91 protein-coding genes, 3 tRNA genes, 1 other RNA gene and 1 pseudogene (2 of these 96 only partly in view) are annotated in these 115,343 nt (G+C 73.6%); 38 read left to right on the top strand and 58 right to left on the bottom strand.

Going from position 1 to position 115,343, the window contains the following annotated elements:
- The 4 genes and pseudogenes from BUE43_RS24520 to kamB form a co-directional block, all read left to right on the top strand.
- On the top strand, positions 1-317 hold the final stretch of the coding sequence (locus tag BUE43_RS24520) for a phosphotransferase enzyme family protein (RefSeq protein ID WP_073487341.1). It extends 571 nt beyond the left edge of the window; 317 of the gene's 888 nt are visible here — the last part of the coding sequence; the start codon falls outside the window, past its left edge; its stop codon occupies positions 315-317.
- A gap of 976 nt (positions 318-1,293) precedes the next feature.
- Positions 1,294-1,499, top strand: a pseudogene (locus tag BUE43_RS24515) (IS982 family transposase); the annotation flags it as partial.
- A 280-nt stretch (positions 1,500-1,779) separates the two neighbouring features.
- Positions 1,780-2,907 carry a DUF371 domain-containing protein gene (locus tag BUE43_RS24510; RefSeq protein ID WP_073487336.1) on the top strand — a complete coding sequence of 376 codons (1,128 nt, stop codon included), beginning with the start codon at positions 1,780-1,782 and terminating at the stop codon, positions 2,905-2,907.
- Positions 2,908-3,002: 95 nt separating this feature from the next.
- Positions 3,003-3,650, top strand: coding sequence for a 16S rRNA (adenine(1408)-N(1))-methyltransferase KamB (kamB, locus tag BUE43_RS24505; RefSeq protein WP_063964001.1), 648 nt, complete (start codon positions 3,003-3,005; stop codon positions 3,648-3,650).
- On the opposite strand, the gene BUE43_RS24500 is transcribed toward kamB, so the two are convergent.
- Genes BUE43_RS24500 through BUE43_RS24485 form a run of 4 tightly spaced genes read right to left on the bottom strand, consistent with a single transcriptional unit; the run spans position 3,640 to position 9,232 of the window.
- On the bottom strand, positions 3,640-5,982 hold the full coding sequence (locus tag BUE43_RS24500) for a glycosyl hydrolase family 65 domain-containing protein (RefSeq protein WP_073487333.1): 2,343 nt from the start codon (positions 5,980-5,982) through the stop codon (positions 3,640-3,642). The two genes, kamB and BUE43_RS24500, sit on opposite strands and share 11 nt — an antisense overlap.
- Positions 5,979-6,917, bottom strand: a complete 939-nt coding sequence (locus tag BUE43_RS24495) for an NAD-dependent epimerase/dehydratase family protein (RefSeq protein WP_073487331.1) — start codon at positions 6,915-6,917, stop codon at positions 5,979-5,981. The genes BUE43_RS24500 and BUE43_RS24495 overlap by 4 nt, the downstream gene beginning before the upstream one ends.
- 15 nt (positions 6,918-6,932) lie before the next feature.
- Positions 6,933-8,231, bottom strand: a complete 1,299-nt coding sequence (locus tag BUE43_RS24490) for a pentapeptide repeat-containing protein (protein WP_073487329.1) — start codon at positions 8,229-8,231, stop codon at positions 6,933-6,935.
- Entirely contained in the window at positions 8,207-9,232 is a 1,026-nt protein-coding gene (locus BUE43_RS24485) for a beta-L-arabinofuranosidase domain-containing protein (RefSeq protein ID WP_073487326.1), read from the bottom strand. Before BUE43_RS24485 ends, BUE43_RS24490 begins: the two co-directional genes overlap by 25 nt.
- A gap of 811 nt (positions 9,233-10,043) precedes the next feature.
- Between BUE43_RS24485 and BUE43_RS24480 the strand changes: the two genes are divergently transcribed.
- Both BUE43_RS24480 and BUE43_RS24475 read left to right on the top strand, forming a co-directional pair.
- The gene (locus BUE43_RS24480) at positions 10,044-11,120 is read left to right on the top strand and encodes a PseG/SpsG family protein (RefSeq protein WP_073487324.1); all 1,077 of its coding nucleotides are present in this window, start codon (positions 10,044-10,046) and stop codon (positions 11,118-11,120) included.
- 87 nt (positions 11,121-11,207) lie between these two features.
- Positions 11,208-11,996, top strand: coding sequence for a methyltransferase domain-containing protein (locus tag BUE43_RS24475; RefSeq protein ID WP_073487322.1), 789 nt, complete (start codon positions 11,208-11,210; stop codon positions 11,994-11,996).
- 58 nt (positions 11,997-12,054) lie between these two features.
- On the opposite strand, the gene BUE43_RS24470 is transcribed toward BUE43_RS24475, so the two are convergent.
- The 10 genes from BUE43_RS24470 to BUE43_RS34370 form a co-directional block, all read right to left on the bottom strand.
- Positions 12,055-12,768, bottom strand: a complete 714-nt coding sequence (locus BUE43_RS24470) for an HAD family hydrolase (protein ID WP_073487319.1) — start codon at positions 12,766-12,768, stop codon at positions 12,055-12,057.
- Positions 12,769-12,771: 3 nt separating this feature from the next.
- Positions 12,772-13,236, bottom strand: coding sequence for an adenylyltransferase/cytidyltransferase family protein (locus BUE43_RS24465; protein ID WP_073487317.1), 465 nt, complete (start codon positions 13,234-13,236; stop codon positions 12,772-12,774).
- Positions 13,237-13,320: 84 nt separating this feature from the next.
- Entirely contained in the window at positions 13,321-14,730 is a 1,410-nt protein-coding gene (locus BUE43_RS24460) for a glycosyltransferase family 4 protein (RefSeq protein ID WP_143174354.1), read from the bottom strand.
- Positions 14,731-14,733: 3 nt separating this feature from the next.
- Positions 14,734-15,894, bottom strand: coding sequence for a 2-deoxy-scyllo-inosose synthase (locus tag BUE43_RS24455; protein ID WP_073487312.1), 1,161 nt, complete (start codon positions 15,892-15,894; stop codon positions 14,734-14,736).
- A 33-nt stretch (positions 15,895-15,927) separates the two neighbouring features.
- On the bottom strand, positions 15,928-17,202 hold the full coding sequence (locus BUE43_RS24450) for a DegT/DnrJ/EryC1/StrS family aminotransferase (protein WP_073487310.1): 1,275 nt from the start codon (positions 17,200-17,202) through the stop codon (positions 15,928-15,930).
- Positions 17,203-17,307: 105 nt separating this feature from the next.
- Positions 17,308-18,324, bottom strand: coding sequence for a zinc-dependent alcohol dehydrogenase (locus BUE43_RS24445; protein WP_073487308.1), 1,017 nt, complete (start codon positions 18,322-18,324; stop codon positions 17,308-17,310).
- A 104-nt stretch (positions 18,325-18,428) separates the two neighbouring features.
- Complete coding sequence (locus BUE43_RS24440) at positions 18,429-19,247, bottom strand: creatininase family protein (protein WP_073487306.1); 819 nt, start codon at positions 19,245-19,247, stop codon at positions 18,429-18,431.
- Positions 19,244-20,203 (bottom strand): UDP-N-acetylglucosamine 4,6-dehydratase (inverting), encoded by a 960-nt coding sequence (gene pseB / locus BUE43_RS24435; protein WP_073487514.1) that lies wholly within the window; start codon positions 20,201-20,203, stop codon positions 19,244-19,246. The genes BUE43_RS24440 and pseB overlap by 4 nt, the downstream gene beginning before the upstream one ends.
- 260 nt (positions 20,204-20,463) lie before the next feature.
- Positions 20,464-21,186, bottom strand: coding sequence for an SDR family NAD(P)-dependent oxidoreductase (locus tag BUE43_RS24430; protein ID WP_159447786.1), 723 nt, complete (start codon positions 21,184-21,186; stop codon positions 20,464-20,466).
- A gap of 20 nt (positions 21,187-21,206) precedes the next feature.
- The gene (locus BUE43_RS34370) at positions 21,207-21,347 is read right to left on the bottom strand and encodes a hypothetical protein (protein ID WP_159447785.1); all 141 of its coding nucleotides are present in this window, start codon (positions 21,345-21,347) and stop codon (positions 21,207-21,209) included.
- A gap of 1,068 nt (positions 21,348-22,415) precedes the next feature.
- On the opposite strand from BUE43_RS34370, the gene BUE43_RS24425 reads away from it, so the two are divergent.
- The 5 genes from BUE43_RS24425 to BUE43_RS24405 all read left to right on the top strand — a co-directional run bounded on the left by BUE43_RS24425 (position 22,416) and on the right by BUE43_RS24405 (position 29,111).
- Positions 22,416-23,927, top strand: coding sequence for a GMC oxidoreductase (locus BUE43_RS24425; protein WP_083960101.1), 1,512 nt, complete (start codon positions 22,416-22,418; stop codon positions 23,925-23,927).
- Between the two features lie 69 nt (positions 23,928-23,996).
- Complete coding sequence (locus BUE43_RS24420; RefSeq protein WP_073487302.1) at positions 23,997-25,358, top strand: AprD4 family radical SAM diol-dehydratase; 1,362 nt, start codon at positions 23,997-23,999, stop codon at positions 25,356-25,358.
- Positions 25,359-25,382: 24 nt separating this feature from the next.
- On the top strand, positions 25,383-26,783 hold the full coding sequence (gene phoA, locus BUE43_RS24415; RefSeq protein ID WP_073487300.1) for an alkaline phosphatase: 1,401 nt from the start codon (positions 25,383-25,385) through the stop codon (positions 26,781-26,783).
- Positions 26,784-26,899: 116 nt separating this feature from the next.
- On the top strand, positions 26,900-28,021 hold the full coding sequence (locus tag BUE43_RS24410) for a DegT/DnrJ/EryC1/StrS family aminotransferase (RefSeq protein ID WP_159447784.1): 1,122 nt from the start codon (positions 26,900-26,902) through the stop codon (positions 28,019-28,021).
- Positions 28,022-28,073: 52 nt separating this feature from the next.
- Complete coding sequence (locus BUE43_RS24405) at positions 28,074-29,111, top strand: NAD-dependent epimerase/dehydratase family protein (protein ID WP_073487295.1); 1,038 nt, start codon at positions 28,074-28,076, stop codon at positions 29,109-29,111.
- A 342-nt stretch (positions 29,112-29,453) separates the two neighbouring features.
- Here BUE43_RS24405 and BUE43_RS24400 read toward each other — a convergent pair.
- Together BUE43_RS24400 and BUE43_RS24395 are read right to left on the bottom strand one after the other, a co-directional pair.
- Positions 29,454-29,526, bottom strand: a tRNA-Ala gene (locus tag BUE43_RS24400).
- Positions 29,527-29,753: 227 nt separating this feature from the next.
- Positions 29,754-29,826 (bottom strand) — tRNA-Ala (locus BUE43_RS24395).
- A gap of 147 nt (positions 29,827-29,973) precedes the next feature.
- Here BUE43_RS24395 and BUE43_RS24390 point away from each other — a divergent pair.
- Positions 29,974-31,323, top strand: coding sequence for a phenylacetate--CoA ligase family protein (locus BUE43_RS24390; RefSeq protein ID WP_073487293.1), 1,350 nt, complete (start codon positions 29,974-29,976; stop codon positions 31,321-31,323).
- Positions 31,324-31,407: 84 nt separating this feature from the next.
- Here BUE43_RS24390 and BUE43_RS24385 read toward each other — a convergent pair whose 3' ends face one another.
- Together BUE43_RS24385 and BUE43_RS24380 are read right to left on the bottom strand one after the other, a co-directional pair.
- Positions 31,408-32,220, bottom strand: coding sequence for a DsbA family protein (locus BUE43_RS24385; protein ID WP_083960100.1), 813 nt, complete (start codon positions 32,218-32,220; stop codon positions 31,408-31,410).
- A 5-nt stretch (positions 32,221-32,225) separates the two neighbouring features.
- Entirely contained in the window at positions 32,226-32,756 is a 531-nt protein-coding gene (locus BUE43_RS24380; protein WP_073487291.1) for a MauE/DoxX family redox-associated membrane protein, read from the bottom strand.
- A 224-nt stretch (positions 32,757-32,980) separates the two neighbouring features.
- Here BUE43_RS24380 and BUE43_RS24375 point away from each other — a divergent pair, with 224 nt between their 5' ends.
- Together BUE43_RS24375 and BUE43_RS24370 are read left to right on the top strand one after the other, a co-directional pair.
- Positions 32,981-33,700: a VIT1/CCC1 transporter family protein gene (locus BUE43_RS24375; protein ID WP_234995889.1), complete on the top strand. Its 720-nt coding sequence runs from the start codon at positions 32,981-32,983 to the stop codon at positions 33,698-33,700.
- Between the two features lie 228 nt (positions 33,701-33,928).
- Complete coding sequence (locus BUE43_RS24370; protein WP_073487289.1) at positions 33,929-35,149, top strand: S1 family peptidase; 1,221 nt, start codon at positions 33,929-33,931, stop codon at positions 35,147-35,149.
- On the opposite strand, the gene BUE43_RS24365 is transcribed toward BUE43_RS24370, so the two are convergent.
- The 3 genes from BUE43_RS24365 to BUE43_RS34365 form a co-directional block, all read right to left on the bottom strand.
- On the bottom strand, positions 35,122-36,156 hold the full coding sequence (locus BUE43_RS24365; RefSeq protein WP_073487287.1) for a LysR family transcriptional regulator: 1,035 nt from the start codon (positions 36,154-36,156) through the stop codon (positions 35,122-35,124). The two genes, BUE43_RS24370 and BUE43_RS24365, sit on opposite strands and share 28 nt — an antisense overlap.
- Before the next feature lie 89 nt (positions 36,157-36,245).
- Positions 36,246-37,214 (bottom strand): LysR family transcriptional regulator, encoded by a 969-nt coding sequence (locus BUE43_RS24360; RefSeq protein WP_073487285.1) that lies wholly within the window; start codon positions 37,212-37,214, stop codon positions 36,246-36,248.
- 123 nt (positions 37,215-37,337) lie between these two features.
- A complete protein-coding gene (locus tag BUE43_RS34365) occupies positions 37,338-37,499 on the bottom strand; it encodes a hypothetical protein (RefSeq protein ID WP_159447783.1) in 162 nt (53 codons plus the stop codon).
- Positions 37,500-38,322: 823 nt separating this feature from the next.
- On the opposite strand from BUE43_RS34365, the gene BUE43_RS33655 reads away from it, so the two are divergent.
- Positions 38,323-38,538, top strand: a complete 216-nt coding sequence (locus BUE43_RS33655) for a hypothetical protein (protein WP_073487283.1) — start codon at positions 38,323-38,325, stop codon at positions 38,536-38,538.
- 312 nt (positions 38,539-38,850) lie between these two features.
- On the opposite strand, the gene BUE43_RS24350 is transcribed toward BUE43_RS33655, so the two are convergent.
- From BUE43_RS24350 to BUE43_RS24335, 4 genes are all read right to left on the bottom strand, one after another.
- On the bottom strand, positions 38,851-39,438 hold the full coding sequence (locus tag BUE43_RS24350; RefSeq protein WP_073487281.1) for a DUF3558 domain-containing protein: 588 nt from the start codon (positions 39,436-39,438) through the stop codon (positions 38,851-38,853).
- A 53-nt stretch (positions 39,439-39,491) separates the two neighbouring features.
- Positions 39,492-39,884 (bottom strand): hypothetical protein, encoded by a 393-nt coding sequence (locus BUE43_RS24345; RefSeq protein ID WP_073487278.1) that lies wholly within the window; start codon positions 39,882-39,884, stop codon positions 39,492-39,494.
- Positions 39,885-39,960: 76 nt separating this feature from the next.
- Positions 39,961-40,716, bottom strand: a complete 756-nt coding sequence (locus BUE43_RS24340) for an ESX secretion-associated protein EspG (RefSeq protein WP_073487276.1) — start codon at positions 40,714-40,716, stop codon at positions 39,961-39,963.
- 52 nt (positions 40,717-40,768) lie between these two features.
- On the bottom strand, positions 40,769-42,106 hold the full coding sequence (locus tag BUE43_RS24335) for an MFS transporter (protein ID WP_073487274.1): 1,338 nt from the start codon (positions 42,104-42,106) through the stop codon (positions 40,769-40,771).
- 98 nt (positions 42,107-42,204) lie between these two features.
- On the opposite strand from BUE43_RS24335, the gene hrpB reads away from it, so the two are divergent.
- From hrpB to BUE43_RS24320, 3 genes are all read left to right on the top strand, one after another.
- Entirely contained in the window at positions 42,205-44,682 is a 2,478-nt protein-coding gene (gene hrpB, locus BUE43_RS24330) for an ATP-dependent helicase HrpB (protein WP_073487272.1), read from the top strand.
- 4 nt (positions 44,683-44,686) lie between these two features.
- Positions 44,687-45,130, top strand: a complete 444-nt coding sequence (locus BUE43_RS24325; RefSeq protein WP_073487506.1) for a 2-thiouracil desulfurase family protein — start codon at positions 44,687-44,689, stop codon at positions 45,128-45,130.
- Between the two features lie 118 nt (positions 45,131-45,248).
- Positions 45,249-46,670, top strand: coding sequence for a restriction endonuclease (locus tag BUE43_RS24320; RefSeq protein ID WP_073487270.1), 1,422 nt, complete (start codon positions 45,249-45,251; stop codon positions 46,668-46,670).
- 1,350 nt (positions 46,671-48,020) lie between these two features.
- On the opposite strand, the gene ssrA is transcribed toward BUE43_RS24320, so the two are convergent.
- Positions 48,021-48,391, bottom strand: a transfer-messenger RNA (tmRNA) gene (ssrA, locus tag BUE43_RS24315).
- A 314-nt stretch (positions 48,392-48,705) separates the two neighbouring features.
- On the opposite strand from ssrA, the gene BUE43_RS24310 reads away from it, so the two are divergent.
- The 3 genes from BUE43_RS24310 (at position 48,706) to BUE43_RS24300 (ending at position 52,311) form a co-directional block, all read left to right on the top strand.
- On the top strand, positions 48,706-49,989 hold the full coding sequence (locus tag BUE43_RS24310) for a sensor histidine kinase (RefSeq protein WP_073487268.1): 1,284 nt from the start codon (positions 48,706-48,708) through the stop codon (positions 49,987-49,989).
- On the top strand, positions 49,977-50,618 hold the full coding sequence (locus BUE43_RS24305) for a response regulator (RefSeq protein ID WP_073487266.1): 642 nt from the start codon (positions 49,977-49,979) through the stop codon (positions 50,616-50,618). The genes BUE43_RS24310 and BUE43_RS24305 overlap by 13 nt, the downstream gene beginning before the upstream one ends.
- A gap of 340 nt (positions 50,619-50,958) precedes the next feature.
- The gene (locus tag BUE43_RS24300) at positions 50,959-52,311 is read left to right on the top strand and encodes an acyltransferase family protein (protein WP_234995887.1); all 1,353 of its coding nucleotides are present in this window, start codon (positions 50,959-50,961) and stop codon (positions 52,309-52,311) included.
- Here the strand turns inward: BUE43_RS24300 and smpB are convergent, their stop codons facing one another.
- The 5 genes from smpB to BUE43_RS24275 form a co-directional block, all read right to left on the bottom strand.
- A complete protein-coding gene (smpB, locus tag BUE43_RS24295; protein WP_073487264.1) occupies positions 52,312-52,788 on the bottom strand; it encodes an SsrA-binding protein SmpB in 477 nt (158 codons plus the stop codon). It abuts the gene before it with no gap.
- A 50-nt stretch (positions 52,789-52,838) separates the two neighbouring features.
- Positions 52,839-53,741, bottom strand: coding sequence for a permease-like cell division protein FtsX (gene ftsX / locus BUE43_RS24290; RefSeq protein ID WP_073487262.1), 903 nt, complete (start codon positions 53,739-53,741; stop codon positions 52,839-52,841).
- 52 nt (positions 53,742-53,793) lie between these two features.
- Positions 53,794-54,483 carry a cell division ATP-binding protein FtsE gene (gene ftsE, locus BUE43_RS24285; RefSeq protein WP_073487260.1) on the bottom strand — a complete coding sequence of 230 codons (690 nt, stop codon included), beginning with the start codon at positions 54,481-54,483 and terminating at the stop codon, positions 53,794-53,796.
- 188 nt (positions 54,484-54,671) lie between these two features.
- Positions 54,672-55,781, bottom strand: a complete 1,110-nt coding sequence (gene prfB, locus BUE43_RS24280; RefSeq protein WP_200797660.1) for a peptide chain release factor 2 — start codon at positions 55,779-55,781, stop codon at positions 54,672-54,674.
- 1,008 nt (positions 55,782-56,789) lie between these two features.
- Positions 56,790-57,230 carry a PadR family transcriptional regulator gene (locus BUE43_RS24275; RefSeq protein WP_234995900.1) on the bottom strand — a complete coding sequence of 147 codons (441 nt, stop codon included), beginning with the start codon at positions 57,228-57,230 and terminating at the stop codon, positions 56,790-56,792.
- A 457-nt stretch (positions 57,231-57,687) separates the two neighbouring features.
- On the opposite strand from BUE43_RS24275, the gene BUE43_RS24270 reads away from it, so the two are divergent.
- The 7 genes from BUE43_RS24270 to BUE43_RS24240 all read left to right on the top strand — a co-directional run bounded on the left by BUE43_RS24270 (position 57,688) and on the right by BUE43_RS24240 (position 67,248).
- On the top strand, positions 57,688-58,662 hold the full coding sequence (locus BUE43_RS24270) for an ABC transporter permease (RefSeq protein WP_073487500.1): 975 nt from the start codon (positions 57,688-57,690) through the stop codon (positions 58,660-58,662).
- Positions 58,663-58,675: 13 nt separating this feature from the next.
- Complete coding sequence (locus tag BUE43_RS24265) at positions 58,676-59,752, top strand: ABC transporter permease (protein ID WP_073487256.1); 1,077 nt, start codon at positions 58,676-58,678, stop codon at positions 59,750-59,752.
- Positions 59,749-61,932, top strand: coding sequence for an ABC transporter ATP-binding protein (locus tag BUE43_RS24260; protein ID WP_073487253.1), 2,184 nt, complete (start codon positions 59,749-59,751; stop codon positions 61,930-61,932). The genes BUE43_RS24265 and BUE43_RS24260 overlap by 4 nt, the downstream gene beginning before the upstream one ends.
- A gap of 118 nt (positions 61,933-62,050) precedes the next feature.
- On the top strand, positions 62,051-63,742 hold the full coding sequence (locus tag BUE43_RS24255) for an ABC transporter family substrate-binding protein (RefSeq protein WP_073487251.1): 1,692 nt from the start codon (positions 62,051-62,053) through the stop codon (positions 63,740-63,742).
- Positions 63,743-63,996: 254 nt separating this feature from the next.
- Entirely contained in the window at positions 63,997-65,679 is a 1,683-nt protein-coding gene (locus BUE43_RS24250; RefSeq protein WP_073487248.1) for an ABC transporter family substrate-binding protein, read from the top strand.
- A 68-nt stretch (positions 65,680-65,747) separates the two neighbouring features.
- The gene (locus BUE43_RS32955) at positions 65,748-66,695 is read left to right on the top strand and encodes a DUF3592 domain-containing protein (protein ID WP_083960095.1); all 948 of its coding nucleotides are present in this window, start codon (positions 65,748-65,750) and stop codon (positions 66,693-66,695) included.
- Positions 66,696-67,011: 316 nt separating this feature from the next.
- Positions 67,012-67,248: a hypothetical protein gene (locus BUE43_RS24240; protein WP_234995886.1), complete on the top strand. Its 237-nt coding sequence runs from the start codon at positions 67,012-67,014 to the stop codon at positions 67,246-67,248.
- Positions 67,249-67,373: 125 nt separating this feature from the next.
- On the opposite strand, the gene BUE43_RS24235 is transcribed toward BUE43_RS24240, so the two are convergent.
- Together BUE43_RS24235 and BUE43_RS24230 are read right to left on the bottom strand one after the other, a co-directional pair.
- Positions 67,374-67,450, bottom strand: a tRNA-Met gene (locus tag BUE43_RS24235).
- Between the two features lie 75 nt (positions 67,451-67,525).
- Positions 67,526-70,504, bottom strand: a complete 2,979-nt coding sequence (locus BUE43_RS24230) for a UPF0182 family protein (protein ID WP_083960121.1) — start codon at positions 70,502-70,504, stop codon at positions 67,526-67,528.
- Positions 70,505-70,656: 152 nt separating this feature from the next.
- Between BUE43_RS24230 and BUE43_RS24225 the strand changes: the two genes are divergently transcribed.
- Positions 70,657-71,193: a PPA1309 family protein gene (locus tag BUE43_RS24225; protein WP_073487243.1), complete on the top strand. Its 537-nt coding sequence runs from the start codon at positions 70,657-70,659 to the stop codon at positions 71,191-71,193.
- Between the two features lie 110 nt (positions 71,194-71,303).
- Here BUE43_RS24225 and BUE43_RS24220 read toward each other — a convergent pair whose 3' ends face one another.
- Complete coding sequence (locus BUE43_RS24220) at positions 71,304-72,326, bottom strand: YlbL family protein (protein WP_073487240.1); 1,023 nt, start codon at positions 72,324-72,326, stop codon at positions 71,304-71,306.
- Positions 72,327-72,409: 83 nt separating this feature from the next.
- On the opposite strand from BUE43_RS24220, the gene BUE43_RS24215 reads away from it, so the two are divergent.
- Complete coding sequence (locus BUE43_RS24215) at positions 72,410-73,876, top strand: zinc-dependent metalloprotease (RefSeq protein ID WP_073487238.1); 1,467 nt, start codon at positions 72,410-72,412, stop codon at positions 73,874-73,876.
- A 92-nt stretch (positions 73,877-73,968) separates the two neighbouring features.
- On the opposite strand, the gene BUE43_RS24210 is transcribed toward BUE43_RS24215, so the two are convergent.
- A complete protein-coding gene (locus tag BUE43_RS24210; RefSeq protein WP_073487494.1) occupies positions 73,969-74,577 on the bottom strand; it encodes a M48 metallopeptidase family protein in 609 nt (202 codons plus the stop codon).
- A 476-nt stretch (positions 74,578-75,053) separates the two neighbouring features.
- On the opposite strand from BUE43_RS24210, the gene BUE43_RS34795 reads away from it, so the two are divergent.
- The 3 genes from BUE43_RS34795 to BUE43_RS24195 all read left to right on the top strand — a co-directional run bounded on the left by BUE43_RS34795 (position 75,054) and on the right by BUE43_RS24195 (position 77,912).
- Positions 75,054-75,218, top strand: a complete 165-nt coding sequence (locus tag BUE43_RS34795) for a DUF5679 domain-containing protein (RefSeq protein ID WP_200797659.1) — start codon at positions 75,054-75,056, stop codon at positions 75,216-75,218.
- 130 nt (positions 75,219-75,348) lie between these two features.
- Entirely contained in the window at positions 75,349-76,416 is a 1,068-nt protein-coding gene (locus tag BUE43_RS24200; protein WP_073487234.1) for a ThiF family adenylyltransferase, read from the top strand.
- Positions 76,417-76,583: 167 nt separating this feature from the next.
- On the top strand, positions 76,584-77,912 hold the full coding sequence (locus BUE43_RS24195; RefSeq protein ID WP_073487232.1) for an ABC1 kinase family protein: 1,329 nt from the start codon (positions 76,584-76,586) through the stop codon (positions 77,910-77,912).
- A 4-nt stretch (positions 77,913-77,916) separates the two neighbouring features.
- On the opposite strand, the gene BUE43_RS33650 is transcribed toward BUE43_RS24195, so the two are convergent.
- From BUE43_RS33650 to BUE43_RS24155, 9 genes are all read right to left on the bottom strand, one after another.
- A complete protein-coding gene (locus BUE43_RS33650) occupies positions 77,917-78,096 on the bottom strand; it encodes a hypothetical protein (RefSeq protein WP_143174352.1) in 180 nt (59 codons plus the stop codon).
- 182 nt (positions 78,097-78,278) lie between these two features.
- Positions 78,279-78,497 (bottom strand): hypothetical protein, encoded by a 219-nt coding sequence (locus BUE43_RS24190; protein WP_073487229.1) that lies wholly within the window; start codon positions 78,495-78,497, stop codon positions 78,279-78,281.
- Positions 78,494-78,907, bottom strand: coding sequence for a WhiB family transcriptional regulator (locus tag BUE43_RS24185; RefSeq protein WP_083960119.1), 414 nt, complete (start codon positions 78,905-78,907; stop codon positions 78,494-78,496). Before BUE43_RS24185 ends, BUE43_RS24190 begins: the two co-directional genes overlap by 4 nt.
- A 176-nt stretch (positions 78,908-79,083) precedes the next feature.
- Positions 79,084-79,329 (bottom strand): hypothetical protein, encoded by a 246-nt coding sequence (locus tag BUE43_RS24180; protein WP_143174351.1) that lies wholly within the window; start codon positions 79,327-79,329, stop codon positions 79,084-79,086.
- A 108-nt stretch (positions 79,330-79,437) separates the two neighbouring features.
- A complete protein-coding gene (locus BUE43_RS24175) occupies positions 79,438-81,612 on the bottom strand; it encodes an ATP-dependent DNA helicase UvrD2 (protein ID WP_073487225.1) in 2,175 nt (724 codons plus the stop codon).
- A 397-nt stretch (positions 81,613-82,009) separates the two neighbouring features.
- The gene (gene nudC, locus BUE43_RS24170; RefSeq protein WP_073487489.1) at positions 82,010-82,933 is read right to left on the bottom strand and encodes an NAD(+) diphosphatase; all 924 of its coding nucleotides are present in this window, start codon (positions 82,931-82,933) and stop codon (positions 82,010-82,012) included.
- 68 nt (positions 82,934-83,001) lie between these two features.
- Complete coding sequence (locus BUE43_RS24165; protein WP_073487222.1) at positions 83,002-84,375, bottom strand: M16 family metallopeptidase; 1,374 nt, start codon at positions 84,373-84,375, stop codon at positions 83,002-83,004.
- Complete coding sequence (locus tag BUE43_RS24160) at positions 84,372-85,655, bottom strand: M16 family metallopeptidase (RefSeq protein ID WP_073487220.1); 1,284 nt, start codon at positions 85,653-85,655, stop codon at positions 84,372-84,374. Before BUE43_RS24160 ends, BUE43_RS24165 begins: the two co-directional genes overlap by 4 nt.
- Positions 85,656-85,729: 74 nt before the next feature.
- Positions 85,730-87,436 carry a DUF2207 domain-containing protein gene (locus BUE43_RS24155; RefSeq protein WP_073487217.1) on the bottom strand — a complete coding sequence of 569 codons (1,707 nt, stop codon included), beginning with the start codon at positions 87,434-87,436 and terminating at the stop codon, positions 85,730-85,732.
- Between the two features lie 374 nt (positions 87,437-87,810).
- Between BUE43_RS24155 and BUE43_RS24150 the strand changes: the two genes are divergently transcribed.
- Both BUE43_RS24150 and BUE43_RS24145 read left to right on the top strand, forming a co-directional pair.
- Positions 87,811-89,061 carry a neutral zinc metallopeptidase gene (locus BUE43_RS24150; protein WP_073487215.1) on the top strand — a complete coding sequence of 417 codons (1,251 nt, stop codon included), beginning with the start codon at positions 87,811-87,813 and terminating at the stop codon, positions 89,059-89,061.
- 583 nt (positions 89,062-89,644) lie between these two features.
- Positions 89,645-90,757: a neutral zinc metallopeptidase gene (locus BUE43_RS24145; RefSeq protein ID WP_083960093.1), complete on the top strand. Its 1,113-nt coding sequence runs from the start codon at positions 89,645-89,647 to the stop codon at positions 90,755-90,757.
- Between the two features lie 52 nt (positions 90,758-90,809).
- Here BUE43_RS24145 and BUE43_RS24140 read toward each other — a convergent pair whose 3' ends face one another.
- From BUE43_RS24140 to BUE43_RS24130, 3 genes are all read right to left on the bottom strand, one after another.
- A complete protein-coding gene (locus BUE43_RS24140) occupies positions 90,810-91,424 on the bottom strand; it encodes a hypothetical protein (protein WP_143174350.1) in 615 nt (204 codons plus the stop codon).
- A 238-nt stretch (positions 91,425-91,662) separates the two neighbouring features.
- Positions 91,663-92,730, bottom strand: coding sequence for a potassium channel family protein (locus BUE43_RS24135; protein WP_073487211.1), 1,068 nt, complete (start codon positions 92,728-92,730; stop codon positions 91,663-91,665).
- Positions 92,727-94,217, bottom strand: a complete 1,491-nt coding sequence (locus BUE43_RS24130; RefSeq protein WP_073487208.1) for a M20/M25/M40 family metallo-hydrolase — start codon at positions 94,215-94,217, stop codon at positions 92,727-92,729. The genes BUE43_RS24135 and BUE43_RS24130 overlap by 4 nt, the downstream gene beginning before the upstream one ends.
- 468 nt (positions 94,218-94,685) lie before the next feature.
- Between BUE43_RS24130 and BUE43_RS24125 the strand changes: the two genes are divergently transcribed.
- The gene (locus tag BUE43_RS24125) at positions 94,686-95,216 is read left to right on the top strand and encodes a hypothetical protein (RefSeq protein ID WP_073487206.1); all 531 of its coding nucleotides are present in this window, start codon (positions 94,686-94,688) and stop codon (positions 95,214-95,216) included.
- Here the strand turns inward: BUE43_RS24125 and BUE43_RS34360 are convergent.
- The 4 genes from BUE43_RS34360 to BUE43_RS24105 form a co-directional block, all read right to left on the bottom strand.
- On the bottom strand, positions 95,179-95,676 hold the full coding sequence (locus BUE43_RS34360) for a MarR family winged helix-turn-helix transcriptional regulator (RefSeq protein ID WP_073487204.1): 498 nt from the start codon (positions 95,674-95,676) through the stop codon (positions 95,179-95,181). The genes BUE43_RS24125 and BUE43_RS34360 overlap by 38 nt on opposite strands.
- 113 nt (positions 95,677-95,789) lie before the next feature.
- Positions 95,790-96,401 (bottom strand): hypothetical protein, encoded by a 612-nt coding sequence (locus BUE43_RS34355; RefSeq protein ID WP_073487202.1) that lies wholly within the window; start codon positions 96,399-96,401, stop codon positions 95,790-95,792.
- 348 nt (positions 96,402-96,749) lie between these two features.
- Positions 96,750-100,061, bottom strand: a complete 3,312-nt coding sequence (locus BUE43_RS24110) for an ATP-dependent helicase (protein WP_073487484.1) — start codon at positions 100,059-100,061, stop codon at positions 96,750-96,752.
- 98 nt (positions 100,062-100,159) lie between these two features.
- Complete coding sequence (locus BUE43_RS24105; protein ID WP_073487200.1) at positions 100,160-103,450, bottom strand: ATP-dependent helicase; 3,291 nt, start codon at positions 103,448-103,450, stop codon at positions 100,160-100,162.
- 195 nt (positions 103,451-103,645) lie between these two features.
- Between BUE43_RS24105 and BUE43_RS24100 the strand changes: the two genes are divergently transcribed.
- Together BUE43_RS24100 and BUE43_RS24095 are read left to right on the top strand one after the other, a co-directional pair.
- Positions 103,646-104,425: an alpha/beta fold hydrolase gene (locus BUE43_RS24100; RefSeq protein ID WP_083960092.1), complete on the top strand. Its 780-nt coding sequence runs from the start codon at positions 103,646-103,648 to the stop codon at positions 104,423-104,425.
- Between the two features lie 3 nt (positions 104,426-104,428).
- A complete protein-coding gene (locus BUE43_RS24095) occupies positions 104,429-104,758 on the top strand; it encodes an MGMT family protein (protein ID WP_073487198.1) in 330 nt (109 codons plus the stop codon).
- 524 nt (positions 104,759-105,282) lie between these two features.
- On the opposite strand, the gene BUE43_RS24090 is transcribed toward BUE43_RS24095, so the two are convergent.
- The 7 genes from BUE43_RS24090 to BUE43_RS24060 form a co-directional block, all read right to left on the bottom strand.
- Entirely contained in the window at positions 105,283-105,969 is a 687-nt protein-coding gene (locus BUE43_RS24090; RefSeq protein ID WP_073487195.1) for a sirohydrochlorin chelatase, read from the bottom strand.
- 54 nt (positions 105,970-106,023) lie between these two features.
- Complete coding sequence (locus BUE43_RS24085) at positions 106,024-107,232, bottom strand: uroporphyrinogen-III synthase (RefSeq protein WP_234995885.1); 1,209 nt, start codon at positions 107,230-107,232, stop codon at positions 106,024-106,026.
- Positions 107,229-107,576 (bottom strand): nitrite reductase small subunit NirD, encoded by a 348-nt coding sequence (gene nirD, locus BUE43_RS24080; protein WP_073487193.1) that lies wholly within the window; start codon positions 107,574-107,576, stop codon positions 107,229-107,231. The genes BUE43_RS24085 and nirD overlap by 4 nt, the downstream gene beginning before the upstream one ends.
- Positions 107,573-110,113: a nitrite reductase large subunit NirB gene (gene nirB / locus BUE43_RS24075; protein ID WP_073487191.1), complete on the bottom strand. Its 2,541-nt coding sequence runs from the start codon at positions 110,111-110,113 to the stop codon at positions 107,573-107,575. The genes nirD and nirB overlap by 4 nt, the downstream gene beginning before the upstream one ends.
- A 112-nt stretch (positions 110,114-110,225) precedes the next feature.
- On the bottom strand, positions 110,226-111,608 hold the full coding sequence (locus tag BUE43_RS24070) for an MFS transporter (protein ID WP_073487189.1): 1,383 nt from the start codon (positions 111,606-111,608) through the stop codon (positions 110,226-110,228).
- 255 nt (positions 111,609-111,863) lie between these two features.
- Positions 111,864-113,354 carry an FAD-dependent oxidoreductase gene (locus tag BUE43_RS24065; RefSeq protein WP_073487187.1) on the bottom strand — a complete coding sequence of 497 codons (1,491 nt, stop codon included), beginning with the start codon at positions 113,352-113,354 and terminating at the stop codon, positions 111,864-111,866.
- A protein-coding gene (locus BUE43_RS24060; RefSeq protein ID WP_083960090.1) for a molybdopterin oxidoreductase family protein crosses the window boundary here: on the bottom strand, positions 113,351-115,343 show its 3' portion. Its footprint extends 275 nt past the window's final position; only the last 1,993 of its 2,268 coding nucleotides appear in the window; the start codon falls outside the window, past its right edge; its stop codon occupies positions 113,351-113,353. Before BUE43_RS24060 ends, BUE43_RS24065 begins: the two co-directional genes overlap by 4 nt.

Below are 115,343 nucleotides of genomic sequence, written 5' to 3'. Positions count from 1 at the left end.
ACCCCGGCCCCGCGGTGTCGGACCTCGCCTGGTCGCTCACCCGGGTGGGCGCGGTGGTCCCCGAGGGCGACGGCTTCCGCGACCGGTGGCACGCCGAGGCCGTCGCGGCGGTGCTCGACGGCTACCGGAGCCGCCGTCCGCTGAGCGCGGCGGAACGCGCGGCGCTGCCGCACTGGATCGTGGCGAGCCTGTGCTGCGCGGCGTCCGACCAGCTCTACGACTACGGGTGGAAGATCGACACGGCGGCGCTGCCCGCCGAGTGCGACCGGGTGCTCGCCCTGGCCGAACCGGGCGGGGCGCCCCTGCCCGACGCCTGAGCGAGCAAGGCGTGAGCCCGCGGGGTGCCCAGAGAGGGGGCGAAAGGGTGTTCGGGGTCCGCTTGTGACAACCGACCTGAACACCCTTCCCGCCGCGCCCCACATCACGATCGACGTCCACCAGCGGGCTGGTCCGTGTCGGCGGATCACCGTGAGCTGACCGACGCGGAGCTGGTCATCCTCGTGATGCCCCAGGCGGGGTCGGGGTTCACCTCTCCGACTCCACGCCGGCGGAGCGCTCGGAGATGGCCGGGTGGGCGACGTAGGGCTGCCGCCGTTCGCGCTCACACTGGTTCCGGTATCTGCGACGGCACCTGATCGACACCCACACCGCCGGGCCGCTGCTCTCCCGGGCGCTGGCCGACGGCGACGCTCTACGAGCGGCAGGTGCCCATGGGCGACCCGGGAGTGACCACGAGCTCCGTCGGCTCGCCTACCGGCCCGGCCTGCTGGTCATCGCCGTCAAGGGCCACGTCTCTCCCCCTCCCCCCCCCCCGAACTCGACCGCTTCCTCACCGAGCGCGTGGTCCGGCTGATCACTGTCCTACCGCGACCGGGCCCGCCTCCCGGCCAGCCGCTGCTCGAAGTCCGCCGACGAGCTGCGTGAGTCCGTCAACGACGCGGCGGCCGCCCAACTCGACTGGGAACAAACACGCCCGGCCGCGGCATCGAGGGCGCAGGTGTTCGCGTCGGCCCACGACTTCTGGCGTTGGCCGCCGCCGTTTGACGCAAGCGTGCCTCCGGCCGGGGACGGCAGGCCTGAACACCGACTCTCCTCGTTCGACGTCAAGATCGACAACTACCTGGCGGGCGGACCCCGGACGCCGGCCGCCCAGTCCGGCCCCGCCCGGAGCTGGTCGCTCCGGCGGCGGCCCGGGCGCTGTGCGGCACCTGCGGCTGTTGGCTGCCGACACCGACGTGTGGACCGACGTCACCTGGAGCGTCGGCGCCATCCCGGCAGTGCGCCCGCTCCCGACCGCCGCTGACGTCTGCCCGGCACCTGATCGAGTCGGTCGAGGACGCCCCAAGGGCCAGGTCCCCCTGGAACAGCACGGCGGACGCGGCATCGGGGGCGTCGGAGCCCGCGTCGCCCAACCACTTCTCGCCCTGACCGCCGCCATTGGGCAGCCCACCGCCTCCGGCCGGCCCATCACCTGGTCCCTGACCGCCTACGACCACTAGCCCGAGTTGCGCATTACTCGTCTAGTACCGTCCGACGGACCGCGGGAGGGACGTCCGCGCGGGCCGGTCGCGGGCGTCCGGCGACGCGGCGCGCCCGCCAGCCCGGCGGGCGGGGTCGCCTCGTGCCCCGTGGACGGCGCTGACCGTGGGACGACTGGCGTCCCGGGCGCTCGCCGGGGCGCTGCCCCGGGCACGCTGTCGCGGCGCACTGCCACGGGGCGTCGTCGCGGGGCCGGCGCGAAGAGCACGCGGACGCGCGTGGGGAGGGTCGACGGACGAGATGCTGCTACTGCTGACCTGCCGGGGCTCGGCGGAGATCCGCGCCACCCACGACCGCACCCTGGAGTTCACCACGGACAGCGCGATCTCCGGCAGGGCCAGTTGTGTGGTGGGCGTCGACACCGTGCTGGCCAGGGGCGGCCGGGTCGCCGGCCCGGTGCGGATCACGATCGCGTGCGGCGGGCTGGAGGCCGAGGTCCGGGCGCTGGCCAGCTCGGCGTGGCTGCCCGGCGGCCGGGCGGTGGTCCGGCGCAGCGGGCTGCGCCTGGCCAACACGATGGCCACCGACGCCGACACGACCGCCGCCGACCTGCCCCGCGAGCTGGTGGCCCTGCTGGCCCGGCCGGACGCCGCGATCGAGGTGCGGGTCAGCCGCGACACCGGCCGGTGGGACGGCCGGGGCAGCGTCGTGCTCTGCCACGCCGGCGTCGACGCGGACCGCCTCGCCGCCGAGCTGGCCGCCGCCGACGTGGTGGTCGCCGAGGACCCGGAGGCGCGAGCGGTGGCCGGCGACGGGGAGAACGTGGTCACCGGGCCGGTGCGCGAGCAGGACCTGCTGGAGCACGGCGGGCGCGTCCTGGTGCTCGCGGCGGAGGACCTGCCGGGCGCCTCGGTCGCCGGCCTGCTCGGCGAGCCGGAGCGGTTCGCGGTCGAGTGCGTCGGGCTGGCGTCCCCGCTGGCGGTCGCGGCGGCATCGCCCGCGCGCGGTCGTCTGCTCGTCGGGGACCGGGGGAAGTGGCGGGAACTGCTGCGCTCCTCCCCCGAGAGCCGGCTCGCGCTCCGGGTGCCCGCCGCGTCGCTGGAGGCGCTGTTCACCGACGCGGAGCGGCTGCGCGGCACCCGCACCGCCGCCCTGGCCGGGGCGACGGCCGCGGCCAGCGAACAGCCGCGCTGGGGCGGGCTGGCGACCCTGCTCGCCGACGCGCCGCGCAGCGGCGACGTCGTGTGCTGCCTCGACCCCACCCCGGGCAGCGGTGAGGGCGACGAGCCCGAGGCGGACCCGGTCGTCACCGCGCTGCTGGAGCAGGGCGTGCCCGCCCGCACGGTCGCCATGGCGCTGGCCCAGCGGCCGGGCTGGACCCGGAAGACCGCGTACGACTTCGTGCTCCGGCACCGCGCGCCGCGCTGAGCTGGGCCGTCCGGTGAGCTGGGCCGTCCGGTGAGCTGATCGCGAGCTACCCGCGCGGACAGGTCGGAGGGCGGCGCGCGGTTACGCTGACCGGCATGCGCCGCGTGGTGGGCAAGCGGGTCCTGGAGTTCTCCGAAGCCGAGTTCGACCAGCTCCGGAGTCAGTACGACGAGGTGGTGCTCGACGTCGGCACCGGCGACGGCAAGCACCCGTACAAGGTCGCCCGCCAGCACCCGAACCAGCTCGTCGTCGCACTGGACGCCGACAAGACCAGGATGGAGCGGATGTCGGCGAAGGCGGCGGCCAAGCCGGCGAAGGGCGGCCTGCCCAACCTGCTCTACCTGTGGGCGACCGCGGAGAAGCTGCCGCCGCTGACCGGCGTGGGCGAGCTGCACGTCCTCATGCCCTGGGGCAGCCTGCTGCGCGGCATCCTCGGCTCCTCGCCGGAGATGCTGCGGGGGCTGGCCGCGGTCTGCCGGCCGGACGCCGCCTTCCTCGTGGCGCTGAACCTGCACGCGTGGCGGCCCCCGGTGCCCGAGGTGGGCGAGCACCCCGAACCCACCCCGGAGACCGTGGACGAGGGACTGGCCGCCCGCTACGCGCAGGCCGGCTGGCAGCTCACCGACTGCCGGTACCTGGCCGCGGAGGAGGTGGCGGCCCTGGAGACCTCCTGGACCCGCCGGCTGAACTCCTCCCGGGACCGGTTCGACGTGCTCGCCCTCACCGGCAAGATCAACCCGTGAGCACCGCCCCCGACGGCGCCGGCGCGAACACCCGCCGGCCGCCGGGGGCCAGCTCCGCCCGCCGGCCGTCGACCTCCACCGGCAGGGTCAGCGGGTTGTCCCCGTCGGCGACCAGCTCCAGGCCGTCGGCGGTCAGCGCGACCGTCAGCCCGCGCCCCCGCCACCGCAACGGGACCCGCAGCGCGGTGACGCCCTCGGGGAGCCGGGGGGCGAACCGCAGCACCTCGCCCGACGCGTCGGCGCCGAGGAACCCGCGCACCAGGACCAGCCAGGCCCCGGCTCCCGCTCCGAGGTGGATGCCGTTGCGGAAGTTGTCCCTGGGCGCGAAGTCGAGGTTGTAGCGCGCGGTGCCGGCGAGCAGGCGGGTGGCCAGCGGGAGGTCGCCCGCCCACGCGGCGGCGATCGCGTGCGTCATCGGGCTGAGCGAGCTGCCGTGCGCGGTGCGGGGCTCGTAGTAGCGCAGGTTCCGCTCGATCTCCTCGCGCGTGAACCGCTCGGACAGCAGGACCATCGTCTGCACGACGTCGGCCTGCTTGACCAGCCCGCTCAGCCGCCGCTCGTCGTTCTCCTTGACCGGGCCGGGGAGGTTGTGGCCCGGCTCGACCGAGCACAGCTCGTCCGGGAGCTCGAAGTAGCCCGCGAAGAGCGGCCGGACGCCGTCGCGGGCGGGCGGCAGGTAGACCTCCCTGGCCGCCACCGCCCACTCCTGGAGCACGTCCTCGCCGATCCCCCGCTCGCGCAGGGCCGCGCGGACCTCGCTGTGGTGGCCGGCCAACTCGCGCAGGGTCTCGGCCGCCCACGACAGACCCCAGCTCACCAGGGCGTTCGTGCCGAAGTCGTGGTCGACGTCGTAGTGGTACTCGTCGAACCCCATGATCCCGCGCACGGTGCGCCCGCCGACCTCGGGGTCGAACCGCAGGAGGCAGGCGAGGTACCGCGCGGTCTCCACGAGCAGCGGCACGCACTCCTCGCGCAGGACGTCGCGGTCGCCGGTGATCTCGACGTAGGAGCGCAGCCCGTGCAGCACGTCGGCGCTGGTGTGGACGACCTGCGCGCCCGCGCGCTCCTCCCACTCGTCGTCCCGCAGGACGTCGCGCACCAGGTGCGCCGAGCCGGACTCGCCGAGCAGGTCCGCCTCCTCCGGGAAGCGGGCGCCCTCGTAGCCGGTGCGCCGCGCGTGCTCGCGCGCCGCGTCCAGCGTGGCGACGCGGAACCGCAGCATGGCCTTGGCCGCCGCCGGATCGGTCCACGCGGCGTGCGGCAGCGCGAAGAACTCCGTGTTGTAGAAGAAGTGCCCCGAGTGGTACTCGCTGCTCAGCCCCCTGGCCGGGACGTTGTGGACGGTCCGGCCGCGGTCGATCGACCCGAACAGGTGGAACTGCGAGTACCGCATGCCCTGCACGATCGCCGGGTCGCCCTCGACCTCGGCGTGCCGCCGCCAGCGCTCGGCCCAGATCCGCTCGTGCTCGGCCACCACCAGGTCGATGTCGGGCACCGCGTCCACGTCGGGGTCGACGGACACAGCGTCGTCGTCGAAGTTCGTGCTGATCACGGCGACGGTGTCCACGCGGATCTCGCGCCCGGCCCCGCCGGCGAAGCGCAGCGCCTCGGCGTGCCGGACCCGGCCGAAGCAGACGTCCCGTGCCTCCGGCTCGGCCGACGCCGCCAGCACCGCCAACCGCTCGGTGATCTCCTCCTCGTGGCCGAAGCTGCGGACCCGCGCGTCCAGCCGGCCGGGGCGGTACCCCAGGTCCAGCGGTTCGGCGTGGTGCACCCGGACCCGGGGCAGCTGCCCGCCCAGGTCGCCGTTCCCGGTCGACCAGTCCACCCCGGTCAGGACCGTGACCGGGGCGTCGTGGTCCAGCGGGGTCACCGCGACGCGCTGGACCAGGGTGGTGGTGAACTGCGCCGGCAGCAGGGTGGTCGTCTCGATCCGGGTGTGCCGGCCCTGACCGTCGCGCACGGTGACGACCAGCTCCTGGCGGGCCCGGCGCAGGTCGAGGCGCTGCCGGAACTCCGTCACCCGGTCCGCGGTCACCGCCAGCGGGACGCCGTCGACCAGGACGGCGCGGAAGGCCGGGGTGGGCGCGTTGACCAGGTGCCGCCGCACGGTCACCGCCCTGGCGTACATCCGCGCGTGGTAGAAGCCGGGCCAACCGCCTCCGGCGTCGAAGTCCGCGGTCGCGCGGACGCCGATCCGGCCGTTGGACAGGGCGAACAGGCTCTCGTAGAAGCTGTCCTCGGTCCGCCGGTAGGCGGTGCGCTCGATCACCCAGCCGGGATCGGCCTGGCCGCCGGGGCCCCGGTTCGGGTCGCTCGCCGTGCTCGTCATCGTCCCGCTCCCCCGACTCGCCACTGGTCCTCGATCATCCGTTCCAGGCTCGACCGGGTCGGCGCCCAGCCGAGCAGCTCCCTGGCCGCGCCGGTGTCGGCCGCCAGCCACGGCTGGTCCGCGCTGTTCGCCGGGCCGTGCGCCACCGGGACGCGGCGGCCGGTGACGCGTTCGACCGCCGCGACCACCTCGCGCACGCTCGCCGCGACGGCGCCCAGGTTGACCACCTCGGCCGGCCGGCGCGCCGGCGCTTCGACCGCGCGGGCGACCGCGTCGGCGACGTCGGCGACGTGCACGAAGTCCCGCACCGTCGAGCCGTCGCCGTTGACCGGGAGAACAGCGTTCTCTCCCGCCGCGACGGACAGCGCCCGCGCGACGAGGGTGCTGTCGTCCGGCCGACAACCGGGGCGGACGCTGCCCGCCGCGGTGAACAGGCGCAGCGAGACCGCCGACAGCGCGCCGGTCCCCGCGTACCAGCCGACGGCCTGCTCCGCCGCGAGCTTCGTGGCCCCGTACGCGCTGGTCGGCAGCGTCGGGTGGTCCTCGCGGACCGGCGCGTCGCCGGTCCGCCCGTAGACCGCCCCGCTGGACAGGAACACCAGCCGGGCCGGGCCGTCCCCGGCCCGGTGCCGGGCGACCAGGGCGTCCAGCACGTTGAGGGTGCCCACCACGTTGACCCGGTAGTACCGGTCCACGTCCACGCCGCTTCCCCGCACCCTGGTCAGCCCGGCGAGGTGGCAGACCGCCTCGGCGCCGTCGAGCGCCCGGAGCACCGCCGGGGCGTCGGTCAGGTCGGCCTGGCGGCTCGGCGTGCCCGCCGGCCACCCGACCGGAGTCCGGTGGCCGACGGCCGTGACGTCGTGCCCGGCGGCGAGCAGCCGCGCGAGGACCGCCTGGCCGACGTAACCGGCGGCCCCGGTCACGAAGATGCGCATGTCCTTCCTCTGGGGCTAGGCAGACGTGGGCTCGATCGCCGGCGCCGGGACCGGTGCTGGGACCGGCACGGACAGCCCGACCGCCTGGTCCAGCAACGCGCGGTGCAGGTCGGCCCCGGCGAGGTCGGCGCCGGTGAGGTCCGCCTGCTGGAACGAGGCGTACTCCAGGTCGGCGTCCCTGAGGTCCGCGCCCCGCAGGGAGGCGCGTTTCAGGTGGCCGCGCGCGAAGCAGGACCGGGCCATCAGCGCGTTGTCCAGCACGCCGTCCGAGACGTTGACCCGGTAGCCGTCGACCTCGGTGAGGTCGGCGCCGGTCAGGTCGCAGTGCTCCAGCGACGGCGCGTACGAGAGGTTGGTCCCGGCGAGGTCCTCGTGCCGCAGCACCGTGGTCACCGCGCTGAGGGTCTCGTAGGTGTCCGCGCGCAGGGCGCACAGCCACCGCCCGACGTCGACGCGGCGGAGGGTGGACCGAGGTCCGTCCGGCTCGGTCAGCGAGAGCAGGCGGTAGAGCAACGCCGTCGCCCGGGGCGACACTCCACCGTCCTCCAGCGGCGACGTGGTGGGAGCGGCCGGCCAGTGGCGGGCCAACAACTCCGGCACGATCTCGCGCAGCGCGTCCGGGTGTCCCGCGACCGCGTCGAGCAGGCGGCGCGCCGGACTCATCGGGTCGAACTCCGGCCGCCGCGCGAGGGCGTCGCACGCCTCGACGACCGCCCGGGCGTCGCCGGTCCCGAGAGCGGCCGCGACCTCCTCGGCGCGGTCGGCCAGCGGGCCGGTCGCCGGGTCGTCCTCGTCCTGGCGGGGCAGGGTGAGCAGCAACGTGCCCGGCAACGCGTGCCGGACCACGAAGCAGGCGTCGCTGACGTAGATCGCCAGCCGGGTGTTCGGCAGCCGGGAGCGCAGGCGCTCCAGGAGGTTCCGCAGCACCAGCCCGTCGACCCCGCGCCCGCCCCATGCCGCCAGGTCCGGGGCGTCCAGCACCAGGACGTCGGGGTGCGGATCATTGTCCACAGTGGACGCGAACGCGTCGGTCGAGCCCATCTCCGCGCCGGCCAACCGAAGGATCTCCGTAGTGAGCCCCGACGCGGTCAGGCGCGTCAACAGCCCGGCGTCCGGGCGTCGGCGGCCGTGCCGCGCGGTGACCACCAGCAGCCCGCCCGGCGGCAGGCGCGTCGTGAGGAGCTCCGCCGGGGACGCCGGCGCGCGGGCGGCGACCTCGGCGAGCGTCTCGTCCGGGGGCTGCCCGTCCAGCTCGCCGGCCCAGCCCCAGACGCCGGTCGCGGCGGCGGTCACCGCGCCCCCGCCCCCGCCCACACCCGCTCGCCGCTGGCCAGGTTCCGCGCGATCAGGTCGAGCCACATCACGTACTCGGCCGTCATGTCCAGGTCGCCCCAGAACAGGTCGGCCACGTCGTCGGTCTCCTCCTCGGACCAGTAGCCGTACGGGGTCTGCCGCTCGCACAGCAGGTCGCCGATCTGCTGCGCGATCTCGCGGTACCGGGGCTTCCCGGTCAGGCGGTAGAGCATCGCCGCGGCGACCCCGGCCTTGCCGCACGAGGAGTCGATGAACGCGTCGTCGTCACAGGTCTCGTCCATGTAGGTCATCAGCTCGGTGGCCAGGTCGAGGTACTTCTGGTCCTCGGTGGCCTCGTGCAGCGCGGTCAGGAAGAGCGCGGGCAGACCGATGAAGTACCAGTCGCCCTCGGCCTTCCTCACCGAGATCGTGACGGCGTCGTCGCTGGTCAGCACGTTGCCCTGCGCGTCGGCCACGGCGTGGAACAGGTTCTCCCTGTCCGGCTGCCCGGCCCACAGCGAGCCGAGGAAGTCGGCGGCGGACCTGGCGACCGACAGCCGGCCGGTGTAGAGCGCGGCGAGACCGCTGATGCTGGTCGAGACCGAGTCGCACCGGCCGTCGCCGGGCACGGCCGGCCCGTGGGAGCGGAAACCGCCGGTCACCGGGTTCTGCATGGTCTCGACGAAGGACATCAGCTTCGAGGAGAGGCCGAACCGGCCGAGCACGTGCGCGCCGATGGTCAGGTAGCCGTTGGCGTAGAGGTAGTGGACGTCGAGGAAGTACTCCTCCTCGCGCGGCTGCGGGATGTCGCCGTCGGCCTGGAGCAGCGACGTCACGTAGTCCGCGACCGCGCTCGCGGCCTGGGTGTGGCCGGCGGTGTGCAGCGCCCACATCCCCTTGTAGCAGGACTCGATGACGGCGGTCCTGGAGGGCAGCGCGCCGTTCGGGCGCTGCCGCTCCACCAGCCAGTTCGCCGCTCGCTGAGCCGCGCTCTTCAGCTCCTGGGGGCTGTTTCCGCTCAACGGAGTCTCCTTAGTCAGGGAATGGATGGGCGATTCTGGAAGAAACCCGCTCGGGTCTCGCGCCGACCGCCGCCGCGGCCGGAGAGGGGCGGGAGCCGCGACGACCGCGGGACCGACGTGCCGGCAATGGCGCACCCGATCGGCGTGGACATCCCGGGAAGCGGGGTCCGGACGATTCCGCGAGCGGGAACCGCGAACCGGGACCGCGTTTCGCCGGGAGCCGAAGAATCAGGTCGGCGGGACGGGTGCGCGCATGACGGCGAATCCGGCCGACGAGCTTCCGGAGCGAACGACATCGACCACGGGCGTCGGGTGGACCACGGCGCGCCGCTCGGGGCCGGCCGACGGGACAACCCACTGGACAGGCCGTACGGCCTGCTGGTTCGGCGATGCCGGAACCCGCGCGAGCCGCGGATGCCCGGGAAACCGGGCGGCGTTTCGGGACGGGACGCCGTCCACGCGACCGTTCGTGACCAAGAGGTGGCCGCCCCCTCCCAGCTTCCCGCCACGTGCGACCGGGAAATCGGCATGGATCGTCAACAGCCTGTTCGGGTGCCGAGGATCGCACGCGTTCACGACGCGTCGAAATACGCCGAACGAGGGTAACGCAGATCACACACTCTTTTCCTGGCGCGATGTCCCGAAGTGCCGAGAAGAGCTGTTGTGAATCTTTCGAGCAATACCGGGAATGACGCGACGGGAGGTAGGGTGCGCATTGGTGCGGATTCGCGCTTTTGTCGACTGATTCTTGCGGGAAGATCGTGGGTGAACTGGGGTGCGGGCACGGCTCGCGGTTGTGCGGTAAGGCGATATGAGAATTGACGACGTCACGCGCCCCGGCCTCGCCGGCGGTGTCGTCGCGCTGCGGGCCGACGCCTCCGCGGAGTGGGGGGTGGGGCACGTCGTCCGCTGCCTCGCCCTCGCCGAGGAGGTCCTGGCCAGGGGCGGCCGGCCGGTGCTCGTCGCCGACCTCGGCGACGTGGCCTGGCTGGCGGAGGAGGTCCGGGCGCGCGGGCTCGCGGTGCGCCCTCCGGCGAGCGACCCGGCGGGGTTCGCCGACCAGCTCCACGCGCTCGGCGCGCGCGCCACGGTGATCGACTCCTACCGGCTCGGCCCCGAGCACTACACGGCGGCGCGCGCGGTCGCGCCGGTCGTCGCGCTCTACGACCGCCACTCCGGGCCGGTCCCCGGCGACGTGCTGGTCGACCAGGTCTTCGGCGCGGAACAGGACCCGCCGCCACCGGACGCCGACCAGGCGACGGTGCTGCGCGGACCTCGGTACGCGCTCATCCGGGACCTCGTCCGGCGTCACCGGCCAGCCACCCGACCCGCGGCCATGCCCCTCGCCGGGCGGGCGCCCCGGGTGCTGCTGGTGCTGGGCGGCACCGACGCCCGCGGCGCGACCGGGGCCCTCACCGAGATCCTGCTGGCGTCCTGCCCGTCGCTCGACCTCACCGTGGTCGGCGGCGGCCTCGACGGCCCCGCGCCGGCCACCGGCGCCGGCCAGCGCCTGTCGGTCCACCGACCGTCGGCCGAGCTGCCCCGGCTGATGGCCGAGGCCGACCTGGTGATCAGCGCGGCCGGCACCACGTTGGCGGAGCTCTGCTGCGTGGGCGCGGCGGCCGCCGCCGTGTGGGTGGTGGACAACCAGCTTCCCGTCTACCGCAGCGCGCTCGCCGCCGGCTGCGTGCACGGACTGGGCTCGCTCGCGGAGGTGCTGGCCGACCCCGGGCGCGCCGGCGCGGCCGTCCGCGCGCTGCTGGAGTCGCCGGAGCGCCGGACCGCGCTGGCCGGCGCGGCGTGGGAGCTGGTGGACGGCGCGGGCCGCGGCCGGGTGGTCGACGCTCTGGCGGCCCGGCTCGCCGACCGCCGGCCCGCCACCCGCTGATCCAGCGCCCACGGATCTGGCACCCGCTGACCCCGCGCCCCAGGAGTCCCCCCGGCAGTCGACGCCCCCGACGACAGGAGAACGACCGTGCCCAGGATCGACGAGTCCCGCCTGCGTGATCTCCTCGCCGCCGCCGCCGGGGTGGCGCCGGCCGAGCTGGACGGCTGGCCCGGCCGGGCCGGCTGGCTGGACCGGGCGGCCGCGATGCTCACCGACTACGTGGCCGGCGTGCCGCTCGGGTACGTGCTCGGGGAGATCCACTACCTGGGCAGGGCGTTCCGCAGCGACCGCCGCGCCCTGGCCGTCCGCCGGTACAGCGAGCCGCTGGTGCGGCGGATCGTCGACGACTTCGCCGGCGAGCCGGTGCGCGCGGTGGAGATCGGCTGCGGGGCCGCCGCCGCCATCTGCACCCTCGCCAAGGAGCTGACCGGCGAGTTCGTCGGGACCGACGTCGTACCGGAGGCGCTGGAGCTGGCCGAGGAGAACGCGACCCGGCACCGGGCCCCGGTCCGGTTCGTCGTGAGCGACCTGTTCGACGCGCTCGACGGCCGGTTCGACGTGATCTACGCGAACCTGCCCCGCCACCACCCGAGCACGCCCATGCCGGAGGCCCGGTGGGAGCCCTCCGTCGCGCTGTACGACGACAGCGCCGAGCCGTTCGGGCTGCTCCGGCGGTTCTTCGCCGAGGTGCCGGACCGGCTGACCGAGCGGGGCCGGCTGTACCTGGAGATCCCGCTGGACCCCGCGATCGCGGACCTGCTGCCGGGTGAGCCGGTGGTAGACGGCGACGGGGACGACTTCGCCCGGGTGATCACCGCGGCCGACGCCCGCCGGCTCCCGGCGCTGGTCGACCGGCTCACCTGGCCCGAGGGGTGACGGCCACCGTCGGGGAAGCCGGCCGCTGCCGGCTTCCCCGACGGACCCGCCGCCTCGGCTACTCGGCCGGAAACCGCACACCGGTCGACACCGGGACCAGTTCGGCCAACGTGCTCACGGTGGGGCAGCCGGGCGCGGCGACGCCCAGCCCGAACCGGTCGACCAGGACCGCGGTCATCCCGACCTGTTGTCCGGCGAGAACGCCGGACAGGGCGTCGTCCACCAGCACGCAGCCGTCGGGCGCGGCGCCCCACGCCGCCGCCACGCGACGCAGCGCCTCCGGCCGGGGGACGTCGCCGTAGTGGCCGTGCGGGCCGAGGCTGTGGTGCAGCCGGTCGAGCAGCCAGTCGCCGCCGTCGAGTCGGGGAAGGCGCTTGGCCAGCAGCTCGCCGGCGTTGCGGGAGGCCGTGCAGAACGCCAGCGGCGTGCCCGCCAGCGCCGCCGCGTCGAGGAAGTCCCCGGCGTCGGGGAACAGGACGGTCTCCTCGGCCTGCTCCAGGAACACCTGCTGCTTGACCGCGGCCAGCTCGTCGACCAGCGCCGGCGGGGGCGCCAGCCCGGCGAGCTCCAGCGCGGCCCTGGCCCCGACCTGCCTCGGCCGGCCCGCGATGTGCCGGTGGTACCGCTCCACCGTGATCTCGGCGGAGCGCTCCGGCGCGTGGTCGCGCAGCACCCTGGCCAGGCCCCGGCGCCATGCCGGCAGGTGGGGCGTGTCCAGCAGCGTGCCGTCGATGTCGAGGACGACCAGCGCCGCGTTCTCGGTGTCGCGCACCGGCTACCTCCCCGAGTCGAGGAGCAGGCCGGCGGCGCGGGTCGAGGAGTCGAACACGGCGTCGTCGGTCAGCACGAAGCTCCCGCCGACGGCGCTGACCGCGTCGACCTCCTCGACCACCCGCGGGTCCCGCATGTTCGCGTAGTCGGCGCCCTTGAAGTAGTAGTCGGGCCGCAACGCGCGGATCAGCGGGACCGCGGTGTCGTCGTCGTTGAGCAGCACGTAGTCGACGACCTCCAGCGCGGCCAGCACGGTCAGCCGGGCCTCGTCGTCGAAGACCGGCCGGTTGGGGCCCTTGTTGATGCGCCGGGCCGCGGTGACCGAGACCAGGAGCCGGTCGGTGTGCCCCGCCGCCTGGGTCAGGTGGTGGACGTGTCCGCTGTGGAGGATGTCGAAGCACCCGTGGCACACGCCGAGCGTGATCTTCTGCCGGGCGAGCTGTTCGCGCAGGTCCTGCGCTGCCGGCATCGTCAGGACCTTCGTGGAAGTAGGCACACCGACCACCCCAGTTTTCTGTGAACGTGTCGCGGGAGACGGGCGGGACGAACGGGATCAGGGACCGGAGCCGGGCGGCCGCTGCCCGGCGGCGGACGCGCCTCCGTCGGGCGGGTCCGCCGGGGCCGCGCCGCCGGGTCCGGGGACGCCCGGGTTGAGGGCGCCGGGGTTGGGGACACCGGGGCCCGGGACGCCGGGGCCGAGGTCGCCGCCACCACCTCGGCCGGCCAGGACGCGCCGGTAGTGCGCCACGGTGCGGTCGACGCCGACGCCGTCGCCGAAGTTCTCCTCCAGCCACGGCCGGCCCGCGCGCACCCGCGCCCGGTGCTCCGCGCCCCGCGCGAGTACGTCGCGGACCGCGCGGACCAGCGCCGGCACGTCCTGCGGCGGAACCAGCAGCTCGGGCGCGACCGTGCCGACGGTGTCCCGGAGCCCGCCGACCCCGTAGGCCACCACCGGGACCCCCAGCACCATCGCCTCGATCGCGCTGCCGCCCAGCTCCTCGTGGACCGACGGCATCACCAGGACGTCGATCCCGCTCATCGTCAGCGGAACCTCGTGGTTGGGCAGGAACCCGGTGAACACGAACCGGTCGGAGAGCCCGGCCGCGGCCACCCGCTCCTCCATCCTCGGGCGCTGCGGCCCGTCGCCGACGACGAGGAACACGACGGGCTCCGCCGGCGGGTCGGCGGCCAGCCGGGCGGCCAGCTCGACGAAGTGGGCCCAGCCCTTCTCGTGCGCCACCCGGCCGACGTAGCCGACCACCTTCGCGTCGGCGGGCAGCCCGGCGGCGCGCAGCCGCTCAGCCACCGGAACCCCCGCGTCCACCGGGGGTTCCGGGTCCACCGAGTCGGGCACCACGTCGACGCGCACGGCGTGCGGGCGCAGCGCCGCCCGGACGACGTCGGCCGTGCGTGCGGTCAGGGCGCACACCCCGTCCGCCCGCCGCAGCGCCCACCGCTCGACCGCGGCGACGAACCGGTGCTGCCACTGGTCGTACCGGGACATCGGCTGGTAGACGCCCAGCCGCGAGCAGTGCAGCACCAGGCTGTAGGGCCGCCGCAGCAGGGCCGAGGCGATCGGCCCGGCCAGCAGCGCCCAGAGCTGGCCGTCGGCGTGCACCTGGATGAGGTCCGGCCGCCGGCTCCGCCGCCGGCGCGCGCACTCGGCCATCGCGCCGAGGAACCACGCCAGGTTCAGGCCGACCAACCCGGTCAGCTCCGACCGCAGCCGGGGCATCGGGGCCCTGGTGATCCGGACGACCAGCCCCGGCGAGTCCTCCCGGACCCGGGGCAGGCCGGGGAACCCGACCGTGAGCACCTCCTGCCGCACGCCGCGCCGCGCCAGTTGCCGCGACAGCCGGAGGATCTGCACCTGCATCCCGCCGACGGCGTCGAACTCCGCCGGCCACCGGTCCACGCAGTCGTGGTGGAAGAACGGGGTGAGCCGCAGCACGCGCAACCGCATCACCTATCCCTCGGGCCGCGTGCGACGGCCGATCGCCGCCGCCGACGCGGGGTGGGCGAACTCGGAGACCACCGCGTCCACGACCGCCCGGTCGGCGACGGTGAGCGGCAGGCCCTCCGACTGGAGCGGGACGCCCGGCGCCTTGAGCAGCACCATCACGTACCCGTCGTCGCCGGCTCCGCTGAGGTAGCCGCGCTTGTTGTCGTAGCGCAGGCGGAGCTGGACGTCGGCCGGGCTGACGTGGGCCGGGAACGCCAGGTCGATCCCCACCCGGGAGATGAGGTCCCGGTGCAGCTCGACGAGGTCCTCGCCGGCCAGCCCGAGCCGGCGGGCGATCTCGGCCTCGGCGAGCATGCCCAGCCCCACGGCGGCGCCGTGCGAGACCTCGCCCTTGGCGGCGTGTTCGAGGGCGTGCCCCACGGTGTGCCCGTACTCCAGGACCAGGCCCTGTTTCCGCTCGTGGACGTCGGCCTCGGTGACCTGCGCCTTGGCCGCGATGCTCTCGTCGATGATCCAGCGCATCACGTCGTCGTCGTAGCGCTGGTCCAGCGGCAGGTGCGCGGCCAGCCGGTCGATCATGCTCGGCCGGATCGCGAGGGCGTTCTTGACCACCTCGCACAGGCCCGACCGGATGTCCCTGGTGCTCAGCGTCCGCAGGAAAGCGGTGTCGGCGAGCACCTCCACCGGCTGGTAGAACGTGCCGACCAGGTTCTTGCCGACCGAGCTGTTGACCGCCTGCTTGAGCGACAGGACCGAGTCCAGCATCGCGACGATCGTCGTGGGCACGTGCACCAGCCGGATGCCGCGGAACATCAGCGCGGCCATGAGGCCGGCGATGTTGCCGGTGATCCCGCCGCCGAGCGCGACGACGATGCTGCGGCGGTCGGCGCCCAGCCGCAACGCGGTCTCGACCAGCTCCGCGAGGGTGCCCAGCCCCTTGTTCTCCTCACCGCCCTCGTGCACGAGCAGCTCGGCGGGGCCGGCCGTGCGGCGGACGCGCTCCACCAGGTCGGTGCCGTAGAGGCCGGCGACGGTGGGGTCGGCGACCACCAGGTACCGGCTGGCCTCCAGCTCGGCCAGCCGGTCGACGATCTGGTCGACGCACGCCGTGCCCAGCCGGTAGGGGAAACGGACGTCTCCCATGGCGACAGTCGTGACCTTCATCCCAACTCCCCCAACGTGAGTCCCTTCCCTCGCTCAGGCGGCGAGTTCCGCGCTGTTGGCCAGGACCTTGCGCACCGCGGCCGCGATGTCGTGCATGTCCGCCTCGTCGCCGAGCAACGCGGCGTGGTGGAGCGTGAAGGCGCGTTGGGCGAGCCCCTCGCAGACCGGGAGCTGGAAGCGGGAGGCGTCGATCCGCTTCTCGTAGTCCTCGCCGATCGCGTAGCGCCGACGGCTGGTCGGGTCGTAGAGCTTGTTCACCGGCAGCGGCCGGTACGAGGGGACGACCGAGAAGCCCAGCTCCGCCGTCAGCGCCGCGGTCACCCGCGCGATGTCCACGCCGACCAGCTCGCCCTCGGGCAGCCGCGCGCCGTAGACGTAGTAGGTCCGCGAGTCCGTCCCGGGGGAGGTCTGCTGCGGGCGGCAGCCGAGCTCGGTGAGCAGGCCGTCGAGCACGGCGGCGTTGCGGGCGCGGCGGGCGTTGAGCTCGTCGAGCTCCTTGAGCTGCTCGACCAGGACCGCGGCGTGGAACTCCGAGAGGCACCGGTTGTTGCCCATCAGCTCGCCGGTCTCGACCAGCTCCATCGCGCCGGCGCTGGGCGCCGCGGCGGGGTAGCACCGGCCGTCGGCCCGCAGGTGCTCCACCCGGCGCGCCAGCTCGGCGTCGTCGGTGACGACCGCGCCGCCCTCGCCGCTGGTCAGCACCTTGCTGTGCTGCATGCTGAAGGTGCCGGCCCGGCCGTGGGTGCCGACCCTGCGCCCCCGGTACACCGCCCCGTGCGCCTGCGCGCAGTCCTCGATCAGCGCCAGGCCGTGCCGGTCGGCGATCTCCCGCAGCGCGGCGAGGTCCGCGACGGCGGAGTACAGGTGAACCACGGCGACGGCCCTGGTCGCCGGCGTGATCGCGGCCTCCACCGCGGCCGGGTCCACGCACCAGGTGTCCGGGTCGATGTCGGCGAACACGGGCACCGCGTTGACCCCGACGACGGTGGACGCGGAGGCGACCCAGGACAGGCCGGGCACGATCACCTCGTCGCCGGCGCCGACCCCGCACGCCTCCATGGCGAGCATCAGGCTGGCGGTGCCGCTGGCCGCCGGCACGCAGTGCGCGGCCCCGACGTAGTGGGCGAAGTCGCGGGCGAACCGCCGCTCGAACGACTCGACGCCCCGGTACGGACCGCTCAGGGACCACCGGGCCGAGGCGAGCACCTGGCTCAGCGCCTCGGCGGTCCCCTTCGCCGGCCGCGGCCACAGCGGCCACTCCCTGGTCCGCACCGGTGTTCCCTGGTTGATCGCGAGCTGCGCGGGCATGGTTCCCCTTTACGGTGAGCTTCGTGGTGTGGGAGTCCGCCGGGCCCGGTGCGCGGGGACGCGCGGCGCGCGTGGTCGGACCGACCACGCACCGGGTGGGCGGTGTCAGCCGAGGTTGAAGTACGAGCGCGTGTTGCCGTTCGTGCGCCGCAGCGCGAGGTCCAGGGCGTCCGCGTAGTCGTCGAGGCCGAACTCGTGGCTCAGCAGCGCGTCGGTGTTGATCGCGCCCGAGGCCAGCACCTCGATCGCCTCGGCGAACCGGCCGCCGGGGCCGAGCGAGCCCCTGATCGACAGCGCCTTGACGGTGGCGTGGTGCGGGGCCATCACGCCGGTCTCCTCGACCCGGTAGCCGACGAGCCCGATCCGGCCGCCGGGGCGCACGACCTCGATCGCCTCCTGGACCGCGACGGGGTAGCCCGACGCCTCCAGCACGACGTCCGGCACCAGCTCCGGGCGGCTCTCCACCAGCGCCGCCAACTCACCCGGCGCCGCCGAGGTCACGGTCCGCGCGCCGAGCTCCCGCGCCCGCTCCCTCCGCTCGGTCACCGGCTCGGAGACGGTCGTGACCGTCGCGCCGCGCAGCGCGGCGGCCTGCATCAGCAGCAGCCCGATGCCGCCCGCGCCCAGCACCGCGACCTTGTCGCCCTCCCCGATCCCCGCGTTGGCGACCGCGTGCAGGGCCACCGCGAGCGGCTCGACCTGGCAGGCCGCCTTCAGGTCCAGCGCGTCCGGCAGCCGGTACACGTTGTGCACGGGGATGGTCATGTACTCCGCGCACGCGCCGTCCCGGTTGAACCCGAGCTCCTGGAGGTTGTCGCAGAGCACCGGGGTGCCGCGCTCGCACGGGGCGCACCGGCTGCAGGAGACGGTGAGGTCGCCGGTCACCTTCGCGCCGCGCAGGCTCTCGTCGGCCCCGTTGACCTCCACGACGGTGCCGCTCCACTCGTGGCCCGGCACGACGGGGTAGGTGAACCCGTGCCACACCCCGCGGTACAGCGACAGGTCGCTGCCGCACAGCGAGTTGTAGGCGATCTTCACGAGCGCCTCGCCCCTCGCCGGCTCCGGGACGTCCTTGTCCCGCAGCAGGGCGCGTTCCGGGGCGTCGAAAACGAGTGCCTTCATCCGGTCTCTCCCAAGGTTTCTCTGGACCGCCAGCACGCGGTCGCGACGGAGTGGCCCGGCGGCGCTCGCGGCGCCCGGGCCGGGATCGGGGTTCCTGGGTCGGGTCAACCGCCGGCCGGGGGCGCCGACTCGGCCCCTGGCACCGCCTCGGCCGGCGCAGCCTCGGCCTCGGCGAGCAGGCGTCGCGCCTCGGCGCCGAGCAGGTCCACAACCTGGTCGACGTGCCAGCGGCCGCGCTCGAAGTCGGCGTGCTCCCTCGGGTCCCTGCCCTGGATGCCGGAGCGGGTCAGGTGGCACTCCCTGCCGGGCAGGTCGGAGAGATCCAGCTCGTCCAGCCGCTCCAGGTGCACGTTCTCCGGGAACAACGCCCCGTACACGGAGGTCTCCAACGCGCCGGCGTGGTCCATGTCCAGGTGCAGCTCGGGGTCGAACCCGCAGTCGTCGTCCGAGCCGTCGAAGGTGACCATGCCGCGCAGCCCGGTCTCGTTCCTGACCCGCTCCAGGGCGCAGGCGATGGGGATCGTCTGCTTGGTGGTCCAGTGCCCGGACACCACCACCGCCGCGCGGAAGCCCACAGTGGACAGACCGCGCAGGATGTCGGTGTAGAGCTGGAAGATCGTCTCGACCCGCAGGCCGGGGTGGGTCGCGCCGCGCCAGTTGCCCTGCATGAAGCCCCAGGGGCTGCCCGGCAGCACGATGCCGCCGTGCCGGCGCGCCGCGCGCTCGCAGATCGCGGTCGCCTTGTCGGTGTCGACGCCGTAGGGCATGTGGGCGCTGTGCCACTCCAGGGAGCCGACCGGCACGTAGGCGACGGGAGCCGCCGCGAGCCGGGCCTCGAACTCCCTGGGCAGCAGCCGGTCGTACCGCACCTCGTCGGCGGGAGCGGTGGTGGCGGAGGTAGCCGCAGAGTCGGCGGTGGTCACGCGCTCACCGCCCCGGCGTACTCGGCGCGCAGGTCCGCGACGGAGAGCCACTCGTCGTTCTTGTCCGACGTGTAGCTGAAGCCGTCGGGGACCGGGGTGCCGCCGGCGGGGACGTCCGCCTCCTCGGCCAGCGACGAGCGCACGACGTAGCGGTCGCCCAGCCGGACCGTCCGCCGGGCGTCCGACTCGGAGATCATCTCCTCGTGGAGCTTCTCGCCCGGCCGGATGCCCACCTCGTGGATCGGGCTGCGCGGCGCGATCGCCTCCGCCAGGTCGATGACGCGCATGCTCGGAATGCGCGGAACGAAGATCTCCCCGCCGGACATCTGGTCGAAGGACTCGACGATGAACCGGACGGCGGCCTCGATGCTGAGCCAGAACCGGGTCATCCGCTTGTCGGTGATGGTGATCGGTTTTCCGGCGGCGGCGAGCTGTTTGAACAACGGGATCACCGAACCGCGGCTGCCGAGCACGTTGCCGTACCGCACGACGCCGAACCTGGTCCCCCGCCGGCCCGCGTACTCGCTCGCGGCGACGAAGAGCTTGTCCGCGCAGAGCTTGGTGGCGCCGTAGAGGTTGACCGGGCTGGACGCCTTGTCCGTGGACAGCGCCACGACCCGCGAGACCCCGGTCTCGACGGCGGCGTCGATGACGTTCTGCGCGCCGAGCACGTTGGTGCGGATGTACTCGATGCAGTTGCGTTCCGCGGTGTCGACCTGCTTCAACGCGGCGGCGTGCACCACGTGCTCGACGTCGCGCATGGCGTGGCGCAGCCGGTCCGGGTCGCGGACGTCGCCGATGACCCACTCCAGGCGGCGGTCGTGGTCGAACGCCTCGCGCAGCTCGCGCTGCTTGAGCTCGTCGCGGGAGTAGACGACCACCGAGTCGCAGCCGAGGGTGTCGAGCGCGTTGCGGATGAAGGCGCGACCGAGGGAGCCGGTCCCGCCGGTGATCATCACCCGGCTTCCGGTCAGGACATGATGTGAGGACAATTCTTCCCCCTTGTGCTGGTCGGCCAGTGTGGGCGAGAAAGCGGATCGAGCCGGATTCGTCGAAATCACCGGGGCCTCCGGGAGAACCGCATGCGAAAAGCGGTGGTGAAAGGTTCCGTGAAAACCGGGGTTCCGACGCGGCCCACGGCCGCGCCAGCCGGCCGCGGGTCGGCGCCGAGGGCGTCCCGCGCGCCAGGCGCGGCCCGCCGGTCAGCTGTCAGCTGTCAGCGCCGCGTCGCCCCGTCAGCCCGGCGGCGCCCCGGGGACCCGGGCGGGCGCTGGGCGCGCAGGAGGCGGCCGGTCCGGTCGCCGCCAGCCAGCTCGACGGCGCCGGCCACCGCCGCCACCGCGGCGTCCAGGCTGTCCGGTGCCTCCGGTCCGCCCATGTCGGTGGGGATCCACCCCGGGTCGACGGCGTTGACCACGATCCGGTCGGGTCGCAGCGCGATGGCCAGGTTCCTGGTCATCGCGTTCAGGGCGGCCTTGGCCATCCGGTAGCCGGTGAACAGGCCGTCGAAGGTGTCCTCGTCGGCGTCCCGGCTGGTCACGTTCACCACGGCCGCGCCGCCGGCGGCGCGCAGCAGCGGCAGGAACGCCCTGGTCACCAGCAGCGGGCCGCAGGCGTTGGTCAGCAGCAGGTCGAGCGCGTCCCCAGGCCGGAGGTCCTGGAACTCCTCCTCCTCGTGCCGGAACACCCCGGCGTTGTTGACCAGGGCGTGCAGCGGCCCGCCGAGCTCGGCCACCGCCGCGACGGCGGCGGCGACGCTGCCCGGGTCCGTCACGTCCAGCGCGACGGCGGACACCGGCGCGCCCCGACCACGCGCTCTCGCGAGCACCGGCCCGACGTCGCCGACCCGGCGGCAGCCCAGGACGACCGACCACCCCCGGTCGGCCAACGCCTCCGCTGCACGCAGACCCAGGCCCCGGCTGGCGCCGGTGACCAGCACGCGCCTGGGACCCGCCGCCGTCACCGGAACCCGCCCACGTCGACGGCGCGCGCGAGGACCCGGGCCACCCCGGTCCGCCACGCCGTTCCCACTCGCCGGCCGCCGCCGCGACCGGTCCACCGGTCGGGGTCGCCCCGCCGGCTCTCACCACGTTCCCGCACCTGGTCACCATCCCGATCACCCGCCCGCGGGGCGGTTCTTCCGCACGCGCCGCCGCGGCGCGGCGGTTCCGCGCGGCGGACAACGACGCGCGCCCGCATCCCAACGTCGACGGTGGGGGGCACGCGTGAACCGTGAGCAAAACGTCCGCCGATCGGCGTCCGTTTTGTTTCCTACTCCCGCCCCGACCGGCCGCGGACGGCGGTGGGCGAGAACACGGCGGCAGCGTCGGCGATTCCGGAAGGGGCAGCGACGTCAACCGGCCCGCCACTTCTGGCGCGGCCGGCTCGGCATCGTCCGGAACCGCCTGGGGATATGTTGTTGTCGGAGCTGTTCTCCACTCTGCCGCCGAGTGCGGCAGAGCGGGTGACCCCGGTCGGGAAATTCGGAGCGGGGCAGCGTTCCGAAGATCGTCTTCCGGGCTCGAGAACAACGAAGCGGACCGGCTTTCGCCTTTCCGTCGCCGTCCTGTTTCTGTCAACGACCGCGGGTCGCCGCAGAAGGCGCGACACGGGCGGAATCGGAGGGGGCAGGCCCGCGCCCGCGGTCAACACCGGGGCCACCGGCGAGGCGCTCACCAGGGATTTTCTACCCCCGGCCGCGTCGTCACCCGCCGGCCTCAACACCGTGGCGAGCGAACCCGCCTGGTGTCTTAAATGGCCCCGAAAGCCGAACATGACGTGACGGTACAACCGGGGTCGGACGGGGGCAAGGCAAAAAATCAGGGGTCTGTCCTGCCTCTTTCCCGGCTACGTCCGTTCGAGTGAAAATGGTGCCGAACGGGCTATCTCCTAATTAGACTCGCTCGCGTCAAGCCACCGGCGGCGACCCCCAGCGCCGCAGATCAGGATGGTGTGATGACAGAGAGCGCGACGAAGGGGGAACACCTTCGGTGAGCGCCCCTTCCCGGGCTCGCGCAACCGTCGGAGAAACCGTGTTCCCGCTGGTCGCGGGACAGGTGGCGTCGCCATTCACCGGTTTGCGCCGACCGTGCCGGTTCCGCGTGTTCCCGTACTGCGGAGGAACCGCTGGCACGGTTTTGTTCCGCATATTCCGAAGGAGTTGGTCGCGTGAAGTTCGTGACGCTGCAGGAGGCCGCAGGACAGGTCTTTGACGTCTGCGTCGTCGGGAGTGGCGCCTCCGGCGCGGTCACGGCGTTCACGCTGGCCGGGCGCGGCATGTCCGTGCTCGTCGTCGAGCAGGGCGACGTCATCCCGCCGGGCGGCAAGATCGACGATCACCTGGACCCGGACAGCTGGGCCTACGCCTGGCGGCACGGCCGCTGGTGGACCACCGGCTACCCGTGGTCCGCGCAGGCCTTCGGCGGCGGGACCGTCTTCTACGCCGGCGTGTCCTTCCGGTACCACCCGCGCGACTTCGCGCCCAGCCCCGAGTTCCTGGGCGCGGCAGCCTACGAGCACTGGGGTCTGACCCGGCAGGACCTGGACCCCTACTACGACTGGATCGAGGACCAGCTCGCCGTGGCCGGGCCGTCCGGGGCCACCGTCGCCGAGTACCAGTTCCCCCGCTACAAGCGGGAGAAGCTGAGCTACACCAGCCAGGGCCGCGTGCTGGCCGAGGCCGCCGCCCGGCTCGGCTGGCGGCCCGTGGCCACTCCCCTGGCCATCAGCGGCGTCGCCGACCGCTTCACCCGCGGCTGCCAGCAGCTCACGCCGTGCACCGACAACGCCTGCCCGGTCGGCGCGAAGGCGGACGTGGCCTCCCGGCTGCTGAGCCGCTGCGACGACAACCTGTCCGTCCTGTTGCGCACCAGGGTCGCGCGGCTGGTGGCCACGCGCCCCGGCGTGGTGGACTCGGCCGAGGTCCTGCACGCCGACGAGCGGGACAGCGGCACCATCCGGGCCCGCCGGTTCGTCCTGGCGGCCAACGCGATCCAGTCCGCCGCCCTGCTGCTGCGCTCCGCCTCGCGCCTGGAGCCGGACGGCATGGGCAACAGCAGCGGCATGGTCGGCCAGCACCTGGCCATGAAGAACAGCGTCTACCTCCGCACCCACGTCCGGCGCGAGGACGACTACCGGCCCCTGCAACACCGGTACTCCAGCATGACGTCGCTCGACTCGATGTACGACCCGGAGTTCCCCGACGGGATGGGCGGCCTGATCTACGAGGCCAACCCGTGGGACAACGTGAAGGACAACGCGTTCATGCCGCTCCAACTGGAGTGCAGCGTCGGCGACCGGCCGCGGGCCAGGAACCAGGTGCGGCTGAGCAAGGACCTCGACTCCTACGGCCTGCCGCGGGTGGTCATGGACTACGTCGCGCACAAGCGCGACCTGGCCCGCCTGCGCGTCCTGCGGGGGCGCGCGAGCGAGCTGCTGCGCTCGCTGGGCGGCCGGGTCAGGCACGTGAGCACCAAGTACGAGCTGGGCAGCGCCCACCTGCACGGAACCCTGCGCTCGGGGCGCGACCCCCGTTCCTCGGTGACGGACCCGCTGGGCCGCCTGCACGACTACGACAACGTCTGGGCGGTGGATGGCGCGGTCTTCCCCTTCGCCGGCAACCTCAATCCGACGCTCACCATCCAGGCCAACGCCCGGCGGATCGCCTCCGCCATCTCCTGACCCAGGCCCCCCGACTGGCTCGGCCGCACCGCTCCCGGTGCGGTCCCCCCACGTGAAGAGGTGCGACGCATGCGGCTCGGCAAGTTACTGCTGGTGAGTCCGAAGACCTCCTTCGGACGTGATCTGCAACGGACCTACGCCGGAGGGCTCGGCACCGTCTGCAAGGACGAGGACTTCCTGCTGCCCCCGCTCGACCTGATGCGGCTGGCCGGCGTCCTGCGGGAGGACGCCGACGAGATCGCGATCGCGGACGAGGAGGTCACCGGCGTCGTCGCCGCCTCCCCCGGCAGCACGGTGATCTGCCACGTCTCCCTGCCCAGCCTGCTGGAGGACGCCGAGCGCATGGCGACCTTCCGGGAGCAGGGCGCGCGCTGCTACGCCTACACGAGCATCCGCAGCCCCGTGCAGTGGCGGGAGCTGTTCGAGCGGGCCGGCTGCGTCGGCATCCTGCTGCCCGAGTCGATCTCGTTCGCCCGCGCCGCGCTCGCCGGCGACGCCACCGTCCCCGGCCTGGTCACCCCGGAGAACCTGCTGGAGCCGCGGCACCACCAGCCGCGGTTCGGCGACCTGGCGGCCGAGCCGCTGCCCGCGCGGGACCTCGTCGACCACACGCCCTACATGTTCCCGCCGATCTCCCTCAACGGGATCACGAGCATCAACGGCAGCTTCGGCTGCCCCTACCCGTGCCGCTTCTACTGCCCGTACCCGCTCAGCGAGGGCCGCAAGATCCGCACCTACCCGGTGGAGCGGATCGTCGCCGAGTTCCGCCAGTGCGCCGAGCTGGGCATCACCGCCGCGGTCTTCCGCGACCCGGTGTTCTCCTTCCACCGCGACCGCACGATCGAGATGTGCCGGGCGATCGAGGCCGCCGGCACCGGGGTGCCGTGGTGGTGCGAGACCCGCATCGACCGGCTCGACGAGGAGGTCGTCGCCGCGCTCGTGGCCGCCGGCTGCGTCGGCGTCGAGGTGGGCGTGGAGAGCGGCGACCCGGAGATGCAGGCGACGGCCGTGCGCAAGCGGCTCGACCTGGACACCGTCCGCCGGTTCCACGCGGTGGCCAGGAAGGCCGGGCTGAAGCTGGTCTTCCTGTTCCTGATCGGCCTGCCCAGGGAGACCAGGATGTCGATCCGGCGCACGTTCGACTTCATCCTCGAACTCGGACTGGCGCACACCGAGTTCAACCTCAGCGTGATCACGCCGTACCCGGGAACCGAGCTGCACCAGATCGCCGTGGACAAGGGCTGGATCGACGGCTCGCAGGACAACTTCACCAGCCACAACGCGGTCATGCACACGGACCAGCTCACGATCGGGGACCTGGAGCAGGCCAGCCGGTTCGTCGACGAGCTGCACGGGGTGTGCAAGGCGGGGCCCGCGGAGCGGGCCGAGTTCCAGGCCAGGCTGCACGCCTGGTCGACCAGCGACGCCTGACGACCGACGAGAGGGACCCACACGATGTCGCCGCACCCGCAGAAGCGAAGATCCCGCACCAGCGCGCTCCTCGCGGTCGCCGCCCTCGCGGCGGCGCTCTCCCCGACGATCCCCGCCGTGGCCGACGACACCGCCGAGGGCTTCGCCCTGGCCCCCAACGCGGACCGGACGCACCACGTCCGGAGCGCGGTCAGGGGCGGCAAGGCCCGCAACGTCCTGCTGTTCGTCGGCGACGGCATGGGCGACTCCGAGATCACCCTGGCCCGCAACTACGAGCTGGGGGCCGCCGGCCGGCTGAACCTGGACCGGCTGCCCCTGACCGGCGCCTACACCACCTACTCGGTCGCCAAGGGCGACCCGGGGCGCGTCGAGTACGTCACCGACTCGGCGGCGGCGGCCACGGGCTACGCCATCGGGGCCAAGACCTACAACGGCGCCGTGGGCGTCGACGCGCACGGCAGGGAGCGGCCGACGATCCTGGAGCTGGCCAAGCGCCGGGGCTACCGCACCGGCAACGTCACCACCGCCGAGCTCCAGGACGCCACCCCCGCCGCCCTCTCGGCGCACGTGCTCGACCGCACCTGCCGAGGCCCGCAGGACATGAAGGAGTGCGCGCCGAACGACAAGCGGAACGGCGGCGCGGGCTCGATCGCCGAGCAGCAGGTCGCGCTGCGGGCCGACGTGCTCATGGGCGGTGGCGGCAAGTACTTCGACCAGCAGGTCGCCGCCGGCCAGTTCGCCGGGCGGACCGTGCGCCAGCAGGCGGTCGACTCCGGCTTCCAGGTGATCACCTCGGCCGACCAGATGCGGGCCCTCGACCGGGAGCGGCCCGTACTCGGCGTGTTCGCCGCCGAGGGTCTGGACAGCACCTGGACCGGCCCGCCGGCCAAGGCGGGCGGGACGCCGCCGAGCCGGTGCGCGGAGAACCCCGCCCGCCGGAAGGACCAGCCGACGCTGGCCGACATGACCCGTGCCTCGATCGACCTGCTCGAACGCCGATCCCGCGGCCACGACAGGGGGTTCTTCCTCCAGGTCGAGGGCGCGCAGATCGACTGGGGCGCGCACGACGGCCTGCCCTGCGAGCAGATCGGCGAGACCGTCCAGTTCGACCGGGCGGTGGCCGTCGGCATGGAGTTCGCGCGGCGGCGCCCGGACACGCTGGTCATCGTCACCGCCGACCACGCGCAGACCACCCAGATCATCCCCAACGGCCAGAAGAGCCCCGGCATGACCGCCACCCTCATCACCAACGAGGGCGGCCACATGACGGTCAACTACGCCACCGGGCTGCCCGGCGAGCTCCAGGAGCACACCGGGACCCAGGTGCGGATCGCCGGGTACGGGCCCCAGGCCGCCAACGTCGTCGGCGTCACCGACCAGACCGACCTGTTCCGCACCCTGTCCAGGGCGATGGGAGTCCGCTGACGGCGGACCCGCCGCCACCACAACCACGTCACCTCGTCGCCGGCCGGGGACGCGCTCGCCGTCCTCGGCGGACCTCCCCTGCCGGCGGCGGGGCTCCACCCAACGAGAGGGGGATGATGAGCAGCCACGTCTCTTTCGCCCACGTGGACACGGAGAACGCCGCTCTCGTCGACGAGTTCCTGCCGGTGCTCAAGGAGCGGCTCGCCGGCGGGGTGTTCATCGGAGGGGAGGAGGTCGACCGGCTGGAGCGCCGGATCGCCCGCCTCCACCAGGTCGAGCACGCGGTCGCGGTCAACTCCGGCACCGACGCGCTCCGGCTCACCTTCCGCGCGTTGGGGATTCCCCGCGGCACCACCGGGATCACCGTCGCGAACACCTTCGTCGCCACGGTCGGCGCCCTGCTGTCGGAGGGGATCAACCCCCTGCTCGTCGACGTCGGCGCCGACGAGAACGTCGACGTGGCGGCGCTGGAGGAGGCGATCACCCCGGACACCAGCGTGGTCGTCGCCGTGCACCTGCGCGGCCTGCCCGCCGAGATCGCGGCGGTCCGGGAGATCTGCGCGCGCCGCGGCGTCCACCTCGTCGAGGACTGCGCGCAGGCGGTGCTGGCCTCCGCCGGCGGCGTCCCGGTCGGCGCGTTCGGCGTCGCCGGGTGCTTCAGCCTGCACCCGCTGAAGAACCTCGGCGCCTGCGGCGACGCCGGCGTGGTCGTGACCAACGACGACGCGCTGGCCGCCGAGCTGCGGTTGCTGCGCAACCACGGCCTGCGGGACCGGGACACCGTGGTCCGCTGGGGCGAGAACTCCCGGCTGGACGCCCTCCAGGCGAGCCTGCTCAACGTCAAGCTCGACCACCTGGAGGAGTGGACCCGACGGCGGCGGGACCTCGCCGCCCGCTACGACGAGCTCCTGGCCGACCTCCCCCTGGTCCTGCCGCCCCGCCCCGAGGACCGCGTGCACGTGTACCACCGGTACTCCGTCATGACCGAGCACCGGGACGCCCTCCGGGCCCACCTGGCCGACGCGGGCGTCCAGACCGCCGTGCACTACCCCATCCCGATCCACCGGCAGCCCGCCGCCCGCGGCGGCCAGCTCCGGATCGCCGGACGCGGGCTGGCCGTGACCGAGCGGCAGGCCGGCCAGATCCTCTCGCTCCCGCTGCACCCCCTCATGCCGGAGCGCGACCTGCGCGCCACCGCGCGGGAGGTCCGGGCCTTCTTCGAGAGCCGGCCCCGGTAGCGCCGCCTTCGCCCCAGTCCGTCCGACACACCCCAGCGGGAGTTGACGTCTCATGAACAAGCACGCCGGTCCCGGCCTCGTCCTGATCACGGGCGGCGCCGGCTACATCGGCTCGGTCCTCACCCGGCGGCTGCTGGACAAGCGGGTCCGGGTGCGGGTGCTCGACTCGCGGATCTTCGGCGACGGCCTGCGGGACCTCGCCGACCCCGGCCTGGAGAACGTCCAGGGCGACATCCGCGACGCCGACCTGTTCCGGACGGCACTGCGGGACGTCGACGTCGTCGTCCACCTCGCGGCCGTGGCCAACGACCCCAGCTTCGACCTGAACCCCGAGCTGGGCCGCTCGGTGAACTTCGAGTGCCTCGACCACGTCATGCGGCTCTCGAAGGAGGCCGGCGTCCGCCGCTTCGTCTACGCCTCCTCGGCCAGCGTCTACGGGATCAGCGACTCCCCCGAGGTCGACGAGTCCCACCCGCTGGTGCCGATCACCGACTACAACCGGTACAAGGCACTGGGCGAGGAAATCCTCTTCCCCCTCACCGACACCTCGTTCGAGACCGTCGCGCTCCGCGCGGCGACCGTGTGCGGCGTGTCCACCCGCCAGCGCCTCGACCTCACGGTCAACCTGCTGACCGCCCAGGCCGTGGGCAACCGCGAGATCACCGTCTTCGGCGGCGCCCAGTACCGCCCCAACGTCCACATCGACGACCTGGTCGAGGTCTACCAACGACTGGTCCTGGACGACTCGCTGGGCGCCCTCAACGGCGCCCCCATCAACGTCGGCAACGAGAACCTCCCGGTCGCCGACATCGCGAAGGTCATCGCCACCAGGGTCACCGCCAAACTCGGCGCCGAGGTCACCACCACGACCACCCCCACCGACGACCGCCGCTCCTACCGCCTGACCTCCCGCCGCCTCCACCAGCTCCTGGGCATCACCCCCACCCGCACCGTCGCCGACGCCAGCGACGACGTCACCGACGCCATCCTCGACGGCCGCCTCCCCAACCCCCTCACGGAAGCCCGTTACTACAACGTCCGCTGGATGAAAGACCCCCGCAGCCAGGACCTCCTCACCTACACCCCCTGACCGCCGACAACCGGGGCGGGGCTGCCTCCCAAATGATCGAAGAGCGTTTCGGAATCAGCTGAATCAGCTTTCGCAGTGCCACTCATGGAGGCGAGTCCGCAGATTCGAAGGGGGTGTGCCTACGCCACGCCACCTCTCGTCAGTCGAGAACGACAAACAACGGCAAGGGCGAAAACCTCCGCTGATCCAGGGTTGTCGCCCGATCAACAGCGGCATCAGCACGACCTCACGCCACCCTGGCGGGCATCGACCCAAGTGAGGCGAGAAGGCCTGCCGAGAAAGAAGAAAGCCTGGCCAGGACGTGTCCTGACCAGGCTTTCTTCTCCGTGTGCCTAGCACGAGTGGAGCTGACGGGATTCGAACCCGTGACCCCCACACTGCCAGTGTGGTGCGCTACCAACTGCGCTACAGCCCCTCGGTGGTGCCCGCATACGTTACAACACGGCCCGCGCCCCGGCTTCACCCCATCCCGCCGCCGTGCCCAGAGCCAGGGTGGACGCCTCGTCATGCCGATCACCAGGGCGTGCCGCGAGGAGGCGGTGACCGAACCTGGGGTCGGGGCGGGGCTCGGGAATGCCGAAGGCCCTGGGCGGGAAGCGGTGGAGCTTCCTGACCAGGGCCTTCGGGGCTATCTCAACCGAGTGGAGCTGACGGGATTCGAACCCGTGACCCCCACACTGCCAGTGTGGTGCGCTACCAACTGCGCTACAGCCCCTTGCGGTCTTGCTCCGCTCTCTCGGGGTTTCCCCCTCGGCGGTGCGCTGCATACGCTACAACACGTGCCCCCGAAAAACGAAATCGGGGGGCGGTCCCCGTCCAACAGATCTAGCTCACAACGCCCTGACCTGCTAGAACAGGCCAGATGACGGTTGAGCGCAGTGTCGTGCCCCACCTCGTCGACCCCGACGCGGAGGGCGCGAACCCCGAGCGGCGGCGTGAGCTGCAGCAGCACCGGCTGCGCGGCCTGGTGGACCGGCTCCTCGCCGCGGACGGGGTGCAGGCGGAGCGCCTGCGGGCCGCGGGGGTCCGCCAGGGCGCCGACGTGACGTTGCGGGACCTCCCCCGACTGCCCACCCTGAGCAAGCCGGACCTCTGGGAGCACTACCCGTTCGGCCTCCGGCTGGCCCCGGAGACCGACATCGTGTGCGTGCACGGGTCGTCGGGCACGGGCGGACGGCCGACGCTGATCCCCTACACCGCCCACGACCTGGAGGTCTGGGCCCAGGTGATGGCCCGCGCCCTGGGCGGGGCCGGTGCGACGCGCACGAGCGTCGTGCACTGCGCGTACGGCTACGGGCTCTTCACCGGCGGGCTCGGCATCCACCACGGGGCAATCCGGCTCGGCGCGACGGTCGTGCCGATGTCGGGCGGCATGACCGACCGCCAGCTCCGCCTGCTCCTCGACCTCCGCGCGGACGTGCTGTGCTGCACGCCGTCCTACGCCGTCCACCTGGGCGAGGCGCTGCGGGCGGCGGGGATCGAACCGGACGAGCTGGCGCTGCGGACCGGCGTGTTCGGGGCGGAGCCGTGGACCGACGGGATGCGGGCCCAGATCGAGCAGTCGCTCGGGCTGCGGGCGCTGGACATCTACGGGCTGTCGGAGGTGATCGGACCGGGCGTGGCCTGCGAGTCGCTGGACTCCGACGGCATGCTCAACGTCGCCGAGGACCACTTCTACGTGGAGGCCGTCGACGACGAGGGCCGCCCGGTGCCCGACGGCGCCCCCGGCGAGCTGGTGTTCACCACGCTCACCAAGACCGGCATGCCGCTGCTGCGCTACCGCACGGGCGACATCGCCCGCCTCGCCGGCCCCGCGCCCGGCTCGCCCCGCACGCTGCGGCGCATGAGCAAGCTGCTGGGCCGCCGGGACGACATGCTCGTCGTCCGAGGTGTGAACGTGTTCCCGTCGGAGATCGAGGCGGTGCTGCTGGCCGACGAGCGGGTCGCGCCGCACTACCTGGTCGTGGAGGACCGCCGGGACCCCGCACGGCCGGAGCTGCGGATCGCCGTGGAGCCCTTCGCGGAGTCGGTGGCCGTCGACGAGGCGGAGACGCTGCGGCACGACCTGGTCGGCGCACTGCGCGCGCGGCTCGGCATCGGCTGCGCGGTCACCGTGCTCCCGCCGGGCGGCGTGCCGCGCTCGGAGACCGGCAAGGCCCGCCGGCTGGCCCGGTGGACCGGGGGCGAGCCGCCCGTGCGCGGCCTGGGCTAGGCCCGCGCTGGGCTCCGGAACCGAGGCCGGAAAGACAAAACGGGGGTGGCGTCCGGTGACGCCACCCCCGTCGCGCGGCGGAGATCAGCCCTGGCCGGACTGCTCGATCGCCTTCTTCAGCCACTCGGCGTCCTGCAGGTCGACCATCGTGCCGTTCACGGCGATGGTCGGGGTGCCGAAGCTCTTGCCCTGCGCGCTCTCCCGCTGGAGGGCCGGGTTGTTGCCGGCGGCCTCCAGCTGCTTCTTGATCTGCTCGTTGTACTTGCCGCCCCGCACGGCCGACTCGAAGTCGCCGCCGGAGATGCCGACCGCCTGCCCCAGCTTGACGAGCTGGTCCTGGGTGTAGCCCTTCCCACCCTCCTTGGGCTGGGTGCGGAACAGGCTGGCGTGGAAGTCGGGGAACTTGCCGGTGCCGGCCGCCGCGATCGCCGCGTTGGCCGCCTCCAGCGAGTAGCCGGCCGGGTTCGAGTACCGGTCGAGCAGGTTGAGGATGTGGTAGCGCGCCTTGACCTTGCCGTCGGCGACGGCCTTCTCCAGCTGCTCGCCGTAGAGCTTCTCGAACGAGCCGCAGGCCGGGCACAGGAAGTCCTCGTAGACGTCCACGGTGACCTTGGCCGACTCGTTGCCGGCCAGCACCGTGCCGTCGTCCTCCACCTTGGTGGGGTACTGCGCGTGCGCGGCGGTCACCGGGATGTCCCCGGCCCCGCCGGAGGTGCTGCTGTTCCGGGTGTAGAGCACGCCGCCGATCACGGCGACGGCCATCACCACCACGATGACCACGCCGATGATGACGTTGCGGCGGTCGTTGCCGCCGCGTGCCGCGGCCACCGCCCTCGCCGCCTGCGTGGTCTGCTTCCGCTTCCGCGCGGTCCGTTCGGCGCCGCCCACGTCCAGCATCCCTCCTACGACTCGGCCGGGACGGGTTCGTCCCGGTCGTCACCATCATCCCCGTCGCGCGCCGGACGGCCCAGGCCCAGCCAGCCGTCGACGGACAGCAGCGAGCGCGGCCGGACGAGCAGCCAGACGGCCAGCGCCAGGAAACCGGTGTCCCTGGCCAGTTCCTCGGGGTAGCGGGTCTCGCCGGGGGCGACGTCGCCGCCGCCGCCGAAGCACCCGCAGTCGATGCTCAGCCCCCGTGCCCACGCCTGCGTGATGCCGGCGACGAACGCGAGCAGCACCAGGCAGGACAACGCCGCGACGACGCGCGTGCCCACGCCGAACAGCACCAGGACGCCGAGTCCCAGCTCGACGAACGGCAGCACGGCCGCCACCGGCCCGGCCAGGGCGTCCGGCAGCACCCGGAACGCCTGCACGGACAGGTAGGTCCGCTCCGGGGCCGCGGCCTTGATCGCGCCGGAGACGAGCCAGACCGCGGCCAGTCCGAACCGGACCAGCGTGCCGAGCAGGTCCCCGACCGACCGGCGGGCGGGCATTCCGACAGCCATCGGCTTCGCCACGCGGCGAAGGGTACCGACGCACTCTGAGGAAACGCTTAACCACCCTGCGTCACTCGGGTGATACCGGTCACCGTCACCCGCTCCTCACCGAGCGCAACGGCCTTCTGTCTCGATCCAGTAGCTCTGAGCTGCCTTTTCTCAGGCTAGCCACACCTTCCCAAGGCTGTCCTGAGCCGGCTTTCGCTCCCTACAGTGGCGTCGTGGCACAGACCGAGAAGGTGGGCCACGGGGAAATCGGGCACATCCACTCCGACGTCTCCGGGGGCTGGCTGCGGCCGGCGGTCTTCGGCGCGATGGACGGCCTGGTCACCAACATCGCGCTGGTGGCCGGCGTCGGGGGCGGCGGGGCCGGACCCGACGTGGTCGTGCTGTCCGGGGTGGCCGGCCTGGTCGCCGGAGCCCTCTCGATGGCGATCGGCGAGTACACGTCGGTGGAGACCCAGAACGACGCGGTGCGCGCCGAGGTCGCGGTGGAACGGGCGGAACTGCGCGACAACCCCGAAGGGGAGCGGGCCGAACTGGTCGAGGCGTACGTCGCGATGGGGCTGACCCGGCCGACGGCCGAGCGCGTGGCCGCCGAGGTCCACGCGAACCCGGAGCTCGCGGTGCGGGTTCACGTCACCCAGGAGCTGGGCGTCAATCCGGACGAACAGCCCTCGCCGTGGACGGCCGCCCTCCTGTCCTTCCTCTGCTTCTCCCTCGGCGCGCTGACCCCGCTGGCGCCGTTCCTCCTCGGGTTCGCCTCGCTGCCGGCCGGCCTGCTCGTCGGCGGCGCGGGGCTGTTCGTCGCCGGCGCCCTGGTCGCGCGGTGGACGACTCGTTCGTGGTGGCGCAACGGCCTGCGGCAGCTCGCCCTCGGCGCGCTCGCGGCGGTCGCCACCTTCCTCGTCGGCTCGGTCGTCGGCGTCGTCACGACCTGACCCACCAGCCCGGCCCACCCGTGGGCCGTGGCCGTGGCCGTGGCCGTGGCCGTGGCCGTGGCGATCATGGCCGAGATGTTATGGCCCTTTGTTATGGCTCGGCCTATTCCCTTAACCCATTCGGGTTGCAAGCATCCTCCGCTGAATGACTCATCGTGCCGCCCCTCTTACTGAGCGAAGTGGACCAGTCCACCAAAAGGGGCGGACCCCTGCACACGAGGAGGATGCATGTCCGCACGCACCAGACTGCGGGGTCGAACACTCGGCGTCGCCGCCACCCTCGCGGCGCTGGCCGCCGTCGCGCTCACCGGCGCGGCCGGCTCCGCGGTCGCCGCGCCCGCCGAGCAGCTCTCCGGCGGCCAGCTCGCCGCCGTGGACTACCTGAGCGGCCGGGGCCTCGACCGGGCCGAGGCGGTGCGCCGGGTGCTCGCCCAGGAGGGGCAGACCCGCACCGCGACCCAGCTCGCCGACAAGCTCGGCGCGCGGGTGGCCGGCTCCTACGTCGACCAGGGATCGGGCGCCCTGGTCGTCAACGTCACCGACGACGGCGCGGCCGACGAGGTGCGCCGCTCCGGCGCGACGGCGAAGAAGGTCGACCGCGGCGTCACGGACCTCAACGCGGCCAAGGCCAGGCTCGACCAGGCCGGCAAGGCCGCGCGGGGCGCGAGCTGGTACGTCGACGTGCCGAACAACCAGGTCGTGGTCCAGGCTCCCGCCGGCGACAGCTCGGCCGGCGTGACCGACCTGCTGCGCACGGCGGAGGCGCTGGGCGGCACGGCCCGCGTGGAGCGCGTCCAGGGCAAGGCCACCACCCAGGCCACCAACCTCTACGGCGGCCAGCAGATCGAGTTCAGCGTCAACGGCAGCGGCTACGTGTGCTCGGACGGCTTCAACGCCACCGACCGCTCCGGCCGGGCCGTGATGATCACCGCTGGCCACTGCGCCCACGGCATCGACGACGGCGAGTTCCGCCGCAACGGCACCTACCTCGGCACCGTCCAGGACTACAGCTTCCCCACGAACGACTACGCGTACTCCACGATCGACACCCAGAGCTGGGCCCCGCAGGGCGCGGTGTCGAAGTACAACGGGTACGCCGTGCGCGTCTCCGGCGCCTCGCAGGCCCCGGTCGGCAGCACCGTGTGCAAGTCGGGCCGCACCACGGGGTGGACCTGCGGCACGGTCCAGGCCTACAACGTGACGGTCAACTACGACAACGGCGACACCGTCTACGGCATGGTCAAGAGCGACACCTGCACCGAGGGCGGTGACAGCGGTGGCTCCTGGATGGCCGGCAACTACGCCCAGGGTGTGACCAGCGGCGGCATCGGCTACAAGCAGAACGGCAAGACCGTCTGCGGCGAGAAGGTCGGCCAGCCGAACGTGGCCTACTACCAGCCCGTCGGCGAGATCCTGTCCACCTACGGGCTCACCCTCAAGACCGCCTGATCGGCGCACGGATTCGGAGGGGGCGGCGGAAACGCCGCCCCCTCCGCCGTCGGCGGGTGCGTCTCAGGGTGCTCGGCGAACCACCGCGCGAAGCAGGGGTTGTTGTCGACCAGCCCGAGGTAGGCCCGCGCGGCGCTGTCGAACAACACCTCGGCGTGGTGCCCCACCGTGCCCTCCCGCCAGGCCACGTAGCGGCGGATCGGCACCGGGTCGCCGGCGAGCATCCGGATCACGATCCCGTCCGTCTCCCGGGACGTGGCGCGGCAGGGCGCGATGCACCGGCCGGTCTGCACGAAGTGCCGGCGGGAGACGGGGTCGTCCGCGTAGTGCCGCACCCTCGGCATGAACCCCGCCGCGCCGCAGGCGGCGAGGAACGCGGCCTGGCTGCCCTCCTCGTCCGGCGTGCACAGGATCCACTCGTCGTCGGCGAGGTCGGCCAGCTCCAGCTCGTCCCGGCCGGCGAGGGGGTGCGCCGCGCCCAGCGCGACCATCGTCGGCTCGCTCGGCACCAGCACCCGGCAGACCAGCCCCTCCGGCCACCGCAGCTCGTAGCCGGGGTGCTCGAACACGTTCACCACGTCGAGCTGGCCCTGGGCCACCATGTCGACGAGCGTCGGCGCGGACAGCCCGATCCGGCCCCGCACTTCCAGCGCGGGCAACCGCTCCTCCAGCAGCCGGATCCACCCGGTGTTCAACCGGCCCTGGACGCCCCCGACGCGCAGCACGGTGCCCGCGGGCTCGGTGGTGTTCCTGGTGATCGCCTGGAGGTGGTCGACGCCGGCCAGGACGCCGCGGGCGGCGTCGACGAGCATCCGCCCGTACGCGGTGATCCGCGCGTCGCTGCGGGCGCGGTCGAAGACCTCGGCGCCGACCATCCGCTCGATCCGCTGCAACTGCGCGGTCAGCGCGGGCTGGGACAGACCCAGCCGGGTCGCGGCCTGGGTCAGGCTGCTGGTGTCCGCGATCGCGCAGAGCATGCGCAGGTGGCGGATCTCCAGTTCGGGCATGTGCCCAGTTATGACCGTTTCGGGTGACGGCGGCAACCCGTCGTTGGGTTGGTCACCTCCGAAGCCCGGCCGACTGCCCGCCGTTCGGGCTAGTCGACCACTTCCGGACGAAGCTCTGGCCGGTCCGCGAACCACCGTGCGTAACAGGGGTTGTTGTCCACCTGTTCCAGATACGCCTGCACCACCGCGCGCCGCACCGCCCGCGCGACCCGCTCCGGCAGCACGGTCCGCCAGCCCACCACCCTGCGCACCCAGATCGGGTCGCCGACGAGCCGGCGCACCACCATCGACGCGTTCTCCCGCGAGGTGGCCAGGCACAACGTCACCGCGACCCCGGCCTGCACGGCGTGGCTGGCCGCGAGCGAGCTGGAGACGTTGTGGTGGATCTGCGGCGTGAACCCCGCGGCCGCGCACGCGGCGAGGAACGCGCCGTGGATACCGGTCTCGTCCGGCGGCTCCAGCGCCCACCGCTCGCACGCCAGCTCGGTGAGCGGAACGGCGTCGACGTGCGCGAGCCGGTGCGCGCGGTGCAGCGCGACGTGGATCGGCTCGAAGGGCTGCAACACCCGGTGCGCCACGCCCTCCGGCCACACCAGCTCGTACCCCGGCACCTCGTGCACCTCGGCGGCGTCGAGCTGGTCGCCGGCCAGCAGGCGCACCAACGACCGCGAGGTGCTCCCGGTGCGGATGCGCACCGCCATGCCGTTGAGCTGCTCCTCCAGCAGCTCGGCCCACCTCGCGGTGAGCCGCGTGCCCACCGTGCCGATCCGCAGGACGGCGGTGCCGCCGTCGTCCTTGTTCTGCCGCAGCAGCGAGTTGAGGTGGTCCATGCCGACGAGCACGCCGCGCGCCGCGGACAGCACGACCTGCCCGTAGGGCGTGGGCCGCACACCGGTCCTGGTCCGCTCGAAGAGCTTGCCGCCGATCGTCCGCTCGATCCGCTTGAGCTGCGAGGTCAACGCGGGCTGGGTGAGGCCGAGCCGGGCCGCCGCCTGGGTGAGGCTGCCCGTTTCCGCGATCGCCTGCAGCACGCGCAGGTGTCGGATCTCCAACGACACAGGCCAGTTATGGCCTACTCGGGGCGAACGGACAAGCCGGTTCGGCGTTCCTGATCGAACCAGCACGAGATGTCCGCTGACCGAACACCTCCGCGCAGCCCTGGGACGACGACCGAGCGGACCTCACCGCCCGGCGTCGCGCGGGGGCCGCTCCCCGATCACCGGCGGCGGGACCTTGTCGATCCCGTCCAACCACACGTCCTCGTCCTCCTCCAGGTACGAGGGCCGCTGGTGCTCCCGGTCCTCTCCCCTGCCGCCCCCGGCGCCGTGCCCCGCGCCGCCCATGCCACCCATCCCGGCCGGGCCAGCCGACCCCGGCCGGCCACCCTGACCAGGCCCACCCGCTCCGCCCGCCGGACCGAACCCGCCGACGCCGCTCCCGCTCCCCGGCCCGAAACCACCGCCCGGCGGCCCGAACCCGCCACCCGCCCCAGGGCCAGGACCCCCGCCACGCGGTCCGAAACCCCCAGTGCCCACTCCTCCGGCACCACCCGCCGGCCCGAAGCCCCCGACGCCCGCGCCGCGACCAGCACCGCCGCCCCAGGAACCACCACCCCCGGCTCCGGGACGTCCCGTCGCCCCGCCTGCCCCCGGGAGACGCCCGGGCCCACCTGACTGCCGTCCCACGCCCGACCCACCGCCGGCGCCCCCGGACTGTCCACCGGCACCACCGCGCCGCGGCATCTCACGCCAGGGAATGTCAGCGCTCCCCACTCTCCGGGGCACGGGACCTGGCACCTCTCGCCAAGGATTCCTGGCGCTTCCCCCGCCGGGACCACCCCCGGTCCAGCCGCCCGCACCACCGCCACCGGCCCCGGTGCCGCCACCGGCGCCGGCGACGCCCGTTCCGGCCCCGCCACCGGAGCCCGAACCACCACCGGCGCCACCGCCACCCTGGCCGCCGGGCTCCGGGCCGGAATGCCACGCAACGCCGGTCACCGCGCCACCACCCCTGGTGGTCGCCCCGTCGTCACTCAGGACCGTGTTCCCACCACCACCCTTGCGGTCCCCCGGCCACCGGTAGTCCCAGGAGGTCGTCTGCCCGGACCCCGTCGAACTGACCTCGCTGGTCACCCACGGGGCCTCCTCGAACACCGGCAACGACGCGATGTTCGCCTCCGTCGAGGTCGAGTACGACCGCGCGATGTCCCGCGCCGCCTCCTCCGCCTCCCTCGCCCGCGCCTCCGCGATCTCCTGGTCAACCCGCTGCCGGACGAACTCCCCCAACGACCCCAACCGCGCCGTCACCGACGGCACCTCGACCGGCTCCGGCAGGGCCCTCTTGACCTGCGACAGCAGCTCCCGCTGCTCCAAGGTGACCTGAGTGACGGCGACCGCGTGCTCCTTGGCTGCCAGTGCGTGCTGGACGAGCGGTGCGACCCCGTCCCGCATGGATTCGGCCGCCGCGCCCTCCCAGATGGCGCCAGCCTCTTCCAGAGCCTTGGCGACCAGGTGCGCCGCCTCACCGAACGGGTCCGCGGTTCCCTCGACGAACGCCACGTGGGCTCGATCGAGCCCCGCGCTCCTGGCGTCGGCGAACATCTCATTGATCTCGCGGTGACTAATGCCGTCCCAGTTCGTCCCCGAACCGAAAAGCGTGTCCAACCACGACACGAGCACTCCCCCCTCACCCAGCTCAGCGTCCCTCTGGCAGGTTCGGCAACACCATCCGCGCGATCGTCTCCGTGAACGCGCACGGGTCCCGGTGCTCCGGCTTCCTGCTTCCCACCCGGGTGAAGTCGATGGCGAGGTCCTGGTCGTCCGCGACGCCCAGCAGAAGGCGACAGCTCAACTCACTCGGCGCCGAACGAATTCCCGGGTAGCCGTCGACCTGAACCTCCCGGAAACCGGTTATCCGCTTCCGGTTCCGGTAAGCCTCCTCCAGCCCATCACGGTTTGCGTTCACCGTGAAAATGATGCCGAGATCGCTGCTGAACAGCTGACAGCCTTCCATCCCGTGACTCGGCGGCAGTTTCTCGCCCGCCTTCGTGAAGGTGAGTTCCGCGCGTTGCTGCGGCGTGAGCAGCTGCTCGCACGGGTCCAGCCCGCGAAGGTTCTTCGGCTGGGCGACTCGCGGCGCGAGTTTTCCCCCTCCGCTGGAGGGCGCATTGGTCGTCGACGAACCGTCCCCCCCGGCCGCGCTGGTCGTGGGTGCGCTTGTCACCGCTCTCGGGACCCCGGTGGCGGAGACCCCGCACGCCGCGAGCGCCCACGCACATGCCATCAACCCGACAAGTCGACTTCCCCGCCGCCACGTCATGTGTTCTCTCACAGTCCTCAGAAAGCGTCGTCAGCCTGCCGATAGGTCCCGATTGCCTTGTCAATCTGCTCCACCACACTGTTGTACGCGATGATCGCAGTGTCGATCGCCCGAAGAGCGGAGCCGCTTTCTCCCAGAGCCGCCTCGTTCAACTTGTCCGCGAAACGGACACTCGCGTCCTCGTTCACCAGTGGATCGAGACGCTCCATGTTGCTGACTTGTCGCCTGCCGTAAGTCAGCTTGGCGATGGCTTCCTCGAACTTGGCTTTCAGCGCCGGAGCCTGGTCCTTGCGGATGGTGAAGCCGCCGGCGGACGGCCGGGGCGGCGCACACGCGGAGCCGGCGGCGTCGCCCACCGCCGGCGCCCCGGCGGCGATGCCGGGTACGGTGAAGCTCAGAAACTCGCTCACGTTCCCCCCTCTTCGCTCAGAAGTGGTGGTGTGCCGAGTCTGGCGTGAGTTGGATCACTCGGGTGCGAAACGGGTGTTATTCCACCGTGCGGAGCAGCTCCTGCACCAGTTCAGTGATGCGCCGTTCGTCGGCGGCCGCGACGGTGACATACCCAGCGCGTTCGTACATCGCATAACGTCCCTGAGCAGTGTCGAACACGTTCACCACTCCGGGTGCACGCCGTCGACGGCCGAGGCGGTCCCACAACGCCGCGCCGAGTTGCCCGGCACGCAGCCGTTGTGCGCCGATGACCGTCATCAACGTGCGCGCGTCGTTGCCCCGCACACCGGCCGAGACCAACGCCGACTCGAACCCCTGACCGGACGGCCCCGCCGCCGCGGCCGCCTCGTCCAGCACCGGCGCCGCGACGCTCACGGTCCGGCCGGGGCCGGCGGGCGTCGGGCCCATCAACCCGACCAGCGCGGGGACGAACGCGCCGGAGCGCACGCTGTCCACCCAGACCCGACCGCCCGACAACGCGCCCACCGCCGCCCACTCCCCCCGGGCGGTGGCCAGGCCGCGGAGCTCCTGCTCGGGGCCCACGGCCCACCGCAGGTCCACCGCGGCGGTCGGCTTGGCCAGGGTGACCAACGCGTCCGTGAGCCCGCCGTCGACGTCGTCCCCGGTGACGAGCCCGCGCTCGCCCAACCGGCCCCAGGCGTCGCGGTAGGCGCTCCTGGCCTCGTCGGCGGTCCGCCCGACCTCCTGGACGTTCAGCTCCAACGGCTTCGCGCCGAGGTCCAGCCGCCGCCACAGGGCGTTGAACTCCGCCGGCGACAACTCCGTCCACATCGCACGTTCCCCCCACCTCGAATGATGACAGGGAGTGACGATAGTAGGACGATCAGCGACCAGTCAGCCGCGAGTTGGCCCCGGGCGACTCGCCCGTGGGGACCTCGGGCCCCTCATCCAGCCGGCCGCACTCCGGAGAGGCGTCCTCGGCGGCGTGCTCGGTCGCCCCGCCGGCGGAGGGCAGGGTCTCCGGCGCCCGCCACCAGAACAGCATCGCGAGCAGCGACATGGCGCCGGTCAGGGCGAAGGCCGCCGGGTAGGACAGGGAGTCGGCGATCAGACCGGCGGCCAGCGGGCCGAGGATGGCGCCGACGTCGGCGGCCATCTGGAACCCGGCGAGCACCGGGCCGCCCCGGCCCCGCGCGCCGACGATGTCGGCGACCGCCGCGCTCTGCGGCGGGCTGACCAGCCCGGCGCCCAGGCCGGCGACCAGCGACGCCGCCAGGAACGTCCACAGCTCGTGGGTGAACCCGAGCGCGGTCGTGCCGAGGGCGGAGACGGCCAGGCCGGCCAGCACCACCGGCCTGCGGCCCCGGGCGTCGGCGAGCCGGCCGGACAGGATCAGCAGCGACGCGTTGCCGACGGCGAAGACGGACAGCGAGATCCCGGCCAGGCCCTCGCTGCGGTGCAGGACCGCGGCCACGAACAGCGGGACCAACGAGACCCGCACGCCGAAGACCGTCCAGCCGAAGGCGAAGTTCGAGGCGAGCGTGGCGCGGTAGGTCGGGTGCCGCAGCGCGCTCCGCACGGTGACGGCGGGCTGCCCGTCGCCGCGCTCCGGGGCCGCGAGCCGGGAACGGCGCAGCAGCAGCCACGCCAGGGCGGCGGCGAGGACCAGCGTGGCCCCGTAGACGAGGAACGGCGTGCGCAGCGAGACCTCGACGAGGCCGCTGCCGACCAGCGGGCCGGCGATGTTGCCGAGGAGGAAGCCGGTGGACCACAGGCCGGAGGCGCGGCCCCGCAGCGCGGGCGGGGTCACCCTGATCAGCAGCGCGACCGCCGAGACGGTGAACATGGTGGAGCCGGTGCCGGCCAGCGAGCGGAAGAGCAGGAGCTGCCAGTAGCTCTGGGCGAACGCGCACACGCCGGTGGCGACCGCGACGATGAGCAGCCCGACGATGTAGATGGGGCGCTCGCCGAAGAACGCCACCAGCCGGCCGCTGACCGGGGCGAAGAGCAGCCGCATGCCGGCGAACACGCTGACGATGACCGACGCGGCGGTGACGCCGACGTCGAAGCTCGCGGCGAAGGTGGGCAGGGCGGGCGCGACGACCCCGAAGCCGATGGCGATCACGAAGCCGGCGGCGACGAGCACCCACACCTCGTAGGGGAGCCGTTGCCGGGACGTCGGCACCGTGCTGGGGGGCTGCGCCCCGGTCGCCGCTGTCACCAGTCGCCTCCCCGTCCAATTCTTAGCCACGCTAAGAATAAGGGGGATCGCAAGCTGGTTGTCGGGGCCGTCGCCCCGACCCGGCAGACTGACCGGCGATGCGCCTGCCCCCGCTCCCCGACCTGCCGGTCCGCGCCGTCCTCGACCACGTGAGCGCCACGCTCACCGACTCTGGCACGGCGGTGCTCGTCGCGCCGCCCGGCACCGGCAAGACCACCCTCGTGCCCCTCGCCCTGGCCGCGGCGACACCCGGACGGGTCGTCGTCGCCGAGCCGCGCCGGCTGGCCACCCGCGCCGCCGCCACCCGGATGGCTGATCTGCTGGACCAGCCGGTCGGCCGCGACGTGGGCTACTCCGTGCGCGGCGAGCGGCGGGTCTCCCCGGACACGCGGGTGGAGGTCGTCACCTCGGGGCTGCTGGTGCGGCGGTTGCAGGCCGACCCGGAGCTGTCCGGGGTCGACGTCGTCGTGCTCGACGAGTGCCACGAGCGCCACCTCGACGCCGACCTGCTACTCGCGCTGCTGCTCGACGCCCGCGCCGGGCTGCGCCCCGACCTCCGCGTCCTCGCGACGTCGGCCACGGTGGCCGCCGACCGGCTGGCGGCGCTGCTGGGCGAACCCGACGGCTCCACGCAGGAGAGCACGCCGGCGCCCACGCTGGTCGTGCACGGTCGCGCCCACCCGGTCGCGGTCAGTCACATTCCGCCTGCGCGGGGCGAGCGGGTGGAGGCGTGCGTGGCCCGCGCCGTCCGCGCCGCTCTGTCCGAAGTGGACGGCGACGTCCTGGTGTTCCTGCCGGGGGCCGCGGAGATCCGCCGCGTGGCCGAGCGGCTGGCGGGCCTGGACGGGGTTGACGTGCTTCCGCTGCACGGCCGTCTGCCCACCACCGCCCAGGACGCGGCGCTCCGCCCCGGTCCTCGGCGCCGGGTCGTGCTCTCCACCGCCGTCGCCGAGTCGAGCCTGACCGTGCCGGGGGTGCGTGCCGTGGTCGACTCCGGCCTCGCCCGAGTCCCCCGCGTCGACCACCGCCGCGGCCTCGCCGGACTCGCGACGGTGCGGGTGTCCGCCGCGGTGGCCGAGCAGCGGGCGGGGCGCGCCGGCCGCGAGGCGCCGGGGCACGCCTACCGGTGCTGGCCGGAACACGAGCACGCGACGTTGCCGCGCTACCCCGAGCCGGAGATCCGCACCGCCGACCTGACCCGCCTGGCGCTGGAGCTGGCCTGCTGGGGCACCCCGGACGGCGAGGGCCTGGCCTGGTGGGACGCCCCGCCGGCGGGCGCGCTGGCGGCGGGGCGCGAGGTGCTGCGCGCCCTCGGGGCGTTGGACGGCTCGGGCGCGGCCACCGACCGAGGACGGCGGATGGCCGCGCTCGGCCTGCACCCCCGGCTGGCCAGGGCGCTCGTCGACGGCGCGGCCGAGGTGGGGCCGCGGTCGGCGGCGGAGGTGGTCGCCCTGCTCGACGACGACTCGCTCACGACCCGCACCGACCTCACGGCGGCGGTGCGCGCGCTGCGCGCCGAGCGGCCCCGCCGGTGGGAGCGCGAGGCCGAGCGCCTCGCCCGGCTCGTGGGCGGAACACCGCGCCGCCACGAGGACCCCGCGCTGGTGGCGGCGTTGGCCTACCCGGAGCGGCTGGCCAGGCGCCGCGCGCCCGGCTCCGCCGTGTACCTGATGGCCGGCGGGACCGCCGTGGAGCTGCCGCCCGGGTCCGGCCTGGGCGAGGCGGAGTGGTTGGCGGTGGCCGTCGCCGACCGCGACCCGGGCCGGGCGCACGGGCGGGTGCGGCTCGCCGCGGTCGCGGACGAGGCACTGGCCCGCCGCGCCGCGCCCAGCCTGTTGTCCACTGTGGACGAAGTGGACTGGGTGGACGGGGACGTCGTCGCCCGGCGCGTCGAGCGGCTGGGCGCGATCACCCTGGTCGCCCGCCCGCTGCGGGACCCCGACCCGGCGTCGGTGCGCGACGCCCTGATCCGCGGGCTGCGCGCCGAGGGGCTCGACCTCCTCCGGTGGAGCGAGGAGGCCCGCGTCCTGCGGCACCGCATGGCCTTCCTGCACCGCCAGCTCGGCGCGCCGTGGCCAGCGGTGGACGACGCGGCGCTCCTCTCCGAGACGGACACCATCGCGAGCTGGCTGGGGCCGGAGCTCGCGACCGCCCGCCGCCGGGCCGACCTGGAGCGGGTCGACGCCGGCTCCGCGCTGCGCCGGCTGCTGCCCTGGCCGGCGGCCAGCCGGCTGGACGAGCTGGCGCCGGAGCGGATCGAGGTCCCCTCGGGCAGCCGGGTGCGCGTCGACTACGACGCGGAGCAACCGGTGCTGGCGGTGAAGGTGCAGGAGGTCTTCGGCTGGGACACCACGCCCCGCGTCGCCGACGGGCGGGTCCCGCTGCTGCTGCACCTGCTCTCCCCGGCGCGCCGGCCGGTCGCGGTCACCGCCGACCTGGCCTCGTTCTGGCGGACCGGCTGGCCGCAGGTGCGGTCCGAGCTGCGCGGCCGCTACCCGAAGCACGCGTGGCCGGAGGACCCGAGCACGGTGCCCGCCCACCGTGGCGCCGCCCGCCGCGCCCGTCCGGGAGGATGAGGTCGTGATTCTGGTCAGCGCCTGCCTCGCCGGTGTCCCCTGCCGCTACGACGGCCGCGCGAAGACCGTGCCGGAGTTGCGCGCCGCGGTCGAGCGGGGCGAGGCGGTGGCCGTGTGCCCGGAGATGGCGGGTGGGCTGAACACGCCCCGGCGGCCCGCGGAGATCGTCGGGGGCGCCGGCGCGGACGTCCTCGCCGGCCGGGCCCGGGTGCTCGACGACGCGGGCGAGGACGTCACGGCGGAGTTCGTCGCCGGCGCCCACCACGCCCTGGAGGTCGTGCGACGACACGGCGTCGACACCGCCGTGCTGCACGACCGGAGCCCGAGCTGCGGCAGCGAGTCGATCTACGACGGGGAGTTCCGGGGCCACACGGTCCCCGGCGAGGGCGTGACCGCCGCGCTGCTGCGCGAGCAGGGCGTCCAGGTCCGCCCGCCGGCGGGTCACTGACACCGACCCGGCAGGTCTCGTCGAGCGAAAAGCCGTGAGCGGACGGGTGATCCCCCTCGTCACGGCCACGCGGCCTCCCTAGCTTTCACACGCGGTGCGATGGAGCGCGGGAGGCTCGATGAGCGCGGACCCGGAGGCGGCCAGGACCGGACGACGACGGAGCTGGGCCGAGCGGCAGGCGCTCGCCGACCGGCTGACCGCGCGCGTCGCCGCCCGGGAGGCGGAGCTGGCCGGGCTGCTGCGGGCGGCGATGCGCCACCCCGCCGGCGTCGGCCTGGATCTCCTCCTGCACCCCGGCGAGCTGCACCCCTTCGCCCCCGGAGCGCTGGCCGGGCCGACACCACCGTCAGACCACGCCGAACCCCACGACCACGGCCTCCTCCGACGGCTCACCCGCCGCCGGACACCCGCCCACCCCGCCGAGCACGAACAGGCCCGCGCCCAGGCCGACCAGATCGCCGCCGAACACCAACGCCAGCTCGCCCTCGCCGCCGCCCGCCGCGCCCACAGCGAGCGCACCCGGGTGCTCCGCGACCAGCTCCGGGAACAGCACGCGGGGCTGCGCGGCCTCGCGGCACGCGTCGCAGCGGGCGAACCCGACGCGGTGCGGAACTACTTCGCCCGCCTCCTGCGCTGCTCGTCCTGGCCGGTGGGCATCCCCAGCGCCGCCGTGGCGATGCGCTACCAGCCGGCGGCGCGCCGACTGGTCGTGTCGTGGCCCCTGCCGCCACCCGAGGTGATCCCCCCGGTGGCCGCGTTCCGCCCGGACCGGGGGCGACGCGGGGTCGCCGCGGTGCCCCGGCCCGAAGCCGACCTCCGCACCCGCTACGCGGAGTTGCTCGCGGCCGTCGTGCTCCGGGTCGTCCGCGAGCTGTTCCTGGCCGACCACGACGGGGTGCTCGCCAGCGTCGCGGTGAACGGCGAGCTGACCAGGCGCGACGCGATGACCGGCCGCGACGGTCGCGTCCACCTGGCGAGCGTGGCCACCGAGCAGGCTGACTTCGAGCGCAGCATCGTCGTGGGCGACCCGGTTCGCTGGCTCCGCGCCCTGGGTGGCGTGGTCTCCCCGGATCCCGCGGAACCCGTGCGCCCCCTCGTGGATCTCCCACCGCACGCCGAGCCGCCCCAGGGCGGCGGGCCCGCCACGGACGTCAGCCAGCTCTCCCCCGAGGGCTTCGCCCAGCTCGCCCGCCGCCTGTGGGTCGCCGCCGGCCTGCGGGGCTGGACGTCGTGCGGCGCCGACCCCGTCCAGGTGACGGCGACCGGCGAGCTGCCCACGGACACCGGATGGGAGCGATGCCTGGTGGCGGTCCGGCGCGACCGCGGTCCGACTCCGACGCACGCACTCGAACCAGTCCGCACCACCATGGGCGAACACGCCCTGGATCACGCGGTGCTCGCCACGACCACCTGGTTCCCCCTCGCCCTCCACCGCGACGCGGCCCACGACCCCCGCCTACGCCTCCTGGAAGGCGACGCGCTGCGCGACATCGCCCTCCGCCACCTGGGAGTCGCGCTGACCGGCCTCTCCACCAACTGACCGAGCAGCAGGAAATCACGGGCCCGAGGCACGCGGGCCACAAGCGTCGAGGGCTTCCCAGACCAGGTCATCACCCGGCCGACGGCCTGCTCGCCTGCCCACCCCCACCCCCGTGCGGGGATGAGCAGGCGGAGGCCATCTCCCCAAAACCGCCGGCCCCGAAACCGGCAACACCACCAGCATGCGCGGCCCCCAACACCCCCGGCATCAGCCGCCCGGCCCGTCCCACCTCGTCCATCCGGCCAGTGGAGCAACGCCAAAAGCACACCCACCGAATCGGCACGCCGGAACGAAAGTGTCCTCGACCACACAGGTAGCACGGCAAGGGCTGGATCCCAGCGCAGGAGCGAACTCAAAAACCCCTATCAGGAAAAGAAACCAAGCCACCCCAGGTGATCAATCAGAGCCCAGCTCGAAGCGACGCCCCCACAACAACCCACAGCGCCAAGCCCCTGACAGCACCTCTCACCAGGCAATCTCACGAAAGCCCGCCCCCAACCGCCACGATCCCTCTTCAACCACGCGCGGAACCCAACCGCCAGTTGCTGCTCCCCGGCCCCAGAGACGCACGCCGGGCCGACTGAGAGACCCCCTCACCTCGACCGGGCACAACTCACCCGCCGAGAACCAAGCCGAAAGAATCCAGCCCGACGCGAAGCCCGAGGGCCAGGACAGCAAGCCGGACACCCATAGCCACATGAGGCACGTCCCAGAACGAGCCCGTCATTCCCGGCCCCACAACTGTGCGTCAGGCCACCAGGGCGAAGCCCTCGGTGGCCCCACCCATCCCAATGCCCAGGAAAGCCCAACAGCCACCCAAGCCCTCAGCACGCAATGAGGGAAGCGGCAGCCAAGACGGGGCAACACCTAAGCCGCGAACCAGGCCACGAGGGCGAAGCCCTCGGTGGCATCAGCCACCCAAGCCCTCACCAGGCAATGCAGGGAATGAGCAGCGAAGACAGCTGTCAGGACCAAGAGACCGCCGGGGCGAAGCCCTCGGCGGCCCCACCGGCCAAGAAAAGCTCGAAGCAGCCCCCAGCCAAGAGGGCAACGGGCTGAAGGCGGAGACGTATGAGAAAGACGCCGGGGCAAAGCTCCCGGTCAGTTCACCTAAGCCGTGAACGAGGCCACCGGGGCGAAGCCCTCGGTGGCCCCACGCCACCGCGAGCACGAGGGTTCCAGGGCGAAGCCCGAGGAACCCACCCCAGTCGAAACAGGCGCTGGTGAGACGAAAGCCAACCAGGCCGGGTCGCGAGGAGCTCGCACCGTGGGGGGTCTGGGGGGCTCGGCCCCCCAAAATGCGACGGGCGACCCCGGTCCACGCTTTCCGTGGACAGGGTCGCCCGTCGCCCGTGGAGGTGGCGGGAATCGAACCCGCGTCCTCCGTCGCCTTATCAGGGCTTCTCCGTGCGCAGTCCGCTCTGCCTCTACTCGGCCCCACCGGTCCTGCGGACAAGCCGGTGTGACGGGCCCAGTCGCTGTGAGTGTCCCGCCAGGTCCCGCGACCGAACCTGACGGTGGAGCCTCCTCAATGATGCCGGACACCGGGTCGGAGGCTCTCCCGGGCCGACAACTTCGCTACCTAACCTCAGGCGGCGAGGGCGAAGTCAGCGCGACTCTTGTTGGCGCTTATCAGTGTGCAGCGACGCTTGCGGTGGTCTCCTGCCTGCACCGGCACGCTTCCCCTGACTCAACGTACGGAGTCGAAACCGTTCACCCCCCTGTCGTGGATCGGACACCAGCATAACGTCTGAGCTCCCCGGGATCATTCCCTTTGCGGGTGACGCCGTCGTCCCAGGTCGTCCGCCGGCTCCACGTGGCGCAACGCCCGAGGTGGGCGACGTCTTCCCAGCCGACCGGAGCGCCTCGCCACCCGCCCGGTGCCTCCCGTCACACGGGCCAGGTCGCCGGCGCCGTCCGGCAGGGGGTGGGGACAGCCCCACCCCGGGGCCGGCAGTGAGCACGATGTTGTCCACTCCCTCCGACCGGGGATGCTTACCCGGTCAGCACACGAATGGGGAGGACCACGGGGGTCATGACCGACACCACAGCACCGACGGAGCGAAGCGCGTCCAGTCGACCGAGCGCGCTCGCGGCCCTCGCCTATCTGCTGCTCAGCTTTCCGATCGGTGTGTTCTGGTTCTGCCTGCTGCTGCCGCTGATCGTCCTGAGCGCGGGAACGACGATCGTCTGGGTGGGCGTGCCCCTGTTCGCCATGACCATGGTCGTCTGGCGGGGCGGGGCCCAGTTCGAGCGGCTGCGCCTGCGCGGCGTGGGGCTGGACGTCCCGTCCCCGTACCGACCGCTGCCGTCGGGCGGCCTGTTCGTCAGGACGCGGGCCCTGATGGCCGACCCGGCGACCTGGCGCGACCTCGCCTACCTGGTGTTGCTGTTCCCGCTGAGCATCATCGAGTTCGTCCTCGTCGTCGCGCTGTGGGCGATGTCGCTGGGCTTCCTGACCCTGCCGGTGTGGTTCCGGTTCCTGCCCGACGGCACGGCCACACTCTTCTACTTCGGGGAGAGCGTCGGCGCGGTGTTCGTCGACTCGACGGCGGAGGCGCTGCCGTGGTCCGTGTTCGGCGCGGCGATGCTGCTGCTCACCGTCTACCTCGGGCGCAAGGTGGCCACGGGGCACCGGTCCCTCGCCCACTCGCTGCTGCGGCCGACGAAGGCCGCCGAGCTCGCCGCGAGGGCTGAGCACCTGCAGACCAGCCGGGCGCGGGGCGTGGACGCCGCGGAGGCGGAGCGCCGGCGCATCGAGCGGGACCTGCACGACGGCGCCCAGCAGCGGCTGGTGGCGTTGGCGATGGACCTGGGCCGGGCCAAGGCGAAGCTGGACAAGGACCCGGGCGGCGCTCGGGAGCTCATCGAGGAGGCGCACGTCGAGGCGAAGCAGGCCATCGCCGAGCTGCGCGACCTGGCCCGCGGCATCTACCCGGCGGTGCTCGCCGACCGGGGACTGGACGCGGCGCTGTCCGCGCTGGCCGCACGCTGCCCGGTGCCCGTGCACGTCACGGTCGAGCTGCCGCAGCGGCCGCCGGCCGCGGTGGAGAGCATCGCGTACTTCACGGTGGCCGAGGCGCTGACGAACGTGGCGAAGTACGCCGAGGCGACGACCGCCGCGATCACGGTGCTGGGCGCGACCAACAAGGTCTACGTGGAGATCTTCGACGACGGGCGGGGCGGGGCGACGGCGCGGCCGGGAGGGGGGCTCGCCGGGCTGGCGGACCGGGCTGCGACGATTGACGGCGTCGTGACCGTGGACAGCCCGCCGGGCGGGCCGACCAAGATCCGTGCGGAGCTGCCTTGCGTGTGGTGATCGCAGAGGATTCCGTCCTGCTGCGGGCTGGCGTCGAGAGACTGCTGGCCGACGAGGGGATCGAGACCGTCGCCGCTGTCGGCGACGGTCCCGGTCTGTTGACGGCCCTGGACGAGCACCGTCCCGACCTGGCGATCGTCGACGTGCGGATGCCGCCGACGTTCCGGGACGAGGGCCTGCGCGCGGCCCTGGAGGCGCGGAAGCGGTTCCCTGGCACGTCGGTCCTGGTGCTGTCGCAGTACGTGGAGGAGCACTACGCCATCGAGCTGATCGGCTCCGGCGCGGCGGGGGTGGGCTACCTGCTCAAGGAGCGGGTGGCCGACGTGGCGGACTTCGTCGACGCCGTGCAGCGGGTGGCCGACGGGGGCACGTCGATCGACCCCGAGGTGATCTCGCAGCTGCTCGGGCGGCGGCGCAACCCGCTGGACGCGCTGACCCCGCGCGAGCTGGAGGTCCTCGGGCTGATGGCGGAGGGTCGCTCGAACACGGCCATCGCCCGGGGCCTGGTCGTCTCGGACGGCGCGGTGGAGAAGCACATCGGCAACATCTTCGCCAAGCTGAACCTGGAGCCGACCTCGGACGAGCACCGCCGGGTGCGGGCCGTCCTCACCTACCTCAGCCACAGCTGACGTCTCCGGGCTTCCTCAGGTCAGCCCCCACCCGCCCTGGGGGGCGAGCCCTGCTCCAGCCTATCCACCCCACACCCGGCGTGAAAGCACCTCACGCTGGGCTGTGGACAACTGGGCTGCCTGTGGACAACTCGTCCCCCGTCCTGGGCCCGGCAAGACCGAAGGCGCCCGCCGCGCCCCGTCCCGTGGTCCGGCCCACTCGTCCCTGAGACCGACCCCTAGCCCGATCGCGCGTCTCGGGGTGGGGCTACCTCCACCATCCGCCCCCAGGCAGGCTCACCAGCGGAAACGGGCGCTGGCGGGCGTGTTTCCGGATCACTTTCCGGACAGGGTTGTCCACGTGCAGACCCTGCCCCGCGAAGCGCTCGCCGCGAACCCACCGACCCGGACGACAGCCCCCGTCGGCACCGCCCGCGACCCGCTGGTCGACGTCCTCCGCACCGGAGCGCTGGCCCTCGTGGTCATCCAGCACTGGCTGCTGCCGGTGCTCGCCTTCGACGGGACCGAGCTGATCGCGGGCAACGCGCTGAGCAGCCCCGGGTGGTGGGCCGTGACCTGGGTGACCCAGGTGATGCCCCTCGTCTTCTTCGCAGGCGGCGCGGCGAACGCCATCTCCTACCGCCGGCACCGGGCCAGGGGCGGGCAGGCCTCGGAGTGGCTGGCCCGCCGGGTGCGGCGGCTCGCCCTGCCGGTGCTGCCGCTGGCCGCGGTCTGGGTGCCCCTCCCCCACCTGCTGCTGACGCTCGGCGCGCCGGAGCAGCCGGTCCGGCTGGCCGCCGGCATCGTCCCGCAGCTGCTGTGGTTCCTGGTCGCCTACCTGGGCGCGGTCGCGCTCACCCCGCTGGCGGTGCGCTGGCACGACCAGTCGGGCCTGTCGGTGCTCGCCGTCCTCGCCGGCGGCGCGCTGCTGGTCGACGGCGTGCAGTTCGGCCTGTTCGGGGACCTGCCGCCCGAGCTCGCGTTCGTCAACGTGCTGCTGGTGTGGGGTGCGGTCCACCAGGTCGGCATCGCCTACGGCTCCCGGCGCACGCCGCTCACGCCGACCGCGTGGCAGGGTCTGCTGCTCTGCGTGACGGGGTACGGCCTGTTGGCGCTGATGGTGGCCTTCGGCCCCTACCCGACGAGCATGATCGGGCTGCCCGGCGCCGCCACGTCCAACATGGCCCCGCCCACCGCCTGCCTGCTCGCGCTGACCGCCGGCCAGCTCGGCCTGGTCGCCCTCGTCCGCCCGCTGCTGCTCCGGCTCACCGCCCGCCGGCCGGTGGCCGCCGCGCTCCGCTGGGCCGCGCCCCGCATGATGACCGTCTACCTGTGGCACATGACGGCGCTGACCGCGGTGGCCGGCGTGCTCGTCCTCGGGATCGGCGTCGCCACTCCCGCCCCGGGCAGCCCCGGCTGGCTGGCGGGGCTCCTGCCGTGGGTCGCGCTGCTGGCCCTCACGCTGCGCCCGCTGCTCGCCCTGTTCACGAGGTTCGAGCGGGAGCGGCCGTTCCGACCGGAGCACCGGGTGTGGCCGGTCGCCGCGGGCACCGCGCTGGTCGCCGCCGGCCTGCTCGGCCTGACCGCGGGCGGGTTCGCCCCGGCGACCGCGCCCGGCCTCACCGCGGAGCTGGTCGAGGGCCCCCTGGTGTGGGTGGCCGCCGTCGTCGGCGGGGTGGCGCTGGTCGGGCGGCGCGGCGGGGGCCGGGCGTGATCAGCGCCGGCCCTTGGCCGCCCGCCCGACCGCCTTGGCCATGTACCGCTGGGCGTCCCGCTTCGCCAGGTCCTGCCGCTTGTCGTAGGACTTCTTGCCCTTCGCCAGCGCCAGCTCGACCTTGACCTTGCCGTCCTTGAAGTACAGGGACAGCGGTACCAGGCTCAGCCCGGACTCCTTGGTCTTGCCGATCAGCCGCAGGATCTCGTTGCGGTGCAGCAGGAGCTTGCGGTTGCGCCGGGGCTCGTGGTTGGTCCACGTGCCCTGGTCGTACTCCGGGATGTGCACGCCACGCAGCCACACCTCGCCGTCGTCGACGGTGGCGAAGGCGTCGACCAGGGAGGCGCGGCCGGCGCGCAGGCTCTTCACCTCGGTGCCGACCAGCACGAGGCCGGCCTCGTAGGTGTCCAGCACCGCGTAGTCGTGACGCGCCTTGCGGTTCGTCACGATCACCTTGTGCCCGCGTTCCCTGACCATGCCACCGACTCTACGTGCTTCGACCAGCGGTTTTCATCCTGACGCGCGGCTCAGAGCCGCACGTAGAGGCGCAGCGTGACGTAACCGGTGATCGCCGAGACGACGGTCGCGACGAGGACCAGGATCGGCGACACGTAGGCCACGTCGGCCATGCCCAGCTTCGGCACGATCCCCGCCTGGATGGGCGACTCCAGCACCTTGTCCAGGAAGGTCGCCTTGCCCAGGAACAGCATGCCGACGGCGACCAGGGCGCCGATGAGCCCGGCGACCACGGCCTCGATGAGGAACGGCAGCTGGGTGTACCAGCGCGTCGCCCCCACCAACCGCATGATGCCGACCTCCGTCCGCCGCGTGAACGCGGAGAGCTGGATCGTGTTGGAGATCAGCAACAACGCGGCCAGCGCCTGGAACAGGGCGATCACGAAGGTCGCGTTGCGCACGCCGGTGAGCACGTTGAACAGGCGCTTGAGGAACTCGCCCTGGTCGACGACGCGCTGCACGCCCGGCTTGCCGCTGAACTCCTGGTTGATGGCGTTGAAGCGCTGCGGGTCCTTCAGCTTAATCCGGAACGAGGAGGGCAGGGCCTCCGGCCGGGCCAGCTCGACCAGCTCGGGGTTGCCCTCGAAGATCCGCTTGAACCGGTCGAAGGCCGCGTCCCGGCTCTCGAACGCGACCGCCTCGACGTTCGAGTTGGCCTGCAGCGCCCGCTGGAGCCCGGCGCACGGGTCCTTGCTGCACGTCTTGTCGGTCGCGCTGACGTCGTTGTTGAGGTAGACCGACACCTCGACCTTGTCCCGGTAGCGGTCGTCCATCTTGTCGATCAGCCGGACGACGAGCAGGCCACCGCCGAGCAGGCCGAGCGAGATCGCGGTCGTCAGGATCATCGCGATGGTCATCGTCACGTTCCGGCGCAGACCGGTGATGACCTCGCTGAACACGAAACTGGCGCGCATCGGGGGAGGGTTCCTCAGAGATCGGGGGCGGGGGAGCTCGCGGACCTCGGCGTCAGCGGCCGACGCCGTAGACGCCGCGGCTGTCGTCGCGGGTGACCTTGCCGAGCTGCAGCTCGACCACGCGGCGGCGCATCGAGTCGACGATGGAGTGGTCGTGGGTGGCCATCAGCACCGTCGTGCCGGTGCGGTTGATCCGCTCCAGCAGCAGCATGATGTCCTGGCTGGTGTCGGGGTCCAGGTTGCCGGTCGGCTCGTCGGCCAGCAGCACCAGCGGCCGGTTGACGAACGCGCGGGCGATGGCCACCCGCTGCTGCTCGCCACCGGAGAGCTCGTGCGGCATGCGGTCCGCCTTGCCCTCCAGGCCGACCAGCTCCAGCACCTCGGGCACCACCTTGCGGATGGTGGGCCGGGGCTTGCCGATCACCTCCAGGGCGAACGCCACGTTCTCGGCGACCGTCTTGTTCTGCAGGAGCCGGAAGTCCTGGAACACGCAGCCGATGCGCTGGCGCAGCTTCGGCACGCGCCGACGCGGCAGCTTGGCCACGTCCCAGTCGGCGACCTCGACGACGCCCTTGGTGGGCACCTCCTCGCGCAGCAGCAGGCGCAGGAACGTGGACTTGCCGGACCCGGACGGACCGATCAAGAACACGAACTCGCCCTTGTCGATCCGCACGGAGACGTCCTGCAACGCGGGCCTGGTCGAGGTCTTGTAGACCTTGGTGACGTGTTCGAGCCGGATCACGAGGCGCGAGTCTACCTGCGACCAAACGGAGGACCCCGCCTCGCCCACCCGAGTCAAGCCGACAGGGCGGATGTCATCACCCTGTGACCACTTCGCCGCACGCGACCGGTCACCGCTCCGTACCCGTCCGTGACCAAACCACTGACTGAGTGAACGGAGCGTGACCGGTCACGCGCGGTGGATCAGGGTCAGGACTGGCCCTGGAGCTGCCGCCGCCAGCGGATGCCGGCCTCGAGGAAGGTGTCGATGTCGCCGTCGAGCACCGCGGTGGGGTTGCCCACCTCGTGCTCGGTGCGCAGGTCCTTGACCATCTGGTACGGGTGCAGCACGTAGGAGCGCATCTGGTTGCCCCAGCTCGACCCGCCGTCGCCCTTCAGGGCGTCGATCTTGGCCTGCTCCTCCTGCCGCTGCCGCTCCAGCAGCTTGGCCTGCAGCACCGCCATGGCGGTCGCCTTGTTCTGCAGCTGCGAGCGCTCGTTCTGGCAGGACACCACGATGCCGGTCGGGATGTGCGTGATGCGCACCGCCGAGTCGGTGGTGTTCACGCCCTGGCCGCCGGGGCCCGAGGAGCGGTAGACGTCGATCCGCAGTTCCTTCTCGTCGATGTCGACGCGGTCGGACTGCTCGACGACCGGGATCACCTCGACGCCGGCGAACGAGGTCTGCCGGCGGCCCTGGTTGTCGAAGGGCGAGATGCGCACGAGCCGGTGGGTGCCCTGCTCGACGGACAGGGTGCCGTAGGCGTAGGGCGCCTTGATCCGGAAGGTGGCCGACTTGATGCCGGCCTCCTCGGCGTAGGAGGTGTCGTAGACCTCCACCGCGTACCCGTGCCGCTCGGCCCAGCGCAGGTACATGCGCATGAGCATCTCGGCGAAGTCGGCGGCGTCGACGCCACCCGCCTCCGCGCGGAGCGTGACGAGTGCCTCCCGCTCGTCGTACTCGCCGGAGAGGAGGGTGCGCACCTCGAGCGAGGAGATCTCGTCGCGGAGCTTGGCCTGCTCGGCGTCGGCCTCCGCGACCATGTCGGCGTCGCCCTCGGCCTCGGCGAGCTCGTACATGACCTCCAGGTCGTCGAGGCGCTGCCGGAGGTCGGTCACCCGGCGCAGCTCGCCCTGCTTGTGGGAGAGCCGGCTGGTGACCTTCTGCGCGTTCTCCTGGTCGTCCCACAGGTCGGGGCGGGCGGCCTCGGCCTCCAGCGCCTCGACGTCAGCGGCCAGCTTCGCGAGGTCCATCACCGCCTCGACGCTGGTCAGCGTGGCGGAGAGGTCCTTGATGGCAGCGGCGACGTCCGGGTTCACAACACTCAAGGGTACGTGAGTCGCGCCAACTCCGACCGGGGGATGGCGGCACCGACCGGCGCGGCCGCGCCCGAGGTCCGCCTCCGCCGACACCCGCCACGCGCCCGTCCGTCCCCGGGGGCCTCCCCATCTCCGAGACAGCCCCCACCCGCCCTGGGGGGCGAGCCCCGCTCCAGCCTACCGCCGATCAAGCGCCCGGCCACGCGACCGCTCGTCGCCTGTGGAGGAAATCGGGTGACTGTGGATGAACACAGATGAACACAGCCAAGCCCAGACAGACACAGACGAGTGCGGCCCGAGACGCACAAGCACAGTCGAGCCAGAGGCAGCCACAGCAACCCCGTTCGACCGCGCCCGCGAACAGACACCGCGCAGACACCAGGGACGTCCACCGCAGCGACACGACCGGCCGAAGACGACACCGCACCGACCACGTGACCGGCGGCGCCCGCAGAAGAAAGACGGTCAGCGGGCAGAGCGAACAACCGACCGCCGGCTCAGGCGACTGAACCGGAAATCGCCGACCGGCCACTGACCGACGTGGACAGCCGCCCCGCGAACACTGTCAAAGAGCGCCGAAACGCTGCCATCAGCGGCCGGGAAAAGCACCGCTGGCATCGCGGGAGGCAATCAGGACCGACGAAGCACGCCCCGCCAGTCCTGAACACGACCCAGCCGCTGTCCGCGAATCCTCCACGAGCGACACTCCGGTAACCCCGGGAAAGCCTGCGCGACAGCCAGTCCCGAGCCGTGGACCGGCCTCACGCACACTGTCGCGGTGCGACACAGCCACACAACAACACGGCGCAGCACAGTGACATGACACGAGCGACATGACACGAGTGAGACGACCCGAGCGACACGACGCGGCGGCGCGGCACCGACGGTGCCGGACGAACCGACACCACGGTCGAACCGCCGCCGCGCGCACGGCAGGGCAAGTCGCCGTGGAACAGCGATCCGGAGAGCGACGCGGAGCGAGCCCGGTGGCCGCCCCGCGCCCCGGGCTCACTTGCTGACGGCGTCCAGGAGCTTCAGCACCGCGCGGATGTGCGCCACGGTGAAGTCCGCCGCCGCCTTGGCGTACGGGTCCTCCAGCGCCTTGGCCGCGGCCTTCGCCTCGTCCAGCTTGGCGGTGTAGGCGGCGCGGGCGGAGTCCACCAGCGCGACGCGCTGCTTCGGGCTGAGGCTGCCGGCGTGCACCAGCCGCAGGATGAGCGGGCTGCGGAGCTGGTCGGGGCCCGGCTCGGCGGCCAGCCAGTTCTTGAAGGCGCGCTTGCCAGCCGCGGTGATCACGTACTGCTGGCTGGAGCGCGGGCCCTGCTTGCCCAGGCGGAGCAGGCCGGCGTCGGCCAGCGCGGGCAGCTCGCGGTACACCTGGCTGCGGGTGACGCTGAAGAAGCCGCCGAACCGCTCGGTGGCCGCGGCAACGAGTTGCCCGCCCGTCATCGGACCTTCGTGCAGCAGGCCCAGCAGGGCCGCGGCGGTGGCGTTCAGCGTGTTCGGCTCGGTCACGTTTCCCACGGTGCCACGGCTTTCCTCGGCTGTCCACAGTGGTCGGCCGGTGTGTCCACAGTGGTTGGACGAGGTTGCGCCAACCGGCGGACCGGACACCCACGTTCGTCGGCCACCACTTGTCGCATACGGTGTGTGCCCAACTGAAAGCGCTCCGCGTCCACCGGCGCCGGCCCCCCGCTGGTCATCGGTGGCCGCGGCGTCCCGGGAGGACGGGGCGGAGGCGTCGGCGCGGCCGTGGCCGGACGGGCCGGCTTTCCCCCCGATCGGCCCTACCCGCGGACGCGGACTGTGACATTAACCTCACCGGGTGATTCTGCGGGCCGGCCCGACGTGCGGGGCTTTCCGGCTGGTAGACGACCCGCCGTGACGGACCGTGGAGGTGGCGGACGTGGCCGGTTTCCTGCTGCGCCGACTGGCCAACTACGTCGTGCTGTGTCTGGTAGCGACCTTCCTCGCCTTCACCCTGGCGTCGCTGACCTTCGACCCGCTGGCGAAGCTGAACGAGCGGAACCCGCCGCCGCCGGCGAGCACGATCGAGGCCAAGCGCCGGGACCTGCGCCTGGACGAGCCGGTGCCGCAGCGCTTCGTCATCTGGATGTCCGGTGTGGTGCGGGGCGACTTCGGCTCCACCGTCACCGACCAGCCGATCAGCGCCGAGCTGGGCCGGCGCGTGGGCGTGAGCCTGCGGCTGTTCCTGCTCGGCACGATCCTCGGGGTCTCGCTCGGGGTGGTGGTCGGCGTGGTGAGCGCGGTCCGGCAGTACCGGTTCAGCGACTACTTCGCGACCCTGTTCTCGTTCCTCGTCCTGTCCACACCGGTCTTCCTGGTCGGCACGCTGCTGAAGTTCGGGGCGTTGCGGCTCAACGAGACAGTCGGCGTGACAGTCCTGTACTTCACCGGCGAGACGGACCCGAGCTTCCAGGGCGGCTGGATCGCCGCCCTGCTGGACCGACTGCGACATCTCGTGCTGCCGACACTGGCCATCGCGCTGCACCAGATCGCCTACTACAGCCGCTACCAACGCAGCGCGATGCTGGACGTGCTGGGCAGTGACTTCCTCCGCACCGCGCAGGCTAAGGGCCTGACACGGCGCAAGGCGTTGTTCAAGCACGGCCTGCGCACCGCGCTGATCCCGATGGCCACCCTGTTCGCGTTCGGCTTCGGCCTGCTGGTCACCGGCGGCGTGTTCACCGAGCGCATCTTCAGCTGGTTCGGCATGGGCGACTGGCTCGTGTACGGGGTGGAGCAACAGGACACCAACATCGTCGCCACGGTCACCCTGTTCGTCGCGGTGCTGGTGCTGGTCTCCGGCTGGCTGTCCGACGTGCTCTACGCCGCGCTGGACCCGCGCGTCCGCGTGTGAGGGGGGAGGGACCATGTCCGTGACGCTCAAGGACACCGACTCCGCGGGAACGTCCGGGGCGGCGGCCGGCGGCCCGGTCGACGCCGCGGTCGAACCGGGCCGGACGCTCACCCGGGGCCGGCTGGTCCTGCGCCGGTTCCTGCGCAACCGGCTGGCGCTGGTGGGGATGGTCGCGATCGCGTCGCTCTACGCGATGGCCTTCCTGTCCCCGTTGTTCGCGCCGTGGGACCACCAGCAGCAGGACTACACGGCCTTCCTGCGGCCGCCGGGCGGGAACCACTGGTTCGGCACCACGCAGATCGGCGAGGACGTCTTCGCGCAGACCATGCGCGGCCTGCAGAAGTCGCTGACCATCGGCCTGCTCGTCGGCGTGATCTCCACGGCGCTGGCCTCCCTGGTGGGGGCGACGGCCGGGTACTTCGGCGGCTGGGTGGACCGGATTCTCATGTGGCTGGTCGACCTGCTGCTCGTGCTGCCGTCGTTCCTGATCATCTCGATCGCCAGCCCCGCCTTCCGCGGCAAGTCGTGGCTGCTGTTCGTGGTGCTGCTCGCCCTGTTCGGCTGGATGATCACCGCGCGCATCGTCCGCGGCATGACGATGACGTTGAAGGAGCGCGAGTTCGTGAAGGCGGCGCGGTTCATGGGCCAGTCGCCGCTGCGGATCATCCTGCGGCACATCGTGCCCAACATGGCGTCCCTGCTCATCATCGACGCCACCGTCAACGTGGGCGCCGCGGTGCTGGCCGAGACGGGGCTGAGCTACTTCGGCTTCGGCGTGCAGCCCCCGGACGTCTCGCTGGGCACGCTGATCGCGACCGGCACCCGCGCCGCGTTCACGTTCCCGTGGATGTTCCTGTTCGCCGGCGGCTTCCTCGTCCTGACGGTGCTGTCCGTGAACTGGGTGGGCGACGGCCTGCGGGACGCCCTCGACCCCACGTCGACCAGGGCGCGGCGGCGGGAGCCGAGGAGGCGACGCGCCGGGGCCACGGCCTCCGCCGCGCCGTCCGCCGCTCCGGCCACCACCTCGTCCGCCAAGCCGTCCACCACGCCGTCCGACCGTCCACAGAGCACCGACGGGAGCGCCGGATGACCGCCGCCGACACCCTTCTCGACCCCAGCCCGTCGGACGCCGACGGTCCCGTGCTGGCGGTCAGCGACCTCACGGTCTCCTTCCCGAGCGAGGCCGGCAGGGTGCGGGCCGTGCGCGGCCTGAGCTACGAGGTGCGCGCCGGCGAGGTGCTCGGCGTCGTGGGCGAGTCCGGCTCCGGCAAGTCGGTGTCCTCGATGGCGGTGATGGGCCTGCTGCCGCCGACGGCCCGCGTCTCTGGCTCGATCCGGTTCCGGGGCAGGGAGTTGCTCGGGCTGTCCGACGTGGAGCTGTCCCGCGTCCGCGGGGACCGGGTGGCCATGGTGTTCCAGGACCCGCTGTCCGCGCTCACCCCGGTCTTCCCGGTGGGCGAGCAGATCGCGGAGGCCGTGCTGGTGCACGCCGGGGGGCGGGTCTCCCGGAGCGCGGCGGCCCGGCGCGCGGTCGAGTTGTTGGACCTGGTGGGGATTCCGCACGCCGCGGAGCGCGCCAAGGCGTTCCCGCACGAGTTCTCCGGCGGGATGCGGCAGCGGGTGGTGATCGCGATGGCGATCGCCAACGACCCCGACCTGATCATCGCCGACGAGCCGACGACCGCGCTGGACGTCACCGTGCAGGCGCAGGTGCTGGAGGTGCTCAAGACCGCGCAGGAGGTCACCGGCGCCGCGATCGTGCTCATCACGCACGACCTGGGCGTCGTGGCCGGCTTCGCGGACCGGTTGATGGTCATGTACGCAGGCAGGGCGGTGGAGACCGGCCCGGTCGACGAGATCTACCGGCGCCCCCGCATGCCCTACACCCTCGGCCTGCTCGGCGCGCTGCCCCGGCTGGACGCCGAGGGGAAGCAGCCGCTGGTGCCGATCGAGGGCCAGCCGCCGTCGTTGGTGGACCTGCCGCCGGGCTGTCCGTTCGCGCCCCGGTGTCCCATGGCGGTTCCGGAGTGCCTGACGGAGGAGCCGGCGTTGCTCGCCGTGCCCGACGTCGGTTCCGACGCCGCCACCACCGGAACGCCGCACCACGCCGCCTGCGTGCGGGTCGGGGAGATCGCGAGGGTCGACGCCGCTCCGGAGGACGTCTACGAGGTCGAGGCCGAGGTGCCCGAGCCCGAGGTGGCCCGGGTCCCGCGCGCCGAGCGCGCGACGGTGCTCGACGTGCGCGAGCTGGTCAGGCACTACCCGGTCACCAAGGGCACCGTGTTCCGGCGCCGCGTGGGCACGGTCCGCGCCGTGGACGGCATCACCTTCGACATCCGCGAGGGCGAGACGCTGGGCCTGGTCGGCGAGTCCGGCTGCGGCAAGACCACCACGTTGATGGAGATCCTCGGTCTGGCGGCGCCGACGGGCGGGTCGGTCGCCGTGCTCGGCAAGGATGTGTCCACTTTGGACAGACGGGGCCGGAAGGCGGTGCGCAGGGACCTCCAGGTGGTGTTCCAGGACCCGATGGCCTCGCTGGACCCGAGGATGCCGGTCGGCGACATCCTGGCCGAGCCGATGCGGGTGCACGGCGAGGACCGGCAGCGGATCGCCCGCCGCGTGCCGGAGTTGCTGCGGCTGGTCGGGCTGCGGCCGGAGCACGCCGACCGCTACCCCGCCGAGTTCTCCGGCGGGCAGCGCCAGCGGATCGGGATCGCGCGGGCGCTCGCGCTGGAGCCCCGGCTCGTCGTGCTGGACGAGCCGGTGTCCGCGTTGGACGTCTCCGTCCAGGCCGGCGTCATCAACCTGCTCGACGAGCTCAAGGCCAAGCTCGGGCTCGCCTACCTGTTCGTCGCGCACGACCTGTCGGTGGTGCGGCACATCGCCGACCGGGTGGCCGTGATGTACCTGGGCCGCATCGTCGAGATCGGCGCGGTGGACGCGGTCTTCGAGACCCCGGGCCACCCCTACACCCAGGCCCTGCTGTCCGCGATCCCCATCCCGGACCCGGAGAAGGAGCGGCGGCGGGAGCGGATCATCCTCGCCGGCGACCTGCCCAGCCCGGCGAACCCGCCGTCGGGCTGCCGCTTCCGCACCCGGTGCTTCCTGCACGCGACGCTGACCGACGAGGACAGGCGCCGGTGCGTCGAGGTGGACCCGGCGCTGGAGCGGCAGGGCGACCGGGCCGGCGGCGCCGAACGGGACCCCGGGGCCGGCGGCGCCGACCACGAGGTCGCCTGTCACTTCACGACCGTCCGCCGGGTGGTCTGAACGGGTAATGATCTCGCAACCTCCTGCCGGGCCGACGGCGCGCGCCTAGGTTGGCGCCGCAGTGGTCCGCGGGGCGGGGACACCCCGCGGGCCCGTCTGGAGAGGGAGGTTCGGACAGGTGAGTCGAGCACGACGTGGCCTCGTCCAGGTGCTCATCCCGGTGACGGCGGTCGTCCTGGCGTTGTCGGGGTGCTCCGGGGGCTCCGGCGGCGGCACCGACATCAAGGGGGCGGGGGAACAGACCAGCGGCGTCAACGACGTCAACGCGAAGGACGCCGCCTCGCTCAGGAACGGCGGGGACCTGCGGTGGCCGCTGGACCGGCTGCCCAGCAACTTCAACCGCAACCACGTGGACGGGACCGACGGCTACGCCAAGCGCGTCATGGACGCGTTGATGCCGCACGCGTTCCGGGCGAAGGCCGACAACAGCGTCGCGGTGGACACCAACTACTTCGAGTCGATCGAGCTGACGTCGAAGGACCCGCAGGTGGTCACCTACCGCATCAACCCGAAGGCGAGCTGGGACGACGGCACGCCGATCACGTGGAAGGACCTCGCGGCGCAGGCGATGACGCTCGCGGGCCGCAAGGACGCCTTCCGGGTGGGGAGCAGCTCCGGCTACCAGGAGGTCGAGAAGGTCGAGAAGGGGGCGAACGACCGGGAGGCGCTGGTCACCTTCCGCTCGCGGTACGGCGAGTGGCGGGCGTTGTTCACCGACCTGTACCCGAAGTCGACCAACGAGGACCCCGAGGTCTTCAACCGGGGTTGGGTGGACCGGCCCCAGCTGACCGCCGGGCCGTTCCGGGTGGAGTCGGTCGACCGGGTCGCCAAGACGATGGTCCTCGTCCGCAACGACCGGTGGTGGGGCGCGCGGCCCCGGCTGGACCGGATCGTGTTCCGCGCCGTCGACCGGGGAGCGCTGCCGGACGCGCTGGCCAACAAGGAGATCGACTTCTACGAGATCGGGTCGAACGTCGACCTGTTCCAGCGGGCGAAGACGATCCCGGACGTCCAGATCCGGCAGGCCCTGCAACCGAAGTACAACGTGACGTTGTTCAACGGCGCCCAGGGCGCCGTGCTGGCCGACCCCGCGCTGCGGGTCGCCGTGCAGCACGGCATCAACCGCGAGGTCGTGACCAGGGCGATGCTCGGGCAGATCCAGCCGGCGGCCAAACCCCTGGGCAACCACGTCTTCGCGGACGGCACGCGGAACTACCGCGACAACTCCGGCGCGGCGTCCTTCGACCCCGAACGGGCGCGCAGGGAGCTCGACGGGCTGGGATGGAGGCTGGAGGGCGACGTGCGGCGCAAGGACGGCAGGGAGCTCGCCGTCCGGTTCGTGATGTCGGCCAACGTCCCGTTCAACGAGCAGGTGTCCAAGCTCTACCAGGACCAGCTCCGGCAGATCGGGGTGAAGCTGGTGATCCAGCCGGTGCCCAGCTCGGAGTTCATGAAGAACCACCTGGCGGTCGGGGACTTCGACATCGCGCCGATCGCCTGGGAGTCGTCGCCGTTCCCGATCGACGGCAACGCCGCCGTCTACCGGCTGAAGCCGGACTCGGTCCAGCAGAACTACGGCCGCGTCGGCAACGACACGATCAACGGCCTGTTCGACGAGGCGGGCGCGGAGCTCGACGACGCCCGGCGCGCGGACCTGGCCAACCGGATCGACGAGGAGGTCTGGAAGATCGGCCACAGCGTGCCGCTGTACCAGGTCCCGGACGCCGTCGCGGCCAGGAGCGCGCTGGCCAACGTCGGCGCGTTCGGGTTCGCCGACCGGGACTACGCGGCGATGGGCTTCACCGGCTGACCAACCGCCGTGCTCCGCTGATCGGGTCCGGGCGCTCCGCCGCCCGGGCCCGATTCTTTCGTTGACCGCCGATTCCGGTGTTCGCCGGAACGCGCGCGCCAGGGCGGTGCTTGCCCAGAAAAGCACCCGCGGAAACCGCGACACGACCAAGCGTTACGTCGCCGTGCTCTGAACCACACCGCTCCTCTCCTAGAGTGACGCGGACCACTCGCACCGAAATACCGGGCGGGGAAACCGAGGAAAGGGGACGACGCGTGAGCCGAGCACGACACCGCTGGGCCAGGCTCGCCGCTCCGCTCGTCGCGGCCGCCTTACTGGCGAGCGCCTGCGGCGGCGGGGGCGGCGAGGGCGGCGGACAGCCCCAGCAGGCCGGCAAGAACGACATCAACCCCCGGCCCGCCTCCGAGCTGAAGGACGGCGGGGAGCTGAAGCTGGCCGTCAACGGCTTCCCGGTCACCTTCAACTACCTGCACGTCAACGGCAGCGAGGCCGACATCTTCGAGGTCGTCACCGCGTTCATGCCGACCCCGATCCACTACCAGGCCGACGGTTCGGCGATCGAGAACAAGGACTACCTGGAGTCGATGGAGCTGACCTCCAAGGACCCCCAGGTCGTGACGTTCCGGCTCAACCCCAAGGGCCGGTGGTCCGACGGCACGCCGATCACCTGGGCGGACTACCGGTCCCAGTGGCAGGCGATGAACAAGTCGAACGACGCCTACCTGATCTCGGCGGCCAACGGGTACGACGCCATCGGCGGCGTCGACCGCGGTCGGGACGACTTCGAGGTGAAGTTCACCTTCGCCAAGAAGTTCGCCGACTGGAAGGGGATCTACGAAATCCTCTACCCGCAGTCGATGACGAGTGATCCGGCCGCGTTCAACACGGGGTGGAAGGAGCGGCCGCTGGTGACCGGCGGACCGTTCAAGGTGGTCGAGGTGAACTCGGGAGCCAAGACGGTGTCCGTCGCCCGCGACGAGACCTGGTGGGGCGAGAAGCCGAAGCTCGACCGCATCGTCTTCCGGACCGTCCCGAACGACACGCAGATCGACGCGCTGGCCAACGGCGAGCTGGACGTCGTCGACATCGCCGACGACCTGAACGCCTACCAGCGGGCCACCACCCTGCCCTCCATCGAGCTGCGTCGCGCCCTCGCGCCCAACTTCCGGCACATCACCTTCAACGGCTCCAAGGGCGCGCTCCTGGAGGACGTCGAGCTGCGGTTGGCGCTGCAGAAGGCGATCGACCGCAAGGTGATGACGAACGCGCTGGTCGGGCAGATCTCGCCCGGCGCCCAGCCCCTCAACAACCACATCTACGTCCAGGGCCTGAAGAACTACAAGGACAACTCGGGTCCGGTGTCCTACGACCCCGAGGCGGCCAAGCGGAAGCTCGACGAGCTGGGCTGGAAGCTGGAGGGCGACGTCCGCCGCAGGAACGGCAGGGAACTGAAGCTGCGCAACCTGATCCCGGCCAACAAGACCAGCAGTGAGCAGGAGGCCAAGCTCGTGCAGCAGCAGCTCGGCCAGATCGGCGTGAAGGTCGAGATCACCCCGGTACCCCTCGGCGACTTCTTCGAGAAGCACGTCAAGACGGGCAACTTCGACCTCACCCACTTCGCGTGGATCGGCACGCCGTTCCCGGCCAGCTCCAAGGGGTCGATCTACAAGACCCAGGAGCAGATGCAGCAGAACTACGGCCGGGTCGGGAACGAGGCGATCAACAAGCTGTTCGAGGAGGCCAACGCCGAGCTCGACGAGCAGAAGGCCGCGGACCTGGCGAACCGGCTGGACGAGGAGATCTGGAAGACCGGCCACTCGCTGACCACCTACCAGCGGCCGGACGTCGTGGGGGTCCGCAAGGGCCTGGCGAACATCGGGGCCTACGGCTTCCAGCGGCCCAACCCGTACACGAAGATCGGCTACGTCAAGGGCTGAGCCGGGGTCGGGGCGGGCCCACCGAGCGGCCCGCCCCGCTCCGCTCCGCCGGCACGGGAGGCGACGAGGTGACCACGACGAGGCTCGGGGCCGACTCCCTGTGGCGGGTGCGCGCCGTCCGCCACCACGCGTACGCCACGGCGCTCGTCCTGGGCGTGTGCCTGGTCGTGGCCCTCCTCTCCCTGCTGGCCTTCACCGACGCCCGGGCCGAGGTCCGACCGCTGACCGCCAGGGCGATGGGCGAGGTCGTGCGGTCCGGGAGCGACTCCGTGGACGTCACCTGGCGATCGCCGGACGGCGAGGAGCGCACGGTCTCGGTGCGCCTCGCCATCGCCCCGCCACCCGCGGGAACCCGCGCCGAGGTGGCCTACGACCCCCATACCCCCGAGCACGCCGTCGTCCCCGGCGCGGAGGTGCTCGCCAGCATGGATCGCGGTGCGAGCGGTCTGGCCTTCACCGCCGTGGTCTGCCTCGGCGTCCTCGTCGTGGGGGTCTTCCGGCTGGCCACCCGCACGCGACTCCGACGGCGGTCCCCCCGGCGGGCGGTCGTCCGCCGGGTCCGGGTGCAGCAGGGCCTGATGGCGCGGTCGTGGTTGGAGACCGAGTCCGAGCCCCAGCGGTGGATCCCGGTCTGCTTCGACCCGGCGCTGGTCACGATGCCCTCCCCCACCGAGGTCAGCCTGCTCGGGGACCCCCTGCGGGACCGGCTCGTCGCGGCCCGCGTCGGCGACGCCCTCCTCCTGCCGTCCGGCCCGGTGACCGCCCGCGAGCCCCGTGGGCGGCGGTCGGACTTCCCGTCCAGGCCGGACGACGACGCGACGGCGCGGGCGGCCGGCGCCGCCCGGTTCACCCGACAGCTCCGGGTGGACGCCGCGCTCGTCGTCCCCGCGCCCCTCATCGGCCTGTTCTGGGCGTACCTCGACGGCGGTGGCGTCGTGGTGTGGGCCGCGGCGAGCGCCGTGAGCGCGGCAGTCGGCCTGTGGTGGGCCAGCCTGCGCGGCGCCGACCCCAGCTAGGCGGGCGGGCCAACCGGGCGGCCGGGCCGCGCCTCGGCGTAGCCCCGTCGGAGTGACGGACTCAGCCATCCGTGGCGCGAACGAGCGTCCCCCACACGTCCGGGCTAACTTCGGCCAGCCGGGTGACGCCCCTCCCCCGGCAATTGCCACTGCGTGTGGTGCCCACCGCGCCCTCCCCTCCCGCTACCAGGTGCAATCCCACCGCCCAGCCCGGTGTTCTCCCCGACTGGGACTGGCTCGACTGCTCCGATCGCGTCAACCTCAAGCCGTCAGTGCTTTCCCTCACACGACGGCAGGCGCGAGTCGGGAGGTTGACATGCAGGTCAGGTGGTTGCAGGACAAGGTGCAGAGCAAGCTCCACGACAGGATGCAGAAGAAGTGGGTGGCCCGGACCCGGGCCTGGGTGTCCGGGGCGCCCCAGGGCGACGTCGGCGCGGCGGACCGGTGCATGGTGTGCGGCAAGCAGCTCCGGCGGCACCGCACGGTCGCCGGCGAGGGCCGGGTGTGCTCGCCCGAGTGCGCGCTCGCATGGGCGGAGACGCTGGAGAGCTGACGAAACGGCCGGTCACGCGAACTGTGTCGACTGTCGAGGACGAAGACGGGAAAACCACGAGAACCCGGCGAAACAGCGGAAACGAAGAGACCCCCACCGATTACCGGTGAGGGTCTCTTCGTACTTGGTAGCGGGGACAGGATTCGAACCTGCGACCTCTGGGTTATGAGCCCAGCGAGCTACCGAGCTGCTCCACCCCGCGCTGACAAGAGATACCTTACGTGCTGGTGTCCGCGAAGTGCAAATCAGGTAGCCGCCAGACGGTGTGACCTCGACCTCACCTCGACGGGGACGGGGTGGGCGAGGGCGCCGGCGAGGTCGCCGACCCGGCCTGCTGCCGGGCCTGCTCGAACCGCTTGCTCGCCTCGTCCAGCTCCTTGTACGCCTGGCCCAGCGCGCCGAAGTCGCCCGACTGCTGCGCCTTGCGGACCTTCTCCAGCGCCGACGAGATGTCCTGCGCCGCCTTGCCCAGCTCCGGGCTCATCTGCTGCCCGCCAGGGGGCTGGGTGGAGGAGGTCGGCGACTGGGTCGTGCTCTGCTGCCCCTGCTGCCCCTGCTGGCCCTGCTGCCCCGGGTTGGTCGTGGACGACCCGGCGCCCGCGCCGAACACCTGCTCCAGCGCCTCGGACAGGGTGGCCGCGTAGCCGACCTTGCCGCCGAAGCTCACCAGCACCCTGGCGAGCTGCGGGAAGGACGACGTCTGCTGGCTGCGTTCGATGTAGACCGGCTCCACGTAGAGCAGGCCGCCGCCGACCGGCAACGTCAGCAGGTTGCCGTACTGCACCCGGGTCTGCTGCTGCCGGAGCAGGTTCAGCTCGCTGGAGACGTTCGACGACGACACGAACTGCGTCTGCACCTGCTGTGGACCCTTGGTCTGGGTGTCCGACGGGAGCTGCAGCACCGTGATCCGCCCGTAGTTCTCCGGATCGGAGCTGACGGTCACGTAGGCGGACATGAACTCCCGCCGCAGGCTGACCAGCGCGCTGGTCAGCTGGAACTCGACCTTGCCGCTCTTCGGGTTGCCCGCGAGCACGTAGTACGGCGGCTGCTGCGCCGGCTGCTGGCCCTGCCCGTCCACGGTCGGGTCCGACGGCACGTCCCAGAAGGACACCGTCGAGTAGAACTCCTTCGGGTTCGACACGTGGTACTTGGAGAGCAGCTCACGCTGGACCTTGAACAGGTCCTCCGGGTAGCGGAAGTGCGAGCGCAGCGAGTTCGAGATCTCGCTGGCCGGCTTCACCACGCCGGGGAAGACACCCATCCACGCCTTCAGCACCGGGTCCCGCTCGTCCACCGCGTACATCGAGACCGAGCCGTCGTACGCGTCCACGACGGCCTTCACCGAGTTGCGGATGTAGCTGATCTTGCGGTTCGGCTGCTTCCGCACGCCGGCGAGCGTGTCGGTGGTGGCCTCGCCCAGCGGGGTCCGCTGCGCGTACGGGTAGTTGTCCAGCGTGGTGTAGCCGTCGACGATCCAGACGATGCGCCCGTCGACCACGGCCGGGTAGGGGTCGCCGTCCACGGTCAGCCACGGCGCGATCTTGTTCACCCGGTCCCGGGGGTCCCGCTGGAAGATGATCTTCGAGTTGTCCCCGATCGCGTCGGAGAACAGCAGGTTCCGCTCGCCGTAGGAGGCGGCGAAGGCCAACCGGTTGAACCAACCACCGATCGGCACGCCGCCCTTGCCGGTGTAGGTGTAGCTGGTCTTCTCCGTGTCGTACTCCCGCGACGCCTCGCCCTGCTGGGCGCCGACGATCGCGTAGTCGGTGACCAGCTCGCCGTAGTACACGCGGGGCTGCTCGACCTTGATGTCGCCCTGGCTGATCGGGTTGTCCTTGTTCTCGGTCAGCTCGCTGACCGAGAAGACGGGGTAGCCGCCCTCGCCGCCGGCGTCCTTGAGCGCGGAGTTCACCGTGTTCGCCGGCGCGGCGACGAAGCCGTTGCCGTGCGTGTAGACGAGGTGCCGGTTGATCCAGTCCCGCTGGTTCTCGGCGAGCCCGCCGGTGTTGATCTCACGGGCGGCGACGATGTAGTCCTGCGTCTTCCCGTTGACCGTGTACCGGTCGATGTCCAGCTTCGCCGGGAAGCCGTAGAAGTTCTTGCGCTGCTGGAGCTGGGTGAACGTCTGCGACAGCGCGTTGGGGTCGAGCAGCCGCACGTTCGGGACGGTGACCTTGTCGTCCCTGACCTCGGCCAGGGAGACGTCGGACTTGCCCGCGTAGGGCTCGTAGGTCACCTTGTCCTCGGTCAGCCCGAACGCCTGCCGGGTGGCGGCGATGTTGCGCTCGATCGACGCCGCCTCCTTCTCGTTGGCGTTCGGCTTGACCGAGAACTGCTCCAGCACGGCCGGCCATGCCGCGCCCACGAGGATGCTGGACAGCAGGAGCAGCACCGCGGCGATCGCCGGGAGCTGCAGGTTCCGCAGGAACGCGCCGACGAAGAAGGCGATCGCGCAGAACACCGCGATGCACAGCAGGATCAGCTTCGCCGGCAGCACCGCGTGCAGGTCGGTGTAGCTGGCGCCGGTGAACCGGTCGCTGCGGCCCGAGCTCAGCAGCTCGTAGCGGTCCAGGAAGTACGCCACGGCCTTGAGCAGCACGAACACGCCGGCGAGGATGGCCAGTTGGACCCTGGCCGGCATCGCGAGCTGGCCGCTGCCCCGGCTGCCGAAGCGGATGCCCCCGAACAGGTAGTGGGCGATCAGCGCACCGAAGAAGGACACCGCGACGGTCACGAACGCCCACGACAGCAGCCAGCGGTAGAACGGGAGCTGGAACGCGTAGAACCCGATGTCGTGGCCGAACTCCGGGTCGGTGACGCCGAAGTCGGTGGCGTTGAGGAAGAGCTGGGTGATCTGCCACTCGCCCTGCGCCGCGACGGCGGCGATCAGGCCGACCACCAGCGGCACGCCGATGCCGAGCAGCCGCAGCCGGGACACCACGAACGACCGGTACCGCGACACCGGGTCGTCCGGCCCGGTCACCGGCACGAACACCGGGCGCGAGCGGTAGGCGATCGCCAGGTTGAGCGCCACCAGGCCGCCCACCAGCAGGCCGACCGCGACGAACACGGCGACCCTGGTGAAGACCATCGTGCCGAACACCGAGCGGTAGCCGACCTCACCGAACCACAGCCAGTCGACGTAGGTGTCCAGCAGGCGTGACCCGCTGACCAGGCCGAGCAACAGCAGGGCGCCGATCACGAGCAGGATCCGGTTGCGCTTGGACAACCTCGGCAGTCCGACCGGGGGCCGCATGGCCACGGGGCACGCTCCTGGGTCGCGTTCTGGGGCGGGCAGCGAACGGGCGCGCGCCGAGCGCGGCGCCCCGTCCGCAATGTCCAACTCTAGAGAGGCGTTCCCGGTTCCCCGACCGCCCCGTCACCTGTCGATCGGTGCAACGATGGGGCATGGCCTCCCTCCCGTCGCCAGACGACCTGTCCGCCGCCCTGCCGAGCGCCGTCCGAGAGGTGGAGGACTTCGTCTCCACCTCGGGCTGGGACCAGGCGCCGCAACTGTTCGCCCTGGTCTCGACCGCCGACCTGCTGGCGCGCCAACCGGGTCTCGCCGACCAGCTCGACCCGGACGCGCCGCTGACCCCGATCGCCCAGGACCCGCTGCCCGAGGGCGACCTCGGCGAGTCCCTGGCCAAGATCGAGTGGCCGGACATCGTCGCCGGCTGCGCCCTGTCCCAGGAGATCGTGGTGCTGCCGCCGGAGGCGGAGGCCGAGATCGCCGAGGCCGACTCCGACCTGGGACGCATCCAGCAGCTGGCCGCCGAGCACCCGCAGCGGCAGGAGGCCCGGCTGGTGGCGGCGGTGCTGCGCAACGGCGCCGGCGCGTGCGTGCTGCGGGTCCGGGGTGGCGGCGACGAGCCCGACCAGCTCATCGAACGCCCCGACCTGGCGCCGAACCTGGTCTCCGCCCTCTACGAGACCCTGTCGTAGTCCGGGTCGCGGTCCGGCGTCGTCACCCGGCTCCCGCCAGGCCCCGACCACGAGCGCCCGATACCCGACGCCCGGCACCGGGCCGGTCCCCGGCGCCGGGCGTCGGCGTGTCAGCAGCCCGGGACGTCGCGGCCGTTCTGCAGGTCCTGCAACACCTTCACCGCGTCGGCGAGCGTGGCGACCTTGACCAGCCGCAGGCCCTCCGGCGTCCGGCTCCGCGCCTCCGCGCAGTTGGCCGCGGGGGTGAGGAACACGTCGGCGCCGGCCTCCTTGGCGGCGACCATCTTGAACGGGATACCGCCGATCGCGCTGACGTTGCCCTGCGCGTCGATCTCGCCGGTGCCGGCGATCGATCGACCGCCGGTGAGCTCGCCCGGCGTCAGCTTGTCGACGATGGCCAGCGCGAGCATCAGGCCGGCCGAGGGGCCGCCCACGGCCTGCAGGCCGATCTTGATCTGGAAGGGCACGTCCGGCCGGTCGACCGGGACCACGCCGAGCAGGCCCTCCTCGCGGTCGTCGGCCTTGCCGAGGGTGACCTGGGCGGTGTGCCTCGGCTGCTCGCCGCGCTGGAACACGACCTGGGCCTGCTGGCCGGGGCGGGTGCCCTTCAACGCCGCCTTGACCTCGTCGGCCTTGGCCACCTTCTGGCCGTTGACCTCGAACAGCCGGTCCCCCGGCTCGATCGTGCCGTCGGCGGCGCCGCCCTTGACAATCTCGCCGGCCAGCACCTTGGTCGGGTAGTTGAGGTAGCGCAGGGCGGCCACCTCGGCGCTGCTCTGCGACTCGCGGAACGCCCTGCTGTTCTCCTGGTCGACGTCCTTGCCGGACTTGCCCGGCGGGTAGAACTCCTCGCGGGGCGCCAGGGCGTACCGGCCGCTGGCCCACAGCCCCATCGCGCCGAACAACGAGACGTCGTCGGTCACCGAGACCGTGACCATGGTCAGCCGGCCGCCGGTCTGCTGGGCCGGCTCGCCCTCCAACCGCACCACGTCGGTCCCGCCGTACTGGCCGAGCGTGTCGTAGGTGGGTCCGGGGCCGAGGGCGACGTAGGGCACCCGGACGAACCCGCCGAGCAGGCCGATCGCCGCGACGAGCGCGAAACTGAGCACCAGGGTCCAGGTACGACGACTCACGGTCCGAAAGCCTACGGGCCAACCGTCACGCTCACCGCGAACCGCTGCCCGCCACCCCCGGACGCCCCGCGTACGGTGGACATATGAGCGATGTGCCGTTCGGGTTCCAGCCGCCGGACCCCGACGACCGCGAGCGCCGGGGGGACTCGGGGAAGCAGCCGGGTGGCGAGCGGCCCGGCGGGTCCGACCCGCAGGGGCTGCCGCCGGGCGGCGGGTTCCCCCCCGGCTTCGGGTCGTTCCCCGGGGGCGCCGGCGCGTTCGACTTCGGCCAGTTGGGCCAGATGCTGACCCAGCTCGGGCAGATGCTGAGCCAGGCGACGACGTCGAGCGGACCGGTCAACTACGACCTCGCCAAGCAGCTCGCCGGGCAGCGGCTCGCGTCCGCGGGCGCCGGCACGCCCACTCGCGAGCAGGCCGGCGCGGTGGCCGACGCCGTGCGCCTCGCGGAGCTGTGGCTGGACCCGGCGACCGCGTTGCCGGCCGGCGCGCGCACCACCCGGGCGTGGTCCGGCGAGGAGTGGGTCGAGCGGACCCTGCCGACCTGGCAACGCCTGTGCGACCCGGTGGCGCAGCGCGTGGCCGGCGCGTGGGTGGACGCCATGCCGGCGGAGGCCAAGCAGGCGGCCGGACCGCTGCTGTCGATGCTCGGCCAGATGGGCGGACTCGCGTTCGGCTCGCAGCTCGGCAACGCGCTGGGCCAGCTCGCCGCGGAGGTGCTGACCTCGACCGACGTCGGCCTGCCGCTGGGCGAGGAGGGCGTCGCGGCGCTGCTGCCGGCCAACATCGAGAAGTTCACCGCCGGCCTGGAGCGCCCGGCCAGCGAGGTCATGGTCTTCCTCGCCGCGCGCGAGGCCGCGCACCAGCGGCTGTTCACGCACGTCCCGTGGCTGCGGCAGCGCCTGCTGGCGACGGTGGAGGAGTACGCGCGGGGCATCCGCGTGGACACCTCGGCCCTGGAGCAGCTGGCCAGCCAGATGGACCCGACCAACCCGGCCTCGATCGAGGAGGCCATGCAGTCCGGGCTGCTGGAGCCGCAGACCACCCCGGAGCAGAAGGCGGCGCTGGCCCGGCTGGAGACGCTGCTGGCGCTGGTCGAGGGCTGGGTGGACGTCGTCGTGGGCGACGCGGTCGGCGAGCGGCTTCCGGGCGCGGACGCGCTGCGGGAGACGCTGCGCCGCCGGCGGGCCAGCGGCGGCCCCGCGGAGCAGACCTTCGCCACGCTGGTCGGCCTGGAGCTGCGGCCCCGCCGGCTGCGGGCGGCGGCCGCGCTGTGGCGGCTGGTCGGCGACCAGCACGGCGTCGAGACGCGGGACGGCCTGTGGGCGCACCCCGACCTGGTGCCGACCGCCGAGGACCTGGACGACCCGCTCGGTTTCGCCGAGCGGCTCGGCGCGGGCGCGAACGAGCTGGAGGACCCGCTCGCCGCGCTGGAGCGGGAGCACCGGCGCCGGGCCGAGGGCGGGACCGAGCCCGGTGGCCCCGAGAACAAGTCGACCGACAAGCCGACCGAGGGCGGCGCGGAGGACCAGCCCGGCGACGCCGGGCGCTGACGACCGACGACCGACGCGCGACCGACGGCTGACGCACGGCGGCCCGCCTCCTCCGGGAGGCGGGCCGCCGTCGTCCGGCTGACGCGGCCGGGTCAGTCGTCGCAGGCCGCGACGCCGGTGTCGGCGTCCTCCGCGGCGACCTCGCCCGTGTCGTCGCCCCCGACGTCCCACCCCGCGGCGGCGGAGAGGCCCTCCAGGTAGCCGATCGCCCGTTCCGTGCGGGGGTAGACGTTCACCAGCTCCCAGAAGTCGGGGCCGTGGCCGGGCACGAGCAGGTGCGCCAGCTCGTGCACCAGCACGTAGTCGAGGACCCACGCCGGCACGTCGCGGAGCCGGTCGCTGATCCGGATCGTCCGGTCCGCCGGCGTGCAGGAGGCCCACCGGGTGCGCATCGGCGGCACCCACCGCACGCTGCGGGGGACCGCCCGGCCGCCCAGGTGCCGCTGGGACAGCTCGCGGCAGCGGGCGAGCAGCGCCGCGTCCGAGGCCCGCGCGGGCGAGCGGCGGCGGGTCTCGCTGCGTTCGAGGCGACGCAGCATCTCCGCCACCCAGTGCTCCTCCTCGGCCCTGGTCATCCGGGCCGGGATGAGCACGACGACGGTGTCGCCCTCCCGGTAGGCGCTCACGGTCCGCTGGCGCCGGCGGCTCCGGCGGACCTCCACCCTGGTCGTCGACCCGGGTGCGGGTGCCCCGCCGGATATCGGTGCGGGTGTCCTGCTGTCCCCGGGTGCGGGGGCCCTGGTGGGATTGGCTGCGGGCGCGCGCCTGGGCTTGGCGGGCGCCCTGCTCAGCCCGGCGGTGTCGCTGGGCGCGGCTTTCCCGCGGGACGCGGTCGCGGGGGTCCCGCGAGACGCGCGTGCGGGCGTCCGGCTGGTTTCGGCCACGCCGCACACCGTAGGCGGCACCCCCGACGTCACGGGACCCCGAATCCCACCGTTCCGGGTGAACAAGACCGGCCTGGGCCAGGCCTACCTGCGTGAATGCGGGAACGACCATGGGTCCGGAGGTAGCGTGGCCGGCAGGTGGCCCTCCGCGGAACCTCACCGGTGGGGAGAGGGGCGGCCGCGGCGGCGGCCGAGGGATGCGCCGAGGGCGCCTGGAGGTCCCCGAGTGCGGCACGCGGTCCGTGCTCAGCCCGGCCGCACCGGCCGGGGCCCGTCTCGTAAGGGAGGCAGCCGTGGCTCAGACGTCCACATCCACCTACAACGGTTACTGCGTGAAGTGCCGCGAGAAGCGCGACTTCGAGGGCAAGGTCGAGGAGAAGAGCGGCCGCCGGATGGCCAAGGGGGTATGTCCGGTCTGCGGCACCAAGATGACACGCATCCTGGGCAAGGAGTCCTGACGTCCTGGCCCCCGTGTCGAGGGGTGGTCCCGTCACCGGCGGGCCACCCCTCGACGCTGTCCTGTGGACAACTCCGGCGGCCTGTGGACAGCCGTTTTCCCTTCTGGTCCGGCGCTGGCACGCTGCCGGCATGACCACGAGTGAGACCCACGCCACACTCCCCCGCCGGCCACGGCTGCTGCCCGGGCTCCCGCTCCTGTGGCGGGCGCCGGACACCGCGCAGCTGGGCGTCGACCCGGCGCGCGCCGCCGTGATCAGCGGGCTGAGCCCGGGTCAGGCGGGCGTGCTGCGGGAGCTGGACGGGCGGCACACCGTGGCCGAGCTGGTGCGCCAGGGGGCTGCGGGCGGCTCCAGCCCGCGCGAGGTGACCGAGCTGCTCACCCTGCTGGCCAGGGGTGGGCTGGTCGAGGACGCGATGGCGCCCCCGTCGGCCGCGCCCACCGTGCTGCCACCCCGGTTGGCGCCGGACCTGGTCGCGTGGACCCTGCGGACCGGTCGTCCCGGGCGGGCCGCGCTCGCGGAACGCGCCGAGACCACGGTCGTCGTGCACGGCGACGGCCGACTCGCGGTCGCGGTGGCGACGATGCTCGCGGCGGCCGGCGTCGGCCGGGTCCACGTGCTCGCCGAGGGGAACGTCCACCCGGAGGACACCGGGTGCGGCTACCTCGACGAGGACATCGGCCGGGAGCGCGGCCTGGCGGCGGTCGACGCGGTCTGCCGCGCCGCCCCCGGGGTGCGGGCCAGCCGGACCCCGCCGGCCCGGCCGTACGAGCTGGCGGTGCTGGCCGACGCGGTGGTGCCCGACCCGCGGCTCGTCCGCCGCCTCACCAGGGCGGCGGTCCCGCACCTGCTGGTCCGCGTGCGCGACGGCACGGGCGTGGTCGGCCCGCTCGTCCTCCCCGGTCGGACGAGCTGCGTGACCTGCCACGACCTGATCCGGGCCGATCACGACCCCCGGTGGCCCGCGCTGGCCGCGCAGCTCTCGGGCCGCGCCCAGCCGGTGGACCTGGGCTGCGCCATGGCCACCGCCGGGCTCGCCGTGAGCCAGGCGCTGCTCGCGCTGGGCTGGCGACACGCGGGCGCCGTTCCGCCGGCCACGGTCGACGGCACCCTGGAGCTCGACCCGGCGCGGGCGACGGTGGTGCGGCGCTCGTGGCACCGGCACCCCGACTGCCCCTGCTGGCGGGTCCGCGGGTGATGATCTGGGGGAAGGGACCACGGTCACCGCGGGCGCGCGGCGTCACGGGCCCGTTGGGCCGGTTGGGGGAAGAACCGCCACGGGGCTCATGGGTAGCGTGACGAGACAACGCCGGCGTGGCCCCGACTGTGGTGCGTCGACGTGACCGCTCAAGGGAGAATCGCCGCGTGACCGACATCCCGCGCCGGACCGTGCAGCGCACCGCCAAGCTCGCCAGCCTGCCGATCGGCGTCGCGGGCCGGGTCGCGGCCGGCTGGGGCAAACGGCTGGTCGGGCGCAGCGCCGAGGAGGTCTCGGCCGAGGTCTCCGCGAAGACCGCCGAGCAGGTGTTCGCGGTCCTCGGCCAGCTCAAGGGCGGCGCGATGAAGTTCGGGCAGGCGCTGAGCGTGTTCGAGGCGGCGGTGCCCGACGAGCTGGCCGCCCCGTACCGGGAGGCGTTGACCAAGCTCCAGTCCGCCGCCCCGCCCATGCCGACCAGGGCGGTGCACCGCGTGCTCGCCGAGCAGCTCGGCCGGAGCTGGGCGCGGCGGTTCGCCGAGTTCGACGACACCCCGGCCGCGGCGGCGAGCATCGGACAGGTGCACCGGGCGGTGTGGCACGACGGCCGCGAGGTCGCGGTCAAGGTCCAGTACCCGGGCGCCGACGAGGCGTTGCTGGCCGACCTGCGACAGCTCCAGCGGTTCAGCCGGCTGTTCCAGGCCCTGGTGCCGGGCACCGAGGTCAAGCCGCTGCTGGAGGAGCTGCGCGACCGGATGGCCGAGGAGTTGGACTACCGGGGCGAGGCCGACAGCCAGCGCGCCTTCGCCGCCGCCTTCGACGGCGACCCCCGGGTGCGGGTCCCGAGGGTGGTGGCCAGCGCGCCCAAGGTCATGGTCACCGAGTGGGTCTCCGGGCGGCCGTTGTCCCGCATCATCCAGGACGGCGAGCGCGCGGAACGGGACGCGGCCGGCCGGCTGCTCGCCGAGTTCCACTTCTCGTCCCCTGCCAGGTCCGGCCTGCTGCACGCCGACCCGCACCCCGGCAACTTCATGCTGCTCGACGACGGTCGGCTGTGCGTGATCGACTACGGGGCGGTGGCTCGGCTGCCGCACGGCCTGCCCCGCACGTTGGGCCTGATGGTCCGGCTCGCGCTGCGGGGCCAGTCCGAGGAGCTGCTCCAGCTCCTGCGCGACGAGCGGTTCGTCCGGCCCGGCACCGAGCTGGACGCCGAGGAGGTCCTCGCCTACCTCTCCCCGTTCGTCGACCCGATGCGGTCCGAGCGGTTCCGGTTCTCCCGGCGGTGGCTGCAGTCCCAGGTCGAGCGGATCGGCGACCTGCAGGGCAGGGACTTCCACACCGGGCGGTCGCTGAACCTGCCGCCCAACTACCTGATGATCCACCGGGTGACGTTCGGCGCGATCGGGATCATGTGCCAGCTCGACGCCGAGGTCCCGGCCCGCGAGATCGTCGCCCGCTGGCAGCCCGGCTTCGCCGACGACGAGCCGTCGGCCGGCTGACCGCTCACCACCACTCGACGGGCAGCTTGCCCTCGATGTCGCGCACGTGCCTGCGCGCGCAGTCGGGGCAGAGCCAGCGGGTGGCCCCCGACGTGCGCTCGGGCACCCAGGTCACCGCGGCCATCGCGTCCCGCGGATCACGCCGCGCCTCGCACCGGTCACACGCCACCACCTGATCGTTCACGCTCGCGGAGGATACGCCGTTCGGGTGTGGGACACCCCACGTTCCCGTGATCTGGATCGCTCCGCGCCGGACCGGCGGCAGTCGTCTCCCACCGTGATCCAGATCGCGGATCACGGTGGGAGACGGGAAGAAGCGCCGGCCGGCGTCGCCCGCGGTAGGCGACGCCGGCCGGCGTGGGTGGATCAGCCGAGGACCACCGCGGTCGCGGCGCGACCGGCCCGCCGGGCGGCGAACCGGGCCAACCACTCCCAGCGGTGGACCGAGGCCAGGCGGCGGGCCAGCCGTTGCTGGCCCGCCCAACGTTGCGCCTCCCGCATCCGGGTTCTGGCCATGGCTTCGTGCATCAGCATCGGGTTGGTCTCCCAGAGATCGTGGGCGGTGCGTGTGGGCTGGACGCTCATGCGGCTGCCTCCTGCTCGCGCATCTGCTCGGCGCGCGCCTCGGGGGCCCGCGCCTCGGGGACGCTCACCTCGCGGTCCTCCTTGCGCGGCCGGCCCCGCGGCCGCTTGCGGGCGATCACGGCGCCCCGCTCGAAGATCTCGCCTCCCCAGACTCCCCAGGGCTCCCGTCGCGCCAGGGCGCCGGCCAGGCACTGGGCCTTCACCGGGCAGTCGGCGCAGAGCCGCTTGGCCCGCTCCAGCTCGGCCGGGGCCTCGGCGAACCAGAGGTCGGCGTTGTTGACCCGGCAGGGCAAGGCGAGCTCGTCCTCCGGCAGCGCGGTCGCCAGCTCGGCCACGCCGACGGTGGAGCCTCCCACGGTCGGGGCGACGGGCAGCGTTCCGCCGGTGAGCGGAACGTTGGCGGTGAACATGAAGAAGTCCTCCATTCGATCACGCGGTGGCGTGTCTCGGTATGGGTGGTCGTGCATCTCGGGTTGCTGCATCTCGGGTTGGTGGTGCGGTCTCCGGCGAACCGGAGAAACACGAAGGCCGCGGATCCGGTATCGGGTCCGCGGCCTTCGTGAGCCTGGCTGTCCTGACTACGGGGTCAGGGGCTTGTCTCCAGGGCGCTCGAAGAGCCACGGACAGTGACGGACGGCAGATCTGCGTCGACGGCGAGCGGCGACCGCAGGGCGGTGGGAACGATGGCGGCAAAGCGCTCTTGGCGGGCGTGCTGCTCGCGCCGCTCGGCCTGCGAGCGGCCTCGCGTGGTCAGCTGCGGCTCACCATTCACACCGGCGGCCCCGGGCACCAGGTAGCCAGGGGTCGTCACCATCAAGATGGTGCTCGTCATCGTGGCCACCCCCTTCCCGGGGTTCTGATCTTCGTCCTGTCGGGCCTTCGCGCCCGGCCCTTGCAGGCTATTGGCAGGAGTGCGGTCGGGGCAACAGTTTTTTTCGCACTACTCAGGATCCGGTGAGAAAGCACCGGTGACCAGGGCAATCACGTCCGCGCCGTAGCGGTCCAGCTTTGCGGCCCCGATCCCGGGAATGGCCACCAGACCGGCCTCGTCCGCCGGCCGCTGCTCCGCGATCGCGGTCAACGTCGCGTCGGTGAACACCACGTAGGCGGGCACCTTGAGCTGCTTGGCCCGGTCGGTGCGCCACGCCCGGAGCCGGGCGAGCAACTCCTCGTCCACGTTGGACGGGCAGTCCGCGCACCGACCCAGTTTCACCGCCATCGTGCCGACGAGCGCACCACCGCAGGTGCGGCACCGGCGGCGCGTCTCGTCGCGCAGGCTGTTCCGGGACGGTGCGCCGTCCCGCCCGCGGCCGCGCACGGGCAGCGCTGCGGGGTGGTTCTCCGGGACCAGGCCGTAGAGGAACCGGCTGCGCCGCCGGTGCCGCCGGCCGCCCGGCGAGCGCGACAGCGCCCACGACAACGACAGGTGCTCCCGCGCCCGGGTGACGCCGACGTACAGCAGCCGGCGCTCCTCCTCCACGGCCTCCTCGTCGTCGCCGGCGTGCTGGATCGGCAGCGTGCCCTCGACCAGGCCGACGAGGAACACCGCGTCCCACTCCAGGCCCTTCGCGGCGTGCAGCGAGGCCAGGGTCACGCCCTCGACGGTCGGCGGGTGCTGCGCCTCGGCCCGCACGTCCAGCTCCTGGGCGAAGCGGGCGAGGTCGGCGTCCGGCACGACGGTCACCAGCTCCTCGGCCAGCTCGACCAGGGCCCGCAACGACTCCCAGCGCTCGCGGGTCGCGCCGCCGGCCGGTGGCTGCTCGGTCAGGCCCAGGGGGACGAGGACCGCCCGCACCTGGGCATCCAGGGTCTCCCCCACCGGGGAGGGCTCGGACGAGGGCGCCGGAGCGTCCTCGTCCGAAGGCGCCGACACAGGCGCCAGCGAGGGCACCGACGAGGACGCCGCCACGCGCAACGCCTGCATCGCCTGCCGCACCTCGGGCCGGGCGAAGAACCGCTCGCCGCCGCGCACCTGGTACGGGATGTCCAGTTCGGCCAACGCCTGCTCGTAGACCTCGGACTGCGCGTTGACCCGGAACAGCACGGCGACCTCGCTCGCCGGCACGCCCTCGTCGATCAGCTTCCTGATCCGCAGCGCGACCGCGGCCGCCTCGGCCGGCTCGTCGTCGTGCTCGGCGAACTCCGGCTCCGGACCGGGCGGGCGCTGGCCGACCAGGCGCAGCCGGGAACCCGCCGGCCGGCCCCGGGCGGCGCCGATCACCCGGTTGGCCAGCGACACCACCTGGGGGGTCGACCGGTAGTCCCGCTCCAGCCGCACCGTCGTCGCCTCGGGGAAGCGCCGGCCGAAGTCGAGCAGCCAGCGCGGCGTCGCCCCGGCGAACGAGTAGATCGTCTGGTTCGCGTCCCCGACCACGGTCAGGTCGTCGCGGTTGCCCAGCCAGGCGTCCAGCACGCGCTGCTGGAGCGGCGTCACGTCCTGGTACTCGTCCACGACGAAGCACCGGTACCGGTCGCGGAACTCGCCGGCGACGTCGGCGTGCTCCTCCAGCGCCGCGGCGGTGTGCAGCAGCAGGTCGTCGAAGTCGAGCACCCGGGCCCGCATCTTGAGCTGCTCGTAGGTCGCGTAGACCAGCGCGACCTGCTCGGCGGGACCCGGTGTGTCGCGGTGGACGCGCGCGGCCACCGCCGGGTAGTCCTCCGGCGTCACCAGCGACGCCTTGGACCACTCGATCTCGCTGGCGAAGTCGCGCAACGACTCCCGCTCGGTCGGCGCGCCCGCGCGGTGCGCCGCCTGGCCGACGAGCCGCAGCTTGTGCTCCACCAGCTGCCACGGCTCGTCGTCGACGACGCGCGGCCAGAAGTAGCGGAGCTGGCGCAGGGCCGCGGCGTGGAAGGTCTTGGCCTGCACGCCGTGCGCGCCGAGCGCCCGCAGCCGGGTCCGCATCTCCCCGGCGGCGCGAGCGGTGAAGGTGACCGCGAGCACCTGGCCGGGCGCCACGTGGCCCCGGTGCACCAGGTGGGCGATGCGTCGGGTGATGGTGCGGGTCTTGCCGGTGCCGGCGCCCGCGAGAACGCACACCGGTCCCCGAGGCGCGACCACCGCGGCCCGCTGCTCCGGATCGAGACCCTCCAGCAGCTCGTTCGCGGCGTCCATGAGGCCATCCTCGCACCAGCCCCCGACCGTCCCCGTCCGCCCCCCGACGCCGCTGCGGCCCCGGCTGGCCGGCCTCCCCCACGCGCCGGACGCCGCCCCGGGAACGCGTTTCCGCTGTTCACGGCCCGCGTCCGGCCATTCTGGCCGGCCGGCCACAACCCGGCCGACGGACGTTTTCCCGCCTTTCCACCCGTCAGCGTGAATCCCGACCGGTCCGTTTTGTCAGACCCCCATGAGATGTTTGAAATGGGGGGTTCCCCATAACTAATCCCTGGAGATAAGCAAAGAGCAGGAACGGCTGGCGCGCGCCGCCGGAGCCGGGGAGCGCTCGGCCCGACCCACGCGGGCGCGGGTCGGGCCGGGTGTCGAGCGTGGGCGGGCGCCAGGGCCCGGGTGATCAGTGGCCGGGCGGGTTCGCCCAGCCCTCCAGCATCTGGCGGGCGATGGAGGCCCGGCCGGGGAGGATGAGCCCCGGGAGGGCGCCGCCCGCCGCCAGCGCGGCGCGCACCTGGTCGCGGTGCACCCAGCGGGCCTCCTCGATCTCGCCGTCCATCGGACGCAGCGGCGCGTCCCGCGAGGCCACGGCGGCGAAGCCCATCATCAGCGACCGGGGCAGCGGCCACGGCTGGCTGCCGAGGTACCGGACGTCGCGCACGGCGATCCCGACCTCCTCGGCGATCTCCCTGGCGACGCACGCCTCCGCCGACTCGCCGGCCTCCACGAACCCGGCCAGCACCGAGTAGCGCTCCGCCGGCCACACCGGCTGCCTGGCCAGCAGCACGTGCTCGCCGTTGACGCCCTCCTCGTCGTGGACGAGGCAGATCACCGCCGGATCGGTGCGCGGGTACTCCTCACGCCCGCAGCCGGGGCAGTCCCGCGCCCACCCGGCCTTCACCCGCCGGGTGTGGGAGCCGCACGCGGCGCAGAAGTTCGCGTTGTCGTGCCAGTTGAGCAACGCGACGGCGGCGGTGAGCAGGCCGGCGTCGGTGTCGTCGAGCAGGGCGCCGACCGTGCGCAGGTCCTCCCAGGCGCGGTCGGCCTCGTCCGGCCCGACCCGCAGCGCCCAGTACGTGTCGCCGCCGCTCACCCCGAGCAGCACGGCGGCCTCCGGCGGCGCCGCCCCGAACGGGGTGGTCTCCTGGAAGGCCAGGGCGTAGCCGTCACCCTCGGCGCGGGGGGCGCCGCCTCCCCGGTGCACCGGGGTGCGACCGCGCGGGTCCACGAGCACCAGCCTCGCTTCCGACCACCGCCGGGCCAGCCGCTCGGCGTCGGACCGCACGGACTCGTCCCTGTCCACTGTGGACCGGGACAGCGCCGGCATGCCGGCCAGCCCGAAGGGCGTGACCGGGCGGGCGCCCTCCCGTGTCGGGCATTCCCCAGGCAGCGCGCTCACGGAAGCCGGACACCCCCCAGCGCGCCCAGCGGCCGGGCCAGCCGGTCGGCGTCGCCCACCAGCACGCCGGTCCAGCGGTCGGGCGTGAAGAACCGCAGCGCCGCCTCGGCGACCTCGTCCACCGTCACCCGCTGGAGCCGGCCGGGGTGCTCCCGCAGCCACTCCGGGCCGAGGCCCAGGCCGGCCAACGCCGCCAGCATCGACGCCAGCCCCGCCTGCGAGGCCGTCGAGGTGAGCAGCCCGCCGACGGCGTACCGCCGCGCGGAGTCCACTTCGGACTCGGTGGGCGGGACGACCGTCATCCTGGCGATCTCGTAGCGGGTCTCCAGCACGGCGGGCGCGGTGGCCTCGCTCGCGGTGTCGGCGTCGACCAGCACCGTCGCGCCGCCCGGCGTGAACTCCGGGTACGACTGGGCGCTGTAGGTGTAGCCCTTGTCCTCGCGGATGTTCTCCACCAGCCGGGAGGAGAAGTAGCCGCCGAACACCAGGTTCGCGAGCTGGAGCGCCGGGTACGCCGGGTCGGTGCGCGGGACGTAGGGCGCGGACAGCCGGATCTGCGACTGCACGGCCCCCGGCCGGTGCACCAGCAACAGGTCGCCGCCGGGAACCTCGGGCAGCGGCGGCAGTTCCACGGCGGAACGGTCGGCGGTCCAGCCGTGCAACGCGGCGGCCACGGAGTCCACGGCGCGCTGCGGGTCGATGTCGCCGACCAGCACCAGCACCGAGCCGCGCGGCAGGACGGCCCGGGCGTGCAGCTCGCGGACCTCCTCGGCGGTCACCCTGGCGACCTCCTCGGCGCCGGGCATCTCCCTGGTGAACGGGTGGTCGCCGTAGCGGTGCCGCTGCAACGCCTCCCTGGCGATGACCCGGGGCTGGGAGCGCGCCACCGCGATCCGCTCGACCAGGCGCTCCCGCTCCCGCCGCACCTCGTCGTCCGGGTAGGTCGCGCCGGTCAGCACGTCCGCGAGCACGTCGAACAACACGTCCATGCCCTCGACGAGCGCGCTGCCGCCGATGCTGAGCCGCTCCGGGTCGACCACGGCGTCCAGCTCGCCACCGACCCGGGCCAGGTCGGTGTCCACCTGCACCCGACCGCGCCGCCGGGTGCCGGTCAGCACGGTGGTCGACAGCAGCTCGGCGCGCGCGGAGTGCGTGGCCTCCTCGCCGGCGAACGGAATCCGCAGGCGCAGCTCGACCATCGGCACCGCCGGGCGGTGGACCGCGAGCACCCGGAGCCCGTTGGGCAGCACGGTGTCGAGCGTCAGCGGGTCGGCCGCGGCGCGCTGCTCGCCCAGCGGCGGCAGCGGGCGGGGCCCCTGCGTGGTGCGGCCGATCTCGTCGGCGGTGCGGTGGGTGACGGGCGCGGTCACTCGGTACCTCCCTGGGGGACGACGGTCAGCACCGCGCGGGAGTCGGGGCGCATGGCCTTGGCGGCGGCGGCCACGTCGGCGGCGGTCACGGCGGCGATGCGCCTCGGCAGCTCGCCGATCAGCTCGGCCCTGCCGTGCAGCAGCTCCATCGCGCCGAACGCGAGGGTCCTGGACACCAGGCGGTCGTGCTCCCGGTGCAGCCCGGCCACCCAGCGCGCGGTGACCCTGGCCAGTTCGTCGGCGTCCGGGCCGTCCCCGGCCAGCCGCTCCAGCTCCTCGTCGAGGGCGGTCAGCACGCGGTCGGGCGCCACGGCCGGCGGGAAGATCGCGGTGACGGTGAAGGTGTCCGGGTCGCGGGCGTCCAGCGGACTGAACAGGCCGCAGCCGGCGGAGACCTCGGTGACCAGGGCGTCCCGGTGCACCAGGCGCTGCTGGAGCCGGGAGGAGTCGCCGTCGCTGAGCACGGCGGCCAGCACGACGTGCGTCAGGTAGGCGTCCAGCTCGGTGACCGGGTCGGGCAGCCGGTAGCCGACGGCCAGCGCGGGCAGCGGGGCGTGCGGGTCGACGTGCTCGGCGCGCCGCTCGCCGACCGGCGGCGGTTCGGCGAAGGACGGCCGGGTCGGCACCTCGCGCGCGGGCACGTCGCCGAAGTGGCGGTGCACCAGCTCGGTGGTCGCGGCCACGTCCAGGTCGCCGGCGACGGTCAGCACGGCGTTGCCCGGGGCGTAGTAGGTGTCGAAGAAGGCCGCGCAGTCCTCGACCGTGGCCTGCTCCAGGTCGGTGAAGTCGCCGTAGCCGTTGTGGGCGTTGGCGAAGGTCCGGTAGAGCACCGGCGGGAGCAGGATCCACGGGAACCCGCCGTAGGGCCGGTTCAGCACGTTGAGCCGGATCTCCTCCTTGACCACGTCGACCTGGTTGCGGAGGTTCTCCTCGGTGATGCGCGGCGCGCGCATCCGGTCGGCCTCCAGGAACAACGCGCGTTCCAGGGCCGCCGACGGCAGCACCTGGAAGTAGTCGGTGTAGTCGGGGTGGGTGGACCCGTTGAAGCTGCCGCCCGAGCCCTGGACGTGCCGGAAGTGGGCCAGCTTCTCCAGGCTCTCGCTGCCCTGGAACATCAGGTGCTCGAACAGGTGCGCGAAGCCGGTGCGGCCCTCCGGCTCGGAGCGGAACCCGACGTCGTAGTGCACGCTGACGGCGATCACCGGCGCCGAGCGGTCCGGCGCGAGCAGGACGCGCAGCCCGTTGGGCAGGGTGAACCGGTGCAGCTGGGGTGCGGCCATGAACAGCAGCCTACGTGCGTCACCCTCGGTCAGCTCGCCAGATCACGAACACCCAAAAGAGTGACACGGGCGGGTCAGCTCCGCAGCGACCGCAGATGCCCCGCCTGCGCCAGCGCCCCGTCCAGCGCGCCGAGGAACGCCGGGAAGTGGGCGGCGAACCGGTGCAGGTCGTGCTCGCCGTCGCCACCGCCGGCCCCGTACCAGTAGAGCCCCGGCGTGCCGTCGGCCCCCGGGTCGAGCGTGGCGAAGGCGGCCAACCACCGGTCGACCTCGCCGAGCACGACCGCGTAGGGCAGCGACCGGGAGAAGACCATCTCCCGGTCGGCCGGCGGGATCACGTCGGGGGTCGCGCCGCGCAGGTACTCGCGCAGACCCCTCACCTGTTCGAGGAGCGCGCTGCCCCGGCGGGTGCGGGCCGGCATCCACCGGGAGCCCACGGCCAGCGCGACCCCACCGACGATCACCGCGAGGCCGAGCAGCGCGACCTGGGTGGTCAGCGCGAGGACGACCGTGAGCGCCGCGCCGACGACGCCGATCCCCGTGCCCACCCACCACCAGCGGCTGCGCTCGGCGTCGGGGCGGCGCTGGAACCAGTGCGCGTCCACCACGTCGGCGTACAGCGCCTCGCGCACCGCGGTGAGGTCGAGGCCGGCGACGCGCAGCTCGGACAGCAGAACGTGGTCGCGGGCGTGCTCGCCCGCGGAGGGCAGCAGCGCCTCGTACACCGCGCGCTCGTAGCGCCGGAGGTGCTCGTCGGCCGGGTTCCGGCGCACGACGCGCCAGTCCGGGGCGGACCCGGCGATCTCCTCGACCCACACGTAGTTGCGGACGGCGAGGTCGACGACCGTGGCCGCGACGTCCACGACGTCGACGTGCTCGTCCACCACCGTGCCCACCTGGCCGGGCAGCACGCCGTCGGGCGAGGCGAACCCGACCCGGCCGGCGTCGTCGGCGACCAGCACGTCCACCGGTCCGATGTCGGTGGCCAACGCGCGCGCGTCGCGGCCCCGGGCCCACCACAGCAGGGCGACCCCGCCGAGCAGCAGCAGCGTCAGCCCGCCGAGGGCGGCCCCGCTGACCGGGGTGAGCGCGAAGGCCCGCGCCAGGGCGAACGTCTCGTCGAACCGGGCGTTGGCCGCGACCGTGCCGGCCTCCACCCCCACCGCGACGTCCATCCGCTGGCCCGCCCGCAGGCCGATCTCCTGGGCGCGGGCGATCTGCAGCCCGTCGATCTGGGAGAGGTCGCAGGCGTTGGTCGAGCCGGGCGGCCCGGCCAGGCAGGTGATCGACCGCGGCGGGTTGGGCGAGACGACCGAGACGGTGACCTTGTCCAGGTCCGCGTTCCAGCCGCCGGAGGCCTGCCAGCGGATCTCCTGCCTGCCGTCGACGTCCGCGACCACGCCGTCGACGGTGTACTGCGCGGTCGAGGCGCCCGCGTCGAACCGGAGCGTGAGCTGGTCGGCGGTGACCTCGGCGCGCCCGTGGCCCTCGACGCCGGCGCCGCTCACCGCGAAGACGCGGTCGAGGTCGTCGCCGACGGCCTGCCGCAACGGGACGGTCCGGGTCACCGACTGCCCCGCGGGGACGGTGACCTGCTCGGTCACCGTGAGCTTGCCGTCGCGTTCCAGCCGCAGCTTCACGTCGGCGGCGACGGCGCCCGGCAGCGCGGACGACGTGGTGGGCTCGCCCGCCCCGGTGGAGGGCGGTGGCGGCGGCGACAGGACGAACCCGGTCGCCGTGACAAGGACCGCCGCCGCGGCCGCACCCCAGTTTCGCAACACGGCTGCGGAGGATAACGAAGCGTTCCTATGCTCTGGGGCCGATCGCCGATCTCCGGTCCACCTCGTCCTGTCCGGTCGATCAGCGTCGTCGCGCTCGAGGGGGAACTCGCTTCATGACGCCGCAGCGCCCTTTCGGGCCGCCGCACCACTCCTGGCCGCCGCCGGCTCCGGTGGCGCCGCCGCCGGTCGCCCGGCCCCTCGGGCCGCCTCCGCCGGCGGCCCGGCGGACACCACCGCCGCAGGGGCCTCCGACGGGGCCGACCGCGCGCCCCCCGATGCCACCGCCACCGGCCGGCGCTGCCGTGCCGCCTCCAGGGGCGCGTCCAGGGCCGCCTCCCGTGCCATCTCCCGGGCCATCTCCCGGGCTGCCTCCCATGCCGCCGCACGGGCCGCGCCCCGTCGGCGCGCCACCGATGCCGCCGCCCCGGCCGGTCATGCCGCCGCCGCGCCCCATGGCCGCGCCCGGTTCGCCCGGCCCGGTCATGCCGCCGCCGGCCGTGGCCCGGCCTCCGTTCCCGCAGCAGGGACATCCGCAGGGACATCCGGCCCCGCCGCCGTGGGCGCCCGCCGGCCCCCGGCCCTACGGGCCCGTGCCGCCCGGCCCCCGGAAGTCCAACGCCGGGCCGTTGGTCGCCGTCGCGTTGATCCTCGCCGCGATGGTCGGGATCGGCGTGGTCGGGTACGCCGCCAGCGGCAGCAGCCATCGGCGGGCGGCCGAGCCAGGCTACGACCGCTACCCCACCGGGACGTCGGTCCCCACCTACACGACGGCGTCGGCGGCCTCCACCACCACGACCACCGCGACGACCTCGTCCACGACGCGCGCCGAGCGCACCGGCAGCGGCTCCACCCCCCGCACGAGCGCGCAACAGACCCAGACGAGCAGGGAGCCGGCCCAGCCCAGACCCGTTCCCAAGCTCGCCGACAACCCGCTGCACAACCCCAACCTGGGGATGGCCAAGACGAACTGCGCGCTGCCCCGGTGGGGCGGCGCCGACCCCAACGCCCAGCTCGCCTACTACGAGGCCGCCGTGGGGTGCCTGGCCAGGGCGTGGGACCCGGTGCTCGCCGCCGCCGGCCTGCCGACCGGCCCGCCCCGCGTGTTCACGCCGACCAGCCCGTTCAACAGCCCCTGCGGGAACAACAACCCGCCGACCAGGCCCGCGTTCTACTGCCAGGGCAACATCTACATGCCGCCGCTGTACTTCTCGCAGGTGGAGCGGCAGCCCGTCGACCAGCCGGCCATCTACCTCGGCGTCCTCGCCCACGAGTACGGCCACCACGTCGAGCAGCTCAGCGGCGTGATGGACGCGGCGTGGCGGCTGCGGTACGACCACGGCGAGGGCAGCCCGGCCTCCCTGGAGATCTCGCGCCGGCTGGAGCTGGAGGCGACCTGCCTCGGCGGGATGTTCTTCGCCGGCGTCGTCGGGAACGGCTCGGTCAGCCGGGCGACCTACGACACCGTGCTGCGCGACAACTACAACCGGGGCGACTCACCGGGCAACGGCCGGCCCCGGGACCACGGCACCATGCGCAACAACGGCGCGTGGTTCCAGCAGGGGGCCGAGAAGAACCGCACCTACCAGTGCAACACCTGGTCCGTGGGAGCCGACGCGGTGGGCTGAGGACGGCGTCGCGGTCCGGGCGGCGGTGGGCGCGCTCTCTTCTATGCTCGTCCGCCAGCCCAGTGGATCACCGAGGAGAGCCCGCTCCATGACGCCGCCGTCGGGGCCGCACGGCTCGTGGCCACCGCCGATGCCCGTCGCACCGCCGCCGGCCGCGTTGCCACTCACGCCGTCCGAGACCACCCATCCGGCCCACCCGGCTCCGGGCGCCCCGCTGCGCGCGCCCGCTCCCGGCGCAGGACGCGGTGAGCCCCAGGGGCTGGCGCACCCCGGGGATCTCCGGCCGCGGGCAGGGCAGTCCGGGCCGGCGGCCCCGCGTTCCGACGCCACCCGTCCGACGATCACGGCGCCCGGCCCCGCTCGCCCCACGCCGCCCGGCTCCCCCTCTCCCCAGCGTCCAGTTGACCGTCCACAGTCGACTGTCCACAGGAGACACAACTCACCCGGCTCACGGCCCGGTCCTCCCCCGCCACGGCAACTCCCCGTCCCACCGCCCCGACCCGCGCCACACCTCGGGGCCAGCGGTCACGGCGGTCCCCGGCCGCCGCTGCCCGCACCACCGCTGCCGCCGCCCCGGGCGGTCATGCCCCCGCCGGTCGCGGCGCGTCCGGTGGCCGTCCAGGCCCAGCTCGCCACCGCGCCGACCGTGCGGATCCCCCGTCCGGCGGCACCACCCTGGTCCCCGCCCGGCCCGGCCCACCCGGCGCCCGGCTGGGGGCACGTCGCCCCGCGCCGGTCCTCGGCCGGGCCGCTGGTGGCCGTGGCGTTGGCCCTGGTCGCGGTGCTCGGCATCGGCGTCGTCGGTCTGGTCGCGGTGAACAGCTCGTCGACCCGGACCGCCGAGCCGGGCTACGACCGGTACCCCACGCAGACCCCGGCGGCCCGACCGACCGCGACCGGCACGAGGACACCGAGCAACGGCCCGTCGGCCACGCGGTCGCCCACCGGTTCCACACCGACGTCGACGACGTCGGCCCAGCCCAAACCGGTCTACCGCACCAGCGACAACCCGTTGAGCGCACAGGGAATCGGCGCCGCGCCGACCACCTGCCAGCTCCCCCGGTTCAGCCCCGACCCCGCCGGCCAGGACGCGTTCTACCGGGCGGCCCTGCCCTGCCTGGAGGCGGTGTGGGCCCCGGCCTTCCACGCGGCCAGGCTGCCGCTGAAGCCGGTCGAACTGCGCACGATCACCGGCAACGTGAAGACGCCCTGCGGCAACCTGACGCAGGAGGACACCGCCTACTACTGCGACGGCGTCATCTACATGACCGCGCTCTACTACTCGCAGCGCGAGAAGCTCGGGAACCGGGCCGGCAAGTACCTCGCCGTCCTCGCCCACGAGTACGGGCACCACGTGCAGGGCTCCAGCGGCATCCTGAAGGCGGGGTGGGACCGGATGTACGAGGTGGGCCCGGAGACCCCGGCGGGGTTGGAGCTGTCGCGCAGGAAGGAGCTCCAGGCCACCTGCTTCGGGGCGATGTTCATCGCCGCGGTGGGCGGGAAGGGCTCCGTGGACCGGACGATGGCCAACGACGCCGCCCAGGACTTCGGGGACCGCGGGGACTGGCCGAACAACGGCAAGCCCCGCGACCACGGCCGGCCCGAGGTGAACCGGGCGTGGGCGAACCAGGGGGCCAGGAGCAACAGCACCGCGCAGTGCAACACGTGGGCCGCCCCGTCGGATTCGGTCGCCTGAGCGGACGCGCGCCGTCTTCGGTCCTCCCGCCGGCCGTGGCGGGGGAAGGGGACTACTCGGTCCGGTTGCCGACCGGCTGCGGCCAGGCGGGTTCGGGCGCCGGTTCGGCCAACGCGGGCGCTGCGGGCGTCGACGGCACAGGCCCCGGCGGCACGGGCCCCGGCGGCACAGACGCCGATGCTGCGGGCGCCGGGGCGACGGGAGCGTTCTCCTCGCCCTTCGCCGGGCGGGCGCCAGGTCGTTTGCGGACCAGGAAGGCGAGGAGGCCTCCCGACACGGAGGCCAGGGCGAGCAGCACCGCCCGGAGACGGGTCTCCAGGCCCGGTCCGGCGCCGGTGGAGCCGGTTCCGGCCAGCCAGACCCGCAGGTCGCCGTCGGCCGGGACCGACGCGGGCAGGTCGACGTCGAACGTCTCGCCCTGCCGGTGGCCGCACCCGTCGAGCCGCGCCCGCCGCGTCCGTCCCTCGACCTGCACCTCGACCACGTCGCTCGCCTCGGCCGCGCCACACGGGGCCGAGGTGACCACTGTCGCGCCGACCCGCCGCCCGGAGTCCCCGCCGCCGGTCCACGAACCGGACAGCGGCCACCACACGGCGACCGTCGCGCCGAACCCGACCAGCCCGATGACCGTCAGGACCAGCAGCCACCGCACCGGCCTATGCCGCACCGCCACTCCCCGATCGTGGCAGATGCCCTTCCCCGGCCCGTGCCCCGGCCCGAGGTCGGACGTCTCCGCCCGATCCGCCCGGTCGCGGAGCTCCCGTCGCAGCACACCGGAGGCATCCGGCGAAAGAGATCGGACAGGAACCGGCCCCGGCGGGACTCCGTGTTTCCCCGCGCCGGCCGCCGCCGCGGCCAAGAGCCCTCGGGGCTTTGGTCGTCACCGTGGCGGGAGCCCGTGCGGGTCAGCTCTCGCCGGCCGGCGTCACCTTGCGCACGTAGAGCAGCTTGTCGCCGGGGTCGAGCGCGTCGACCTCCGGGGCGTCGACCCGGTAGAGCCGACCGTCGCGCACCACGCCCAGCACGATGTCGGACAGGTGGCGCGGCGAGCCGCCGACCTCGCCGTGCTCGATCTCCCGCTCGCCGATCGCCAGTCCGGCGTCCGGCGTGAGCAGGTCCTCGAACATCTCCACCAGCGACGGGGTCGAGGTGGCCATGCCCAGCAGCCGGCCGGCCGTCTCGCTGGACACCACGACCGAGTCGGCGCCCGACTGGCGCAGCAGGTGGACGTTCTCCGCCTCCCGGACCGCGGCCACGATCTGCGCCTTGGGCGCCAGCTCCCGCGCGGTCAGCGTGACCAGCACGGCCGTGTCGTCGCGGTTGGCCGCGACCACGACGGACCTGGCGTCCGACACCCCGGCCACCCGCAGCACGTCGGAGCGGGTGCCGGACCCGCTGACCGTGACCAGCCCGAGCGAGGACGCGGCGTCCAGCGCCGTCTTGTCCGTGTCCACCACCACGATCCGCGACGGGTCCGCCCCGTCGCCGAGCAGGGCGCTGACGGCCGACCGCCCCTTGGTGCCGAAGCCGATGACCACCACGTGGTCGCGCACCTTGCGCCTCCACTTCTGGATCTTGAGAGCCTGCCGGGACCGCTCGGTGAGCACCTCGAGCGTGGTGCCGACCAGCACGATGAGGAACAACACCCGCAGCGGGGTGATGACGAGGACGTTGACCAGCCGGGCCGACGAGGACACCGGGGTGATATCGCCGTAGCCGGTCGTGGACAGCGACACCGTCGCGTAGTAGACGCAGTCGAGCAGCGACAGCCCGTCGCCGTTGACGTCGCGGTAGCCGTCCCGGTCCGAGTAGACGATCAGGATCGCGGCGGTCAGCGCGAGCAGCGCCCCGACCACCCGGCGGATGATCGACCGCACCGGGCCGACCCCGCTCTCCGGCATCCGGATCACGCCGACCAGCGCGTGGTCCGGGCGCTCGGTCAGCCGGTCCGACGTCCGCCACCGCTGCCTCATGCCGTGTGCTCCTCGGTGCCACCGCCCGCTCGGGCGAGCCGGCCGGGCAACAGGTCCCACAGCACCGCGGCGGCCTCGGCGCCCCGGTGCAGCAGCGGAACCGCCACCCGCTCGTTCGGTGCGTGGACGTGGTCCCCCGACAGGCCGGCGCCGAGGAAGACCAGGGGCGCCCCCAGCGCGTCCGTCAGCAGGGCCGCGGGGCCGGAACCCCCGGAGCGCGCAGGGACGATGTCGTGGTCGAAGACCATCCGGAGGGCGTCGACCACCGCGCCCGTGGCGGGGTCGCCCGGCTCGACGACGGCGGGGTCGAACCCGCCGCGCCCCGTGCGGACCTCGGACCGGACGCCGTGCGGGGTCCGCGCGGCGACGAAGTCCCGCAACAGGTCCAACACCCGCGCCACGCGCTGGCCCGGCACCAGCCGGAAGGTGAGCTTCGCCGTCGCCTGCCTGGGCACCACCGTCTTCACCCCCGGACCGGTGTACCCGCTGTGCACACCGTTCACCTCGACCGTGGGCCGCACCCAGAGCCGCTCCAGGGTGCTCCACCCCGCCTCGCCCCACGCGCTCGCGCCGGCGCCCGGACCGGCCAGCCACGCCGCCTCGTCAAAGGGCAGCCGCGCGAACGCGGCGCGCTCCGCGGGGTCGGGATCACGGACGTCGTCGTAGAACCCGGGAATGGCGACGCGGCCGTCGTCGTCGTGCAACGCCGCCAGCAGCTTGGCGAGCGCCACGGCCGGGTTGACGACCGCGCCGCCGAACTGCCCGGAGTGCAGGTCGCTGGCGGCGCCGTGGAAGACGACCTCCGCGTCGGCCAGGCCGCGCATGCCCACGCAGACGCTGGGCGTGTCCCTGCCGAGCAGCTGCGTGTCGGAGACGACCACGAGGTCGCAGGCGAGCGCGTCGGCGTGGTCGGCGAGCAGCCGGGCCAGGTTCGGCGACGCGGACTCCTCCTCCCCCTCGACGAGCAGCTTCACCGTCACCGCCGGCGCGGTGCGCCCGGTGGCGTCCAGGTGGGCGCGCAGGGCGAGCAGGTGCATCAGCACCTGGCCCTTGTCGTCGCTCACGCCCCGGCCGAACAGCTCGTCGCCGACGAGGACCGCCTCGAACGGCGGGTGGTCCCACGCCGTCACCGGGTCGACCGGCTGCACGTCGTGGTGCGCGTACACCAGCACCACCGGCGCGTCCGGGTCCTCCGCCGGCCAGCAGGCGTGCACGGCGGGCAGCATCGGGCCCGCCGAGGTCGTGTCCCAGACCTCGACCAGCGGCCAGCCGTCGCGGCGGAGCGCCTCGGCGAGCCACCGCGCGGACTCGACCACGTCGGCGTGGTGCCGGGAGTCGGCGGAGATCGACGGGATCGACACCCAGTCGCGGAGGTCGGCGAGGAAGTCCGGGGCGTGGCCGGCCACGGCGGCGCGGACCGCGGCAACCGTGGCGGCCGGGCGGGACTTCCCCGCGGTCTCCGCGCCGGGATGGTGGTCGTCGCTCACGGCGGAGCAGGGTAGCCGCCAACAGGCCCAGTCGGCACACGTTCGGCCGTCGCCACGCCAGGCCGTTCGCGCCCGATTCGTCACAGTCCGCCGGAGCGGGGGTGCCGGAGGTCGGACCGCTCGCCGTCTATGACGAAACAGCACGTCTGGCGCCCGGCTTCCGGTTCGGCGCGACGACAGGAGAACTCAACGCCTGACGCGAATCACGGCGCCCGTTCTCCGAACGTCCACTGTGGAGGGTCAGAACGGGGCGGTAAGCGCTCTCCGGCGGTGATGTCCAACACCGGGCAACCGCGACCTCCGGGGTGCTGGCAGCACTCCCTCCCGCACCCCGACGCCCCGACCAGCGGCTTCATCCCGAGACGCCGATTTCCGCCGCACCGCTGGGGATCGCCTCCACCCGACTCCGGAGCGCGGTCTTCCGCTCACGCTTGGCAACGACTGTGGATCAGGCCCTAGGATGCCCGAGTGCTGGCTCTTCAGCACGCCGCGTTCGCACTGGGTTGGCGCGGCGTCGTCATCGCCGATGTGGCGGTCCTCGGCAAACGGGTGTCCGCGGTGGTGCGCGTACGCAGGGACGTGCACCGCTGGCGCGTGCGCAACGGATGGCCGCCGGAGACCGACCCGAACTGGTTCCGGTCCTGGTTCCAGTCGACGTTCCACGACCGGCTGCCCGTGCCGGCCGTCGACCTGGTCGGGGTGCTCGTCGAGGAGACCGCGCTGTCCAGGGCGCTGGAGTCGTGCGGCACGCTCATGACGCTCGCGCCGTGCGCCGTCGTGCTGTCCGCTCCCCAGGACGACGAGTGGCCGCTGATCGAACTGGACTACTACGGCGTGGGGGTGGTCACCACCCTCGCCGACGGGAGCTCCGCGGTGTCGGTGGCGCCGGAGGACCGGTCGCGGGAGTTCGGGCCGTCGCTGTTCGGCCGGTGGCTGCTGGAGGTCCTCTACGACCGGGTGCTCAAGGCCGAGGTGGCGAGGGCGCAGGCCCGCCGCTGACCACGTCGTGGCCCCACCGCCGACCCAGCCGGTCGACGTGCGCGCCGAGTCGGCCGAGCAGTCGGCGCAGCGTGGCGAGCTCGTCGGCGTCCAGCGGGGCGGCGAGTTCCGCGTCGCCCTCCGCGACCGCCCGTTCGACGTCGGCCAGCAGCCGACGGCCCCGCTCCGACAGCGACAGCCGCACCGCGCGCCGGTCGCCGTCGGGCACCGAGCGCTCCACCAGCCCGGCCCGCACGAGCCGGTTGACCTGCCGGGTCAGCGTCGGCGCCTCGATCTCCAGCCGCGCGGCCAGCTCGCCGTTGCCGACCGGCCCCGCGGCCAGGCCCCGCAGCACCAGGAAGCCGGCGAACGTCACGCCGTGCCCGGAGAGGACCCGGTCCAGGTGGGCCCGCGCGCCCCGCGCCACGACGCTGAGCTCCTGGCCGAGGCACTGCCAACCCGGGTCCGCGCTGGCTCCCACCCGCCCAGGGTATCCGCCCCCGGCGGACACCTCACGGCGTCGACCCGTCCGGTACGCCGAACGCCCGCCGCCCCCACCCGGTCGGCGGGAGCGGCGGGCGGGACACGGGGGGATCAGGCGCGGGTGAAGCGGTAGCTCTCCCACTGCTGGGCGTCGTGGCGCCACTCGACGCCCTCGCCGACCTCCAGGGCCACCACCACGGGCAGGGAGTGCGGCCAGCGGCGCACCACGTCGGCCAACGGCACCAACAGGTAGTCCTCGGGGGTCGGGTCGGCGGCCTGCTCCGGCCCGACGTAGGAGAAGCCCTCCTCGTCCCGCTGGATGTCGGTCAGCGGGCGTTCGCCGGTGACGACGGCGCGTTCGACGACCGCGTGCGCGTCCTCGCCGAGGACCGGCCACTTCGCCTCGTCCAGGTCGACCCCGCGCACCGGGTCGGTGGTGGCGGGGAAGCCGATCTGCCACCCGTTGCCCGACCAGTCCCAGAGGGCGACCGCTCCGGGGCGCAGCTCGTCCAGCGACGCCACGTGCGGCCAGGCGTTGACGACGTCGGCGAGGGCCAGCACGGTGGTCTGCTCGCCGGCCGCGCCGGGGCCGCGGAAGGACCACGCGCCCTCGTCGTCCCGGCTCACGTTCACCAGCGGAGCGCGGAGTTCCACGAGTTCCTGGGCGACCACGACCTGCGTGTCGGGCGGGCTGTCCAGGAGCCAGTTCTGAGCTAGCGGCATTGCGCCATGCTTCTCGCACCCGGGGTTCGGCGGCAAACCGGCTGCTCAGCCGCGCGGGGTGGACCCGGGATTTCGCACACCAGACGCAGAAAACCGCTCGGTCGGTGTCCGGGAGGGCTGGGTGTGGTGTCGGATTCGCTGGACACGCGCACCAAAACGCGTCGCTTCCGCTTTGGACCGCTCCGGGTTCCTACCGTCGTCGCCATGGACATCGCCATGGACATCGTCATGAACGCCGTCATGAGGAAAGCCCTGCGTCACAACGCCTTCCCGGTCCGAGCCGCGCTCCTCGCGGTGAGGCGGCTGCGGGTTCGCGTCACCGAACTGGTCGCGGTCCGCCGATGGCGATCACGCCCGCGGGACGGAACGCAGGAGGTCACGCAGGCCGTCCGCGTCGAGCAGGTCGGCCGGCCGCAGAGTGCGGTTGCGCCGCACGTAGTGGAACGCCGCCCTGACCTTGTCCAGCGGCGCCCCGGTCAACGCGGACCAGGCGAGCCGGTAGGCGGCGAGCTGCACCGAGACCGCCGGCAACCGCTCGCGGTCCGGCACCGCGCCGGTCTTCCAGTCCACGACCGTCCACCCGCCGTCCGGGTCGGCGAACACCGCGTCCATCCGACCCCGCACCGCGATGCCGTCCACCTCGGTCTCGAACGGCACCTCGACGTCGTGCGGCGTGCGCTCGGCCCACTCGCTCGCCAGGAACGCCTCGCGCAACACCTCCAGGTCCTCGTCGGGCGCGGCGTCGGCGTCGGCCGCGCCCGGGAGCTCGTCCAGGTCGAGCAGCCGCCCCGCGGAGAAGCGTTGTTCCAGCCAGGTGTGGAAGGCGGTGCCCCGCCTGGCGAAGGTGTTCGGCGGGAACGGCAGCGGACGGCGCAGCCGACGGGCGAGCGCGTCCGGGTCCGCCGCGAGCTCGACGAGCTGGCTCACCGACATCTGCGCGGGCAGCGCCACGTGCTCGCGGCGGTCGGCCGCAGCCCGGCGCTCCGCCAGCAACACGGTCACGTCGCGCGCCCAGCCCTCGGGGTCGTCCGCTCCCGGCCCGTCCGGCCCAACCCCGTCCAGTCCCGTGTCGTCCAGCCCGGCGCTGTCCAGCTCGTCCACGGTGAACAGCGCCTCGTCGTCCACTGTGGACTGTTCGAGCGCGGCGCGCACCAGCTCCGCGCCCTCCGCGACGGCCGAGCGGCGCGGGCCGAGCGGGTCGACCGGCCAGCGGACGGCGCGCGCCTGCTCGGCCAGCGGGTTCGGCTCGTCGTCGGGCGGCGGGTCCGCCCAGTGATCGACCACGCCCACCCCGGTGGTGGTGAGCGCCTCGTGCACCTGGCGGAGGAAGTCCGAGGGGCCGCGCCGGCTCCGCTCCCCCCACCAGTGCCCGGAGACCAGCAACGTCCGCTCGGACCGGGTGAGCGCGACGTAGAGCAGGCGCAGCTCCTCGACCAGCCGCCGCTGGTCGAACGCCTCCTCGTGGGCGAGGAACTCCTCCTCGACCTCCTTGCGGTTGCCGCACGACTCCAGCCGCAACGGCGGCAGGTCGCTGGCGTCGCCGCGCAGTGGCGCGGGGAGCTGGGTCACGGCGCGCAGCCAGCTCGACTGCTTCTTGGTGCCGGGGAAGACGCCGGCGACCACGTGCGGCACCGCGACGACCTGCCACTCCAGCCCCTTGGCCGCGTGCATCGTGAGCACCTGCACGCGGTCCTCGGCGACCTCAACCTCGCCGGGCTCCAGGCCGTCCTCGGCCTGCTCGGCGGTCGCGAGGTAGTCCAGGAACGCCGGCAGGGTGGCGGCCGGGCTGGCGGCGGTGTACTCCGCGACCACGTCGGCGAAGGCGTCCAGCTGGGCGCGGCCCACCCCGCCGGGGCGGGCCAGCGCCTCGATGTCGAGCAGCAGGCTCCGCTCGACGTCGGCGACGAGCTCGGGCAGCGGCTGGTCCAGCCGGCGGCGCAGGTTCGCCAGCTCGCGCCCCAGCCGGCGGACGCGCCGGTAGCCCTCCACCGAGTAGCGCTCGGCGGGGCCGGGGTCGTCCAGCGCGTCCACCAGCCCAGCCCGCTCGGCGTGCTCGCCGGGCACGGCCTCGGTCAGCGCGACCAAAGGATCGTCCACATCGGACTGTCCCGGTCGGGTGCCGCCGGCGATCTCCCCCGCCCGGTCCCACAGCGCGGCGAGGTCGGACGCGCCCAGCCGCCACCGGGAGCCGGTGAGGAGCCGGACCGCCGCGCTGCCGGCGAGCGGGTCGACCAGCATGCGCAGGGCGCTCACCAGGTCGCGGACCTCGGGCTCGTCGAGCAGCCCGCCCAGCCCGACGACCTCGACCGGCAGTCCCCGCTCCCGCAGCGCGGCGGCCACCTCCGCCATGTCCTGGCGCCGCCGCACGAGCACGGCGGCGGTGGGCGGCCGGCCGGTTTCGTCCACAGTGGACTGCCAGCGCTCGGCGACCGCCGAGGCCAGCCACTCCCGCTCCGCCCGCACGTCCGACAGGAGCGCACACCGGACGTCGCCGGGGCCGGCGTCCTCCCTGGGCCGGAGCTCGTCGACCTCGACCCCCTCCGCGCGCAGCGGCGCGGAGACCGCGTTCGCCAGCACCAGGACCTCCGCCGGGTTCCGGAAGCTGGTCATCAGCCCGTACCGGGTCGCGGGCGCGAGGTCGCGGCCCCGGCGGCGGGGGAAGTCGGTGGCGAACCGGGGCAGGTTGGCCGCGCTCGCACCCCGCCACCCGTAGATCGCCTGGGCCGGGTCGCCGACGGCGGTGACCGGCATCGGGCGGCCGCGCCCGAACAGGCCGCGCAGCAACACCCGCTGCGCGTGGCCGGTGTCCTGGTACTCGTCGAGCAGCACGGCCCCGTACCGCTCGCGTTCGCCGACCGCCACCTCCGGGTGCTCCTCGGCGAGCTGGGCGGCCAACGCCATCTGGTCGGCGAAATCCATGGCGCCCTCGCGTCGTTTCCGCTGCGCGTAGGACTCCACCAGCGGCAGCAGGGCCAGCCGCAGCCGCTGGGTGGCCAGGACGTCCACCAACGCCTGCTTGAGCTTGGCCGGCTGCCCCTTCGCGCGCGGCGCCTCCTCGACGGCCGCGCAGAAGGCGAGCGCGTGCTCGCGGAGGCGGTCCGGGGTGACCAGGTGCTCGGCCAGCTCGCCGGCCAGCGCCAACACGTACCCGGTCACGGTGGCCGGCACCCGGTCGGTGTCCAGGTCCTCGGTCCAGGTGCTCACCACCCGGTGGGCGAGCTGCCAGGTGGCGGTCTCGCTCAACAGCCGGGCGCCCGGCTCCACGGGCAGGCGCAGGCCGTGCTCGGCGACCAGCCGGCCGGCGTAGGCGTGGTAGGTCAGCACGGTGGGTTCGCCGGCCAGGACCTGGGCGCGCAGTTCCCCGCTGGGATCGATCCGGTCCAGCAGCGGCGAGCCGGCCAGTCGGCGCAGCCGCGCCCGCACCCGGTCGGCGAGCTGCCGGGCGGCCTTCCTGGTGAAGGTCAGGCCCAGCACCCGGTCCGGGGTGACGAACCGGTTGGCCACCAGCCACACCACCCTGGCGGCCATCGTCTCGGTCTTGCCCGCGCCAGCCCCGGCGACGACCAACGCCGGTTCGGCCGGCGCGGCGATCACCGCGGCCTGCTCGGGCGTCGGCGGGTGCAGGCCGAGCGCGGCGGCCAGTTCCCGGGGGCTGACCACGGGCGTGGGCGGGCCCGCGGGAGCCGTGCTCCCGGCCCACGCGCCCTCCAGCGGCAGGAAACCGCCCGCGGCCTCGCCCGGGCGGTCGACGGTCTCCGTCACGAGCCCACCTGCCGGCCGGAGGGCTGGAGGGGGCAGCACGTGCGGGCGACGCACCGGGGGCAGTCGGCGCTCTCGTTCGCGTCGAACTCCGGCCCGGTGCTGGCGACGGCGGCGGCCCGCACGGCGTCCCGCCACATGGCCAGGCGCTCACCGTCCAGCGCCGACTGCACGCGTTCCTTGGCCGCGCCGCTCCGGTCGGCGTTGGCGACGTACACCAGGCGCGCGCCACCGGGTTCCGCGCTGACACCCAGCGAGCGGTAGGCGCCGAGCGCGGCGGCGAGCTGGTAGACGGCGAGCTGCGGGTGCTCCTCGGCCTCGGCCTTGGCCACCGGGGTCTTGCCCGTCTTGAGGTCCACCACCACGGGCCGGCCCTGCCGGTCGACCTCCAGCCGGTCGACCCGCCCCCGCACGCGCACCCGGGGTCCGCGGCCGGCGCCGTCAGCGTCACCAGTGCCGGCAGCGCCGTTCTCGGCCGGCAGCTCGACGTTGAGGTCGTGTTCGACGGCGAGCTGGGTCAGCTCGCCCCGGCTGCGGGACAGCCAGGTGCGGAAGGTGCCGAGCATGGCCTCGACCCGCTGCCGCTCGCGGCGGGAGAACCACGGCGCTCCCGCGTCCACCACGGCCCACGCCTCGTCGAGGGCGCGCCGCACCTCGGCCTCGTCCGCGCCGCTGGAGACCGCCTGGGCCATGGCGTGCACGAGGGAGCCGGTCACGCTGGCCAGCGCGGCGGCGTCCTCGCCCCCGTGCTTCTCCACGAGCCACCGCAACGGGCACCGCAACAACTTCTCCACCGCCGACGGCGAGACCCGCACCACGTCGTCCGTCCACAGTGGAGCATCGGTGGACACGTCGGGCAGGCCGTACCAGGTGTCGGGGTGGGCGCCGGGCACGCCGGCCGCGGCGAGCCGGGCGAGCTGGCGGGCCGCGCGCCGGCGGCGGGCCGGGTCGGCGTCCTGGTCGCAGACCGCCCGCCGGAGCTCCCCGACCAGCTCGGCCAGCACCAGCCCGCGTTCCGGCCGGAACACCGGGCGGGCGACCGCGTCCGGGTCGGTCGCGGCGCCGTCGAGCTCGTCGAGGAAGCGCGACGGCTGCTCGTCCTCGCCCCGCACGGCGCTGACCAGCAACGTCCGCCGGGCCCGGCTGGCGGCGACCAGCAACAACCGCCGCTCCTCGGCCAACAGGGGCGCGGTCGCCGAGACCGTCTCGTCGACCGCCACTCCCGCGAGCACGTCGACCAGGCGCTCCACACCGAGCAACGAGCCGCGCGAGCGCAGGTCGGGCCAGACCCCCTCCTGCACCCCGGGCACCGCGACGACCGTCCACTCGCGACCCGCCGCCGCGTGGGCGGTGAGCACCGCGACGGCGTCGTCCCTCGGCGCGGCGGGCGCGAGCGAGTCGCCGCTGATCTGCTGCACCGACAGGTGCTCGGCGAAGCCGGTCACGCTCGCCCCGGGCAGGGCGTCGGCGTACCGGGCGGCGGCGTCGAACAACGCGACCACGGCATCCAGGTCGCGGTCGGCCTGCGCGCCGGCCGTGCCGCCCCGGGCGGACTGCGCCACCCACCGCCGCTCCAGGCCGCTGGCCTGCCACACCGCCCACAACACCTGCTCGACGCCCGCGCCCTCGGCCAGCGCCTCCCGCGCCGTGCGCCACAGCCCGGCGAGCTGGCGGGCCGGCTCGGCCTCGGTGTCGTCGAGCGCGGCCAGCCGCTCGTCGCTGGTCAGCACCTCGACCAGCAGCTCACCGCTGGACCGCTCGCCGCCGGCCGCCAGCTCCAGCCGGCGCAGGCCGCGCCGCAGCCGGCGCAGGGCCAGCGCGTCCGCGCCGCCGAGCGGCGAGACCAGCAACGCGGCCGCGGTGTCCTGGTCGAGCTCCTCCGGCCGGGCCGCCACCCGCAGCAGCGTCAGCAGCGGCCACACCGCGCTCTGCCGGGCGAGCGGCACGTGGTCGGCGGGCACCATCACCGGCACCCCGGCCGCGAGCAGGGCCCGCCGCAGCACCGGCAGGGTGTGCGTGGTGGAGCGGACCAGCACCGCCATCTCCGACCACGGCACGCCGTCGAGGAGGTGGGCGCGACGGAGCTGGTCGGCCACCCAGCTCGCCTCCTGCGCGGCGGAGGCGAGCAGGCGGACCTGCACCTGGCCGGCGAGCGCGGTCAGCTCCTCGGCCTCGCCCTCCGGACCGGCCAGGCTCCGCTGCCGCCCGGCGCCGGGCAGGCGCGCGGCGAGCCGGCGCACCACGGAGCGGACCGCCGGCGCCATCCGGCGGTCGACGGTGAGCACGGCCGTGCGCTCGCCGGTGGGGTCGGCGTCCACCAGGCGGCCGGGGTCGGCGCCCCGGAAGCCGAACACCGACTGGTCGGGGTCGCCGGCCAGCACGAACTCCCCGGCCGCCTCGCCGAGCCGGCGCACCAGCTCGTGGGCCTGCGGGTCCAGGTGCTGCGCGTCGTCGACCAGCAGCAGCCGCACCCTGGCCCGCTCGGCGGCCAGCAGCTCCGGGTCGACGTCCAGCGCCAGCAGCGCGGAGGCGATCAGCTCGGCCGCGTCCAGCGCCGGCGCGGTGGCCTGCGGCCCTCCGGCGCCCCGCAGCAGGGTGACCTGCTCGTAGGTCTGGAAGAACCGGCCGGCGGCGACCCACTCGTCGCGCTCGTGCCGCCGACCGAGCTCGATCAGGTCCTCGGGGCCGAGTCCGCGTTCCGCGGCCCGCAGCAGCAGGTCCCGCAGCTCCTCGGCGAAGCCCGGCAGGGTCAGCGCCGGCCGCAGCCGCTCCGGCCAGTAGTCGGCGCCCATCTCCGCGTCGCCGAGCAGCAGGTCCCGCACGACGGCGTCCTGCTCGGGGCCGGAGAGCAGTTTCGGCGGGGGCTCGCCGTGCAGGGCGGCCTGGAGCCGCAGGACCCCGAAGGCGTAGGAGTGGACGGTGCGAACGAGCGGTTGCCGCACGGTCCGCAGGTGATCACCGTCGGCGCGGTCGGGGTTGGCGGCGGTCAGCAGCGCGGTGACGTGCGCCCGCATCGCGCTGGCCGCCCTGCGGTTGGCCGTGAGCACCAACACGTTCTCCGGGTCGACCCCGCGCCGGGCGATGCGGTCGGCGGCGACCTGCGCGAGCAGCGTCGTCTTGCCGGTGCCCGGTCCGCCGAGGACCCGGAGGAAGCCACCCGCGTGCGCCAGGACCCGGCGGCCGGCCGCGTCCCACTCCGGCTCCGGGCCGGGGGGCGCTGGCCGCCGCACCAGGAGAGGAGCTGGCGTCGCGGGGAGCACGCCGCCGATGGAACCACGTCGCTCCGACATTCGGGTGCACCACCCGTCCCGCGCGTCTCCCCTGGTCAACTACCCGACCGAGTGACGGTAGCGGCCCGCCCGACCCGGCCCGCGCCGGGGGTGCCGGAGACGAAAACCAACGTTCTCCCAGGCTGCCGGGGAGCCGTCGCCCCGGAGGCGGGGACGGCCGGCCACCCGACCGGTGGGCGGTGGTACAACGCACAGGTGATCACAGCGCCACTGCACGTGCGCGAGCTGGGCGACCCGGCCGGGCCGCCGCTGGTCGCCCTGCACGGCGTCACCGGGCACGGAGCGCGGTGGCAGCGGCTGGTCGCCGACCACCTCCCGGGGTACCGGGTGCTCGCCCCCGACCTGCGCGGCCACGGCCGCTCTCCGCGCGTTCCGCCGTGGACGCTGGAGCAGCACGCGCGGGACGTGCTCGGCGTCCTCGACGCGCTGGAGCTCGAACGGGTGCCCGTGCTCGCCCACTCCTTCGGCGGCGCGGTGGCGCTCCACCTCGCCCTGCTCGCCCCCGAGCGGGTCGCGCGCCTGGCGCTGCTGGACCCCGCCGTCGGCCTCGACCCGGCGATGGCGCTCGACCGGGCCGAGACCTGGATGACGGCGGAGGCGTACGAGGACCGCGAGGCCGCCCGCCGCGACCAGGCCGAGCAGTGGTCCGGGGCCGCGCCGGAGGTCGTCGAGGAGGAGCTGGACCACAACCTGGTCCGCGCCGAGGACGGCCGCTGGCGGTGGCGCCACACCCCGGCCTCGATCACCACGGCCTGGTCGGAGATGGCCCGCGCGCACGTCGTTCCCCCGGTGGGGACGCCGACCCTGCTGGTTCCGGCCGAGCGGGCCGACTTCGTCCGGCCGGGGTTCGTCGCCGACTGCCGGGCCGCGCTCGGCTCCGAGCTCGTCGTCCGGCCGCTGGACAGCGGGCACATGGTCCACCTGGAGCGGCCCGCCGAGGTCGGCGCGCTGGTCCGCGACTTCGTGGGAGGCTGAGGCATGGACGAGGCGTTGGTGGAACGGGTGCGCGCCGTGGTGCTGGACATCCCCTCGGGCCGGGTGCTGGCCTACGGGGACGTCGCCGAGTTGGCCGGCGCGCCCTCACCCCGGCTGGTCGGGCGCATCCTCGCCGAGGACGGCCACGACCTGCCGTGGCACCGCGTGCTCCGCTCCGACGGTTCCATGGCCACCCACCTGGTCCACGAGCAGCTTGAGTTGCTGCGGGCCGAGGGCGTGCTCGCCGACGGGGAGCGGATCGACATGCGGCGCTACCGGTGGACCGAGCCGCTGCCCGAGCGCGAGGAGCCCCAGCTCGGTCTCTGGGACTGAGGCCTCGCGGCCGGTCACCCCAGGGCCTCGGGTTTCCGGGTCTCAGATTCCTGAACCGAAGTTCCTCAAACGGGAACCTCCGGGGTCGACATTTCCGGGATCGGCGTTTCCGGGGCTGGATTTCTGGGATTGGAGTTTCTGGGATCGGGGCGCCTTCCCTGGCACCGACGGCCTCCACGTCACCACCAGGGCTCCGGCGGCTGACCTTCTCCTCCGCGCCCTCAGGACAGCCCCCTCCCTCCCTGGGGGGCGAGCCCCGCTCCAGCCTATCGAGCCCCGGCACTCGGGCCCCAGCCCGATTCGCTCCCCTGTGGACAATTCCCGACTGGGGGACAGTTTCTTCACCCGACAATCAGGTCACTGTGGACAACCGCCAGGCCCTGTGGACAACGACTTGACAAGAGCGGTCTCCACCCCTCGCACCACACCGGCAGCGGACGCACGACACACGCGTTCTCGGCGCCCATCTCCGGATCATCGATGAGAGTTCAACTGCTCCGCGTCGTCAGCGCCGCACACTCACGTCAGGCGGCCCAGTCCCGATAGCAACGCGCGTCGAGATAGCGCCGCACCACGAGGTCGACGACGCGCGTGTGCGCGCCGAGCGGCTCAGCCACCGCGTCAGCGCCCGCCCCGAGCAGCACCCGGTGGAACGCCCCCGGCGCGAGCAACCACGACGCGAGCACCACCCTTCGCCGCTCCGCACGCAGGGCGGCAACCGCGTCCGCCACGCCCGGCTCCGCGGTGGTGGCGTAGGCGGTCCGCACCCGTTCGCCGGTCCACGCCGAGAGCAGCCGAGCGGCGCGCTGGACGTCGGCGAGGGCACGGGGGTCGGTGGACCCGGCCGCCGCGAGCACGACACCGTCGCCCGGCCGGAGCCCGACGGCCCGCAGTCGCTCGACCGCCGCCGCCACCAGCGCGGGGTGCGGTCCGAGCGGCGGGGTCACGACGGCGTCCGGCCGGACGCTGGCCGCGACCTGCCCGGGCACGTCCACCCGCACGTGGTAACCCGCCGCGAGGAAGGCCGGCACGACCACCGTCGGGCCGCCCAGCCCGCGGAGCACCTCGCCGACGGTCGGGCGGGCGACGTCGGCGTAGGCCACCCGCACCGGCACCCGACCCAACCGCTCCCGCACAGCCGCGGCGATCCGCCGCACGACCGCGGTACCTCCCGGGTCCCGGGAGCCGTGTGCCACCAGCACGAGAGTCATCCGACCACCACCGTTCCCTCGTCGTCGCGCGAGCCTGAGGCCTTCCGCGCCCGGTCAGCGCTCGTGGCCGCGAGGCGGGCCTGACCACCCACGAGCGCCTCCTGTCTCCACGGCCAACCGGTAGCCGCGCTTGACCACGGTTCGCACGAGCCGGGGGTCGCCGAGCGCGGAGCGCAGGCGTCCGACGGCCGTCTCGACGGCGTGCTCGTCGGCCACCGCGTCCCGCCCCGAGTTGTCGCGCAACGCGGCGACCAGTTCGGCGCGGGGGACCACATGTCCCGGTCGCGCCGCGAGCACCCGCAGCACGGACATCGGCGCGGGTGCGACCGCACGCAGCTCCCCGTCCAGCAGTACGGCGTGCCCCCGCAGCTCGAAGTCCCGCCCCGCGACCCGGAGTCGCACCGCCCTGGCCGGCAGCACCTCGACCACCTGTCGGGCGAGCGCGCCGATCCGCGCCCGCTCCGGACGCACCGTCGGCACACCAGCCCGCTCCAGCGGCTCCGCGGTGATCGCCCCCACGCAGGCGGCGACCACGTTGGCGCGCATCGCGACGCGCAGGCGGTCGCCGCGCCCGGTCCGCTCGGCGCGCCGCAACAGGTTCGCCGCGGCCGGCGCGCTGGTGAAGGTGACGGCGTCGATCTGGCCGACGAGCACCGCGTCGATGAGCCGGTCCAGCGGCGCTGTGTCCTCCGGAGCGATCCAGCGGTAGACCGGCACCTCCACGACGGTCGCGCCGGCCGCCCGCAGCGGCCCGACGAAGTCGGTCAACGGCTCGCCGTGTTGTTGCACGACGATCCGCCGGCCGGCCACGCCCTGGTCAAGCAGGTGTCGGAGCACCTCGGCGCAGGACTCCGAGTCCGGTGACCACGTCTCCACCAGGCCGGCGGCCCGCACCGCGCCACGCGCCTTCGGTCCCCGCGCGAGCACGTCGGCCGAGGCCAGCCGCCGGAGCAACGCGGAACCCATGCCCCAGCCCTCGGCCGCCTCCGCCCAGCCCCGGAACCCGATCCCGGTGCTGACCACGACGGCGTCGACCGGCTCGGACAGCACCCGTCGGGTCGCGGCGAGCAGCTCGGCGTCGTCGGCCAGCGGCACGATGCGGATCGCGGGCGCGTGCAGCACGGTGGCCCCGCGCCGCTCCAGCAACGCCGACAGCTCGTCGGCCCGGCGGGAAGCGGTGACGCCCACCGTGTAGCCGGCCAGCGGGGGCGGTCCCGGCGGTGGCCCCGGCGTCACGCCTGCCGTGTGCGGCGGGGCCGTCACGTGACCGCCACCTCCACCCACCCGTCGACCACCCGCGCCGCGTGGGTGGTGACCCGGACCCGGTCGTCGTCCAGGCACTGCCCGGTGCGCAGGTCGAACGCCTGCTTGTGCATGGGCGAGGCGACCACGGGCACACCGTCGCGGTCGCCGACGATGCCCCGCGCGAGCACCATCGCGCCGCTGAACGGGTCCAGGTTGGACAGTGCGTGCACCGCGCCGTCCCCGGTGCGGAACAGCGCCACCTGGGTTCCGCCGGGCAGCAACGCCGCGACGCCGCTCTCGGGTTCCAACGCGGCGTAGTCGCAGACCGGCACCCACACCTGTTCGTCGACCGCGGTCGTCATCGCTTCACCTCCGCGACCTCGCCGGCCCCGGGCACGCCGGGGACGGGCAGCAGCACCGGCACCCGCTGGCCCCGCTCCGCGCGGAACGAGATGCTCGGGTCGGGCACCCCGGGCGCGTTGACGAAGGACGTGAACCGGGCCAGTTTCTCCGGGTCCTCCAGGACCCCGCGCCACTCGTCGGCGTAGTTCGCCACGTGCTCGGCCATCGCCGCCTCCAGGTCGGCGGCGATGCCGAGGCTGTCCTCGACGACCACGTCCCGCAGGTGGTCGAGGCCGCCCTCCATCGCCTCGATCCACGTCGAGGTGCGTTGGAGCCGGTCGGCGGTGCGCACGTAGAACATGAGGAAGCGGTCGACCAGCCGAACCAGGGTCTCCTTGTCCACATCGGACACCAGCAGATCGGCGTGGCGCGGTCGGAATCCGCCGTTGCCGCCGACGTACAGGTTCCAGCCCTCCTCGGTGGCGATGATCCCGAAGTCCTTGTTCCTGGCCTCCGCGCACTCCCTGGCGCAGCCCGAGACCGCGGCCTTGACCTTGTGCGGTGAGCGCAGTCCCCGGTAGCGCAGTTCCAGCTCGATGGCCAACCCCACCGAGTCCTGCACCCCATAGCGGCACCAGGTGCTGCCGACGCACGACTTCACCGTGCGCAGCGCCTTGCCGTAGGCGTGGCCGGATTCGAAGCCCGCGTCCACCAGTCGCCGCCAGATGGCGGGTAGCTGGTCGACGGTCGCGCCGAACAGGTCGATCCGCTGCCCGCCGGTGATTTTCGTGTAGAGCCCGAAGTCGCGGGCGACCTCGGCGATGACCAACAGGCGGTCGGGCGTGATCTCCCCGCCGGGGATGCGGGGCACCACGGAGTACGTTCCGTTGCGCTGCATGTTCGCCAGGAACCGGTCGTTGGTGTCCTGCAACGACACCTGGTCGCCCTGGAGCACGTGTCCGGTGCCCAGCGACGCCAGGACGGACGCCACGACCGGCTTGCAGATGTCGCAGCCGCGCCCCCTGCCGTGTCGGGCCACCAGCTCGCCGAAGGTGCGCACCCCGGTCGCTCGGACGATCTCGAACAACTCCGCGCGGGACTGCGGGAAGTGCTCGCACAGCGCCGTCGACTGCTCGACCCCGCAGGAGGAGAGCAGTTGCCGGAGCATCGGCACGCACGAGCCGCAGGCGGTGCCGGCCCTGGTGCACGCCTTGATCGCCGGCACGTCCGCGCACCCGTCGACGACGATCGCTTCCTGGATGCGGGACTTGGTCACGGCGTTGCAGGAGCAGACCTGCGCGTCGGCGGGCAGCGCGTCGACTCCGACGCCGGACCCGGTGGCTCCGGTGGCTCCGGCCGGCGCGATGAGCGAGCCGGGGTCGGTCGGCAGCGTTCGTCCCACCAGCGTGCGCAACGTGGCGTAGGACGACGCGTCGCCCACCAGCACGCCGCCGAGCAGCGTCCCGGCGTCACGCGGGTTGTCGGAGACGACGAGCTTCTTGTAGCAACCGGACACCGGGTCGTTGTGCACGACCTCCAACGCGCCCTCGGTCACGGCGTGGGCGTCGCCGAAGCTGGCCACGTCGACGCCGAGCAGCTTGAGCTTGGTGGCGGTGTCCGCGCCGGGGAAGGTGGCGGATCCGCCCAGCAGCCGGTCCGCCACCACCTCGGCCATCGCGTACCCAGGGCCGACCAGGCCGTAGCAGCGGCCCTCCACGGCCGCGACCTCGCCCACCGCGTAGACGCGCTCGTCGCTGGTGCGGCAGGCGAGGTCGACCAGCACGCCCCCGCGCTCCCCCACCGCGAGCCCGCACGCCCTGGCGAGCTCGTCCCTCGGCCGGACGCCGGCGGAGAACACGACGAGGCCGGCGGCCAACTCCGTGCCGTCGGACAGCACCACCCTCAACCCGTCCACCGCGGACTCGACAGCCCGAGTGGACACTCCACAGTGGACACTCAGGTCGAGCCGTTCGACCAGACGGCGCAACACGGCCCCACCGCCCTCGTCGACCTGCAACGGCATCAGCCGGGGCGCGAGCTCGACGACCCGCGTGCGCAGTCCGAGTCGCCGCAGCAGGTTCGCCGCCTCCAGACCGAGCAGACCGCCGCCGACGACCACGCCGTCCCCGGCGGCGGCGCCCGCCGCGGCCCGGATCGCGTCCAGGTCCTCGATCGTGCGGTAGGTGAAGCACCCGGGGAGGTCGTGGCCGGGCACCGGCGGCACGAACGGCCGCGAGCCGGTCGCCAGCACGAGCGCGTCGTAGGACTGGCGGCGGCCACTCGCCGTCGTGACCGTGCGGGCGGTGCGGTCGATCGCCGTCACCGGGTCGCCGAGACGGAGCTCCACCAGGTCGTCGTTGTGGCCACCGTCGAGCGCGAGGCGCGTGGCGTCCCACGAGTCCGCGTAGGAGGACAACGCCACCCGGTCGTAGGCCGCTCTCGGCTCCTCGCCGAGCACCACGACCCGCCAGACACCGGAGCTGTCCCGATCCCGCAACGCCTGCACCAGGCGGTGGCCCACCATGCCGTGGCCCACGACGACGAGAGTGCGTGTCATCGGCGCTCCTCCTTCGTTGCCGCCACTATCCGGCGGCGTCGTGTCGCCGGTTTCTCCTTGCTGTGACAGGGGTGTTACGAGCCGCGCACGCAGCGGGAAGTCGGCTCGTGCGTCACACGTTCTCGTGAGCGAGGCTGGGCACCCGCGTGACCAGCAGCCGGCGTCGCAGGTAGCACCACCAGATGACGCCCACGCTCAGCAGGTAGCCGCCGAAGAACACCCAGACCGCCGGCGCCACCGTCCCCAGGTGCACGTGCGCGATCCGGAACACCTGGTTGACCAGGAAGCCGCCGAAGGCGCCGACCGCGCCGGCGATGCCGATGACCGCGGCCGAACGCCGCCGCGCGGCCCGCGCCTCCTCGTCGGCGGACGTGCCCCGCTCCACCGCCCGCCGGCGGGCGCGCGCGCCGAAGATGGCCGGGATCATGCGGTAGGTCGACCCGTTGCCGATACCGGTCATCACGAACAACCACAGGAACGACCCGAGGAACACGGGGAAGTGGTGACTGTCCAGTCCGGACACGACGCCGACCGCGCCGAGCGCCATCCCGGCGAAGGTGAGCGCCGTGACGCGGGCTCCGCCGAACCGGTCGGCCAGCCACCCGCCCAGCGGGCGGGCCACCGAGCCGACCAGCGCCCCGACGAAGGCGAGGTAGCCGAGTCGCGCCAGCGCCGGGACCGCCTCCAGTTCGGGGAAGGTGCTCCTGATGAGCAGCGGCAGGGCGAACGAGTAGCCGATGAACGACCCGAACGTGCCCACGTACAGGAACGCGACGACCCAGGTGTGCCCGTCGCGCAAGGCGGTCGCGTAGGACCGCGTGTCGGCCCTGGCTTCAGCCAGCCCGTCCATCAGGAACCACGCGCACACCCCGGCCACCACGACGAACGGCATCCACAGCAGACCGGCGTACGCGAGGTGCACCCCGCCGCCGAGGGAGATGACGACCGGCACGACGAGTTGCGTGACCGCGACGCCGATGTTGCCGCCGGCCGCGTTCAGCCCGAGCGCGAAGCCCTTCTTCCGCTCCGGGAAGAAGAAGGAGATGTTGGCCATCGAGGAGGAGAAGGTGCCGCCGCCGCCGACGCCGGCCGTGGCCGCGGCGAGCAGGAAGAGCCAGTACGGGGTCTCCGGGTCGCGCACGGCCACGACCAGCAGCAGGCACGGGACCAGCAGCAGGGCGGCGCTGACCGCCGTCCACACGCGACCGCCGAAGCGGGGCACCGCGAACGTGTAGGGGACGCGCAGGGCCGCGCCCACCAGGTTCGGCGCCGAGATCAGCCAGAAGAGCTGGTCGGCGGTGAAGTCGAAGCCGGCCGGGCGGAGGTTGACCACCACCACGCTCCACACGATCCAGACGTTGAAGCCCAGGTGCTCGGTCAGGACCGACAGCACGAGGTTGCGGCGGGCGACCCGACGGCCGGTGCGCCGCCAGAACTCCGGGTCCTCCGGCTCCCAGCGCTCAATCCACCGACCTCGGCGCGTCGGCGCGAGCACAGGCCCAGACGCTGACGTAGACGCTGACGGGGACGAGGACGAGGACGCGGTGGGTCGCGCTGGTGTGTCGGTCTCGGCCGTGCTCATCCTGACCTCCCGGTCTCGCGTGGCACCGAAGGTAGGAAGCGGGCATTACCCACCTGTGGCAGCGCGTGACGGGGAGGGCAACTCCTCCTCACCCCACCCGATGACAGTCGTGAGGTCTGTCCGGGCCACACGTCCTGCGCCGTCCGCGGAGCCCGCCGGAACCCGACGTCAGGAGGCGGCCCGCCCGGAGGACGTGGTCGCGGTCGCGGTCTTCGCCGCGGGTTCGGTCCGCGCGAGCCAGTCCGCGATGCCCCGCACCGTCGTCTCGCAGCTCCCGCACCCGGTGCTGGCCCTGGTCGTCTCCCTGAGCGCGGCCACCCCGCACGCGCCGGCCCGCCACGCCGTCACGAGCTGCCCCTTGGTCACCGTGTTGCAACGGCAGACCAACGCGGAGGAGGGCAGGTCCGCCGGGGAGGCGGCGCCGCCCGCCGGCAACGCCCTGCCGAGCAGCAGCGCCAGCCGGTCGGACGGGGCGGGCGCGCCCCGGTCGTAGAGCTGGGTGATCGTGGCGGCCGCGTCCGGCGCGCCAAGGACGATCGCGCCGGCCACCCGCTCGTCCCGCAGCACGAGCTTGGCGTACCGGCCCCGGCTCGGGTCCTGGAGGCACAGCACCTCGGCGTCCGGCTCGTCCACGTCGACGTGCACGTCGCCCAGCGCCGCCAGGTCCACGTCGCGGGCCTTGAGCCGGGTGACCACCGGCGTCCCCCGGTAGCGGGCGGCCGGATCGGCGCCGGTGAGCAGGTCGGCGAGCACCGCGGCCTGGTCCCACGCGGGCTGCACGAGCCCGCCGGCGGTGCCGGCGTGCTGGGCGCAGTCGCCGATGGCGCGCACGTGCTCGTCGGAGGTCCGGAGCTCGTCGTCCACCAGCACACCGCGGTCCACCGCCAGGCCGGCGGCGACGGCCAGCCCGGTCTCGGCCCGCACCCCGGCCGACACCACGACCAGCTCCGCGGGGACCTCGCTGCCGTCCGACAACACCAGCCCCCGCCCCGGCACGTGCCGCGTGGCCCGGACGTTGAGCCGCACCGCGATGCCGAGCCGGCCGAGGGTGCGGGCCAGCACCCGGCCGCAGCCGACGTCGAGCTGGCGCTCCATCAGGTGGTCCACCGGGTGCACGACCGTCACCGGGTGCCCTCGGCCGGCCAGCCCCCTGGCCGCCTCCAGGCCGAGCAGTCCTCCGCCGAGCACCGCGACCGGCGCGCCGGGTCGAGCGGCCGCGAGGATGCGCCGGCAGTCGTCGAGGGTGCGGAACACGGCCACGCCGTCGGCGAGGGCGCCGGACCCGTCGAGCAACCCCTCGGTGGGCGGCACCCACGCCCGGCTGCCGGTCGCCAGCACGAGCGCGTCGTAGCCCAGCACCCCGCCGTCGGCGAGCTCGACCTTGCGGCCGCCGACGTCGATCCGCTGGGCCGCCAGCCCGGTCCGCAGGTCGACGCGCTGGCGCTCGGCCCAGGTGTCGTCGTGCAGCCGCACGGCGTCCTGGGTCAGCGAGCCGGCCAGGACGCCGGACAGCAACACCCGGTTGTAGGCGGGGTGGGCCTCGGCGCCGAGCACGGTGAGCGCGACCCGCGTGGCGTCGGGGTCCCGCCGCCGCACCTCCTCGGCGAACCGCGCCCCGGCCATGCCGTAGCCGACGACGACCACCTGCCTGGCGTTCATCGGGTCCCTCCGTCTTGGCTCGGGTGCGGGTGTCCCGCAGGACTCGGGTGCGGGTGTCCCGCAAGGTCCGGGTGCGGGTGTCCCGCAAAGTTCGGGTGCGGGTGGCTCGCGGGTGTCCGGCTCGGGTGCTCGGCGCGCACCGGCTCCAGCCGGACGGCGCACACCTTGAACTCCGGCATCCGGCTGACCGGGTCGAGCGCGGGGTTGGTGACCAGGTTCGCCCGCCGGTCGGCGGCGAAGTGGAACGGCAGGAACACGGTGTCCTGCCGCATCGAGGGCACGTACCGGACCCGGGCGACGGCGCTGCCGCGCCGGGACACCACCCGGGTCAGCTCGCCGTCGGCCAGGCCGGCCCGCGCGGCCGTGTCGGGGTGCACCTCGACGAAGGACTCCGGCACCGCCGCGACCAGCTCGGGCACCCGCCGGGTCTGCGCGCCGGACTGGTAGTGCTGGAGCACGCGCCCCGTGGTGGCGTGCAGCGGGTAGTCGTCGTCCGGCGGCTCGGCCGGGCCCCGGTGGTCGACGGCCGCGAGCCGGGCCCGCCCGTCGGGGTGGGCGAACCGGTCCAGGAAGAGCCGGGGCGTGCCCGGGTGGTCGGGCGCGGGCACCGGCCAGTGCAGTTGCTCGCCGGCGCGCAACCGCTCCCACGTCACGCCCGAGTAGTCGGCCGGACCGCCAGCCGAGGCGCGGCGCAGCTCCTCGAACACCGTCTCGGCGTCGGTCGGGAAGCGGGCGGCGGGCTGGCCGAGCCGGACCGCCAGCCCGTGCAGGACGTCCAGGTCGGTGCGGACGCCGGTCGGCGGGTCGAGCGCGCGACGTCGCAGCAGCACCCGCCCCTCCAGGTTCGTCAGCGTTCCCTCCTCCTCCGCCCACTGAGTCACCGGGAGCACGACGTCCGCCAGCTCGGCGGTCTCCGACAGCACGACGTCGGCCACGACGAGCAGGTCGAGGGCGGCCAGGCGCTGGACCACGTGCCCGGCGCGGGGCGCGGACACCGCGACGTTGGTGCCGAACACCAGCAACGCCCGGGGGCCGTCGGGCGCGCCGAGGGCGTCCAGCAACTCGTAGGCGGAGCGTCCCGGCCCCGGCAGCTCGGCGGGGTCGACTCCCCAGACCTCCGCGACGTGCGCCCGGGCGGCGGGGTCGTCGATCCGCCGGTAACCGGGGAGCTGGTCGGCCTTCTGCCCGTGCTCGCGGCCGCCCTGGCCGTTGCCCTGCCCGGTGAGGCAACCGAACCCCGACCCGCGCCGGCCGGGCAGGCCGAGGGCGAGCGCGAGGTTGATCCACGCGGACGCGGTGTCGACCCCGCTGGCGTGCTGTTCCGCGCCGCGCGCGGTGAGCACGTAGGCGCTGTCGGCGCGGGCCAGGATGCGCACGGCGGCGCGCTGGTCGGCCGCCGCGACGCCGGTGACCCGCTCGACCCGTTCCGGCCACCACCGCGCGGCGATCCGCCACACCTCGTCGAAGCCGGCGGTGCGCTCCGCGAGGTAGGCGTGGTCGAGGTGTCCGTCCGCGACGGCGGCGTGCAGCATCCCGAGCGCGAGCGCGAGGTCCGTTCCCGGCGTCGGTTGGAGGTGGAGCGCGGCCTGCTCGGCGGTGGCCGTGCGCCGGGGGTCGACGACGACGAGGCCCCCGTTGTCGACGGCCCGGCGCAGGTGCCGCGTGAACGGGGGCATGGTCTCGGCGACGTTCGCGCCGACCAGCAGCACCGCGTCCGCCCCGTCCAGGTCGGTGACCGGGAACGGCAGTCCCCGGTCGAGCCCGAAGGCCCGGATGCCGGCCGCCGCCGCCGAGGACATGCAGAACCGGCCGTTGTAGTCGATCTGCGAGGTGCCCAGCGCGACCCTGGCGAACTTCCCCAGCGCGTACGTCTTCTCGTTGGTCAGTCCCCCGCCGCCGAGCACCGCGACGGCGTCCGGCCCGTGGTCGGCCCGGATCTGGCGGAGCCGCCCGGCGACGTGGTCCAGCGCGGCGTCCCACGTGACCGGC

It is taken from the genome of Streptoalloteichus hindustanus (genome assembly GCF_900129375.1).
Taxonomy (GTDB): Bacteria; Actinomycetota; Actinomycetes; order Mycobacteriales; family Pseudonocardiaceae; genus Streptoalloteichus; species Streptoalloteichus hindustanus.
Note: the sequence above shows the minus strand (reverse complement) of the source record. Positions and strands in the feature narration are given on the sequence as shown.

Bases quoted from the DNA above. Each gene is read 5' to 3' on its own strand.
- BUE43_RS24510 (WP_073487336.1), top strand. From the start codon at position 1,780: ATGCTGCTACTGCTGACCTGCCGGGGCTCGGCGGAGATCCGCGCCACC.
- kamB (WP_063964001.1), top strand. From the start codon at position 3,003: ATGCGCCGCGTGGTGGGCAAGCGGGTCCTGGAGTTCTCCGAAGCCGAG.
- BUE43_RS24500 (WP_073487333.1), bottom strand. From the start codon at position 5,982: ATGACGAGCACGGCGAGCGACCCGAACCGGGGCCCCGGCGGCCAGGCC.
- BUE43_RS24495 (WP_073487331.1), bottom strand. From the start codon at position 6,917: ATGCGCATCTTCGTGACCGGGGCCGCCGGTTACGTCGGCCAGGCGGTC.
- BUE43_RS24480 (WP_073487324.1), top strand. From the start codon at position 10,044: ATGAGAATTGACGACGTCACGCGCCCCGGCCTCGCCGGCGGTGTCGTC.
- BUE43_RS24465 (WP_073487317.1), bottom strand. From the start codon at position 13,236: ATGCCGGCAGCGCAGGACCTGCGCGAACAGCTCGCCCGGCAGAAGATC.
- BUE43_RS24460 (WP_143174354.1), bottom strand. From the start codon at position 14,730: ATGCGGTTGCGCGTGCTGCGGCTCACCCCGTTCTTCCACCACGACTGC.
- BUE43_RS24455 (WP_073487312.1), bottom strand. From the start codon at position 15,894: ATGAAGGTCACGACTGTCGCCATGGGAGACGTCCGTTTCCCCTACCGG.
- BUE43_RS24450 (WP_073487310.1), bottom strand. From the start codon at position 17,202: ATGCCCGCGCAGCTCGCGATCAACCAGGGAACACCGGTGCGGACCAGG.
- BUE43_RS24445 (WP_073487308.1), bottom strand. From the start codon at position 18,324: ATGAAGGCACTCGTTTTCGACGCCCCGGAACGCGCCCTGCTGCGGGAC.
- pseB (WP_073487514.1), bottom strand. From the start codon at position 20,203: ATGATCACCGGCGGGACCGGCTCCCTCGGTCGCGCCTTCATCCGCAAC.
- BUE43_RS24420 (WP_073487302.1), top strand. From the start codon at position 23,997: ATGCGGCTCGGCAAGTTACTGCTGGTGAGTCCGAAGACCTCCTTCGGA.
- phoA (WP_073487300.1), top strand. From the start codon at position 25,383: ATGTCGCCGCACCCGCAGAAGCGAAGATCCCGCACCAGCGCGCTCCTC.
- BUE43_RS24410 (WP_159447784.1), top strand. From the start codon at position 26,900: ATGAGCAGCCACGTCTCTTTCGCCCACGTGGACACGGAGAACGCCGCT.
- BUE43_RS24405 (WP_073487295.1), top strand. From the start codon at position 28,074: ATGAACAAGCACGCCGGTCCCGGCCTCGTCCTGATCACGGGCGGCGCC.
- BUE43_RS24390 (WP_073487293.1), top strand. From the start codon at position 29,974: ATGACGGTTGAGCGCAGTGTCGTGCCCCACCTCGTCGACCCCGACGCG.
- BUE43_RS24385 (WP_083960100.1), bottom strand. From the start codon at position 32,220: ATGCTGGACGTGGGCGGCGCCGAACGGACCGCGCGGAAGCGGAAGCAG.
- BUE43_RS24380 (WP_073487291.1), bottom strand. From the start codon at position 32,756: ATGCCCGCCCGCCGGTCGGTCGGGGACCTGCTCGGCACGCTGGTCCGG.
- BUE43_RS24370 (WP_073487289.1), top strand. From the start codon at position 33,929: ATGTCCGCACGCACCAGACTGCGGGGTCGAACACTCGGCGTCGCCGCC.
- BUE43_RS24365 (WP_073487287.1), bottom strand. From the start codon at position 36,156: ATGCCCGAACTGGAGATCCGCCACCTGCGCATGCTCTGCGCGATCGCG.
- BUE43_RS34365 (WP_159447783.1), bottom strand. From the start codon at position 37,499: ATGGGCGGCGCGGGGCACGGCGCCGGGGGCGGCAGGGGAGAGGACCGG.
- BUE43_RS33655 (WP_073487283.1), top strand. From the start codon at position 38,323: ATGTTCGCCTCCGTCGAGGTCGAGTACGACCGCGCGATGTCCCGCGCC.
- BUE43_RS24350 (WP_073487281.1), bottom strand. From the start codon at position 39,438: ATGGCATGTGCGTGGGCGCTCGCGGCGTGCGGGGTCTCCGCCACCGGG.
- BUE43_RS24340 (WP_073487276.1), bottom strand. From the start codon at position 40,716: ATGTGGACGGAGTTGTCGCCGGCGGAGTTCAACGCCCTGTGGCGGCGG.
- hrpB (WP_073487272.1), top strand. From the start codon at position 42,205: ATGCGCCTGCCCCCGCTCCCCGACCTGCCGGTCCGCGCCGTCCTCGAC.
- BUE43_RS24320 (WP_073487270.1), top strand. From the start codon at position 45,249: ATGAGCGCGGACCCGGAGGCGGCCAGGACCGGACGACGACGGAGCTGG.
- BUE43_RS24310 (WP_073487268.1), top strand. From the start codon at position 48,706: ATGACCGACACCACAGCACCGACGGAGCGAAGCGCGTCCAGTCGACCG.
- smpB (WP_073487264.1), bottom strand. From the start codon at position 52,788: ATGGTCAGGGAACGCGGGCACAAGGTGATCGTGACGAACCGCAAGGCG.
- ftsX (WP_073487262.1), bottom strand. From the start codon at position 53,741: ATGCGCGCCAGTTTCGTGTTCAGCGAGGTCATCACCGGTCTGCGCCGG.
- BUE43_RS24275 (WP_234995900.1), bottom strand. From the start codon at position 57,230: ATGACGGGCGGGCAACTCGTTGCCGCGGCCACCGAGCGGTTCGGCGGC.
- BUE43_RS24265 (WP_073487256.1), top strand. From the start codon at position 58,676: ATGTCCGTGACGCTCAAGGACACCGACTCCGCGGGAACGTCCGGGGCG.
- BUE43_RS24260 (WP_073487253.1), top strand. From the start codon at position 59,749: ATGACCGCCGCCGACACCCTTCTCGACCCCAGCCCGTCGGACGCCGAC.
- BUE43_RS24240 (WP_234995886.1), top strand. From the start codon at position 67,012: ATGCAGGTCAGGTGGTTGCAGGACAAGGTGCAGAGCAAGCTCCACGAC.
- BUE43_RS24230 (WP_083960121.1), bottom strand. From the start codon at position 70,504: ATGCGGCCCCCGGTCGGACTGCCGAGGTTGTCCAAGCGCAACCGGATC.
- BUE43_RS24225 (WP_073487243.1), top strand. From the start codon at position 70,657: ATGGCCTCCCTCCCGTCGCCAGACGACCTGTCCGCCGCCCTGCCGAGC.
- BUE43_RS24215 (WP_073487238.1), top strand. From the start codon at position 72,410: ATGAGCGATGTGCCGTTCGGGTTCCAGCCGCCGGACCCCGACGACCGC.
- BUE43_RS24200 (WP_073487234.1), top strand. From the start codon at position 75,349: ATGACCACGAGTGAGACCCACGCCACACTCCCCCGCCGGCCACGGCTG.
- BUE43_RS24190 (WP_073487229.1), bottom strand. From the start codon at position 78,497: ATGAGCGTCCAGCCCACACGCACCGCCCACGATCTCTGGGAGACCAAC.
- BUE43_RS24185 (WP_083960119.1), bottom strand. From the start codon at position 78,907: ATGTTCACCGCCAACGTTCCGCTCACCGGCGGAACGCTGCCCGTCGCC.
- BUE43_RS24180 (WP_143174351.1), bottom strand. From the start codon at position 79,329: ATGACGAGCACCATCTTGATGGTGACGACCCCTGGCTACCTGGTGCCC.
- BUE43_RS24175 (WP_073487225.1), bottom strand. From the start codon at position 81,612: ATGGACGCCGCGAACGAGCTGCTGGAGGGTCTCGATCCGGAGCAGCGG.
- nudC (WP_073487489.1), bottom strand. From the start codon at position 82,933: ATGCCGGCGCTGTCCCGGTCCACAGTGGACAGGGACGAGTCCGTGCGG.
- BUE43_RS24160 (WP_073487220.1), bottom strand. From the start codon at position 85,655: ATGGCCGCACCCCAGCTGCACCGGTTCACCCTGCCCAACGGGCTGCGC.
- BUE43_RS24150 (WP_073487215.1), top strand. From the start codon at position 87,811: ATGCCGCCGCACGGGCCGCGCCCCGTCGGCGCGCCACCGATGCCGCCG.
- BUE43_RS24145 (WP_083960093.1), top strand. From the start codon at position 89,645: ATGCCCCCGCCGGTCGCGGCGCGTCCGGTGGCCGTCCAGGCCCAGCTC.
- BUE43_RS24135 (WP_073487211.1), bottom strand. From the start codon at position 92,730: ATGAGGCAGCGGTGGCGGACGTCGGACCGGCTGACCGAGCGCCCGGAC.
- BUE43_RS34355 (WP_073487202.1), bottom strand. From the start codon at position 96,401: ATGCCGCTAGCTCAGAACTGGCTCCTGGACAGCCCGCCCGACACGCAG.
- BUE43_RS24105 (WP_073487200.1), bottom strand. From the start codon at position 103,450: ATGTCGGAGCGACGTGGTTCCATCGGCGGCGTGCTCCCCGCGACGCCA.
- BUE43_RS24095 (WP_073487198.1), top strand. From the start codon at position 104,429: ATGGACGAGGCGTTGGTGGAACGGGTGCGCGCCGTGGTGCTGGACATC.
- BUE43_RS24090 (WP_073487195.1), bottom strand. From the start codon at position 105,969: ATGACTCTCGTGCTGGTGGCACACGGCTCCCGGGACCCGGGAGGTACC.
- nirD (WP_073487193.1), bottom strand. From the start codon at position 107,576: ATGACGACCGCGGTCGACGAACAGGTGTGGGTGCCGGTCTGCGACTAC.
- nirB (WP_073487191.1), bottom strand. From the start codon at position 110,113: ATGACACGCACTCTCGTCGTCGTGGGCCACGGCATGGTGGGCCACCGC.
- BUE43_RS24065 (WP_073487187.1), bottom strand. From the start codon at position 113,354: ATGAACGCCAGGCAGGTGGTCGTCGTCGGCTACGGCATGGCCGGGGCG.